Raw genomic sequence first — 115,343 nt, 5'->3', positions numbered from 1 at the left:
TTTCTTTGCTAGTTAATCAGACTAATGGCATTACTATTAATGCCCTGATATTTCATTTTTTTGAAATGTTAACGCCCTCTCCACTCATTCATTTCGAACGGAGTAAAAAAATAATTTGCATCACAAAAAATTGGATATATCGGGAAAATACTGCTAAAATCGGGTATGTTCTTATGAATTTTTATATCAATAAAATATCTCTTTATAATATTACTCTTCAATATTAATTTCTATATTAACCAATATTTTTATGAATTAAAAATTCATTTAACCAAGTTTATTGAATATAATATATACGTTTTTAAAATTTGTTTTTACAAAAATATAAACTATACGATACAATTATTTTTTATTTTACTTTATTCATATCTCTAACCTGATCGGCAGGTATATAATTGAACTGTTCGACCATGAGATCTTTAATAACAGGTTCCGGAAAGCGTTGATTGACGCCGTCAATAATTTTTTGTTTCACATCCTCGAATTTTATACGTTCTATTTGTTTTGTATCCGAATAGGAACCGAAAAAAGCATTGAAGACTTCGTCATTCACAAATAGCCCCAAAGGAACAGTCAACTTATTTTTGACTTTTGAATCAACTGTATAAACAAGTTGCGCGATAATATATCCGTTTACTTTGCCATCGGCCAGTATAGGGACACTCATAACGTCTGTGCGGTCATAGTCGATGGTAGGAGCTGTATCTTCTGTTGCTGCCACGGCTTTAGGTTCTGACCCTATCTTGATAGCCAGCATCAATGAGCCCAAAGCGATAATGCAAACCCATAAGCCAATGGCAACGGTTTTTATCATTTGTACTGCCCGCTATTGACTGTGAAAGGATCGTAAGTCCCGTCTGTTTCCTGTTCGCGCGCCGCTTCCTGCATCATTTGCGAAAGTTCAGTCACAGCTTCGAGGTGAATTTTCAATAATTCACTGTTCCGCTCGAGTTTCTTTTTCAAACCACCCAGCAATGTCTCTACTTTACTTTCCACCACATTATCGAAATAACGGGCAACATCTGCCATGGACTGGTTCAAATCACGCAAACCGCGAGCTTTACGGGCATTAATGTCGTTATAGTCCGGATTTTGATGCTTTTCGAGTGCATCTGTTTCATAATCGACAACCTCTTCAAGAGAGTTGACAACGGCTGCAAACCTCGCCAAAGCGACATCCCGCGCGGCGGGATCATCAATGTGCACTTTCGCCGGAACCACGGCCGGATTCTGTTCACCCGATTGCTCAGCTAAAGACATGTGAAACTCCTTTGATCGAGCATGTTATCATAAATTGTTATAAAACGTTTAAGTATTTTTAGTCATTTGTTTACGCACGAAGTTAATATCGTGGTTGTGAACAATATTATCGACTGTGGCTTGTGTATTTTGGTCGGAGCGGGCAAGTTGACCAAAAGCAGCTCCCATTTCCTGATTGCCAACTTCCGGAACTTTACCTTGCTTGATCTCTTCATCGCGAGCGAGCATTTTCGCAACGCCAATTCCACCGCGGTCAGCCACTTCCTTGGCCATTGATTCAGCCATCATGGATTTCCAATATTCCCCGGCTTGTCCCTTACCAAAAACCGACGGTGTATCTGTCGTAAACATATTCTGGATAAAGGATTGCAACATAAAAGCTTCAAACTTTTTGTATGCCTCGGTATGATCGGCATTTGCCGATTTTTCTTTTATCTTTAGCTGATTGACAGATTGGCCGGATTGGGAAACCGTACTTGTGTTATCATTCGTTCTTGCCAACTCGGAAAAACCGCCGTCCGCTATTTGCTGATTTGCAGCACGCACCGCACTTTGCGCGTTACGCAACTTTTCGACCGAAGCTCTATATTCGAGAGGATCAGCCGCTCTTGACACATCAAGTACCAAGTCTGAAGGTGGTTGAATGGCCATTATTTGTCCTCTTATAGCATATGCCCGATAAATCAGGCACCTCAATTGCCGGAAAACCGTCCCTTCCTTAAAAATGATCCGGACCGTTTTTCCTCATGATTTACTATATTGAACAAAGCTTATCCCAAACTGGTGTCTTTGACGATTTTTGCCGCAACATATTCTTCAAGCATTTTGGCCATTTCTTTGCGCTCTTCTGCTTCTTCGGCAGCTTTACGTTTCTCGTCGATTACGTCGCACCGGCGCGACGACTGCAACAGTGTTTTTCTTTGTTGGGCAATGAGATTATCAAGAATGGCTTCTTTTCGTGCATTTTTATCAAGGCGTTTGGCAACCATCATCGGATCGAACAAACTGGAAGCAGAGCCATTTTCCATGAGAGAAAACAGAAATTTGTCTTCATCGGATAACGCCGAACGTTGGTTCTGTGTCCCCTCGAGTTCGGCTTCATCTCGTGCCTTCACCAGTTTTTGTGCTTTTAATAATCTTGCATATCGTTGGCTTGATGTCGGCATCAGGGCCCCCTGTTCAACCATGAAGCATATTCTGCCCCGAAAAATGTTAATATTTCCGGCAATAGATAATAAATAAGCAAAAGACCACCGAACATAACAAATGGCATGGAAATAAAATAAACCGGAATTGTCGGCGTCAGTTTATTGATCAGCCCGACAGCGATATTGACCAATATGGAATAGATAATGAACGGCGAGGCAATACGCAATGTTGTCAGAAATGTTTGCGATAATGCATCCTGAAAATCGATTAAAGCCGATTGCGGTTCCGGCGTTAACGAAGGCGGGATAATTTGATAGGATGTCATTAACCCGCGAATGACAACCATATGAAGATCGGCCGCGAAAAACAACATCAACGCACCGATTGTGATCATATTGGCAACCTGTGTTTCGGGCATGGATTCAATCACACTCGTACCCGGTTGTCCGGAATAGCCGATCGACATGCCAATAATATTGGCCATAAATTGCAAAGCCCACATATAGGCCTGAGCAATAACGCCGAATGTAGCGCCTATGAGCGATTCACTGATTATGCCGCTCAGCAAAGTTGCCAAAGTCGGATTTTGCGCAATGTTTGTAAAATTGGAACCTGAAAGCGGTACCATGATCAAGGAAAAGGCGATGGCTAAAAACAATCTGAAATTCATCGGAATACGGGCACTCGATATGCCCGGCATCAACATCAGACATGCCCCCACACGCGCAAAGATCAGCATGGCGACAATCACCAGCTGATCAATGGGCACCAGCTGATCAATGGGCAAAAGTGCAAAGGACATGTCCTATTCCTTTTAATCGGAGATCGTCCCCAAAGTCTTGACTTCGACACCGCGGGCAATTTCCGCGTGCGAAAGAACTGGCAGGGTCGCAAACAACCGTTCAATAATCATGCGAACATAAGGACGGGCTTCCGGCGAAGTGATAAGAACAAATCTTTCGCCCTTCTCCATATGTTTGCGAATAGCATTTGTAGCCTCTGTACCAAATTTTTCAAGTTCCCTCGGATCGATATCGAATTCGACAATTTCGCCTTTTGAATCCCGTTTCAAGGCCTGATGGAAAACCAGATCCCAATGACTGCCGAGACGTAAAACATTCAATACACCATTATCCGACAGATCGCCACAAATCTGTTGCGACATACGCATCCGGACATGTTCGACAATCAGTTCGGCACGACGGACATGAGGAGCAATTTCGGCAATCGCTTCAAGTATCTGGTCAAGGTTACAAATCGAAACACGTTCAGCCAACAATAATTTCAAAACCGATTGTAAACCGGAATAAGAAAGATGTGCAGGACAAATTTCTTCAAGGAGTTTGCGGTATTCCGGTCCCAGACGTTCAAGAAGAATGCGCATATCTTTATAAGATAATAATTGTGCAAGATTATTCCGTAATACTTCACTTAAATGGGTGAGCAAGACCGAAAGATTATCAACGGCCATATATCCTTCGCGTGCAAGTTCGGAACGGAAAGTTTCAGACGTTGCAAAAGCACGCATTCCGAAAGCCGGTTCACGGACTTCCTCACCGGGAAGATTCGGTGCCGGTTTTTCGCCAAGCATAACCAACACATCGCCAATGCGCATTTCATAGGAAGCAACAACTGTCCCGTGTAATTTGATCTGATAGGATTTCGGCGGTGTTTTATAGTCGTCGGTCACTTCGATTTCAGGAATAACAAAACCGAAATCGGTTGCAAATTTCCGACGCATTTTGGCAACGCGGTTGGCAAGCTCTGTCTGGTGAGGCAAAAGACGGGTTGCCAATTGTTTACCCAAAGTAAGTTCAATTGCCGGTTTTTCAAGAGAAGCTTTGACAGACTGGCTTTCCTCTTTTTCAGCAATTGCATCGGCTTGAGCCTTCAAAGCTTGTTCTTCTTCAGCCTGACGTTGCAGACGCCGCGGTATCGAAAAGCCGATTCCGGCAAGAAGTGCTGCAATGGTCAAAAATGGAAAAGCAGGTAAACCCGGCATCAAGCCCAAAACAGCAAGCAGCACTGAAGCCACAAACAAGGCCTTCGGATAACCACCCAACTGGCCAAAAACCGCTTTTTCTGTTGACCCGCGTGTTCCTCCCTTGGAAACCAGCAAACCGGCAGCAAGAGAAACGATAAGAGCAGGAATCTGGGTTACCAGACCATCACCAACCGAAAGCTTGGTAAAAACATCGGCAGCCTGTGAAATATCCATGCCATGACGGGTAACGCCAATGACAATGCCACCAAAAATATTGACTGCCGTAATGATAAGACCGGCAACGGCATCACCACGAACGAATTTGGAAGCACCATCCATGGAACCGAAGAAGGAACTTTCTTCCTCCAGCTCGCGACGGCGAACCTGAGCCTGCTTCTCATCTATCAAACCGGAAGAAAGATCGGCGTCAATTGCCATCTGTTTACCTGGAATAGCATCCAAAGTGAAACGTGCACCAACTTCAGCAATACGTGTTGCACCTTTGGTAATAACCAGAAAATTTACGATAATCAGAATTGCGAAAACAACGAGACCGATGACAAAGTCGCCGCCCATCACAAATTGTGAAAAACCGTGAATAACGTGGCCGGCAGCCGTGTACCCCTCATCACCGTGAGTAAGAATAACACGTGTTGTTGCAATATTGAGAGACAAACGCAGCATGGTTGCAATCAGCAACACAGTCGGAAAGGCCGAAAAATCGAGAGGGCGTTGAATCCATAACGCCACCATCAAAATCAAAACCGAAAAAGCTATCGAAAATGACAGCCCCATATCCAGCACGAATGAAGGAACTGGCAAAAACAAAACGGTCAGAATAATGACAATACCGGCAGCGAAACCAATATCACTACCGGAAAATTTACTGCTTTTACCAATCGCGTTTACGGCACTTTGCTGCACGTTGATCTCCTTAACGCAAAAAAAGCGTGACAATGTGATCACAATTGTCGTGGCTTTTTACTCTTGCGACAAAAATAGAAAACGAAGCTTGCGCGAAGGTGGTGGTCAAAAATTTTGTCTTGCTCACGAAATTTTACAAATTAGTAACCAACGAGGCCTAAAAGTGATAGAAAAAAGGCAATTGTCCTAGATAAAGTTAAAGACAGTTCCCCAAAAACTGCCGGAAATATCGGGAAAAACCGAAAAATAAAAAAATTTTTGGGAACTTTGTGCAATTGCCCGAATTGTAACACATTGTTATATTACGTGTTGTAATGTATCGTGATAGACAGAAATAATCGAGGTGAAGTTATGGCTGATATGATGAAAATCGCAGTATTCTATTCCATGATGATTGTTAGCACGAATGTTGCAATCGCTTTTGCGGTAATGGGTTTGAACTGAGATTACCAGTTTTTGCGTGCATGAATGATATGTGCGCCATAGTATTTCGCATACGGCCAATTCGGGTCGGTGCATGACAAGTTGCGACGGGAGATGGATTAGATGATCCATTCTTTGCCGCAATAAATCTCGAAGTCGTTTTCTCTCGTGCGACCAATTAAAGTCATATTACATTTTTGACCTATTCGGATGGCTTCGGCCGTTGCTGCCGATACAGCAACCAGTATAGAAACGCCCAAAACTGCAGCTTTTTGTACCATTTCAACTGACAGGCGGCTGGTTACCACAACAAAACCGGAACTGACATCCTTGCGATTTAAAAACAGATGACCGCAAAGTTTATCCAGCGCATTGTGCCTGCCAACATCTTCACGAATTGCAATTATCCCTTTATTTTTTTCATAAAAAGCGGCGGCATGAACTGCTCTTGTTGCATTGTTCAGAATCTGTTTTCCGCAAATTTCACGTGCTGCGTTAAAAATTTCATCCCGATCAAAATGGATATCTGTCCGTTTTACCTTGTCTATTTCACGCATTGCCGCGTCAATTGATTCGATGCCGCAAAGACCGCAACCGACAGGGCCTGCCATAGAACGGCGGCGTTTGCGAAACGCATCACGCCGGTCAACGCGTAAAGCGATTTGTACATCTATTCCGCGCGATAGTGGGACAATATCGATATTTTCAATCTCATCCGGATCACTAATGAATTCTTCGGTCCGACTGAAGCCATAGGCAAAGTCTCTAAGATCATCGGGGGACGCCATCAAAACTGCTTGCGTTGTACCATCGTAAGAAAGCGCAATCGGCACTTCTTCGGCAACAGTCTTCTCGATCTGTTGTCTTTTCCCGTCGCTTGCTGAAACGACCTCCGCATCAACAAGCACTGTATCACTGAATTTTGAATCCGTCTTTTCTTCGACAGAACATGCCTTTTTCAAAATAGTCATTTAACCGTCATTCATTTCGAATAAAATTGCTTGACCCGCCATATAACGCCATTCCGTTCAGCCTTATCGGTCATATTCATCTATTACCAAAACCGTGGGTCCGCTTTCAATTTTGATGTTTTATAAGTTGGAGATGTGCTTGCCAAGGTTCCGGCAACAGAATATTTTCATGAATACGTGACAATGAATATATTTTAGAGAGTGAATTTCTGATGGACTTGACCGAAATTGATGATGGCGTTTTCGTCTGCGGACAGATTACGGAGGACTTTGTTGAAGAACTTGCCAAAGCCGGCTTCAAGACAATCATTTGTAACCGCCCCGATAATGAACAGCAAAATCAGCCAACTTTTGCCTCTATTGAAAAAGTTGCCAAAGCTCAAGGCCTCACAAGCTATTACATTCCCGTGACACCCCCGAATATAGAACAGAAAAGCATTGCCTCTATGAGAGACGCTTTAAAGACATGCGAATATCCGGTTCTTGCTTATTGTAAATCCGGACACCGGGCTCAAACACTTTATCACCTTGCAAAGGACTGAGCCTGCTTCTCCCCCTCATGTTTTTCGGTTTTTCCGACATTTTGGAAATCATCAATCCAACGATAACAGCCGATAAAATAATACTAACAATAGCATAATTCCTGCGATAGCATATATTTCAGCGTCTAAAACCGATTGGCCTAACCTCATGAGAAAAGCAAAGCATTACGCTTCTTTATTGTAATGTGTGTCGCGATAAAGACTAATCCGATGGGCAACATCGCAAATAGCGCCAAAAATAGTCAACACGATACCAAAGGCCAGCAATAAAGTGGAAATATTGACAAGAGAGTCCACCACTTTGACGCGCGTCATTGTTATTGCAAGCGACACAGCACCTGCAATCGTCAATATGGACGAGATGTCAAAAAATCTTGCCCATTCACTATCTGATAGTGACTTCCATAAAGAAAAACCTAAAGAAATATTAACAATAATCACCAATAACGCGGCATTCATCAGTTGATAAGGTTGCCACTCAATTAAAGTATTTATATTATCCATTTTTCACTCCCCAATGTCTAATTAATATATGGGGATTAAATCGGTCAATATAAAGGCTTGTAAAAAAATCACTGATCACATTTCATGAAAAATTGTATTAATTTTGATATGATATAAAAATTAATACAATTCATTATAATATTATGATTATCTGAAACTACTATATTTTATAATAGTAGTTTCATGTTTTATTATATTAATGCAATATCTTCTCGACCCATTTTCCAAATGATTGCACTATAGTTGAAAAGAACTTGGCTGCATCATCATTGGCCGGTTTCCCGTCATCGGTGACCAAATCCTGAATTCTCCCGATATAGGCTTCAGGCTGTTGCATCGTCGGAACGTCATTGAACACCAAAGCCTGTCGCAATTGATGGTTGGCACCAAATCCGCCCAATGCACCTTGGGAAATGGAAACAACTGCACCGGGCTTGCCATTCCAGACGCCTTTACCATAAGGACGAGAAGCAACATCAATTACATTTTTCAATACTCCGGGAATAGCCCGATTATATTCCGGCGTTATAAAAATAACCGCATCAACTTTCTTCAGCGCGTTTCTGAAATTTTGCCAGGCAGCCGGAGGAGTCTCTGTTTCCAGATCTTCATTATAAAGTGGCAAATCACCTATTTCGATAAAATCGAGAGACAAATTTTCCGGTGCAAGAGCAATAAATGCCTTGCCCAGCTTCCGGCTATAAGATTCTTTGCGCAAACTGCCAATCAATATGGCTACTTTGAATTGTTTGGTCATTTTTTCCTCTATCATTTTTTAGGTGTTCTGCACTCTCTAATTAAATAGGCTTTTTTTATCATGTTTCAAAACGAAGATCGTTCGACAGACTGTCATCATTTTATTGACAATAAAATTTATTGTTTTTTAACCATGAATCTGAAAAGCACTTCCCGACCTTAATTTTAATTTCGATAAAGCTTCCTTTTGGGGCACTATGAAAGACACTACCAGAGTCTGTTGAAAGGTGAAGCACAATGCTCAAACACAGTTCGGATGCATTGCAACTGTCGACTTACACAAGAAGGTCGCATTTCGTTTATAGCGTATTCGAATATTTTCTGGTTATTATAGTTACACTGGCAGCAACCGTTGTCATCTCTGCCATTTGTGTTGACGAATTTTCCAAATTGATTGAAATGAACGGCAATAGCCCGTTGATAAACACTGCAGTTGATAACCGGTAACACTGCTTTTCAAGCGTTTGTGCCAAAACGCTGGCAATAAACTTTCACATAAAGCATTGCTCTGCGTTTGCAGCTTTATCTATCTTTAACCCGCTTTTTCAGCGCAATGTAAAATCAAAACGATAAGACGCCGAAATACCCATGGTAAACTGGTTCTTGTCCCCACGCTGGAAAACGAGAGATGAATCACCGGCATCGCCAGTTAACCGCTTATATTCGCCAAACACACTGGTTGTAATTTTGTTTGTGGCTTTCCAGGTAATTGCACCACCGGCACCAAAGGACCCCCAGCCACTATCGGGATGAAATTCTTTCAACCCCGAACGAAGAGATTCTTCTGCATCAACTCCGTAATAGGTTTTGAAATAGTCTTGTGTCGCGTAAAAAGCGCGCGGCCCGCCGGAAACCTGTACAGAAGGTGTCAAATTTTTATAGGCGTCAACAGCAATGTCGGACGTAACACCATTATGACTGCGTATACCTTTACGCACTTCTGCTCTCGCCCGCAGCCAATCGAGCGGATAGATTTCGGCAAAACCGCCGACCTCGCCACCCCATTTCACCCGGTTCAACCCCTTGAGATCGCCTGACGTGTCACTGTCACGCTCTTGCAAAATTTTTCCCACAACACCAAGACGAATAAGGCTCTTTTCCAACAAAGCAAAAGACATATTATCGTTGCGCGAAGAGAAACGATCGTCACCACCCCTTTTGCCTATGGAAAAAATCGGGTCAACAGCGATGTCGTAGGTGTCATCTCCTTCGAATTTTGGTGCTTCATAAACCGATGCGCCAAGGGTTAGCGACCAGTTTCCGCTGTAGAAATGTTTTTTGGCCGGTGCTGTCGAACGATAATTTTGGTCGTCGACCGCACGTTGTTCAGCCGAAACATTGGTAACTTTTCCCGTCTGGTAATCGTATAGCTCTTCTGCATTTGCCTGAAAACATGAAATCGTCATCAAGCCGGTCATGCCTGCGAAAACTACTTTCAATATATTATCCGACACCTATACACTCCAGACGCTTTGACAAAGCAGCTGATTAAACACTGCCAAACACCAACTCTTTGCAAACTGGCCAATCATAAATATTCAATCAACATTTTAAGAATGTCTTAAAACTTTATTTTCTCAGAAATGTTGTTGGCCTATCGTTACCGATTGGTAAATGTAAAATTTCTGTCCAATGCCGACAGCGGTGAAGCCGCCGTAAGTGCTGCTTTGGCTTCTTCTTTATCTTTATTCATTTGGGCAATCAATGGTTGTAAACCGTCAAATTTCTTTTCTCCACGCAAATATGAATAAAAGGAAACAGATGCCGTTTCATCATATAAATTGCCATCAAATGAAAACAGAAAGCTTTCAAGCAATGGCACACCATCGCCTTCTACTGTCGGCCGTTTCCCGAAACTTGCGACCCCGTCATAAAGTGTTCCGTCACTCCGGCGAAAGCGGATTGCATAGATTCCGAAAGCAAGACCTGTTTCTTCGGGAAGCGCCATATTGGCAGTCGGAAAACCTAATGTCCGACCGAGCTTTGCTCCATGAATAACTTTCGCGCAAACAGTATAGTGGTAGCCGAGGAGGCCTGCTGCTTCCTCCACTTTTCCGTCAGCCAATAGTGCACGAATGCGGCTTGAAGAAATGACTTGACCGTTTTCGTCACAAAAAGGCGGAACTTTAACAACAGCAAAGCCCAGTTTTTTTCCACAATCGGCAAGATAATCAGGCGTACCGACACGCTTGCTTCCGAAATGGAAATCGCTTCCGGTAACCACTGCCGAAGCATGAAAATTTTCGCATAAAATATGTTTGACAAATTCTTCGGCAGTAAGGTGAGCAAATTTTGCATCAAAGTGTTGTTCGACAACACCATCAAATCCCATCAATTCCAATATTCTGGCTTTTTCTGCTGCCGGTGTGAGCCGATCAACCGGCTTTTCCGGCTTGAAAAAGCTTTTGGGATGCGGTTCGAATGTATAAACAATTGCCGGACGGCCGGTTCGTTTGCCAATATTGAGAGCCTTTTCCAAAACTGCCTGATGGCCCCTATGGACACCATCAAAATTACCAATTGCTACAACCGAATTCCTATGACTTTCCGGCAATGCAGCGAGATTTTTCAACCGCAAAAATTTATTGGTCATTTAAGCGTCCACATAGTGGCAATGGGCTGACTGCCATATTTGTTTAAAAATTCGGTCAGAAATGAACGGTTGATGTCGCCATCTTTCGCATATTCATTCTGATGGATGCCACCAGAGATATAAAGCGTATCAAGTCCGTATTGTTGTCCGCCTTTCATGTCGGTCAATATGCCGTCACCAATCGCGAGAATTCGGTCTTTGGCTATTCTGCCTTTTCGTTCGGCGAGTTTGTCCATAGCCAAATCATAAATCGGGCGATGCGGCTTGCCGGCAATCAATGTGCGCCCGCCCAATTGTTCATAAGCGCGCGCAAGTGCACCAGCACACCATAATATCTTGTCGCCGTGATGAACCGTAATGTCGGGATTGGCACATATAAAAGGCAAATTCTTCGATCTTAATCTGAGCAAAAGATCATGATAATCATCCGGCTCTTCATGCTCGTCGTCGAAAAGTCCCGTACAGACGATTGATGTCGCCTCGAATTCTTCAACAAGCTCGACGTCAAGCCCGTCAAACAAGGCAAGGTCACGCTCTGGCCCGATATGGAAAACTTTCCTCGGTGCTTCCTTGATGAGGTGACGTGTCGCATCACCGGAAGTAACAATGTCATCATAAACATCGGAGCCGATTTTCAAGGAAGCCAACTGCTTCGCCACACCGTCATGCGGACGGGGCGAATTGGTGAGCAATATGACCGATTTTCCGGATTGTCTGACTTTGATCAAAGCTGCAACAGCTTCTTTAAAAGCGTGAACGCCATTATGAATAACACCCCACACATCACAAAAAACAGCATCATAACGGTCGATTATTTCCTGTAAATTTTCAGGTTCTTCCATCTTGCTACCATACCCTATTAGAAACTCGCCATCTGTCGGAATTTCAGACCTTCGCAGAAATATTGCCTAGACACCTAACGCAAGACGCGGATGATGTCATCCTCTTTCTCGTGGGCTCACAAATATAGGCTATTCCAACATATCCAAATATAGTCTAGATTCGTTTCCAGTTACAAAAATGTCTCTGCAACAGATTGGTCAATAATGAGCGCTTCAACTAAAAATCTTGTTCTGATTGAAGAAAAAGATCTTCGTCAAAAAATGGAAGAACTCATCAAAAATGAAGAGGGTGCAGACATAGGTTTGAAAATCAAACCGAAAATTGTTTCACTTTTAAAGGCGACTATTGCTGATGGACAAAAAGAAGCGGAAAATATTCTTCAACAGAATGGTAAAGGGCGCCAATGCGCCCGCCGGTTAAGTTTGCTCATCGATACCGTCATCACAACACTTTATAATTTTGTTATCGAAAGAGTTTATCCCCTTCCCAACCCTTCAAGCGGTGAACGCATTGCTCTTGTCGCAGTTGGTGGTTATGGACGCGGAACCTTAGCGCCGCATTCCGATATAGATCTTCATTTTTTGCTGCCATGGAAACAGACACCATGGGGCGAACAGGTGATGGAATATATTCTCTATATGCTATGGGATGTTGGCCTTAAAGTCGGCCATGCAACAAGAAATATCGACGATTCAATCCGCATGGCAAAAGAGGATATGACCGCGAGAACCGCCCTCCTTGAAGCGCGTTTTCTGATCGGTAATCGGGGGATTTTCACCGAATTGATGCGCCGCTTCGAAGACGAAGTTGTCAAAGGAACTTCTCCGGCTTTTATTCGGGCAAAACTTCTGGAACGCGACCTTCGTCACAAAAAAGCCGGTGAAACACGTTATCTGGTCGAACCGAATGTTAAAGAAAGCAAAGGCGGTCAGCGCGATTTACAAACCCTGATGTGGATTGCCAAATACCATTATCGTATCACCTCGACCGACAAACTTGTAACACTTGGCGTGTTATCCAAAGCCGAGCTTCGTATTTTCAAAAAAGCCGACGATTTTTTATGGGCCGTTCGTTGTCATATGCATTTTCTAACCGGCAAGGCACAGGAGCGGTTGTCTTTTGATATCCAGCGCGATATTGCCCATCGTCTGGGCTATACCGCCCACCCCGGAATGGAAGATGTCGAACGCTTTATGAAGCATTATTTTCTTGTTGCCAAACAGGTTGGTGATTTGACGCGAATTGTTTCAGCGGCACTCGAAGAAGAATATGCAAAACCGGTTCCGGGATTAAATCGGGTGTTTTTGACATTTTCGCGCCGCAAGAAAAAAATTGCCGATTATCCGGGTTTTGTTGTTGACACAAAACGCATCAATATCGATGATGATGATGTTTTTATCCGCGATCCGGTCAATCTTATCCGCCTTTTTTATTTATCCGATATTCACGGGCTGGAATGCCATCCCCATGCTGTGCAGGAAGCCTCCCGTTCGCTCGGGCTCATCACCCAGAAAGTGCGTGACGACAAAGAAGCAAACCGGCTTTTTATTGCCATTCTGACCTCGCCCCGCAATCCGTCACTCATCTTGCGGCGAATGAATGAATCCGGCGTTTTGGGTAAATTCATCCCCGATTTCGGCAAGATTGTCGCGATGATGCAATTCAACATGTATCACCATTACACTGTAGACGAACATTTGTTGCGCTGTATCGCCTATCTTAGCGAGATCGATCATGGCGAAGTTTATCAGGATCATCCACTTGCTTCGGCAATTGTGCCAACGTTCAAAAAAGAGCGGACGATTCTTTTTGTTGCTTTATTTTTACACGACATTGCCAAAGGAAGGCCGGAAGACCATTCGACTGCGGGCGCAAAAATTGCCCGCAAGCTTTGCCCGCGTTTCGGACTGTCGCGAGCTGATACAGAGCTTGTTGCATGGCTCATCAAAGAACATCTCACCATGAGTATGGTTGCCCAGTCACGTGATCTCAATGACCGTAAAACAATCGAAGACTTTGCCAATATTGTTCAGACAACCGACAGGCTCAAATTACTGCTGGTTTTGACCATATGTGATATCAAAGCTGTTGGTCCCGGTGTATGGAATGGCTGGAAAGGGCAATTGTTACGCACACTTTATCACGAGACTGAAATTGTTCTGACCGGAGGTTTTTCACAAGTTCCAAGGACCGACCGCATCAACGCCTCGAAAGAACGCCTTTATAATGCACTTGAAAATTGGAGCGAAGCTGAAAAACAACATTATATCGGCCTGCAATACCCGAACTACTGGTTAACGGTTTCACCGGAAGATCAGGTCCGGCAAGCCAATTTTATCCGCGATGCCGATAAACGCAACGCCCCGCTTGCAACAATGTCGGACCCGCACCGTTTTGCCGGTGTCACAGAGCTTACAATTCTTGCGCCCGATCATCCGCGGGTTCTCTCCATTGTTACAGGAGCCTGCGCTGCTGCTGGCGGCAATATTGTCGACGCCCAAATTTTTACCACCACAGATGGCCGCGCTCTTGATATCATTCTGATCACCCGCGAATTCGAGCTTGATGATGATGAAACAAGGCGGGCAAAACGTGTCGGTAAAATGATAGAAGATGCCTTGAAGGGAACCATCCGCCTGCCGGAAGTGATTGCACAACGCGCCAAACCGCGCCGTGCAGCCAAGGCCTTTGACGTTACACCAAGTGTGGAGATCAATAATACGCTGTCGGACAAATTCAGTGTCATAGAAATCGAAGGTCTCGACAGACCAGGGCTACTTTTTGAAATTACAAAAACGCTATCCGATCTTTCGCTTGACATTGCTTCTGCACATATTACGACCTTCGGAGAAAAGGTTATCGACAATTTTTATGTCAATGATCTTTTCCGTCATCAAATTATCAACCCGCAAAAACAGGCTGCTATACGCCGCAAATTACTGGCTCTTATTGCTGCTGAACAAATGGAAAATATAAAAAGAACATGAGCCTCATCAAACAATTCGCGACCGTTGCATCCGGCACGTTGATGAGTCGTCTGTTCGGCTTTGTCAGAGAAATGCTTATGGCAGCGGCTGTTGGCACAGGGCCTGTGGCCGACGCGTTCAACGCGGCCTTCCGTTTCCCCAACACATTCCGGCGCCTCTTTGCAGAAGGTGCATTCAATTCTGCCTTTGTGCCCTTGTTTGCCAAGCAGATAGAAGAAGACGGTGTCGACAGTGCACGGCGTTTTTCCGAAGAAGTCTTCGGCGTGCTGTTTTCAATATTATTGATCCTCACCATCATCATGGAGTTATCCATGCCTTTTCTGGTGCGCTATGTCATCGCACCGGGCTTTACCGATGATGCAACAAAATTCAATGCTACCGTCCGTTTTGCGGTGATCATGTTTCCCTATCTTGCCTGCATGTCACTGGCGGCAATGATGGGCGGAATGCTCAATTCTCTTCACCGCTATTTTGCTGCGGCAATCGCACCGGTTTTTCTCAATATTATTCTGATCGGCGTTCTCTTTTACGCATGGGTCTATAAGCTTGACCCCTGGCATGTCGGTATTGATCTTTCATGGGGCGTTATGGCCTCCGGTATTGTGCAACTTATTATTGTGTGGATTGCTGTTGCCAATGCCGGTATGAAAATCGGTTTTCGCCTCCCGAAATTCACCGAAAATGTTCGCCGCCTCCTCTGGCTTGCATTACCGGCAGCGATTACCGGCGGCATCACACAGATTAACCTCCTCATCAATACCAATATTGCTTCTGCACAATCGGGCGCTGTCTCCTCGCTTGTTTATGCCGACCGGCTTTATCAACTTCCATTGGGTGTTGTCGGCATTGCCGTTGCCACAGTACTTTTACCCGAACTTTCCCGTGCACTCAGAAGTGGCAATCTGAAAGAAGCCGATAACTTGCAAAACCGGTCTGTCGAATTCACTCTGCTTTTGACCTTACCTGCTGCTGCCGCTTTTTTGGTTATGGCAGAACCGATTGTGCGCCTATTGTTCGAACGCGGGCATTTTTCTTCCCAATCAACGACAATTGTTGCGGGAATTTTAGGCATATATGGCTTGGGTCTTCCGGCTTTTGTATTGATAAAAGCATTCATTCCGGGTTTCTTCGCCCGTGAAGACACAAAAACACCAATGATTTTTGCCGGAATTTCGGTGGTCGTTAATATTTCGCTTGCATTAACTCTGTTTCCGGTCTTATCGGCCCGTGGAATAGCCATAGCCGAAATATCGGCCGGCTGGGTCAATGCCGTTTTACTGTTCATCACTCTTGTCAGAAGGCGCCAATGGGGAAGCGATAAAGTTCTTTTAAAGCGTATTCCAAGAATATTGCTCGCGACATTAGTCATGGCAATCGCCCTCCATTATGCTGTCGGCTATCTTGATTATCCGCTGTCGGCAAAGGCTCCGTTAGCTTATCGTGCAAGCGGCGTACTTGCTCTGGTATTTGGAGCCATAATAGTCTATTTCGGTTCTGCATTTCTTTTCGGTGCAACAAATATATCGTTGATCAAAAGAGGGTTGCTGCGCAAGCGGTAAAGGTTTTCAATTGCTTTCAACAGAAAGCTTTGACAAAAACAGCTATAATTTTTTTGAAAGATCGGATTGTCTATTATGAGCACATTCAAACAACGTGTTTTTTCTGGAGTTCAAGCGACCGGAAATCTTCATCTGGGAAATTATCTCGGTGCGATCAAGCGTTGGGTTGAATTGCAAAAAGACTATGAATGTATCTATTGCGTTGTTGATATGCATGCACTCACTGTCAACCCCGATCCGCATGATTTGATGCGTTCAACGCGCGAAGTAACAGCAGCATTTCTGGCAGCCGGAATTGACCCGAAACACCACATTGTGTTCAACCAGTCCCGCGTTCATCAACATGCCGAACTTGCATGGATTTTCAATTGCGTTGCCCGCATCGGCTGGATGAACCGCATGACCCAGTTTAAAGACAAAGCGGGAAAAGATCGTGAAAATGCGTCTCTCGGCCTCTTTGCCTATCCGAGTTTGATGGCTGCCGACATTCTGGTTTATCGCGCCACAAAAGTCCCTGTCGGGGAAGACCAGAAACAGCACATCGAATTGACACGCGACATCGCACAAAAATTCAATAATGATTATTCCGAACGCATTGCCGAACTTGGCGTAGGTGTTGAAATGCAGGTCGGTGACGAGACCGTCAACGGTTTCTTTCCGCTCACTGAAGGTTTGATTGGCGGCTCCGCCACACGTGTCATGTCACTGCGTGACGGAACGAAAAAAATGTCGAAATCCGACCCATCCGATTTGTCGCGTATCAACCTCATCGACACGGCTGACGATATTTCCAAAAAAATCAAAAAGGCAAAAACCGATTCGGAGCCATTGCCTGACACTGTTGAGGGCCTGAACGACCGGCCGGAAGCCGATAACCTCGTAGGCATTTATGCAGCTCTTTCCGGTTGTGACAAAAAAGCCGTCATAAAAGAATTTGCCGGTAAACAGTTTTCCGAATTCAAACCTGCACTTGCAGATTTGGCTGTCAGCAAATTGTCACCGGTCACCGAAGAATTGCGCCGTCTCAATAACGAGCCTTCCTATATTGATCAAGTCTTGAGAGAAGGTGCGGAACGTGCGAGCGTTCTTGCCGAAGATACAATGAAACATGTGCGCGATATTGTGGGTTTCCTTCAAGGATGAGTTTCAAAACAATGATGATGAAGGTGCTTTAAATAAAAGCACCTTCATCTTGAAGTCCGCCGCCAAAAATAGTTTGCACAAAAAGCGAATTGCACTAAATTTGAAAATAGTGTCAATTTTCGATTGGAATATTGTGTGACGTTTTCTTTAAAAACCGAAAATAGAAAAACAGACAATAACAAGACTACCAAACCGGAGTTCCACGATAAGCTTGAAGGCGAGCGTTCCCGCTTTATTGCCGAAATCGATTTTTTAAAAGACCTTGTCCAGCAGGCACCGGGCTTTGTCATAGTTTTGCTCAACCGGGATCATCGTTTTTATCTTGTCAACAATGCTTTTATGGAACTTGTCGGTAGCAGAGAATTAATCGGGCGTACCGTCGCGGAAGCCATGCCGGAAATTCCCCGACAAGGCTTCATTGCTCTGCTTGATCAGGTTTGGGAAACGAAAGAGCCGTTCCGGGGGGCAAGTGTCCCGCTTCTCATTGAACGACCGGGCAGCGAAGAACCGGTTTTGCATTATGTCGATTTCATTCATCAACCGATCAAGAATAGCGATGGTGAGGTTATCGGTATCTATGTTCAGGGCATTGATATCACAGAACGCATCAATTTCGAAAACCAGTTACACATCCTCGCCGGCGAATCGGCTCACCGCGTTAAAAATATTCTGGCCATGGTCAATGCTGTGGTTTCCCAAACGCTCAAGAGCAGCTCCGATCTTGAAAGTGCGAGCGAAAAAGTGGGGGCAAGACTCAGAGCAATTGCCGAGGCGCAAAGCACTTTGAAAGAGGATAGCGGGAAAAAAAGCGACCTCAAGATACTTGTTGAAAATACTATGGCAGTTGCCATGGAAACTTATGGCAATATCAAAATCGATGGCCCCAAGGTCAATGTATCGGAAAAGGCGGCGCTGGCGCTTGCTTTAACGCTTCACGAGCTTATGACCAATGCGATCAAATATGGAGCGCTTTCGGTTGCCTCCGGTCATGTTTCGGTGAATTGGTCTCTCTCGAAAGACGGAATTATCAATCTGAAGTGGAGTGAAAGCGACGGGCCGGAAATTTCCTCCCATCATAAAAAGGGGTTCGGTTCAACACTGATTGAACGGAGTTTGAGCTATAATCCGCATAATGACGTGAAAATTGATTATGCGCCTAAGGGGCTGATATGCCATATTCAGCTTGCTCCCGATAATGCTGCCAGCAGGTGAACAGACATGTTATCAAAACGATTAAGTCGCCAATACGGTCATAAGCGAAAATTTCTGGCAATTATTGATGAGACACCGGAATGCCGCCGTGCTGTCGCCTATGCATCAAGGCGGGCAAAAAACACCGGCGGAAGGTTGATTTTGCTTTATGTGATCGACAGTTCGGAATTCCAGCATTTCCTTGGTGTTGGTGATATTATGCGCGCTGAATCCCATGAGCAGGCGCGCCAGACCTTATCGGCGATTTCTGCAGAGGTAAGGGAAAATCTCGGAATAGAGACGGAAACCAAAATTTGCGAGGGGCAAAAGGCTGCTGAAATCGTAAAGCTTATTGAAAGCGATCAGGATATTGCGGTTCTTGTGCTTGCGGCCGGCTCAGGTGCTGAAGGACCAGGGCCTCTTGTGCAGTCCATTGCGGCGAAGGGAAGCGCGTTTCCCATTCCTGTTACAATTATTCCCGATGGTTTGAGTGCGGAAGACATCGATTCCGTCGCCTGACCATTTTTTCCGCACGATTAGAAACAAAACTTTTCGTAAAAAGAAGCTCTTCACTGTAATATCATCTTGAAGGCCTGACTTGCCTCTTGAATTTTTGTTCCTTAAAGCAGCATATAAAGGTAATTGAATAATGCACCTTGCATGCCTTGACCATGAAAAGGAAATTATATGTTCATCCAGACAGAAACCACGCCCAATCCCGCAACACTAAAATTCCTGCCGGGTCGGGTTGTATTGGAAGAAGGCGTCGCCGAATTCCGTGACAAAGAAGACGCATCCGAACGTTCGCCTCTTGCTTCCAAACTTTTCGCTATTCCCGGTGTTACCGGTGTTTTCTTCGGCTATGATTTCATCACAGTCACAAAAGACAACACGGAATGGCAGCATCTGAAACCTGCAATATTGGGAACTATTATGGAACATTTCATGTCCAATAGTCCAATCATGGCAGCGCATGTCAATGATGTGCCCGACGTACCGGTCGGGGAAGAATTTTTCTCGGAAGAAGATAAAGATCTCGTCGACACAATCAAGGAACTTATCGAAACGCGGGTTCGCCCTGCTGTGGCCAATGATGGTGGTGATATCACGTTCCGCGGTTTCGAGCATGGTGTTGTTTATCTGAACATGCGGGGTGCCTGTTCCGGTTGTCCGGCTTCAACAGCAACCCTCAAACACGGGATAGAAAATCTTCTTCGCCATTTTGTTCCGGAAGTTGCAGGCGTCGAGGAATATCCCACCTGACGGATCCAGATTAAAGCGAATCCTGACAGTAGAAAGTCGAAAATATAACCATCGGATCAACTGTTCTTGTGAATAATTTGTTTTTTTAACCTTTCGCACAGTTTTTGAATCTTTCGCACGGGGAGAAAACAAATTCTATCAATGGCTGTTTTCGCCTCATTCAAGCGGCTATTCTGGCTCATAATGAAAAAGCCTGTTTCTTTCTTGACGCAGAGATAAAACATTAAAACGTGAGGTGAACGATTTTACGCCTCATCTCTTTAACACATTGATTCTTATATATTTGTTTCACATTTTTTGCTCCACGAAACAAACTTGATCGGGCCGCATTCTTCAAACGTTGCCCGATCTTTTTTAAGTCGATTTTCAACAACATGCGGCTTTTTGCGCGCGTCTTTTTGCCTTGAAGGCAAAAAGTTCCTAGAAGCCAATTCACTAAAAAATTAAAACCACCTTCTTGACATTATAGGGGGCAATTTTTATCTGTTCTCATGAGTTAGCACTCGGACATCGAGAGTGCTAATCGAGGAAATACCTCAACGAAATCGAGTTTAATTAAAGTTAAACATTTTAAGGGTTCAAGACATGGCAAAAACCAAATTCCGCCCATTACACGATCGCGTAGTCGTTCGTCGGGTTGAATCAGAAGAAAAAACCGCAGGTGGGATCATCATCCCAGATACAGCCAAAGAAAAGCCACAGGAAGGCGAAGTTCTCGCTGTAGGTCCGGGTGCACGTGATGAAAGCGGCAAGCTCGTTGCTCTTGACGTTAAAGCAGGCGACCGCGTTCTCTTTGGCAAATGGTCAGGAACGGAAGTCAAGCTTGATGGCGAAGACGTTCTGATTATGAAAGAATCCGACATTATGGGTATTCTCGGCTGATAGCCATTTTCCCATAAATTTTAAAAACAATTCCGGGATAATTCCCAAGGAGATATATTAAATGGCTGCAAAAGAAGTCAAATTTGGCCGCGACGCGCGTGAACGTATGTTGCGTGGTGTCGATATTCTCGCCAATGCCGTGAAAGTAACACTTGGTCCTAAGGGTCGTAACGTTGTCATCGACAAATCTTTTGGTGCTCCACGAATTACCAAAGACGGTGTTTCGGTTGCGAAAGAAATCGAACTTGAAGACAAGTTTGAAAATATGGGCGCACAGATGTTGCGCGAAGTTGCTTCCAAAACCAACGATATTGCCGGTGACGGTACCACAACAGCAACTGTTCTGGGGCAGGCAATTGTTCAGGAAGGCGCAAAAGCTGTTGCTGCCGGCATGAACCCGATGGATTTGAAGCGCGGTATTGATGCTGCTGTTAATGAAGTTGTCGAAAATCTTCTGAAAAAAGCAAAGAAGATCAAAACTTCTGCAGAAGTTGCTCAAGTTGGTACCATTTCAGCAAATGGCGAGACCGAAATCGGTAAAATGATTTCCGAAGCCATGCAGAAAGTTGGCAATGAAGGCGTTATCACAGTCGAAGAAGCAAAGACTGCCGATACAGAGCTTGAAGTTGTTGAAGGTATGCAGTTCGACCGCGGTTACCTTTCACCTTACTTCGTAACCAATACAGAAAAGATGATTGCCGATCTTGATGACCCTTACATCCTGATCCACGAAAAGAAACTTTCAAACTTGCAGGCTCTGCTTCCGGTTCTTGAAGCTGTTGTCCAGTCAAGCAAGCCTTTGCTTATCATTGCCGAGGATGTTGAAGGTGAAGCTTTGGCAACTCTCGTTGTCAACAAGTTGCGCGGCGGCTTGAAAATTGCTGCTGTCAAGGCTCCGGGCTTTGGTGATCGTCGTAAGGCAATGTTGGAAGATATCGCCATTCTGACATCCGGTCAGGTTATTTCCGACGATCTCGGCATCAAGCTTGAAAATGTCACACTCGACATGCTCGGTCGTGCAAAGAAAGTTACCGTTTCGAAAGAAAACACAACGATTGTTGACGGTGCTGGCAAGAAGCCTGAAATCAATGCACGTGTTAACCAGATCAAGGCCCAGATCGAAGAAACAACTTCCGATTATGACCGTGAAAAACTTCAGGAACGTCTTGCAAAATTGGCAGGCGGTGTTGCTGTTATCCGCGTTGGCGGTGCTACAGAAGTTGAAGTTAAAGAGAAAAAAGACCGCGTTGACGATGCTTTGAATGCAACCCGCGCCGCTGTTGAAGAAGGCATTGTTGCCGGTGGTGGCACTGCCCTGTTGCGCGCAGCAGCCGACATCAAGGTTAAAGGGACCAATTCCGATCAGGAAGCCGGTATCAATATTGTTCGTCGCGCTTTGCAGGCTCCTGCCCGTCAAATTGCTACCAACGCTGGCGATGAAGCTTCTATCGTTGTTGGTAAAATTCTTGAAAACAGGAGCGAAACATTCGGCTACAACACAGCCAATGGCCAATATGGCGATTTGATTGCTCTGGGCATTGTTGACCCTGTCAAGGTTGTCCGTTCTGCTCTGCAAAACGCTGCTTCCGTTGCCGGATTGTTGATCACAACTGAAGCCATGATTGCAGAATTGCCGAAGAAAGAGGCTCCAATGCCTGCAATGCCGGGCGGCGGCATGGGCGGCATGGACTTCTAATAAAGTCCTAGACAACATTAATGAACGGGCCTTCGGGCCCGTTTTTATTTTAAATCATAATAAAACGCGCGAATAACAAATTCGCCATTATTCTATCAGCGGCCAAGTTTTCAGCATTTCCGGATTTTAAAACGCGACAAAACAATTCATTGGACGCGGATATTCGACAAGCTGATTTAAAAATTATTCTTTTAACCGGAGATGGTTCCCGTCCATTTATCTTCCCCCTCTAAAAATCCGTTTTTATCTCGATAATTTGTTTTAGCGGCGGTTTTTGCCGCCGGAAGTCAAAATATCGGAAAAAAATCCGCCGGATTTTAACAATCCCGTTATGGTCATCTATGTTTTATTCCAAACTTCGTTTTTTCCTCACCAAAATATGTTTAAAAACACGTTCAAGAAATAGATCTGATCCTGTTTAAGGCCTTTTCTCATTGGCTCTCTTGGTCTATCGTCACGTCAACCACAGAGGAGTTTTATCATGGTAAAGACCCGCACAGAAACGGATACATTCGGTCCGATCGAGGTTCCTGCTGACCATTATTGGGGGGCACAAACAGAACGCTCTTTGCACAATTTCAAAATCGGCGGCGAAAGGCAGCCTCTCCCGCTCATTCACGCCTTGGGGCTTATCAAAAAAGCCGCAGCTACGGCCAATATGAAAGCTAAAAAGCTTTCGCCAGAGTTGGGAAAAGCAATTATTGCAGCAGCCGATGAAGTCATTGACGGCAAACTCGACGACAACTTTCCACTCGTCGTCTGGCAGACCGGTTCGGGTACGCAAACTAATATGAATGTCAATGAAGTCATTGCCAACCGTGCTATCGAGATGCTCGGCGGGGAAATGGGATCAAAAAAGCCTGTTCACCCCAATGACCACGTCAATATGAGCCAGTCATCAAACGACTCATTTCCGACAGCCATTCATATCTCGACAGCTTTAGAGACCATCAATAAACTTTTTCCGGCAATCGACCATCTTACGATCGCGTTGAAGGATAAGGAAAAAGAATTTTCCAAAATTATCAAAATCGGTCGCACCCACACACAGGATGCCACCCCGATTACGCTGGGACAGGAATTTTCAGGTTACCGTGCAGCGCTCGAACATAATAGAAAACGCATTGAAGCGGCACTGCAAGATGTTCTCAAACTTGCACAAGGTGGTACGGCAGTCGGTACCGGTTTGAATGCTCCGATTGGTTTCGACAAGGATTTCGTCGAAGCAGTGACCGACATTACAGGTGTTGCATTCGAAACCGCCGATAACAAATTCGAAGCTCTGGCAAGCCACGGCGCAATTACCAATTTCCACGGCAGTCTCAACGCCTTGGCGACCGATCTCTTCAAAATTGCCAATGATATCCGCTTTTTAGGCTCCGGCCCGCGCTGCGGACTTGGTGAATTGAGTTTGCCGGAAAACGAGCCCGGCTCTTCGATTATGCCTGGCAAAGTCAACCCGACCCAGTGCGAAGCGATGACTATGGTTGCTTGTCAGGTTTTTGGCAATGAAACCACGGTTACAGTTGCGGCAAGTCAGGGACATTTCGAGCTCAATGTCTATAAACCGGTTATCGCATTCAATGTTTTGCAATCCATCAAGATTTTGTCGGAATGCATGGTTTCTTTCGCAGATAATTGCGTCAAAGGCATCAAGGCCAATGAAGCACGCATCCATGATCTTCTCGAAAAATCCTTGATGCTGGTTACAGCACTTGCTCCGGCAATCGGATATGACAAAGCTGCAAAAATTGCGAAAACTGCTCATAAAAACGGTACAACACTGCGCGAAGAAGCTTTAAAGGCCGGTGTATCCGAGGCTGATTATAATCGTCTGGTCAAACCGGAAAATATGATCCATCCGAAATGAACCAGGCTGGTTTGATTTTGTTTAACCGGAACCGTGCAGGATTTTTCCCGCACGGTTTTTTCATAAAATATACATCATGCCGGATCAAGCAACATTGAAGGCAGGTTCATTTGTTACTTTTTATGTATAAATGCCTCAATCTTTGAAGATAGTATCTTTTCTCGAAGTCAATAGCGTTTCAAGAAACGAAATGCAGAAAAAATGCGCCATAGAAACTGAGGACTTCCTGTTTCTGGGAGTCTATTGATACCTTCAACAGCAAAAATTCTTGTAAACCTTAAGCCTAACTCTTAGCAAAGTGATTATTGAAGAGAGACCGCTTATGTTTACTTCCTAGTGTTCCTCAAACTTTTGATAGATCTCTGCTTCTACTCCTTTGGGATCACGATTGGCACGCTCGGCCTGCTTCGAATCAAACTCGCCACATATTTTAGCCGTGACGATCGCCGCTACACAGTTGCCTGTTACGTTACATGCGGCAACAGCCATGGACATGAACCGATAGACACCAAAAACGAGTGCCAAACCTTCTATGGGCAAAAAGCCCGAGGCCGTCACTGTGGCTGCAAAAACAACAAACGTTCCGCCTGACACGGTTGCTGCACCTTTGGAGGTGAGAAGCATAATGGCCATTAAACCTGCCAATTGTTCCCATGTCATGGGTGCATGATAAAGGTGGCTGATAAAGACAACACCCATGCTCATAAAGATGGATGTGCCATCAAGATTAAAGGCATATCCCGTAGGCATGACCAAACCGACAGTTTGTTTCGACGCCCCATAGCCAGGTAATTTTTCCAGAAATTTTGGCAAGACACTCTCTGATGAGGCTGTTCCCAGAACCACAATCAATTCATCTTTGATATAGCGCAATAGGCCGAAGAGGTTGATCTTGAACAGCGCGCAAATAGAACCCATAACAATGATGACAAAGGCTATTATTGCAAGATAGAAAGCAATGACCAACCAAGCCAAAGCAATCAGAATATCCGTACCATTCGCCCCCACGGCATAGGCGACGGCACCGAAGGTTCCGACGGGGGCTAACCGCATAATCAGATGGATAAACTCGAAAAATGCATCGGAGATTGCCGCTAGACCACGCTCGATAGGTGCCCGTTTTTCTTCCCTGAGGGATAGCAATGCCGCACCAAAAATGATCGAGATGACGAGCACTTGCAATAGCTCGCCTTGCGCAAAAGCTCCCACAAAATTTTCAGGAAATATGTTCAGGAAAAAATGCATGAATCCGGTATGGGATTGTGCAGCCTTTTGGGCTGCTGCCAATGCAGCTTTCGTCGCAGTTTCTGAAGCCGTGATTTCACCAACACCGAGGCCGACACCCGAAAGATAAGCACAGGCCAAACCAAACACGATGGCGATGGTTGAAACGATTTCAAAATAGATCAACGCCGTCAAACCGACTTTCCCCACCCTTTTGAAATCTCCCGCAGAAGCAATGCCCGCAACAATGGTCAAAAATACCAGCGGCGCAACAGCGGTCTTGATGAGACGCAGGAAAATATCGCCAAGTATTTTGAGTGAAACAGCCCATTCCGGAAAAATGAAACCTGCCACAGCTCCGAGAACCATGGCAACAATGACTTGAAAGCCCAAGCCTGTCCACAATGGCTTTTTGCTTTTATGGAGTACAATTGTACTCATATCCTCAACCATGAAACATATCTCCTCCGATATGTGTGTAAATTACGAATAACGATTTAGAAAACGTCTTGAGGTATCGGCATTTGCCCCTGATAGCATTTCCAACAAAAGCTCAATCGGCTTTTTTTCGAAGAATACTGTCAGGTGATGAAACCGGTGCCAATTATCAGCTCATATCAAGCGGGGTTTCTCACAAGCGTTTCTAAAAAGTGTGAAACGGGTTGCAGATCGAAACCGCATAAAACAAACAATGAGAGCAAAACCATAATTTGATGTGAAATGATCTGATCTAGATTTTTTTAAGCTTCAGCAGCCGGTCAACCATTTCGCCGCTCAGTCCCAAATAATTCTTTGGATCACAGGCCTGTTCGATAACGGCTGCACCACCGATGTCTGCGACAAGCTTCTTATTCTCTTTTAAGACATCCACCAAACGGCGCCTTTCCTCTATCGCCACCCGACAGGCATCATAGACGACATCATGGGCCTTCTGCCTGCCAATCTTGGGGGCAAGCGCCATCATCACCGCTTCACCGACAATCAGGCCATGCGTACGATAAAGGTTTTCATGCATGCGTTCGTCATGCACAACAAGGCCATTGAGCATATAATGGGCTTGGGCGAGCGCTGAAGAAGACAAAATGAAACTTTCCGGCAACGAAATCCATTCCAAATGCCAAGGGCCTGTCGCGCGTTCAAAATCCTGAATCATACCGTCAAGCCCGGCCGCAACATGCTGACGCACAGATTTGGCCACGGCAAGCATCAACTCGCATGCAATGGGGTTGCGCTTTTGCGGCATAGTTGAAGAGGCGCCGCGACCACGTACAAACGGTTCCGATAATTCGCCAAATTCGGTCGACGTCATCAACATGACGTCAGTAGCAATTTTAGCAAGCGAACCGGTGATCAGACCTAAAAACGTCAGTGTTTCGGCAATACCGTCACGGGCAACATGCCAAGTCATCTCCGGCTGAGCCAAACCGAGCTCATGGCAAAATTCCGCCTGAATTTTGAAACCATCCTTGCCAACTGATGCAAGTGTACCGGCAGCTCCGGCAAATTCCCCGAACAGGACACGTTTTTTTAATTGCTGCAAACGCTCCAGATGACGGTAAAACGGACTAAGCCAAACAGCAACCTTATAACCAAAGGTGATAGGCAAAGCCTGCTGCAAATGGGTACGTCCTGCCATCGGTGTATCACGATAGCGCAATGCCAGATTTTCTAAAACCTTGCAGATATTTGTCAGATCCGTTTCAACGATCTCCAGCGCATCACGAATCTGCAAAACATTGGCGGTATCCATAATGTCCTGAGTCGTTGCGCCCCAATGAACGTAGCCGCCGGCGGCGCCTGCCGCCTCGCTTAACTGATGAACCAAAGGCAAAATCGGATATCCGACAATGTCTGTTTCTTTGCGCAACCGTTCAAAATCTATCCGAATGGTTTTGGCCGCTACATCAATGGCCTTACCGGCTTCCGTCGGAATAATACCAAGCGTTGCCTGTGCCCGCGCCAAAGCGGCTTCAGCCTGCAAATAATAGCCGACGAGTTTTTCGTCGGAAAAAATTGTTCTCATAGACCCGGTACAGAACATGTCGCGAAACAAGATTGAATCAATAACGCTGCTTGCCATGGTTTCCTCCTCACTTTGTTCGTACAATAAATATTGTTCGTACAATGTCAAGTGAATCTATGCAATCTCCGGAATATTGTTACAAAGGTGTTAAGAACCTTCCGGAGCCTATCCGGTTCACGTCGGGCGTAAAATTGCTACAACGCTTTGTTTAATATAGATTATTATAGGATATGAGACGGTTACAGGATTGAGCCGGCGGAGCGATTATGCTGCTTATGTGCTTCAAACTCTTCGGAAATTGCACTATATCCAATGCATAGCTATAGACGCCAAAGGGGTTCTGCTTGAAACGATACGAGGAAATTCTCGAAAAGATCGCCGCCAGTATTCGTGAGGGCGTGTATCCTCTTGGTACGACTTTGCCGAGCGAACCTGAACTTGCAAAGAGAATGGGGGTTAGCAGATCCACTATACGTAATGCCTTGAGCGAGCTACAAAAACTTGGCCTCGTAACGCGCCGCCCTTCAACAGGAACCCGTGTAGAGGCCACCGATCCCAGACAGACGAATGCGGGATATGCCTACCGCATCGACTCGATCGAGGCACTTATTGCCTATGCATCAGCCATGCCACGCGAGATTTTAAAAATTGATGATGTCGTGGCAGACAATACGCTGGCAGACCTGATAGGCAGGCCCCCGGGCTCACGCTGGATTCACATTGCCCATTTACGGCGCACCAAAGAGGATCCACAAGCCACGCCGTTTTGCTGGACAGATGTTTATATTGACGGGCGATATAGCAAAATCATACGTGACAATTTACAAAATTACGATGGTGCACTATCCAACCTGATTGAAACCCACGCTGGACGCAGAGTGAGCGAGATCGAGCAGATCATCGAAGCCGATTTCATGCCTGAAAGCTTGACCGGTATATTCGGGGTAAAACCCAATTCTCCTGCTCTCAAGATACAGCGCCGTTATTATTTCACACCCAAAGAACTGATACAGTTTTCAGTCAGTTTTTATCCAGCCGGACGATATGCTTATACGTCGCGGCTGGTTCACGATGTTGGACAACGCTAGGCTTTTATCATCACGTAATAACGGACGGCTTATCACGCTGAAGCCGTTTTTTGAGGTCAACAAGCTCGTCGGCGGCAACAATCAAGGCAGCAAGTGCTTCTTGTGTGTTGTCATCCTGCTTCAGCGGATCCGCAACATAATGTTCCATATAAACGCGAACTGTTGCGCCCGATGTTCCGGTCCCTGACAGACGGTAGACGATGCGTCCGCCACCTTCAAAGAAAATCCGGATTCCCTGATGCTCGCTTACCGAGCCATCAATCGGATCATGGTATGAAAAATCATCTGCCTTGGCGATCGTTAGCCCTGCAACGTCGGTTCCGGCAAGTTTTCCAAGACGTGAGCGCAAATCTTCCATAAGAGCTTTTGCCGCGGTCTGGTCGACTTCCTCGTAATCATGACGTGTATAATAGGAACGCCCGAATTGTTGCCAATGTTGCTCGACAATTTCACTTACACTTTTACCGGTTGCTGCAAGCAGATTGAGCCAGAACAATATTGCCCACAAACCGTCTTTTTCACGCACGTGATTGGAACCCGTGCCAAAGCTTTCCTCACCGCAAAATGTTACCTTTCCGGCATCAAGCAAATTGCCGAAAAATTTCCAGCCTGTCGGTGTTTCATAAATGTTGAGACCGAGTTTTTTGGCCACATAATCGGCTGCAGCACTTGTCGGCATAGAGCGTGCAATGCCGGCAATACCATTGCGATAGCCCTTAACGAGCTTTGCATTGGCAGCAAGAATAGCAAGAGAATCGGATGGTGTGACAAACCGTTTCCAGCCGACAATCATATTACGGTCACCATCGCCATCGGATGCAGCTCCAAGATCAGGCCCGTCTTCAGACATCATCAATTCATAAAGATCATGGGCATGAACGAGATTGGGGTCGGGATGGCGCCCGCCGAAATCGGGAAGCGGTGTACCATTCACAACTGTTCCTTCCTTCATGCCCAGACGTTTCTCGAAAATTTCATGGGCATATGGACCGGTCACAGCATTCAATGCGTCAAAGCGGAATGTCAAACCGCCGGCAATTGCTTTGCGGATGAGGTCGAAATCGAACAATTCTCCCATCAGATTTGCATAATCGACAACCGGATCAATGACTTCGACAACCATTGAACCGACTTGCGTTTTTCCCAGTTTTGTAATGTCGATATCGCCACAATCTTCTATTTTATAAGACGTAATTTTTTTTGAAGATTCAAAAATTGCTTTTGTTACTTTTTCCGGTGCAGGACCGCCATTGGAAATATTGTATTTGATACCGAAATCGCCGGATGGACCGCCCGGATTATGACTTGCCGACAGAATAATGCCACCAAATGCTTTGTATTTGCGGATAAGATGGGAAGCGGCTGGTGTTGACAAAATGCCGTTCAGACCAACTTTGATATGGCCGACTTTGTTGCCGGCAGCCATTTTTAAAATTTTCTGGATAACTTCTTTATTAAAAAAACGCCCGTCGCCTCCAAGAATAAAAAGTTTCCCGGAAACATCACCAACGCTATTGAAAATAGATTGGATGAAATTTTCGACGTAATTCGGCTTTTGGAAAACTTTCACCTTCTTCCGCAATCCGGAAGTTCCAGGATTTTGATCATCGAAGGCAGTCGTAGAAATTGTCAAAATCGCCATATTCATCACCATATGTTCTTTACTGTGATCAATTTAAAGCGATTAACCAAAAATATCGAGTGTAAAATTATCAATCTTTCGGGGGCGAGCTTGCAAGTTAACGACCGATCTCTTACCTTTCTTATGTGAATTCCGGCTCACACTGCCTGCCTTATCGGACAGGCCGAAGGATATAAAAATACAGGAGCAAATTAATGATCGGACAAAAAGTTCCAAATGTAACATTTCATACGCGTGTACGTGATGAATCTATTGGGGGTTCAAACCCGTTCCGTTGGCAAGATGTCAACACAGACGAATATTTCAAGGGCAAGCGCGTAGTATTGTTCTCCTTGCCGGGCGCATTTACCCCAACATGCTCGACTTATCAGTTGCCGGATTTTGAAAAACTTTATCCGGAATTCAAAAAGCTTGGCATTGACGAAGTTTACTGCCTTGCTGTCAATGATGCCTTCGTTATGAATGCTTGGGGCAGACACAACAAATTGCAGCACATCAAGCTTATTCCTGATGGCAATGGCGAATTCACTCGTAAAATGGGTATGCTCGTCAACAAATCCAACTTGGGTTTCGGCATGCGTTCATGGCGTTATGCTGCTGTTGTCAAAGATGGTGTTGTTGAAAAATGGTTTGAGGAAAAAGGTTTCTCGGATAACTGCGAGACTGATCCTTATGGTGAATCTTCACCACAGAACATTTTGAAAGTCCTCAAGGGCGAAAAGTAATATCAATCAAGGCTCCTGCATATCTTGGCAGGAGCCTTTTTTATTCAAGAGGTCTATATGGGTATTTCGTTCAATCTTGACGCACAAACATTGACAGCTTTGCAAAATTTCCTGCGTGATAATCATAAGATTAAAAGCGAAGCTCAAGCTGTCGAGTTTTTTTTAAAAAAATCGCTTCAGGAATTGGGCTATTTGGGTCGAGAACCGGGTGTCGGGACGAGTCCGGACCGTTTAAACTCCAGCAATGACGACTAATCTCAAAGCCGATAATTCTGATCCGGCTTCAATAGAAAAACGCCGCATTAGATCGCGTTTTTTTGTTTTGCTGGTTGCAGCTGTCATCCTTGTGATATTACTTGTCTTCATGACATTTATATTTTTCGATATGGCAGGCATCGACGCTTTGGATGCTATCGTTTGATTTAAAAAAACAAGTTTCCGCAATCAATCTCGTTCAAATTTCAGTTTTGAGCGGGAACAATGTTGCCCAATTTTTTGATAACTTCTTGAACTTCAGTCTTCTCGCGGCTTCTCAATGCCGAAACGAGCGATGCCTGTGACTTCAATATAACCCCGTCTTCCAATATCTTGAGCTTATTTGCCCTGAGCGTCTCTCCGGTAGAGGTTATATCGACAATCATATCAGCCGAACCGGCCGCCGGTGCCCCTTCAGTTGCCCCGAGGCTTTCGACAATGCGATAGACCTGTATTCCGTGTTTTTGTGAAAAAAACTGCTGTGTCAAACGCCAGAATTTTGTTGCAATACGAAGCCGCCTTCCATGCCGTTGACGAAATTCGGCCGCAACGTCATCAAGGTCGGCCATTGTTACAACATCATGCCAGACAACAGGAACAGCAACCACCACATCGGCAAAGCCGAAACCGAGCGGAACTTCAACTTTTACTTTTGTTTCCGGATGAGCCAGTGTTTCGTTTATCAAATCTTGCCCTGTAACCCCGAGATCAACATTCCCGTAGCCAAGTTCGCGGGCAATTTCGGAAGCCGATAGAAAAAGAATATCGATATTCTTGTCATTGGCAACAGCCGCCCGATAGTTGCGGTCATTATCGGCAAGAACGATCTCATAACCGGCGGCTTTCAATGTTGCCAATGTCTTATCTTTAAGACGGCCTTTAGAGGGAAGTGCAAGTGTAATTGTCATAACTATTTCCCTTGCCCCTTTTGAAACCCGATTGTGCTTTTTTCATCTTTCATGAGCCTGTCAAGCCAAACCGAAAAACCGACAGCCGGTATCGGCCGATCGGCGCCCAGCATTGTCATCAAACGATTATAACGTCCACCACCAATGACGACATCACCACTACTCTTACGAATTTCAAAAACAAAACCAGTATAATAGTCAAGCGGGCGACCGAAAGCTGCGTCATATTCAACAGCTTCAAGCTTGATCCCTTTATTTAAAAAAGCGCGATTTCTTGCCTTGAACGGCATCAGAAACTGATCGCTCACCAATTCATATTTTTTCCCGAAATCGAAAAGTGCATCTTCCGCGTCATCAAGGGGCAAACGAATTGCCAAAAACTCTTCCAAAGCTTCGTGAACCGGTTTTGTGAGTTTTACTGAAGATAAAAGCTGTTTTTCCAACAGCCTTCTTGCAATTTCTGTCGGACTGCGTCCTGCCGACGGGGAAATGCCCGCATCAAGCATTTCTTCCTCTATGTAATTTGTCAATTCCGACTCATCTTGTGCTTCGACCAATTTCATAAGATTGTCCGGCAAGCTTTGTTCGCTTTTGGGTTCTGCCAGAATATGCAAAAGATCGCGTAATTGCTTGGCATTACCAAAACTGCGCAACAGCCTTTTTTGCCATGTCGGAACAAGCCCCAAGCCCTGAAGCACAGAAGCAAAAACATTCTGATCGCCCAGAAATATGGTATAGTCGATATTCGTCGATATATGCTGTAATAAGGCCGACGCATCATGAAGTGTGCGTGCATCGGCATTTGCCTCGTCGACATCTCCCAAATCTTCAATGCCTGCCTGATAAAAGCCGTTTTCGCCCGCGCGGCTCTGCCTGAAAACTTCGCCTATATAAGCATAGCGGCGTGGCGTTGTTGCACCTGTTTTAATATGCTCGATGCAGACAGGAATTGTAAATTCAGGCCGCAGGCACAGACTGTCACCATTTTCATTTTCGGTCATGAAAATGCGGCGGCGCAAATCTTCTCCTGCCATGTCCAAAAACGGTTCAGCCGGTTGCAAAATCGGAATTGAAACAGTTTGTAGATGATTATTGCCAAAAAATTCTCTGATTGCATTGGCTGTTATTTCACATCCGGTCATGTTTTTCCCGCTCGACACTATTAATTTTGTTCTTGCGCGGCGAGAATTTCTTTAACCGCGTCAACCATTTTGTTTTCGTCTACAGTAATCTGTGCCGGACGGCTTTCACGCCACGTTTTATTATCTTCAATTTCAGCCGACAATCTTGCACCTTCAACAAGGTCCTTGATCTGAACCTGATTTTCTGCCCGTTCTTGCGAACCTTGAATAATAACGCAAGGGGCATGGCGCCGATCGGCATATTTCATTTGCGCTTTCATGCCCGAACCACCAACATAAAGTTCGGAGCGAATACCGGCATTACGAAGTTGTGCAACCATATTCTGATAGCGTTCAAGCGAAGTCCGGTCTTTATCCAATACCAAAACGACAACAGGTCCTTTTGCTTCATCAAGATTAAGTTTGCCGAGGTTTTTCAAGGCTGTCATCAATCTCGAAACACCAATTGAAAAACCGGTGGCCGGAACCGGTTCGCTGCGAAAACGCGATACCAACCCGTCATAACGCCCGCCGCCTCCGACCGAACCGAAAACAACTTTTTGCCCGTCTTCATTGACAACATCGAATAACAATTCGACTTCGAAAACCGGTCCCGTATAATATTCAAGCCCGCGAACAACAGACGGGTCAATTTTTATCCGTCTTTCATAACCGGCGGCCGTAAAAAGTGCCAACATATCCAGAAGCTCGTCAACGCCTTCTTTGCCACGGTTACTTCCAGCAACCACCTTGGAGAGATTATCAAGGGTGGCTTGGCCATTTTCAGCACCGGCATTGATAAAGGAAAGAACTTTGGCAATTGCCTCATCCGAAAGCTCGGCTCCTTTGGTAAAATCACCACTTTCATCAAGCCGACCTTTGCCGAGAAGAAGTTTCACGCCCTCAGGACCGAACTTGTCAAGCTTATCAATGGCGCGAAGAACAGTGAGCCTTTTTTCTGCATTATTGTCGCCCTGAAGGCCGACCAGCTCCAGCACTCCATCAAGAATTTTACGGTTGTTTACGCGAACGACATAATCACCCCGATCAATACCGAGCCGTTCCATTGTATCGGCTGCCATCATGCAAATTTCGGCATCGGCAGCAACAGTCGGCGTTCCCACAGTATCGGCATCAAATTGCATGAATTGACGGAAACGACCCGGCCCCGGCTTTTCGTTACGGAAGACCCAGCCGACACGATAACTGCGATAGGGTTTTGGCAGACTTTCAAAATTTTCAGCGAAATAGCGTGCAAGCGGCGCTGTCAGGTCATATCGCAATGACATCCACTGCTCATCATCATCCTGAATAGAAAAAACACCGGCATTCGGACGATCCTGATCGGGGAGGAATTTTCCCAATGCATCTGTATATTCGAAAATCGGCGTTTCAACGGCTTCAAATCCGTAAAGCTCGTAGACATTGCGGATAACCGACATCATCTTTTCTGCGGCATGGAGTTCCGCACTCGTGCGATCAACAAAACCACGAGGAACACGCGCTATCGTCTTTACCTGTCTATCTGCCATTTTATTCCTGCCGCTAAATTACTATGCAATTGAAGGATTGCTGGTTTGTAACCCATCCGACACAAAGCGGCAAGCCATGCGCGTCAAGCTCACAAAAGTTTATTTATATGAATGATTTCGGAAATTTCTTTTTTAAAAATTCAGGATACTCTTTTAATAGTAAATACCACCCTTCCGGATTTTACCTTGCCGAACAAATAAAAGAATTTATCCACACTTTCTTTCGTCGATTGTCGACTAATAAACAAGTAAACCATTTTGTTTGTCAAAATTAATTGCTATCAATTCTACTTAATTAAATTGATCATCTTACAGTCGAAAAATGTTGAATTACCGGATTTTATTACTTGTTTTTGTATCCATTTTGTCCGTGAGCTGCGCGGATACCAAGAAAAATGACATTAATAGCGATGAAGCTGTTAATTTCTTCCAGAATACGATTTCCCAAAAAGGTGCGGCCATTGCTGTCAGAGTCGTTTATGAAGGCCGGTTTTGCCAAAGCACAACAATACGCTTACGACAAATCGTTGGTGACAGGATTGACCAGAAAAATTATACAAATATTTATTCCGGTAGAGATAATTATACAATTGCCGGTTTACCCGACAAAGCGATTTCGCAAACCAAATGGTTTCTTGGCAAATCGGATAAATGGTTCCTCGGTAAAGTAACCTTTGACACGATTTCGGAAAAGCTCACCAATAAAACAATTGCGACAGCATTTTCTCCAATTGCTCCGGGCGATTATATATTGACAGGCCTTGAATGTAATATTGACGCAAATGCTCGTGTCTCGATGGGCGAAATCGGACACAATACCTTTTTCGCCGATTTATTTTCTCCCGAGAAGTTACCTGTGGCCGGTGCAAATTTTATCCATATCGACAAAAACGAACTTGTTGATGCCGGTATTCTCGACATAAGACATCAATCCAGTCACAGCTTTCTGTTCGGCTCCAACACTGGAACGGCAGAAGGGAGCCCGACATCTGCCCGTTTTCAGGATTATTTGAATAGCCATTTTCCAGATCTTGCGAAAAAAATAAAATTCACGCATTTTGAAGCCGAAAAAAGTTTAACGTCAGAGACAGCGGAAAACGCAACAAAAAAATAAGTCCGTTTTAATAAGGGAATTTGCTGTTTTCAAAAAGTCGGAACCACATATTTTAACGGCAAAAACAACCTTCGATATGGTCATTGACGATACCGACGGATTGCATGAAAGCATAACAGGTCGTGGGGCCAACAAAGCTCCACCCGCGTTTTTTCAAATCTTTTGAAAGGCGGATTGAAGTCGGCGTTATCGGATTTAATTTAAGCGTTGCATAGTCGACATGTTCGAACCGCTCGGATTCGGGCGGTTGAAAAGACCAGAAATAGTCGGCAAGGCTTCCCTTTTCTTCAACAAGTTTACGAGCGCATCTGGCATTGTTTACAACCGAACGGATTTTTCCGATATGGCGGACGATACCCGGATTTTTCAATAGTTGATCTATTTTCTCTTCGTCGTAACAAGCGATTTTGTTAAAATCGAACCCATCGAATGAATTGCGAAAATTTTCCCGTTTTCTCAATATTGTCAGCCATGACAAACCGGCCTGAAATCCTTCCAGACAAATTTTCTCGAACAAATGATTGTCGTCATAAACAGGTTTGCCCCATTCATGATCGTGATAGGCTAAATAGAGAGCATCCTGGCCTGCCCATGCACAACGGATTTTCCCGTCAGCACCAAGCATTAGCCCTTCTGCCAGAGCTTTCAAAAGAGATCTCCCTGATTGTCATCGTCAGTCGGATGGCGTTTTTGTTTTTTCGCCGGCTGGTGGGTTCTGCCGATTGCCGTTGCGTCAATCGTGTCATCAGAAAATCTGATTTTCAAAAACCCGTTTTCAGGAACTTCACGAGCATTTTTGACAAGCTTTCCTTCTGTATCAAGAACCAGTGCAAAACCGCGCTCGAGTGTTTTTTCATAAGAAACCGAGTTTAACAACCGCGCCGCCATATCGACTTTCTGGCGTTGTTTTTCAACAATGAGCACAAAAGCGTTCTGAAGGCGCATAAAATAAAACAAACCTGCTTCTTTGGCCTTATCCATAATGCTTTCGGCAAGTCGCGGGTTTAAACTCCTCGTCACCGACAAGAGCTTTTGTCTTTTGCTTATCGTTAATGCAATAAATGCCTGTTCCAGTCGCAGAGCCAAATGGTTTGTCTTTTGCCGATTCTGGTTGACAAGATTGATAACGAGATGCGGTGAAAGCCCGCGCGCCAACAGATTGAAAACCTGTCTTTTCTTTTCTGTATTGACCGAGAGAGAACGTTCCAATCTGCTTGCGGCTTCATCAAAACGGCGGCGCGGCAATGCAAGGAGCTGGTCTACAGAGGGAAGTGCACGCACCGCACTATAGAGCTTTTGCTTGCGGAAATCGAATTGGCGAGAAATTCCTCCCAATAATCTCGCATAAAGAGAAGCAACGCTTGCCTCAAGTTCCGCTTTGACGGGAACTGCCATTTCTGCAGCGCCGGTTGGTGTCGGGGCACGTACATCCGCCGCGTAATCCACCAATGTCCAATCAGTCTCGTGGCCGACAGCAGAGATTACCGGAATGAGTGAAGAGGCAACGGCCCTTACAACAATTTCATCATTAAAGCCCCATAAATCTTCCAAACTGCCACCACCGCGTGCAACAATAATAAGATCGGGCTTCGGAATCGGGCCACCTGTTTTCAAAGCATTAAAGCCTGAAACTGCCGCTGCAACCTCGGACCCGCAGGTCTCTCCCTGCACACGCACCGGCCAAACAATAATATGAAGGGGAAAGCGGTCGGAAATGCGATGGATAATATCGCGGATGACGGCGCCCGTCGGCGATGTTACAACACCGATGACCTTGGGCATAAAGGGCAATAATTGTTTGCTGGCAGCGTCAAATAGCCCTTCGGCAGCAAGTTTCTTTTTTCTTGCTTCCAGAAGTGCCATCAAGGCCCCTACGCCCGCTGGCTCCAGATTATCAATCACAATCTGGTATTTCGATGAACCGGGATAGGTTGTGAGTTTACCTGTCGCAATGACTTCCATTCCCTCTTCGGGAAGGAATTTGAGTTTGCCCATGACGCCGCGCCAGATAACCGCTTCAAGACGCGCTTTATCGTCTTTTAGTGCAAAATAGGCGTGGCCTGAAGCATGCGGGCCTCTGTAACCGGAAATTTCACCACGCACACGGACATGTCCGAACCGGTCCTCGACCGTACGCTTCAACGCACCCGATATTTCGGAAACCGTATATTCGACCGCATTGCTTGCAGCACTATTTTCAGCAAAAAAGTCACTCATATGCGCACATTATATCAATTCTTCCGGTTAATCCACTAGGCACAAATTCGGCTGACTTCAAGCCGTTTTTAAAACCGCCACCATGCGATTGTCGGGAACAATTATTTGTGTTTTTCGTTTAATTCTAATCAACTCAGGGAGTAAAAAATGGGAAAATTACCTGTAAATCATGAGCGTGCAAGTGACGTTGCAAAGGAAGTAACACCACCTTTGAAAGGCGGAAAACTTGAAAAGCAAGTGGAAAAAGAAAAGTCGACAAAAAACAAAAAGCGTTAAAAACTTCGGCAAAGAGTGTCACCGTATTTTTCAAGCAGAAACTGCAATGATTGCAGAAATTATTACTAGTTCTGTGCCCTTCCTCGCGGCCGAGATTCTTGCTACATTCCACTCTGCTGTTTATCGTTTTATCCGGCTGCCTTTATCCGGCTACTTTGAGTGACGAAAACGGTTTTGCCGGATAAAGTGCAAGTTGGATCACAATTTTGCATCAAGATTTGCGATAGTCTCGAAACACTATTTATAGCGATCGTCTCATCCGATATTCAAGAAAGATAGACGTAAACAAGCCGGATTTGGATAATTTGCTCGTTTGACGTTGATTGTTATAGTCTTGAGGCTGAAAAAACGCAGATTGAACTTTAGACCATTGAAACCTATTTAATGGTTTTGTTTTGCACCCTTGAAGGATAAAAAATGTCAAAGCCACTCAATTCATTTCTTGGAGATACTCCCGGACGCGTTGTCGTAAAATTGCTGGTTTTTTCTATCCTGGTCGGCATTGTTATGACGCTTCTTGGCTGGACGCCAATGGATGTTGTTTGGAAAATTGTGCATTTCTTCAATTCACTTTGGTCAATGGGATTTGATGCATTCGAAAAACTTTTCAACGTGGTGATTGTGGGCGCTGCAATTGTGATCCCGATATTTATCATTATGCGCATCCTGAACCTGATCCGTTAATGACTTCGGCTCTTGATCCATTTGACAACTGCCCGCGTTTATATGAGAATAAACCATTGTTTTGATTATATAATTATATATTTTCAGCAAAGGCCAAATTCGCAGTTTTTCGATATCAACGATATAAAGGCTAAAAATTTTATAGCTTGCCCAAGAAATTCCATAAAAGCTTAATAGTAACTTTAGCGAGTTTATAATTTTCGGTGCATTAATGCGAACGGTGTGGTGGCTAACTATTGTTTTTCATAGTCACGAATTTTAAAAGACCCGTTGTTTTTATGAACCTGTTAAATTGTTGGGTGATATTTTGCTGACACGTAGAAATTTTTTCGTCTTTTCCAGCGCTGTTATCATGAGTGCAACGGGGTTAATACCCGCTTTTGCTGATGATGAAGATCCGACGAAACTGATCAACGCTTTGCGATCTCAAAATGGACAAGGACCGCTTCAACCCGACAAACAATTGGAAAAAATGGCACAGGATCAAGCCAATTTAATGGCTGATGCCCAGAAAGTTGCCCATACGGTCAGCTTCGGTAATGATTTTGTAACGCGTTTGCGTAAATTCGGCATTCACGGCGCGGCAGGCGAAAATCTTTGTGCTGGCCGGTCGACTGTTGCAGCGGCTTATAATGTGTGGATGAATTCCCCCGGTCACAGAAGCAATATGCTTTATCCGAGTTTCCATTATTATGGTCTGGCAAAAGCAACGTCTCCAAAACGGCCGAATTACGTTTATTGGGCAATTGAATTCAAACGTTGAATAAAGAAAAGACCTATGGCATCGGGCTTCATAGGGCAATTTTTTGAATATATTTTCGAATGATATTCGTATTCAATGATCGGGATATTGTTGACGATTGGTTTAATAAACTCAAGGTTTATATTTTACCCGTTTCCAATGTCCGTGGGTCAAGTAATTGACATAAATTCCCCATAGCCCGATTTTTGCGCGTGAGAAAAAACGTTTTATTTCTCGCCTTAACGTCTTGGATGCGACACGCTTACTTTTATTCTCCCGATCGATTTTTATGCGGTCATCGGAAAGTGTGCTGATCAAGCCTGCCTGACGTACAATTGCCGGATCGAGTTGCCACATTTCGAAGTGTTCGAATACATGACATTTCGGATTAAAAAGAAAATGGTCAAAGGGAAAGGTAATTTTTCCCATCATTGCGCAAAGTCTTTTCGCCGCCTGTCGTGAAACAATATATCCGGCCGCCATGATATGACGACTTTTCAACGGCGCAATTTGATAGCCTTCTTTAAGACTTTGGCTTTTTCCGAGCCAGACTTTTTTGTTATGGGTTTCGATTTTTATAATATCGGCTCCAGCCGGAATCCAAAGGTCATTATTTAAAAAATCGCCCGCGTCTCCCGACAATATAACATCATCTTCAAAAATCGCGGCAAAATCATCATCTCCGGCTGCTACTTTTTCGAGCACTGCCCTATGACTTAAAAAACAGGCGATTTCTCCGCGCGTGAGCGGATCCGGCCAAAGCTGGTTTCGTCTGACATCGGCAATGAATTTTTCATCAAGATGAAGCCCGTCTATTGCAGCAACGCGCGTAAAGCCGAGGTTCAAATTCCCAAATATTTTTTCAAGACGGTCTAAACGGTCTGGTGAACGATCAAGATTGATCACATATAGCTTCATGATGAATTTAACCGGGAACTTGGCGAATATAGTCACGCATATTAAATAGGTTTTATGGACGACGATCAACGCAATTCAGTTCAGCAAGATGAACTTTCTCTTTTACCTGACCGGTTTTACAACTGGTTTCAGAAAAAAGGATGGAGCTTGCGTCCGCATCAGGCTGAACTTCTAAAACGTTCGAAAAGTGGACAATCAACCCTGCTCATTGCCCCCACAGGTGCCGGTAAAACTCTTGCCGGTTTTTTGCCTTCCATGGTTGCACTTTCTCGCACAAAACATCATCAGCATCTTCATACGCTTTATATTTCTCCACTCAAAGCATTGGCTCAAGATATTGAACGCAATTTGAAAACGCCCGTTCAGGAAATGGGACTTGATATTGCAATTGAAACAAGAACCGGTGATACCCCCCAACATAAAAGACAGAGACAAAAGTTCATTCCCCCTGATATATTATTAACAACGCCGGAGCAAGTGTCACTCATTCTATCATCGCACGAGGCAGAAAAATTTTTCGGCCTTCTTGATACTGTCATTTTGGATGAGCTCCATTCTCTTGTCACCTCGAAGCGGGGACAATTGCTTTCTCTTGCACTTGCCCGTTTAAGGACATTGCGGCCGGATTTGAAAACAATCGGCCTTTCGGCCACGGTTTCCGATCCCGATTCCTTGCGGCGTTGGCTGGTAAGCCAGAAACAGAAATCAGCCATGGCAGGGCTTGTAACAGTCGATGGTGGTGCCAAACCGGAAATTCGTATTTTACAAACAAAAGAGCACATTCCCTGGGCGGGACACTCTGCCCGTTATGCCGTGAAAGACATTCTTGACCTTGTGAAACGCGCACAAACAACATTGATTTTCGTGAATACTCGCTCGCAAGCCGAAATGTTGTTTCAGGAATTGTGGCGGATGAACGAAGACAGTTTACCGATTGCGCTTCACCATGGTTCACTTGATGTCGGGCAACGACGAAAGGTAGAAGATGCAATGGCCTTGAACAAGCTTCGCGCCGTTGTTGCCACCTCGACACTTGATCTCGGCATAGACTGGGGAAATATTGATCTGGTTATCCATGTTGGTGCTCCGAAAGGCGCGAGCAGACTTGCCCAGCGTATCGGCCGCGCCAACCACCGCATGGACGAGCCGAGTAAAGCGGTGCTTGTTCCGGCAAACTGTTTTGAAGTTCTCGAATGTCAGGCAGCACTTGACGCAAATTATATCGGCGCACAAGATAGCCCTCATTTAAGCGAAGGTGCTATCGACGTTCTTGCCCAACATATTCTCGGTATGGCCTGCGCCGGACCTTTCAATGCCGACGAGCTTTATCAGGAAGTCAAAACGGCAGAACCTTATTCGACACTCAAAAGAAAAATATTTGATGAAACATTGAACTTTGTTGCAACCGGTGGATATGCCCTTAAAGCTTACGAGCAATACGCAAAAATAAGGCGCACAAAAGATGGCCGCTGGCGTGTTTCCAACCCTAGAATAGCGCAGCAATACCGGCTCAATATGGGAACCATTATCGAAGCGGCCGAACTCAATGTCAGGCTTGTTAAATCCGGCAATATGAACGCAATGCGGGGCGGCCGGATGCTGGGACGCATTGAAGAAAGTTTTCTTGAAAGCCTGACAAAAGGTGACACATTCATTTTTGCCGGTCATGTTCTTTGTTTTGAAGGCATCCGCGAAAACGAATGCTATGTGAGCTTGTCGAAAAAACCGGAAGCACGTGTTCCAAGCTATATGGGAGGACGTTTTCCGCTTTCGACCTATCTTGCGGAGAGATTGCGCAAAATGCTCGCAAACCCGAAAGAATGGCATGTTTTGCCCGGGCAAGTGCAAAAATGGCTTGAACAACAAAAAATCTCGTCCATTCTGCCAGACACCAATCAATTATTGATCGAAACATTTAATGAAAAAAACCGGTCTTTTCTTGTTGCCTATCCATTCGAGGGGCGCCTTGCCCATCAAACACTTGGAATGTTGTTGACACGGCGCCTCGAAAGGGCCGGTTTAAATCCCGTCGGTTTTGTGGCTACAGATTATTCCATAGGCCTTTGGGCACTTGATGATATGGGGGAAGCTATAAAAGCCCGAAGCCTATCGTTAAAAGAACTTTTTTCCGAAGATATGTTGGGCGATGATCTCGAAGCGTGGCTTGACGAAAGCTATCTGCTCAAACGGTCTTTCCGTAATTGCGCCATGATCGCCGGTTTGATAAACCGTCGTCATCCGGGGCAAGAAAAAACCGGAAGACAAGTCACTGTCTCGACCGACCTTATTTTTGACGTTTTAAGGACGCATGAACCAAATCATATTCTGCTTCAGGCAACACGGCAGGATGCGGCACGCGGACTTTTAGACATCAAGCGGCTGGGTGTTATGTTGAAGAGGATCAAAAATCATATTATCCACCGTCCGGTTGACAAGATGTCGCCGCTTGCGCTTCCGGTTATGCTTGAAATAGGAAAAGAAATGATTCCGGGAAGTGCGGAAGACAATATATTAACAGAAGCAGCGGAAGAACTTATTCATACCGTTCTTGAAAATTGAAGCGAAGGCATAATTGAACATAAGAAGCAAAATTGAAAGTTTCACAATGGTCGTCAACGGCGCTGAAATAATTTGCGATTGCAGCGGTGCGGCTTTTTGGGAAGCTGAAAATTTGCTCATTGTTGCCGATCTTCACCTCGAAAAATCCTCATGTTTTGCCCGTCATGGGCAATTATTGCCTCCCTATGATAGTGAACGCACACTTAAGCGTTTGAAAAATGTGATTGAAAAATATCAACCGCAAAAAATTATCGCCTTGGGTGACAGCTTCCATGATAATCAGGCTTCTACGCAACTGTCGGGAAAAAACCGGCAATTGCTTGAAGACATCATAGCCAACCGCGAGATGATCTGGATTGCCGGAAACCATGATGATGAAAAAACCGAGTTTGCCGGTCAATGGACACATGAAATTCAAATCGGTCCGTTGATATTTCGCCATGAACCACGCGTTGGCGCACAGAACGGAGAAATGGCCGGACATCTTCATCCCGCGCTTCGAATCTTCAGACGTGGGATGTCGGTTAGACGCTTTTGTTTTGCAAGCGACGGAAACCGGATGATTTTGCCGGCTTTTGGTGCCTATGCCGGAGGAATGGATCTTACTCACAAGATTTTTTCAAATATTTTTAAAAAATCAGAACTTATCGCATGTCTTTTAGGAAAAAATACTATTTACCCAATTCACCAAAGAGATTTCTTTTCGCGCTAAAACATAGATACTATTGTCGATTGTTACAAAAAAACTAAATCTGTCTTCTGTTTTTATTTGTCCGGAAGGTTTGAGGAAATGATATATTTTTCTATGATATTTCTTGGCCTTGCGATTTTATGTATGTTCCTACACGTTTTTAGTTTTATTGTCATTCTGTGTCGTCGTTTCTGGAAACCGAAAGGCACATTCGGTGAGGGTGAAGAAGAAAAAGTTACTATTTTGCGCCCTGTCTCAAATCTCGAATACGGACTGCGGCGCACATTGGCTTCAACTTTCGAACTCGATCATAAAAATTATGAAATAATTTTTTGCGTGGCAGACAAAAACGACAAAGCCATTCCGTTAATTGAAAGCCTGATTTTAGAATATCCGGATGCCGATGCAAAATTGCTGATCGGTAATGATAAAATTAGCGATAATCCCAAGTTGAACAATCTGGTCAAAGGTTGGCATCAGGCAAAATATCCGTGGGTTGTCATGACCGACAGCAATGTATTGATGCCTGAAACCTATATTGCAGATATTTTTTCCCGTTGGAGAAAGAACACCGGCCTCGTTGCCTCTCCTCCTCTTGGAACAGAACCGGAAAATTTCTTTGCCAATCTCGAAGCTGCATTTCTCAATTCCTATCAAGCACGCTGGCAATTAACTTCCGATACAATCGGAAACGGTTTTGCACAGGGCAAAACATTGTTCTGGTTTCGGGATATTTTAAACCGCGCCGGTGGCATTGAAGCATTGAATTGCGAACTGGCCGAAGATGCCGCGTCAACCAAGATCGTGAGGGAACAGGGGTTGAAAGTGCGTCTCACACCAATGCCATTTGCCCAACCTTTGGGGACAAAAAGCTGGCGAGCTGTCTGGCAACGTCAGATACGCTGGGCAAAACTGCGTCGGGACTCATTTCCCGCATTTTTTTATCTTGAAATTTTATCAGGCATTGTTTTCCCGGCATTATGTTTGCTTCTCGCCTGTTATCTTGATGGCGCCGCCTACTCGCTCATTCTTTTTTATTTCTTTATCTGGTATTTCGTCGAATTTTCCATAACATCAATCGTCGGTTGGCCATTTTCTCTTTCGCAGGCTTTAGCCGAAATCGTCCGCGATTTATTATTACCGGTATTATGGCTATCAGCTTTTTCAAGTCGTGGATATGAATGGCAAGGTCATAACGTCAATATCAAGAAATAAGAGCGATGCGGGAATGCCGGAAAGCATTTAATCTTTACGGAATATCAGCCGCCCCAGAATGCCGGTGAAAATTGCTACAAAGACTGCAACAAAACCGTAATAGATGCTGTTATCCTGAGCAAAACGGTAAATTGCATAGGCTGTGTGGGCTTTAACAATTTCAAGTTCTGTTGACACTGTTTCCACAAACTCGCCATCACGAAAGAGATAAGCATGAATTGTATGATGACCAACGGGGATATTGGCAGGCAGCTTGAAATTTGCTGAAAATAGCGAAGCAGAGCCAAAGGTGACAGCTCCGATATTTTCACTATAGAGATGTTGATCGCGCTTGATCTTGATAAGTTCGTCACGGAATAATTTGAGTTTATCTGCGTCCCCTGTTTCTGCACGCAGCGGTACATATTCAAGCCCCACGCCCAATCTTTTATAATTGATCGGGCTGGTAATATCCCTGATTTCACGTGTGGTTGCCATTTCATAGGATTGCGGAACCGCTACAAATGTCAGTGCATCCGTATTCACCCATACGCCCAGTTTACGCTTTTTCTCGCGCATCACCATCGGCCGTATCGGACCTTCCATAACAACGATAATATCATAACGCCCCTGACGCCTTAGTTGAGGATCGGCATTTTCGAGAACACCTGCAATATAGACGTTGCGACCGGCAAAATTGGTATCAAGTGTAATTTCATTGGTCGTCACAATGATCTGTATATTTTCTTTCGGTGCGGCAGATGGTGTCGCTGTATCCGCATATGTCGTTTCACATGTCAGAAAGGCTGCCAGATAAACCATTATTGCGGCTAAAAATGTTTTCATTTTACCCGCCAATAAAGCTTAGCGAAAAAAGATCGTCGGGACGAACAAAGAGTTCGAATGCAAGACGGGCACAAACCAGCAAAACAAGGATGGCAAGTAGCATGCGCAATTGTTCGGCCTTGAGCTTTCTACCTATCCTTGTTCCATAGGTTGCACCGATAACGCCGCCAACCATCAACAGAAATGCCAGCACAATATCAACCGATTGGTTGGTTATACTTTGTAGAATTGTTGTGAAGGCTGTAACAAAAGTAATCTGGAACAGAGATGTGCCGACAACAACATTGGTCGGAACGCGCAACATATAAATGAGCGCAGGAACCATAATAAAGCCGCCGCCAACACCCATGACGGACGAAAGTAGGCCTATAACAAGTCCGATGCCGAGAACCGGAATAATGCTGACATAAATTTTCGATGCGCGAAACCGCATTTTCAAAGGTAAACGCTGCGCCAGACTATGGTGTCCGGGACGGTGAACAATAACGGTTTTCCCCTTTTTTGCATTGACAATTGCCCGCCAACTTTCAATGGCCATAAGGCTTCCGACCCCGCCTAAAAGGATAACATATAGCAGGGAAATAATGAGATCGAGCTGACCAAGTTTACGCAGATAAGTGAATAATTCGACACCAAGACATGATCCCAATATGCCACCAACGACCAGAAGAATTCCGAGCTTGATATCAAGTGTCCCGCGTTTGAAATGTGTGAGAGCACCAGTCACTGACGAAGCAATAACCTGATTTGCTCCCGTTCCGACAGCGATAGCCGGTGGAACATTGTAAAAAATTAGAAGCGGCGTAATCAGAAAACCGCCACCGACACCAAACATTCCTGAAAGAAAACCGACAACCCCGCCCATGCCGATAAGAATCAGCATATTGAGTGACATTTCTGCTATCGGTAAATAAATACTCACATCTCTCACCTAACGGGAAAACGAACCTTTGTTTTGCCGGTTTCTGCTGTTTGTTTTGTCTCTCAAGGTTGATACCAGAAAAGCCGCAACAAGTGTTAAGATATATATCTTATAATCCGAACACCGATTGTCACTTCCGCCTGCCTATTAAACATATCAAAAATTCGTCAATTCATGTCGTAAAACGATTTTTAAAGCCAATCAATGGAGCAAAGAAACAACCGATGCATTGTCGAGCATAGCGAAATGCTCCTTCAAACCGTAAGCCAATGCCACTATCAATAAAAGCGCGCTCACACGTGTGATTGTCTTTTTTGTTTTGTTATCTCCATTTTGTGCGCGCAGGACTTTAACTTTTTCCTCATGGATTTTGACTGCTCGCCCACATTTGTTCAATTGCGTAACTGTTTCTGAATCGCATTTTTGAAGGTCTGTTTTCAACTTGCTATCACCAATTTCGCACTTTTGAAGACCGACTTCATCTTCACGCCCGCATTTATCAAGCTCTACAGGTGTTTTATTCAGTTCCGAAGTTTGTTCCGGCGTTTTTTTTTCAGCCAATATGCGAATAACCGGCTTGTCGAAAGATTTTTTTATCTCAAGATGATTTTGTCCGCTATCGGATGCAGGCAATTGTTGCGGGCTTGTCGTTGACAGAAGCTCTTCGTCCAAATGCTCGCTCTTTTCTTCATGCGCACAACTTGTTGGTGATTTATCATGGGCATCAAGTGTCGCCTGAAGGTTTGTGATTTGCCGCTGGAGTGAAACAAGTTGAACAGAAAACCGTGATGCAGCAACGGCTTCGCGCAATTGGCGCGAAATTTCCTGATTAGTTTTCCGGCTCTCGTCGGCCAAACTTTTTGTTTGTTCGGTTAGTTCCTGTTTCAAGCGCGAGTGCACTTCACCGGCAATGGCGTTCGTCAATGCCTGCCTGTCTTTCTCCGCGCTCTGTTCAAGTTCCTGTTTGTTTGCCTCAAGAATTTGCTCGATTCTGGCAAGATGACGAACAAGTTGGGACTGTTCGGTCTTTCTTGCCTCATATTCTTTAAGCAAAGCGCGTGCTATATCGTCGAGATAAGCCTTTACATCATCGTTATTTTTCTGCGGAAAAGGCATAACATTTTCCGACTTGACGGGGGCTTTCGTTTTCATTTGTTCATGAACCGACCGCAACCGTGTGGCAATATCCGAAAGTGTGATCTCTCGGCGCTGTATTTCCTGTGTATCTATTTCTTGTGGTTGATGTCGCGCAAACTGCTTTTCACCCGCTTCATCTGAAATAAGCGATAAACGATTCATATTCATTGCACGGCCTTTTACTCAAAACACGACAGACTGAAACATTCCGGGCTTTAAGCGCTTGATGCCTTCAAGCCCTCGTTATTCATAGCCCGAGTTTGGTAAATTTAGGCTTAACTATAAATGCAATCATGGTTTCGGTGATCAACGGTTTGTTTCCCGCTTTAACCGCACCTACAATGCTTCTTCAACAAGAGGCACCACGTAATTTTATTTCGTATAAGGAACTCAAAATTTTTCATATTTTACTTGAAAAACGCGTTTTTTTAATTTTTCTTTTATCCTGATAGCCGATGTGGCAAACGAAAAACCAATGGAAATGCGATTTGCTGCATCACAATGAAATTATGGAATAAAAGAATGCCTGAAGGAACAGAACAATATCAATCCGGCGCAATAACTCTTCCACCAGCCGTCAAACTCGATGATGTAAGCGTGGTTTTCAACAATTTCACGGCTGTAAAAAAGGCTGATCTTGAAGTACCGGCAGGACAGTTTTTAGCAATTGTCGGCCCGACCGGATGCGGAAAATCGACTTTGCTCAATGTTGCAGCAGGACTCTTGCCACCTGCACATGGCACATGCGAGATATTCGGTCATCCTCTTTCAGGCATCAATCACGAAGCCGGTTACCTTTTCCAGTCTGATTCATTAATGCCGTGGAAAACGGCAATTGATAATATTGCAATCGGTCTGGAAATCCGCGGTGTCAAAAGACAGGATGCATTAAACCAATCCAGAGAATGGCTTGCCCGTGTCGGACTCCAAGCATTCGGCAACCGCTATCCGCACCAATTATCGGGCGGACAAAGAAAGCGCATCGGACTTGCACAGGTTTTAATTCTCAATCCCAAGCTTATTTTAATGGATGAGCCGTTCGGACCGCTCGACGCACAAACACGGGTTCTGATGGGCGATCTCCTTTTGAAATTATGGTCGAAAGACCGCAAGGCCGTGATGTTTGTGACACATGATCTGGAAGAAGCAATTACCCTTGCCGATCGCGTTATTATTATTTCGGCGGGACCTGCTTCACATGTCAAAGGTGATTATCTCATCAATTTACCGCGCCCGCGCAATTTACAGGAAATCCGGCTCACGGCCGAATTTGCCGAAATCCACCGGACGTTATGGAACGATCTTAAAGAAGAGGTGCTCAAAGCCTATGAACAAGGAGATAAATCATGAACCGTCTGAAGATTTTTCTGTTACAGCTTTCGGTTGCTATTATCTTCTTCTTTCTGTGGGAAATAGGAACAACTGTTCCGCTTTTTAACGGAAAACCCGTTCTGCCGCCCTTCTTCTTTTCAACACCGATTGATATTTTCAAACGCATTGGCCTTGATTTCCAGAGCGGTAAAGTCTGGTATCATTTATGGATTACGCTGCTTGAAACAATTTTGGCTTTCGCGATCGGTGCAGGTGGCGGCATTCTGTTGGGGTTCTGGTTTGCACAAAAGAAAATGCTGGCTGCGGTTTTTGACCCTTATATCAAAGCGGCAAATGCTTTGCCGCGCGTCGTTCTGGCACCGATTTTCGCGCTGTGGTTCGGGCTTGGCATATGGTCCAAGGTTGCACTCGGCTTTACACTTGTGTTTTTCGTTGTGTTTTTCAACGTTTACCAAGGGGTAAGAGAAGTCAATCCGACTATTCTTGCAAATGCCCGTATGATCGGCATGAACGAGCGGCAATTATTGCGCCACGTTTATCTCCCCTCTGCCATGACATGGGTGTTCTCTTCGCTTCATACATCTGTCGGCTTTGCTATGGTGGGTGCAGTTGTCGGAGAATATCTTGGCGCATCTGCCGGTCTTGGTTATCTTATTTCGCAAGCAGAAGGTGTTTTTGATGTCACCGGCGTTTTTTCAGGTATGTTAATTCTCACCATTTTTGTTATTCTGATCGACATTCTCGTCAGTATGATCGAAAAACGGCTTCTGATCTGGCGGGCAGACCCGCGTGACAAACAATCTTGAGAAAAAGCAATCTTGAGAAGAAAACAATCTTGAGGAGAAAGCTTATGAAATTCCGTTCCCATTTCAGAAAATTCATCTTTCGATTGGGTCTAATGCTCGCCGTTTTGTCCGTCACACTCACGGGAAATGCTTTTGCCAATGACGAACCGGAAAAGAAAGACATCACTTTAAGCGTGGGCGGTGCACCACTTTTCTATTATTTGCCCTTGGCCATTGCCTCGCAAAAAGGCTTTTTCAAAGAAGAAGGACTGGATGTCAAAGTGGTGGATTTGAAAGGCGGTTCACAATCGCTTCAGGCACTTCTGGGAGGGTCGGCCGATGTGACGACCGGCGCTTACGATCAGGTCATTCGTATGCATTCCAAAGGTCAAGATGTCCGTGCCGTGCTGGAACTTGACCGTTATCCGGCAATTGTGCTTGCAGTCCGCGCCGATCTGAAAGACAAGGTAAAAAAGGTCGGCGATCTTAAAGGAATGAAAATCGGCGTTACAGCACCTGGTTCTTCAACAAACAATTTTCTCAATTATTTGCTCGATAAAGATGGCGTCAAACCGGATGAAGTTTCAGTGATCGGCACCGGAGCCGGTGCAACAGCGATAGCAGCAATGAAACGCGGCGAAATTGATGCCATTGTCAATCTTGACCCTGTGATCTCGACCTTGATGCACGACAATTCGGTTTTCATTCTTGTCGACACAAGAACCGAAGCGGACATGGAAAAAATATTCGGCACACGCACAATGTCTTCCGGTGTCCTTTATACAAAAAAGGACTTTATCGACAACTATCCGAACACTGTCCAACATATCACCAACGCTTTCGTAAAAGCCTTGACATGGTTACAAACAGCAACACCGGATGATGTCGCCAATGCTGTTCCGCCAGAATATATCGGTAATAATCGCGAAGTTTATCTGGAAGCCGTCAAAAATTCGCTTCCTTCCTATTCGCATGACGGCATGATTTCGAGAGGAAGTCAGGAAGCAACTTTGACGCTTCTTTCCTATGACAAAACAATCGACGCAAATAAAATTGATTTGTCGCAAACTTTCGATGATCGTTTTGTCAAAAAAGCACTTGAAAACCATTAACATTTGAAAGCCGGATATAATTTATTATCCGGCTTGTTGTTGAATTGATTTTTTAATAAAAATCTCGAAAAACTGGCGGAGGAGATAAATTGGCAAATTTTATCGATTGGGTAGGAAAAACAGAAACGATCGAGGATGTGATCGATTATGTGCTGGTGGGCCGCATGGCCGCCACACTTGGCACAAAGCTTCCCGAGAGAACAGGTCCTCTGCCACATTTATGGCATTGGATGTATTTTCAGCCAACGCTTTCCTTTCATTCATTAGGTGAAGACGGGCATCCCTCGCGGGGAGAATTTTTGCCTCCGGCAGAAAATCTCAACCGGATGTGGGCTGGCGGAAGGCTGAAATTTTTCCACCCTCTGATTATCGGAGAGCCTGCGAAACGTATATCGACTATCCGTAAGATTACCGAAAAGCAAGGCAGAAGCGGAAAACTTCTCTTTGTAACTGTCGAACATAAACATATTCAAAACGGTGAAACCGCAGTTCAAGAAGAGCAGGATATCGTTTATCGGGAACCGACAAAATTTGTGAATAAAAAATCGACACCTTGTCCTCACGGCCAATGGTCAGAAACACATGAAGCCAATAGTGTCACTTTATTCCGTTATTCGGCAGTGACTTTCAATGCCCACCGCATCCATTATGATTATCCCTATGTTACCGATAAAGAAGGCTATCCCGGCTTGCTGGTACAAGGCCAATTACTGGCAACTTTAGCACTTCAGGCTTTCAAAAATGCCAATCCGGATACGAGACTATCAAGCTTTTCCTTCCGCAGCCAAAGGCCAATTTTTTGTCCGGATAAATTTATAACGGCCGGTCAAAAAACAAGCACCGGCAAAGCCGACCTTTGGGTGGGGAATGAAAACGGCATTGCACAATCAAGCAGCGTCGAATTCACGCTTGAACACTAAAATTCTTCTCCAAAATAGCATCTTTCAAGAGATCGGTTCTCTGAAGATTGCCGATCTTCCGCTCTCTGTCGGTCACATTTTTAATTTCATACCGGTTTTATGGTGATGACCAAGTTTGGTTTAATATCCAAGTCTTACAATTTTCTTCGCTTTCTTATCTATTGCTAGAAAGAATTTTGGATTTGTTATCTCGACATTACCGGCTCTCCGCAGGGTCTTCGGTTACCCGACTTATATCCAATATATGAATAGCATTCATAATAACATGCGGCTTTTCCCGTCTAAACAGCGCAATGAATTATGTTAGTCTCTTCAAGAACAGCCCGTGGAATTTCATTGGCAAAGCTTGAATGTCGCATAACACTTTTCGATTCAAAAACTCGTTCAAGCGTCCGATCTGATCGGCAAATTTGTCAAATGACAAGGCGCGCTTTGCCAATCGATTTTTCCGTGAAGTTAATAGAAGCAAGAACAAGCGTGCAGAAAACCACGTGAAAGTGTGAGGACCGGTTTCGTCAGGAACTTTACGGAAGTTAGCCCATCCAATCAATCACACTCAATTTTCACGCAATCTGTTCTTAAAGAGGAAAATAAAATGAAATATACTCATCTTGGTCGCACCGGTCTTAAAGTCAGCCGTTTGGCATTGGGGGCGATGAATTTCGGCTATCTAACGGACGAAAAAGAAGCATTCAATATTATGGATGCTGCCGTTGATAATGGCATCAATCTGTTTGACACGGCAGATATTTATGGAACGCGTCAATATCCTGAAATTCCGAAAGGCACCGGAATTTCGGAAGAATTTATCGGCAACTGGATCAAAAACAGCGGCAAACGCGACAAAATTGTTCTTGCCACCAAGCTCTATCAACCGATGGATTATGGCGTAAATGACATGCACCTTTCCGCCTACCATATAAGGCGTGCTTGTGAAGCAAGTCTGAAACGGCTTAAAACCGATCATATCGACCTTTATCAAATGCACCATATCGACCGTGGAACGCCTTGGGACGAGATATGGGAAGCAATGGAGGTTCTCATCACGCAAGGAAAGATTTCCTATGTTGGTTCATCGAATTTCGCCGGCTGGCACATTGCAACAGCTCAAGGCAAAGCCATTGCACGGCATATGCTTGGCCTTGTCAGTGAACAGGACATCTATAATCTCAGAAACCGTGCCATTGAAACCGAAGTTATTCCAGCCTGCCGCTATCACGGTTTGGGTTTGATATTATGGAGCCCACTTGATGGCGGATTGCTCGCCGGTGCGCTTGACAAATTCGAGAGTGGCCGTCGTGCCGATCTTGAAAATGTTGTTGCCGAACACCACGATCAACTCGTTGCCTATGAAGCTTTATGCAAAGAATTGAATGAAAAGCCGGCTGATGTGGCGCTTGCATGGTGTCTCAATAATCCGGTTGTTAGCGCTCCGATTATCGGCCCGAGAACAAAAACCCAGCTAGAAGCAAATTTGAAAGCTGTTGATATTTCTTTGTCAAAGGAAACACTGGATAAACTCGACAAAATTTGGCCGGGTCCAAAAGGCGAAGCGCCCGAAGCTTATGCTTGGTAATCACTATCGAAACCGGATAGAAAAACCGGCACCGCCGACAACCTCTCTTTATCAGGAAAGGCGGCAGTGCCGACAGGTTTGACGGGACGTGTAAGGCGGTTAGGCAAACACATAAGTTCGCCGTCAAATCTTTTTCACTTTGAACATATTGATAAAAAGTTTTTTATCTTTTCCGTTGATAACGGCCAAGCCCGTTTGCTCCCATCAAACTATTAAAATTCGTTTTGATGATAAGCATCTTGAAAATATCAACAATTATGGCAAGCTCGACACTTGAACATTAAACTTTATCCGGAGTTGTCAAGCCCGACAAAAATTGGTTGGATTAAGCCGGTGTTAATTCTATACATTTGATTGTCGACCGAATAACATAACATAAGGGAATGGTAACGATTAGCGGTTCTAGCAAAGGGATAGGCCTATGAAAATATTGGTAGCTGTAAAACGCGTCATAGATTACAACGTCAAACCTCTCGTAAAAAGTGACGGGACAGGCGTCGAACTTGCTAATGTCAAAATGTCGATGAATCCGTTTGACGAAATAGCACTTGAACAAGCTGTTCGTGAAAAAGAAGCCGGTCACGCAAATGAAGTTGTTGCTGTGAGCGTTGGTCCGCAAGCTGCTCAGGATACATTGAGAACAGCTTTGGCGGTCGGTGCTGATCGGGCCATTCTTGTCCAGACTGATGAAGAAGTCGAACCGCTCACGGTTGCTAAAATATTGAAAGCTGTCGTCGAAAATGAGAAACCGGATATGGTTTTCCTCGGCAAACAGGCAATTGACGATGATTCCAACCAGACAGGACAAATGCTTGCAGCATTGCTAGGCTGGGGACAAGCAACTTTCGCTTCGAAAATCGAATTGAAAGATGGCGAAGCCGTTGTAACACGTGAAGTCGACGGCGGCTTGCAAACCGTAGCCGTCAAACTTCCTGCTGTAATGACCGCCGATCTTCGTCTTAACGAACCACGTTACGCTTCTCTGCCTAACATTATGCGGGCACGTAAAAAGCCGATCGAACAGAAAACTCTGGCTGAACTTGGTGTGACCAACAAACAGAGATTAAAAATCCTGAAAGTGGAAGAACCGCAAACCCGCAAGGCCGGTGTAAAAGTCAAAAATGTTGCCGAACTTGTCGAAAAATTGAAACAAGACGCTGGCGTCCTCTGAGCATCAAGGGAAGGATTTATTCATGACCATTCTTTTATTGGCTGAACATAATAATGTTGCCTTGTCAGAACAGACAGCAAAAGCTTTAACCGCAGCCCATGCTATCGGGGGGGACATTGATATCCTCGTTTGCGGGAAAAATGCACAAACGGTTGCTGAGCAAGCTGCAAAACTCGACAATGTCCATAAAGTTCTTCTGGCAGAAGCCGACTATCTCGAACAACAATTGGCCGAACCGGTCGCTGCAACAATTGTTGCTGAAAGCAAAGATTATGATGTCATCATGGCTGCTGCCACGACCAACGGTAAAAATATTATGCCACGGGTGGCAGCATCTCTTGATGTCATGCAAATTTCCGACATTATCGAAGTTGTTTCGCCCGACACATTCAAACGTCCGATTTATGCTGGCAATGCTATCGAAACCGTCCAATCAACGGATGGGAAAAAGGTTATTACGGTTCGTACCGCTTCATTCAAGGCAAAGGCAGGAAATGGTACAGCACCGATTGAAAAAATCACGCCGGCAGCAGACCCGTCCCTGTCACGCTATGTCAGTGAAGAGGTGAAGAAGAGTGACCGGCCGGAACTCACTTCAGCAAAAATAATTGTTTCGGGTGGCCGTGGCCTCGGCTCGGAAGAAAATTTCATGTCCATTCTGCTTCCGCTTGCCGACAAACTCGGTGCTGCTGTGGGTGCAAGCCGTGCAGCCGTCGACGCCGGTTATGCCCCCAATGATTGGCAGGTCGGACAGACCGGAAAAGTTGTCGCACCGGAGCTTTATATCGCTGTTGCGATTTCCGGTGCCATCCAGCACCTTGCAGGCATGAAAGATTCACGCGTCATCGTTGCAATCAACAAGGATGAAGACGCACCGATGATGCATATTGCCGACTATGCATTGGTTGGTGATCTTTTCGACATTATTCCGGAGCTTGAAAAGGCGCTTTGAAATGAATGAATTACCTCCGCGCGAAAGCATGGAATTTGACGTTGTTATTGTCGGCGCCGGTCCGGCAGGCCTTTCGGCTGCTATAAGACTGAAACAGATCAACCCTGATCTTTCGGTTGTTATTGTAGAAAAAGGTGTCGAAGTCGGTGCCCACATTCTGTCCGGTGCTGTTGTCGATCCAATCGGCATTGACACGCTGTTGCCGGATTGGCGCAACGAACAAAACCATCCTTTCACAACGGAGGTAAAAGAAGACCATATTTTCGTGTTGGACGAGACCAAAGCCAAGCAGCTTTCCAACCGGATTATGCCGAAGATTCTCTCCAATCATGGAAAATACATCGTCTCTTTGGGAAATGTTTGCCGGTGGCTTGCCACAAAAGCCGAAGCGCTTGGCGTGGAAATCTACCCTGGTTTTGCTGCCACGGAAGTTCTTTATAACGAAGACGGTGCTGTTACAGGCATTGCAACAGGCGATATGGGGGTTGAAAAAGATGGTAGCCATGGCCCGAATTATATGCGGGGCATGGAGCTTCTTGGCAAATATGTTCTGATTGGTGAGGGAGCACGTGGGTCACTTGCGAAAACGCTCATCAACAAATTCGATCTTGATAAAGGGCGCTCACCCCAGAAATATGGCATAGGCCTGAAAGAATTATGGGAAATCGACCCGTCAAAACATCACGCCGGCCTTGTCCAGCATACATTAGGCTGGCCTCTTGATGACGAAACGGGTGGCGGTTCTTTTCTCTATCACATGGAAAACAACCAGATTGCGGTTGGTTTCGTTGTTCACCTCAATTATAAAAACCCTTACCTTTCTCCGTTTGAAGAATTCCAGCGTTTCAAAACACATCCGGCAATTCGCCCGATATTTGAAGGCGGAAAACGCATTGCCTATGGTGCCCGTGCTCTGACCGAAGGCGGCTGGCAATCCGTCCCGAAATTGACTTTTCCGGGTGGTGCGTTAATCGGTTGTTCCGCCGGTTTCATGAATGTTCCCCGCATAAAGGGCTCGCATAATGCGGTTTTATCCGGCGTTTACGCTGCCAACGCAATTGCAAACGCCATAAAAGCCGGCCGCAGCCATGATGAAATCAGCGAAATTGAAAATGGCTGGCGCGACAGTGCAATCGGAAAAGATCTTTATCCGGTCCGCAACGTAAAGCCGTTATTATCGAAATATGGCACGAAAAGAGGTGTTCAACTGGGCGGCTTTGACATGTGGTGTCAGGCGCTCTTCCACTTTTCGTTTTTCGGCACAATGTCGCATGGTCTACCGGATTATCTTTCTCTTGAACCGGCAGAAAAACACAAACCGATCGACTATCCGAAACCTGATGGCATTGTCAGTTTTGACCGCCTCTCGAGTGTTTTTCTTTCCAATACAAATCACGAAGAGAATGAGCCTTGCCATTTGAAAGTAACCTCGCTCGATGTTCAGGAAAAATCGGAATTGAATATCTATGCCGGTCCCTCGACACGCTATTGTCCGGCGGGCGTTTACGAATGGATAGAAAAGGATGGCAGGGAAACCTATGTCATTAACGCGCAAAACTGCATACATTGCAAGACATGCGACATCAAGGACCCGAACCGGAATATCACATGGACATGTCCACAAGGTGGCGAAGGTCCTGTTTACCCGAATATGTAATTGTGTTTCCCGATAAAGGCCTAAATATTTTAGCGAAATAATTGGCCTTCGGGCTGACAGAACCGGAGAGAACGCCTCATTGAATTATTCTGCTCGGCGAACAGCAGATCGAATAACTTAACGGCTGTTTTCTGATTGATAAAAACCTGAACAGTTATTTCCTTGAATATCATTATAAATAAAATCGAACAAATTTACTTGATGTCGGGGGGATAACATCTCGCAACCGGTTTTAAAAAGAGCGCTTCTTGCTTTACGTAAAAACCACAGCGAAATTTGTGTAAATTTTACAACATAAAGTCTTCAGCAATGAAATTGCCGATATATGAAGCGAAGCAGTCGTTTTGGGCGGAGCTTCAAACATAAATTTCCGTGTTGAAGAAATTGCCTTGTTGACCGAAGGAAGTTTGCAAAAATCAGAGATTTTTCAAAACTTCTTCACACCAGAGATTGAAAATTTTTTCAGCTTTTGTTCTCAAATCCCCTTGGTATTTTTTTGCGTCATTGCGTAGATCAACCGGATCAATTCCGGCTTGCGAAAGCTCTGAGGCATGTCCTACCAACCAATGTTCAAAATAATCAAGATCTGCTTCAAGATGAAATTGTAACGCCAAAATATTTTCATAAGAAAACGCCTGATTGGGACAAATTCCGGTTTCTGCCAAACGCTTCGCCCCTTCCGGAATTTCGAACTCATCACCATGCCAATGAAGAACCGGTGTTGTGCCGATCAATTCAAGCGGACTTTTCTGCCCCTCATCGGTTAATTGCAAGCTCGAAAACCCGATTTCTTTTTTACCCATCGGTTGTACTTTCGCCCCGAGAGCACTTGCAATCAATTGTGCGCCTAAACAGACTCCGATCATCGGTTTTTTGATTTTCAAGGATTTTTCTATGAGCTTTAATTCCTGAGTGATAAAGGGATAGAGTTCACCATCATAAACGCCGATAGGCCCGCCAAGAATAACAACAATATCTGCTTTATTGACCGGAAAAGCCGAAATGTCATCGCGCGTTGCATCAAGGTTTTTCAGTTCATATCCACGTTTGCCAAGAACATTCCCGATCAAACCGGCATTTTCAAATGCGAGATGTTGTAAAACAAGCGCTGTTTTCATTTTATTCTCCGGTAGAACATTATCGGGCTTTTTTGATTATGAAAAATATTAAATAACGAGTGTCAACTATATGAAAGAGGTATCTTCTGCCAACTTAAAAATATTTTTTGAGAAAAATTTCCGGTCTCTCTTATCCGTTTCTTTACTTTCAATTTTTATGCCACTTCCATGAACCGGATTATTGATACGTCATTTTATCGCTGCACCTGTTTACCCCCGGATTTGTAGAAATTATCTCGCCATAAATTTCATTGATTGAAAACGGCTTTATTTTTATTGTCCGGTAAAAATTTACCCTTAACTTTGAAAAAGCCGCCTGTTGTAACTGAAGGTTACAAAAAGCTTCCGCGGCCTTAAAAAAGTGAACTATTTAGCTTTCAAGTTAGAATTTCGAATGCTGGCGAGGGCTTTGTAACCGCATTTTTATGAGCTTTTCGGGCAAAGATAAGTTTTGTTACTAAAGCAAAACACAAACACAACAGCCCTAACTTTTTCGCGCTCTAAAATTCAGACTATCTTTTAGTTTGGAGTGCAAATATGGCAAAACCAGAAAAAATGACAAATTCTGATGCCAAGGCTTTCGAGTCTCGGCTGCTCGCCGATGAAGCAAAATATTGCTCCTTCGGTGATACTGTCCACTACGTAAATCCGCCAAAAGTATTTGCCGGTTGTGAAGGCTCCTATATGTATGATCTCGAAGGTGTCCCTTACCTTGATCTGCAAATGTGGTATTCCGCCTGTAACTTTGGCTACGCAAATCCCCGCCTTGATAATGTTCTGAAAAAGCAGATCGACACTTTACCGCAGGTTGCCAGCCAATATTTGCATCCGACAAAAATCGAATTGGCCAAAATCATTGCCGAGGATATGAAGAAGAAATTCGGCCTTGACGGGCGTATCCATTTCAATGTCGGCGGCTCGCAATGTATTGAAGATTCTCTGAAAGTCGTGCGTAATGCCAAGGCCGGAAAGAGCCTGATGTTTGCCTTTGAAGGTGGCTATCATGGCCGCACATTGGGCGCTTCTTCCATTACATCAAGCTATCGCTATCGCCGTCGTTACGGGCATTTTGGCGAACGCGCCATGTTCTTGCCTTTCCCTTATCCGTTCCGTCGTCCTAAAGGAATGACTGTCGAAGAATATGGCGAACATTGCGTCAACGAATTCGCCCGCCTGTTTGAAACAGAATATAATGGCGTGTGGGATCCGAGAGCAAACGAAACCGAATATGCTGCCTTCTATATCGAGCCTCTTCAGGGGACTGGCGGTTACGTTATTCCGCCGAGAAACTTCTTTAAAGGCATCAAGAAAGTTCTGGACGACCATGGCATTCTTCTTGTCGTTGACGAAATCCAGATGGGATTTTATCGCACAGGCAAATTATGGTCGATTGAACATTTCGGTGTAACCCCTGATATTCTTGTTTTCGCCAAATCGCTCACCAATGGTCTTAATCCTTTGGGTGGCCTTTGGGCGCGTGAAGAATTGATCAACCCGAAAATTTTCCCTCCGGGGTCTACCCATTCAACATTCGCTTCGAATCCGCTCGGAACTGCGCTCGGTGTTGAAGTTTTCCATATGCTTGGTGAAACCGATTATGAAACCATGGTTATGGAAAAGGGCAAACATTTTCTGGAAGGATTGCAAGATCTTCAGAAACGCCATCCGGAAATTGGTGATGTTGACGGTTTGGGCTTGGCCTTGCGTGCCGAAATTTGCACCGAAGATGGCTTCACACCGAACAAAGCGCTTCTTGACCGCATGGTCGACATCGGCCTTTCGGGCGATCTTGACTGGCAGGGCAAAAAAACCGGACTGGTTCTCGATGTCGGTGGCTATTATAAAAACGTCATCACCCTTGCACCGTCGCTTCTCATCACAACAGAAGAAATTGACAAAGCAATTTCACTGCTTGATCAATTGATTACGCGTGCAAAGAAAGAACAATAAAATAACGTCGGACCGGCTTCAATTCCGGTCCGGAAAACCATTCGTGTGAAGGGGGAAATTTCCCCTTCACAGTGTTTTCTAAAATGCTCGCTTCGCATTTTTTGAAATTCCAGGCTTTTTATAAAGCGTGGTGACGACCAGTTCCGTACGAGGTGAAAACGCGTAAGCGAATTTCTATCCGCTTCTTTCAAAACATTTGATGGGTAAACGGGCGAAATATGGATAATCGAAAAGAGACAGACAACGCCATTAAAGCTTGGTCAAACAAGCTTGAACCCGATTATCTTTTAAGCGATTTTCTGCGCCACCCGCCTGTTGATTTCAAAGCCGATATTTCTCGAGCTGGACTTCCGGTTTTTGCAGCTCTCTTTGATCTCACAACGACAATGGATAATGAAGATCAAAAGCGTTTAAAAAAAATACCTTTCTATAAATTCTGGTCACGGCTGTTGAAATATAAAACATTGTTTGTCGGCACAACTGTATCGGAATTTTCGCCGCTGCCCACACCTTTTAATGCAACTCAAGTGGCGCTTTTTTTGAAAGAAAAAGAAGGCAAAAATTATCCGCTTGTCATCGTTAAAGATTTGCCCTCCCCTTCGCCATTATTATCCGATGAAGATGCAAAAAAAACTGCGGATTTTCTTGAAAAATTGGAACAGGCGGGCTTTATTTCTGTTGCCGGACAAGCGCTTGCCTATGTACCGGTCGATTATTCATCACGGGATGATTTTCTTGTCCGTTTTTCGAAAAATCGCCGCAAGGATTTTCGTCGGAAATTGCGTGCGATGGAAAATCTGGAGATTGAGGTTTTAACCGCCAACTCGCCTTATCTTCAAAGTGATGAAGTGATCAAACACTTCTACCAGCTTTATTTACAGGTCTTTCAACAGAGCGAAATCCATTTCGATCTCTTGAGTGAAGAGTTTTTTTACGATTTGTTACATACGGACGACGAAAGCCTGCGGGTTATTGTCTATAATAAAAGTGGCAAGCTCATCGGTTACAATATCTGTTTTGCCTATAAAGACATGCTTGTCGATAAATATATCGGCTTCGATTACCCGCTTGCAACCGACAATAATCTCTATTTCATAAGCTGGTTTTTCAATCTTGAATATGCCCGCCTCAACGGTTTCAAATATTATGTTGCCGGTTGGACCGATCCTGAAATCAAAGCCTATCTTGGCGCAAAATTCGTTTATACACGCCATGCTGTCTATATCCGCAATCCTTTGTTGCGAGGGATATTGAAGCACTTCCGGCATCATTTCGAAAGTGATGCCCATCTTGAACTTCAAGGAGACCAAAACTGATGAAAAATCCGGTTGTCCTCGATTTTGATAATAGTGTGGGAACATTCGACAGTTCCATCAATATCGATTTAAGCGGATGGCAAGACCGTATCCGTTACGCCACGACTTTTGCCAATTTTCGTAAGCTCGAAATGGAACTTGAAAAACAAATGCCGGAAACTTGTGGACCGGTCTTTCTTGGAAGTGGTGATTATCACCATGTGAGCCAATTATTGGTAAAGCATTGTCACAAACATTTAAAACAAGAATCTTTAACGCTCATTGTGATTGATAATCATCCCGACAATATGCGTTATCCTTTCGGTATCCATTGCGGTTCATGGATCAGCCATGCTGCGTCATTGCCGTTCGTCGACCATGTTCATGTTGTCGGCATTACCTCTGGCGATATTGGTGTGAAACACGCTGTCGAAAACCGCTTGAAGCCGCTTATGTCCAACAAATTGACCTATTGGTCGACAAAAGTGGATGTGAGCTGGGCAAATATTCTGGGCTTGAAAAATGCTTTCCAGACATTTGCCAATGTCGATGACATGATGTCAGCCTTTATCAGCAGCATTTATAAAGAAAATCTTCCCGTTTATCTCTCGATCGACAAGGATGCGCTCTCGCCGCAATTTATCCATACAAATTGGGATCAGGGCGAGATGGAGCCGCGGCATTTGACCGACCTTATCACCAATATCGGTTCCAGACTTAGAGCCTGTGATATTACCGGAGAAGTTTCCAATTACACTTATCACAGTTTCTGGAAAAGTCTTTTAAGTAAACTTGACGGGCAAACAAGCCTTTCCAACGAACTGGTTACAAAGTGGCAAAAAGAACAGCATGAGTTGAATAGCAAACTCATTGAAACGCTTTCCGCTTATCTTTAAAAAGCGTATTTTTCAAGAAAGCGCGTATTTTTCAGGCGCTCTCTCTAAAGCCCGAAGCGCATGACAAAACGTGCGCCTCCTAAGCGGCTTGAAAGGACAAAAGCCGAACCATGGTGAAGCTCCGCAATAGCACGCACGAAAGAAAGACCAACCCCATATCCCTCATGTGAGCCGGATTTATCATTATCAAGCCGGAAAAAAGGCGAGAATATTTCTTCTCTGACGCTTTCCGCTACCCCCGGTCCATCATCATCGAATTCGAAAATCAGCGCATCATCCTGTTTATAAACATGGATGTAAACCTTTGAACGGGCATATTTGAAAGCGTTCAGAATGATATTGCGAAACGCCATTGCAGCCAATTTCGGGTCAATAAAACTATCCACATTGGCAATATTATAACTGACTTCGAATCCCTTCGGCTTCAACAATGACAGATCATCAATGATGTTTTCTGCCCAACGCTTGATATGGACATTTTCAAGCTTTGTCGGCATGTTTTTGTTGTTCATACGGAAATAATCGAGCGATATTTTTATCAATTGCTCAAGCTCGTCTATATCCTTGTCAATTCCTGCATAAAGCTTCTTTTTTTCTTCCGGGTCGGAATCTTCCAACATGCTTAAACCAAAGCGCAATCGGGCGAGAGGTGTGCGGAATTCATGCGCCATAGCATGCATCATGGTACGGCTATGACCGACGAGAAGCTCAAGACGGGTTGCCATATCATTGATAACATGGCCAATCATTTTTAACGGTTCGCTACGAATTTTCGGAACACGTGCTGTCAAATTTCCTTCGCCTAACGCATTGGCTGTCAATCTGATTGCTCGCGCTTCACGCCACAATGTGGAAAAAGCAAAATATAAAATGGCAAAAAACAGCAGAGCGTTGACAATTGTGAGCAGTGCCAGAAGGATGAAAATTGCGCTGGCATTGGCATCATTAATGTCGGTTGTAACGAGTGGCCCCAGTTTCAGATAGCCGCCTGAATTGAGTTTTGCATAGATATGATCATCTTCATCATCATAAGCGAGGTCATAGGATTTCAATTGCTCTTTCACATCATCCGAAAAATGGTCGGGCTTTTCGATATAAGCGAGGCGAAAATGAAAATGCGGCTGCAATTCTTGCAGCACATCAGATGGCTTTTTCAACGGCTCGTTCGCAATTGCCTGATCAATCATGTAGACGGTGCCCTGATGGGCATCGCGTTCAATATCCGCGTCGTCAATAATGCCGGTCCAGTTGGCAGGCAAAGCAAGAAACAATTGCAATGTTCCGTAAGCAACGCCACCTTGCAAGAAGAACAAAATGATAAGCACACTGATCGAGCGTAAAATGACCATGCGGCGACGGCTTTTTTGTAGCCCATCATGTTCTTCGTTCGTCATAGCATTTCACCAATCATTGCCGCCATTCGCATTTTTCACGTAATTCCGCTTATCTTTCCCAAAGATTATAGCCCGAACATCCACTTTTTAAATCATTGGCAGATTTTATGCCATTTTGTCAGCAGCTTCATACTATCAATTTTACGCAGGATCCGCTCCTCATTCCTGCCTATTGCTTCAGCCTATTTTCTTATTCTCCTTCCCATTGCAAAAAAAGATACCCTTTGGCGCGCACTGTTTTGATAAAACGCGGGTTTTCAAGGTCATCACCCAGTCGGCGGCGAAGCCTTGAAATACGGGCATCAATCGACCGGTCGAGCCCGTCAAACTCGATACCACGCAAAGCATTTAATATATCGTCGCGTGATAATATCTGTCCGGCGTGGCTTGCAAGAAGCCACAAGAGATCAAATTCGGCCGTGGTTAAATCAACTGGTTTATTATCAATCAGAACTGCGCGGTTATCCTTGTCTATGACGAGATTGCCAAAAACAAGTTTGGTGCGCGACGAAGGTAATGCTTCGTTTTCAGTATGATTTTCGTCGACAATTTCACTTTCTTTGCGCCTTAAAAGCGCCCTTATATGGGCAAGCAAACGGCGTGGCTCGACCGGCTTTGACATATAATCGTCGGCACCAAGTTCCAATCCGATAATTTCATCAATATCATCCTCGCTTGCCGTCATAATCAATATCGGGCCTTTATAGAAGGGACGCACATCACGGCAAACATCGAAACCGGATTTTCCAGGCAGCATGACATCAAGAATAACAAGATCAGGCAGCAATTGCTTGATGACCTCTTCGGCAGTATCGCCGCGAGGATGCACCTCTACATCATAATTTTGTCGCTTCAGATAATTGGCAACAAGCTCGGCAAGCCTTGTATCATCTTCTATTATAAGAATTTTCTTGTTCATGCAGGTCTTTCTTTTCCGGTTACAGAAATGCAACAAAGAACGCATATTCGTCTTTATTGTTTATAGGTAAAAGGTCGCTATGTATCAAGCTGACCAAATTCCAGTTTATGGCTTCTATTGGAGATTAAGACGAATATGACAAGAACGTTCCCGAATGCTTTTCAAGCTTTGAGCGCTCCCGTATTCTCACAAGGGCCCATATTTTCCCGCGTCTTTGTCGATTTTGACGGCACGATTGCCGATAATGACGTGACAGATGTTCTTTTGGAAAGATTTGCATCTCCAAACTGGGAATCAATCGAACAGGATTGGCTTTCAGGCAAAATCGGTGCACGTGAATGCATGATGAGACAAATCGCGCTTATCAAGGCCTCGCCTGCCGAGCTCAAAAAATGTCTTGATGAAATGAAAATCGATCCGGCTTTTCCGGATTTTGTCCGCTTGCTTGACGTGCAAGGTGTTGATATTGCCATTTTAAGCGACGGGCTTGATTATAGCATCCGCACGATTTTGAAACGCTATGGTCTCGAAAACGTCAAGGTTTTCGCAAACCGTCTTCTTTATGCCGGTAACAATAATTGGCAGTTACAATTTCCCTACAAAAATGTTGCTTGCCCGGCAGGTAATTGCAAATGCCGCCATTTTGCCAATGCGGGTAACGGATTTACCCTCTATATCGGCGATGGTACGTCGGATTTCTGCGCGGCCGGAAAAGCCGACCTTGTACTCGCCAAAGGAAAACTTGCCGATTATTGTGCGGCAAACAGCATTGACCACATCAAGGTCGATAACTTCGCCGAAATTATGCAAATCTGGCACAAATTGCAACGGCCGGAAAAAGCCCGCGAAAGGGTGGCTTCATGATTACCGATGTCAGCTTTTTCTATAAAGGTGGTCGGGCTGGCGTTCTTCTCATTCATGGTTTGACAGGTACACCGGCCGAAATGCAAATTCTGGGTAAAGGTTTGCATAAGCACGGTTTTACTGTTTACGGTATGCAACTTGCAGGCCATTGCGGTGATGAAAATGATCTTTTGGCAACAAGCTGGCATGACTGGTATGATAGTGTCATACGTGCAGCAGATCGGCTTTTGGAACATGTTGACACAATGTTTGTCGGCGGACTTTCGATGGGTGCGGTTCTGGCGCTCAAATATACGGCCGATCACCCTGAAAATGTAAAAGGTGTCGGCGTATATGGTCCGACATTTGTTTATGACGGCTGGTCGATACCACGCTATATCCAGCGGTCTGTATTTTTGTTGAAATGGTTCAAAGCGCTTGGCATTTTCCAGAAAAGTGTGTTTATCGAACGGCCGCCTTATGGTTTGAAAGACGAGCGGATACGCAAAACCATTTCCGAAAGTATGCTTTCTGGCGACAGTGCCAAAGGTGGACTTGCCGGAAATCCGCTCGGTTCACTTGCCGAGATGCAGGAACTTGCAAAACAAACCGAAACACAATTGCATGATATAAAAGCTCCCTGCCTTATCATGCATTCAAGCCATGATGACATTGCCAATATGGAAACAAATTCGGGACGTGTTGCCCGTTCGGTTTCAGGCCCCGTCAAGATGATACCATTGGAGAACAGCTACCATATGATAACAATTGACCGTGACCGTAAAAAAGTCATTCAGGAAAGTGCCGATTTCTTTGGTGCCTTATGCACAAAAGATCAATTGGTACCCCCTGCTGTAAACCCGTTTATTCGCGAGATGGCCTGACAATGAGTTGGCTGATTTTTCTGGTGTGGTTTGGAAATATTGTTTGTGACACTGTCGGCCAGCTTGCCTTCAAAGGTGCGGCCACAGAACCGGACGAGGAAAACAAACCTCAATCGCTTTTTCAATATTGGCTAGCACTTTTCCGTCAACCACTTCTATGGCTCGGCATAATCTCCTATGTCGCCGAATTTTTGTTATGGATGGCATTTTTGACATTGGTTCCGCTTTCGGAAGGCATATTGCTCGGATCAATCAATATCATTGTCATTATGGTATTGGGGCGGCTGTTTTTTGATGAAAAACTCACCTCTATGCGGGTTCTCGGCATCAGCTTTGTTGCCATTGGTGTTGCTATTGTGGGAGCTTTTTAATGCGTCGCTTCTATATTCTGGGCTTTTTCTTTTTGATGATGTTCGACACGCTCGGCCAGATCAGCTTCAAGCTTTCGGCAACCGCCGCCCTGCCCTTGGAAGCAAGCCTCGGATGGTTATACAGGATTTTTTCCCATCATTTTGTCTATTTTGCCATTCTCGGCTATGTCGGGGCATTCTTCACATGGATGACGCTTTTAAGACGCGCGCCTGTCGGTCCGGCATTTGCGGCGTCCCATCTTGAAGTCGTCACTGTCATGATTGCTTCCGTTCTGATATTCGGCGAAACAATTTCATTGGCACATTTTGCCGGTGCACTGTTTATTGTTGCGGGCATTGTGTGCCTTGCATTTGCTGAACGTGATGTCATCAAAAAAGAAAACGAGAAATCCTGACAATGACGAGACAAGGCGAAATTCCACCAACCGCCGGTCTCCCTATGGTTTGGCATGATTGGTTGCCAACAAAAAAAGAACTTTGCCCTAATTTAAGCGACTTGTTCGATTTGCCGCCGCTCATTCTGGAATGTTCAGGCACGGCTTCACTTATTGTCGCCCTTCAGACTCTGGCAAATATGCCCAAGAACGAAGGGCGAAGAGACGTTATCATACCGGCTTATAATTGCCCTCTCGTTGTGCTTGCCATTGCCCATTGCAATTTGACCGTAAAACTCTGTGATACCGCAAAAAACAGTTTCGATTTCGATTTTGATTGCCTCGACAAGCTGATCGACGAAAAGACACTGGCTGTTATTCCCGCCCATATTGGCGGCCAATTGGCAGATGTTGAACAATGCGTTGAAATGGCTCACAAAAAAGGCGCTTATGTCATTGAAGACGGGGCACAGGCACTTGGTTCGGCAGCCGGCAAAACGGGGGATATTGCTTTTTTCAGCCTTGCCGTCGGAAAGGGGCTTACCCTTTATGAAGGCGGCCTTTTGACATCATCCAATGATGAAATCCGTCTGGCATTAAAAGAAACCCACCGAAAAATAGTAAAACCCCGTTTTTTCTTCGAACTTAAACGCATAAGCGAATTGTTGGGATATTCTATCGCCTATCGTCCGCGGCTTTTGTCGCTCGCTTATGGCATGCCGAGGCGTAAAGAACTTGCCGCCGGCAATATAGAGGAAGCGGTCGGCGATGTTTTTGATGACGATATTCCCGTTCATCGTGTAAGCCGTTTCAGAATGAAAAGAGGTGCTAACGCAGCTTCAAGGCTCAAACCTTTTTTAGAGGACATAAAAAAACAGGCGCAACTTCGCGTCGACAAGCTTGCAAAAATTCCCTCGATCACAGTTGTTAAAGGCCTTGATGATGAAGGGGCTATTTGGCCATTTATTATGGTGCTTTTTAAAACCAAAGAAGCAAGAGACAAAGCACTTGAAACCTTGTGGCCTTCGCCATATGGCGTCACCCGCCTGTTCGTTCATGCTTTACCCGATTATTCCTATCTTGAACCGCATTTCAACAAGCGTTTTTCAACCCCTAATGCCCGCGATTTTGCGGCGAGAATGTTGACCATATCGAATAGTCCATGGCTTGACGACGAGACGTTCGACAAGATTGTAACAATCATTGCAAGGTCTGTTTGAAAAAATGGACCGGTTATCACATGGCTTGCACAACATGGATGCCGGTCAAAATGCAACTTTGAACAGGTCACCGAAAACTGTAGCCATTTATGTCATGGCAAATTTCAGCCCGTTTCACATTTCTGTTCCGGTCATGGCCTTCGGTGCAGCCATGCCGGACAAAACCTATTACAAGCCAATTCTGTTTTCAGAAAAAACCGGAATTATCGAAGGTCAGGATACTTTCTCGATAAAAGTCGACCACGATCTTAAAAGCCTTGATGACGCCGATATAATCGTCATTCCTTATTGGCCGGATCCTGAACAACCGATCTCTTCTGCCCTGAAGACAAGTCTTAACAATGAAGCGCGAAAAAATAAAACCATTATGGGGCTTTGTCTTGGCACTTATGTTCTGGCCTTTAGCGGGCTTTTGAAGGGGAAAAAAGCTGCAACGCATTGGGCCTATGAAAAACAGTTTGCCGAACAGTTTCCTGATACGGAAGTCGATTTTAATGCCCTTTATGTCGAAGATGGTAATATCATCACATCTGCCGGCACTGCGGCGGGTATTGATTGTTGTCTTCACCTTATTCGCAAAAATTATGGTGGCGTTGTTGCCAATCATGCCGCACGGATGATTGTGACGCCACCGCATCGCGAAGGGGGTCAAGCCCAATATCTTGCTACCCCTGTTCCGATTTCGACAAGCGACCAGCGCATAAATTCACTGCTTGAAACAATCAGAAAAAACCTCGCCTCATCCTATTCTCTTGATGCTATGGCCAAGACTGTCGGTATGAGCCGGCGCACATTTACCCGCCGCTTTCATCAGGCAACCGGCCGTTCACCAATGGAATGGCTTACCCATGAAAGGCTGCATTTTTCGAGACACGCATTGGAAACAACAAAACTTTCCATTGAGGAAATTGCGCAACTTGCCGGATTTGTCTCTACCCAATCATTCCGTCGCAGCTTTATTGAAGCGTTTCAGGTTACACCAACCAAATGGCGGCAGACGTTTTCAATTTAATCAATCGTTTTATTTCGCCAAAAAAACTCCGTTAAATTTTGGCCCGATATGAATGCCTTTTGACCATCAGGCCAGTTTCTAATCGAAAAAAGCATGCCTACATAAACTTCAAGAAATTGAAGAGGTTTTAACCATGAAATTCACATTCATTCGTAACGCAACGGTTGTTCTTGATTACGCCGGAAAACACATTCTCATTGATCCGATGCTCGCAGAAAAAGACCGCTATCCCGGACTTCCCGGTACAGTTCATAGCGAGCGGCGGTTCCCGCGCGTTGAACTGCCTTTTGATGCCAGAGACATTGTCAAAAATGTGGATGCCATTTTTTTAAGTCACACCCATCCCGATCATTGGGACGAGGTTGCGACAGGACTTATAGACAAAGATCAGAAAATATTCGTCCAGAATGAAAAGGACAAAGAATTTCTTCAGAGCCAAGGTTTCAAAAATCTCGCTGTTCTGCCGCAAAAACTTGATTTTGAAAACGGCATTCATGTAACCAAAACTTTATGCCAGCATGGAAGCAATGAAGCTTTCAAAAACCATGAGGTTGGCGAAGTCCTAGGCCATGCCACCGGTTTTATATTTGAAGCACCAAATGAACCAACGCTTTATTTTGCGGGCGACACAATATGGATTGACGCTGTCGAGGATAATTTAAAACACTATAAGCCGGAAGTTGTTGTTCTTCATGCAGGTGACGCACAGCTTCAGGGCTTCGGTTCCATTATTATGGGCAAGGAGGATGTCGTTCACGCCCATAAGATCGCGCCACAATCAAAGCTTGTTGCTATTCATATGGAAGCCTGCAACCATGCTGTTTTAAGCCGGAAAGAACTTCGTTCTTATGTCGATAAGGAAGGTATCGGCCAATCGGTTATTATCCCGCTTGAAGGTGACAAACTCGAATTCTAAGTCACTTGCTACTTAAAAAAGTGAAAAAGCGCAACCGGCTTTGATATTTTCAAATCAAGTCTGCACCCGCTTTTTAAAACCGTATCTTTATTAAAAGGCCTACAGTTCCCTAACTGTCGGCCTTTTATTTAAAACTTTTATTCGCCTGTTTTTTGAAAAACGATAACCAACAATGACCCATCAGGCTTTTATGATTTTGATTGTTGCTGCTTTTGCTCTCTCGCCCACCATTGGTCCGACATAGGGGCTTGGATCATATTTTTTGTGATAAGCCTCATCAATTCTATCGAGAACCGCAGGATCTTTGACGGCTTCATAATGAACCGCTTCCGTCTTTCCGGCCACAATAATTTTCCCGCTTTTTTGTTTGATTGCGGCCTGATACCAGCGCGAGGACGTGCCGCTATAGGCACGCACATAAAGGCCGCCATCAACAACCACTTCCCATATCCACACAGGTGTACCCGTTGTCTTAAAATCCTCATGGTAGGGAGCCATTTTGAGATCATCGGCTGCATCAATCGCCGCAAGCTCGCTCTTTGTCCATTCACTCATCATTCAGCCTCTTGAAAAACACGATTATCAAAAGTTCAACCATTCAGAAAACTATCAAGCACCTCGCTTGCACGTTTTCCAACTTCCGGACAAACCTTCGCTTCAAGAATGGTAACAATTTCCTGCAAATCCTTTTTTTCAAGGCCGGTGTTCGTTCCCATCTGATAATGTGATTTCAATTGCGACTGCGCGCCTTGAAGTGCAGCAAGCATGGCAATTGTAGCAACTTCTCTCGTTTTATAGTCGAGATTGTCACGCACAAAAATATCGCCAAAAAGGTGACTTTTCAAAAACTGGTCAATTACGGGGGCAAATTCAAAAAGCGGGCCTGTCACCGGTTGACCGACCAGTTTTGTCTGGATTCCGGTTCCGACCTCCAACACTGTTTTATCTGTGTGGACGGGAGAGGCATCTTTGCCCTGTTCATCCTTTTTACCCGCTTCACGTCTTTTATTGACCACATCCATCAAAGCAGAAAGTGCATTCAGACTTCTTGGAAAACCTGCATAGGCATAAGTTTGAACCAGAACTTCCTTGATAGCATTGATAGCGACCTTGTCGTCCAGTGCTTCGGTCAGCGCGTTTCTCAATCCGTCAATATTTCCTTCGGCCGCAAAAGCGGCAACGGGAACAAGTCTTTTCTGTTCAAGTGTCAACATTATTTTTTCCTGTAATTTTGCAAAAACGTTATGTGAAAAATAACTTGGCGTACCGGCGAAAATTAAACTCGCCTCAAAAGAATCGTCCTCGATGAAGTTTGAACGTCGATTTCAAGCCGACTTACCCGACGCAAAGTCGATAACAAACCGGTAGCGCACATCTTTGGCCATAACCCGTTCATAAGCGCGATCAATTTCGTCGGGTTTGATAAGTTCTATATCGGCCTCGATATGACGTGCCGCACAATAATCAATCACTTCCTGTGTTTCGGCAATGCCGCCAATCATCGAACCGGCAAGACTTTTCCGGCCAAAGCCATTGGCCATACCACTCAAACCGCCTGTCAATTCTCCAAGCGCACCAACATTAACGAGTGTCGCGTCAAGTTTGAGCATATTCATGAAAGGCTGCATCGGATATGAAACCGGCACTGTCGAGATCATCAAATCGAAATGATTGGCAAGGCGCTCGAAAGCTTTTTCGTCACTCCACAAAAATGCAGCATTTGCGCCCAAACGTTTGGCATCGGCAATCTTACCTTCCGTTGTCGTGAATACCGTGACATCGGCACGCATGGAATGAGCAAGTTTCAAGGCCATATGTCCAAGACCACCAAGGCCGACAATTGCGATTTTCTGATCTTTTTGTAATTTCCAATGACGCATGGGGGAAAAGGTGGTCACACCGGCACAAAGCAACGGCGCGTAAGCGGCAAGATGCACTTGGGCAGGAATATGAATAACAAAACGCTCGTTGACAACCATGCGGTCGCTATAGCCGCCAAAGGTATAACCACCGCTTATCTTGTCCGTTGAATCATAGGTAAAGGTAGTACCGTTCAGACAGTTCTGTTCGCGATCATCAAGGCAATTCTCGCATGTACCGCAAGAATCCACCATGCAGCCCACCCCGCCAATATCGCCGACTTTGAATTTCGTGACTTTTGAACCAACCGCAAGAACGCGGCCGACGATTTCATGACCGGGTACGATTGGATAATGGGCGGCGCTCCAGTCGGAATGAACAGCATGAATATCGGAATGGCAAATGCCGACATAAAGAATGTCGAGAAGCACATCGTCCGGCCTCAAAGCACGTCGTGTGATGGTGATCGGCGAAAAACCGGATGTTGCACTTTTTGCAGCATAGGCACGGGTTTCAAAAGGCTCCTTGCCAATAACCATCTTGCCTCTCGAAGGGGCTGCCTTTGAAGCTGCACTTGTCCCCATCATTGCACCGGCGGCAAGAACAGACGCGCCACCTTCTTTCAAAAATTCACGCCGCGGCAAAGTTTCGTGTTTTTTATGATTAGAATTTCCACATGCTTCACACATTTTCAAATCTCCCGAACCGGCATAATGGATTTATCACCCCGTCAATCCGGTCCTTGCCGGTTCATCGCAAAGAGCCCTTAAGCCGTTGGCATTTTATCTAAATCCGGATGACAAGCCTGAGTGATGCCCGAATGACGGGTCTCAATGACAATCGTTCAAAGCGTACCCAGTTGACGAACTAACGCCTTACTTCATCCTGCTATTTAAAATCCATGACGCTCATAAAATAAGAGAATATTTGTGCATGTCTCTATGAATTCAATTCATAAATAAACGTGATATAATGGAGATCTTTTTCAATAACTGATTTTATCTCATAAAAAAATGCTTAGAGAAAACATCCATGATCTCATGTCTTTTTTCGTGGTCGCACGAGAAAAAAGCTTTACCCGAGCGGCAAGCAAACTAGGTGTCTCGCAATCGGCTTTAAGTCATGCCATGCGCGGCCTTGAAGAACGATTGGGAATTCGTCTGCTCACACGGACAACGCGCAATGTTTCAACGACAACGGCAGGCGAGCGGCTGATAGAAGAACTTTCCCCCCTTATTGAGACAATGGATGAAAAGCTTGATCTCATCACCAACGCCGCCGAAGAGCCGAAAGGAAAAATCCGCATCACCACGGTGGATTATCCCGCTTCCTATATTTTGCGGCCGAAATTGCAGCCTTTTTTACGAAAATATCCGAAAATTGAAGTGGAGATCAATATCAATTATGGTCTTACCGATATTATCGAAGAACGTTTTGATGCAGGTATCCGTATTGGCGAACACCTCGCCAAAGATATGATTGCCTTTCCGGTTGGGCCAGCAATGCGAATGGCAATCGTCGGGGCGCCGAGTTATTTTGAAACACATAAAAAACCCGAAACCTTGCACGATCTGATGGAGCAGAATTGCATTAATTTGCGGGTTCCAACATCCGGTGGACTTTATCCGTGGGAGCTTGATGACGAAAACGGAGAGGTCAATGTGCGCCCGAAAGGACAGCTCATTTTCAACACCTATCCACATATTCTTGAAGCTGCCCTTGACGGTTTCGGACTTGCTTATATTCCCGAACAGGAAGTCGAGGAATTTATGAGACAGGGAAGGCTCATCCGCGTTCTTGAAAAATATTGTTTACCGTTTCCCGGGTATTATCTTTATTATCCAAATCGTCGTCATCATCCGATTGCTTTCCAATTGTTCATTGAAGCCTTGAGGCGGCATGAACCCGAATAATTTTCCAACCTGAAAACTATTATCTATTCTATTTGACGAACCTCATTTCATTTTGTCGTCAAGCGATCTTTGTTGAACAGTTCAAAACATCCCGACATATTTTCTGTCAGATATTTCTTGTTGATTTAAAAATAGCTTGATTAGCAGAGCCTAACAGGCCATGTTCTTCGCGAGCCTTACAACCACTTCATCTCATGGAGAAGAAACCGCCTTTTTGCTTTAAACGGCTTTGCCGGTAACAGTCAAAAATAGCTTTTTGCCCGAATTTAAATAATGCCGGAAAAGCTTCATTTCAGGATCATTCATCAATGACAAGTTCTTCTCCCTTATTGGGTATAAAAGCGCGAAATATTTCTCTCGATTATGAAGGAAAACCGGTTTTTCGGTCGCTCGATTTTGATATTCCTGCTGGTGAATTTGTCGGGCTTTTGGGGCAAAGCGGAATTGGCAAAACCACCCTTCTGAAAATCATTGCAGGGCTAGTTAGCCCCGATAGCGGAAAAATTTCAGGTTCCGACGGTGACAGTCTTCATGGTCGTATAACCTATATGGCGCAACAGGATTTGCTATTTCCCTGGCTCAAGGTGATAGAGAATGTTTGCCTTGGAGCAAGACTGCGCCATGAGAAGAAAGACTACAAAAAAGCCGAAGAACTACTGGAAAAGGTCGGTCTTTTGTCGGTCAAAGAGCAGCTTCCCGAAACTTTATCGGGCGGTATGCGCCAAAGAGTGGCTATTGCCCGTACATTATATGAAGACAAGCCCGTTGTATTGATGGACGAGCCTTTTTCGGCGCTTGACGCGGTTACCCGCGCCACCATACAGGAACTTGCATTTGATCTTCTTAAAACTAAAACTGTATTGCTTGTTACCCACGATCCATCCGAAGCTGCACGATTATGTCGGCGTATACTGGTTCTTAAAGGTCAACCGGCAATTTTCTTACCTGCTATCCTTGTCGAGGGAACAGCCCCCCGAAATTATGATGATAAAAACCGCATAAAGAGCGAGACCGAATTGATGCATTTTTTAAAGGGGATATAGTTTGCCGAACCGCTTCAATAAAAAACTTGCATTTTTCCTTCATGGTCTTGTGGTTTTCTTTGGCATCCTCGCATTATGGTGGGCTGTTGCCATTATTTTCGATCTCAAAAAATACATATTGCCTTCTCCCCTTGTTGTTGCACAATCACTTTGGAATGGACGGGCATATCTTTTCGAAAATTCTTTGATTACAATTGTCGAAATTGTCATCGGCTTTGTTTTGGGGATTATGTCCGGTGCTGCTCTGGCACTTCTTTTAATGTTTTCCAAGACATTGCAAAAATGGCTAATGCCGGTTCTCATTGTAAGCCAGTCAATACCGGTTTTCGCCCTTGCCCCCATTCTGGTTCTCTGGTTCGGCTATGGCATCCTCTCGAAAATCATCGCCGCAATACTGGTTATATTTTTCCCTGTCACAACAGCCTTTTTTGACGGTTTACGGAGAACGAACGAAGGGTACCTTGATCTTGCAAAAACTATGGGAGCATCTCCCTTGTCGCAACTTGTCCATATCAGGCTTGTGGCAGCGCTGCCAGCACTTGGTTCCGGTGTGCGTGTTGCTGCCGCCATTGCCCCGATTGGTGCAATTATCGGCGAATGGGTGGGGTCTTCCGGCGGGCTCGGCTATATCATGTTGAACGCCAATGCCCGCATGCAGACGCCGACATGTTTTGCCGCAATATTTATACTTTCTGTTATTGCAATGATTTTATGGTATATCACCGATATCATATTGAAATATGTTATCTACTGGGATAAAAAATCTGAACAAAATTGATTTTTCTTTTCATTATATTTCCGGAGGAAACGTGTTTAAAAAAATATTCTTTTCGATCCTCATCATTTTTCTCGGCGTTTTCGGTGCCAAAGCAAATGATAAACTTACAGTTGTTCTTGACTGGTATCTTAATCCCGATCATGCACCTTTAATTGTTGCCGAACAGATTGGCAGTTTTGAAAAACGCGGACTTGATGTCGAAATCGTCACCCCCTCCGATCCCAATATCGGACCGCGTCTGGTTGCATCCGACAAAGCCGATATTGCTTTATCCTATCAAGAACAGCTCTATGTGTTCATGGATGAAGACTTGCCGCTCATACGCATAGGAACACTCATTGAAACGCCGCTCAATACCGTTTTGGCGCTCCCCGATAGCGGGATTAAAACACCGGCCGATCTCAAAGGCAAAAAAGTCGGTTTTTCTGTGAGCAGTATCGAGCCGGTGATCTTGGGGACCATGTTGGAAAATCAGGGGCTGACGATAAAGGATGTCGAGCTTATTAACGTCAATTTCAACCTCGTAAGCGGGCTGATGTCAAAACAGGTTGATGCTGTCATTGGTGGTTATCGCAATGTGGAGGGTAATGAAATACGCGAACAGGGCGTAGAACCTGTTATTATGAAGGTTGAGGACTATGGCATTCCCCCTTATGACGAACTGATTTTTGTTGCCAAAAAAAACCTCCAAAAACAAGACGCTTATAAAAAATTCCTTGAAGCCGTTCATGAAGGCCAGCAATACCTGAAGGCTCACCCGGAAGAAACATGGGACAATTTTGCGAAAAAATATAAGGAACTCGATACCGATCTCAATAAAAAGATATGGATGGAAACGGTTCCGTTATTCAGCGAAAATCCGCTCCACCTCGACAAAGAAAAATATGTTTCTTACGGCGTCTATCTTTATAAAAAAGGCATTGTCAAAAAAGAATATCCGCTTGACAGTTTTGCGACCGAATTGAAATAAAAATCAAATGAAAAATCGGGCATGATGGGCGTTCATCATTGCCCGATTTTGTTATTTTGCGGAACCGCTTCCGGAGAAGCAACGCAACACCTTAATATCTTTTCAAAATAATATTTTATTACCCGAATATCTGTTTATCATAAAATCGGAATCCGTGCGCGAATAGCTTCCACATTTCCCAAATCAATGTCGAAGGCCAGAAGGTCAGCCTCGCTCGCCAGACGTGCCCGCACACTGCCCGTCGGATCGACAATGGAACTTAGTCCGATGCCGAGCGGTGCTGTTCCTTTTGGCGGTTGCCAAGCCTGATCGCAGGCAATTAACCAGGCCTCTGAATCGGCCGCACGGGCGCGAACCAACAAATCCCACTGCTCGGCTTTTCCAGGACCAGCTCCCCAGGAAGCCGGAACAATAATCAATTTTGCACCTTTTTTTCCCATTGCGGAAAACTGGTAGGCAAACCGCAAATCATAACAAATGGCAAAACCGATCTTGCCGAACACTGTATCGAGAACAAGGAAATCACGTCCCGCTTCAACGAGGTCTGATTCACGTGAGCCGAACGCGTCATATAAATGGACTTTCTGATAAGTGGCTTCTGTGTTTTTTCCGGTAATGATCAACTTATTGCGTATGCGCCCGTCATTTGCCGGTTCAAACATACCGGCAACAATCATCATATCATATTTCACTGCATAAGAGCGGATCAATGTCGCGAAAGGACCATCAAGCGGCTCTGCCTCATCCTTCAAAGCCGCTTCAAAGGAAATTTGGGCTGCTTCTGGGAAAACCAATATGTCGACTTTTTGCCCGGCAGCCTTTTTAACCATCTGAATAATTTGTTCGTTATTCTCGTCTTTGTTGACGCTGCTTCGGATCTGAGCCAACCCGACTTTGACTATTTCACCCATTTATTTTCTCCCTATACTTGCCAATATTCCAATTTCCTATATTCTTGAAATCAAATTCAAGTAATGTAGGATTATGGAAAAGAAATCTTCTGGTCGCGAACGGGCCTATTCTCATATCCGTAACACAATTCTGACAAATCCATCATCTGTCGGAACATTTCTGAACGAGCGGGAAATTGCTGATAGTTTGGGCATTTCGCGCACGCCGGTCAGAGAAGCTTTCATGATGCTCGCGAGTGAAGAGCTGATTGACCTGAAGCCCAATCGGGGAGCATTTGTTTCGCCTTTGAACGGAAAACAAGTCAATGATTTGTTTCAGGCGCGTGGCGTTGTCGAGAGCTGGAGTGCACAATATTGTATCTCCCACAATATCGACCCGACACCGGACATGATCAAGGAACTCAACCTCCAGAAGACGATGGCGCTTGATGATCCCTATCCTGACTTCGTTGAACATGACCACGCTTTCCATTGTGCTTTGGTTCGGGCCACCGGCAATGAATTTTTAAATCAGATGTATGAGTTGCTTCGTGCCCGTTTTATTACTTTTGGTCTACGCGTAATGCATAATAATGCAATAAGGCGGATAGAGGCATTAAAAGAACACCAATTTATTCTGGATGCACTTTTAACCAAAGATATCAAAAAGGCAAAAAAAGCTATACTTGATCATCTTGATATGACACGCCGGCATCTTGATTGATCAAAAGAAATTTTATTCCTCCAGACTATATTCGGACTGCAACAGAAATAAGCTGCTCCAGTCCGTTTTGTGTTTTCATAATTGATGCGGGTGTCTCGTCATTGCAAGGCCGATCAATGTCAGGATACATGATAGCCCGATATAAAGACAAATGAAAAAACCGCTTGGGTCGAACGAGATGAACCAGGTGAGCAGGATCGGAGCAATTGCGCCTCCAACAATACCGGCAAAAGTATAGGCAAGCGAGCTTCCTGTATAACGCAGACGCGCCGAGAATTGTTCTGCTATCAAAGATGCCTGAGGGCCATACATCAATGAGTGGCAAATAAGGGCGCCGGTAACGCCGATCAGAAGGCGGGCAAATGTCGGCTCCTGCATCATATAGAAAAACACAAATGTCCATATTGCCGCACCTATTGTGCCGACAGCATAGATAAGACGCCGTTCTACTCTATCCGACAACCAACCGCTAAATGGAATAAAAAACACCTGAATGCCGGAAGCAATTGTTACGGATTCGATTGCATCGGAGCGTGGCATTCCCAAATATTGAGTGGCATAAGCGAGTACAAAAACTGTAAAGCATGAATAGAGAACATCCGGTCCAATACGTGCAAATAGACCGGCAAAAAGGGCTCTGCTTTCATGTTTGAATATTTCCGAAACCGGCGCGTTAGAGCGTTCATCATGTTGTTCAAGCTTTTTGAAAACGGGGGTTTCTTCAAGTGAAAAACGGACCCACAAACCGAATATGACCAATAGAGCCGAAAGCAGGAATGCTGCTCTCCACCCCCAATCAATAAACTGTTCCGTGGTCAAGACTTGCGAAAAGATTGCCAGAACACCATTTGCAAGCAAATTTCCCAGTGGCGGGCCTACTTGCGCAGCAGATGCCCAAAATCCCCTTTGTTCCGGCTTGCTGAATTCGCTGGAAAGAAGAACCGCCCCTCCCCATTCGCCACCAACGCCGACGCCTTGCGCAAAACGCAATAAAACAAGAAGAACCGGAGCGAGGTAACCCACTGACGAGAATGTCGGCAAAAGGCCAATGATAAAAGTTGCAATACCAATCAGCAACAGCGTCCAAACCAGAACTTTTTTGCGCCCGACAATATCTCCAAGACGACCGAAAAATATGCCGCCTAAAGGACGGGAAATATACCCCACGGCATAAGTGCCAAACGCTTTCAAAGTACCTGCCAGCGAATCGCCATCGGGGAAAAACAAGTGGCCAAAGACTAGAGCCGCACAGGCACCGTAAACAGCAAAGTCATACCATTCGAGAGATGTTCCACTTAAACTTGCCGCAAAAGCCTTGATAAGGCTCTTCCGTTCTATAGGTGGTTCAGTCTCTTCTATACTGCTTTCCATTCAGCGACCCCTTTATTATTGTATGTTTTTGGTATACGACTTGTATGCAATATCTCCCTATAGTTGGTTAGTCTACTATTTTTTTGCGGCAGAACGGGATGGAAAGTCTGGTTGTAGAAGTCTGGTTATATATGGCGTTGGCAGTGGCTTGAAGACTGTCAATGTCAATTGGGTGTTCAACGCAAGATAGGCCGGATATGATAGAGAGGAAGTCCATCATCCTATAGAAGAACTTGCGATACTGGATGTCCCTGCCCCGCAAACTTTTCCGACATTTTATCCTTCAGGTTCACATGCCGTCTCGCAAGACCATCTTTATCCGGCCCCACATGATAAAACTTCGGATGAAGCTGAAAAGCTTTTCTCAATTGGTAAAAATGAAAACGAACATTTATAAATGGCTGCTTGCGATCAGACTGACCGACCATTGGAAGCCTTTGGCATCGACTGGTCAAAAACAATCTGCGCCCGCTTTTATTGGCGATCTTGCCTTTCGTTATAATGCTGTAAAAGACCTGTTTGCCGTCTCTAGCTCGAAAGCATGGAGTAAGGATAAGAATGACAAAAACTTGTCAGAACAGGAAAGCCGGTCTTCTTATTGCTCCCTCCGAGGGGTGAAAAAAGCTTGATGACGCACGCTTTACTCGCCTCCCCGAACATTATTACTGAGCGGGTGAATAGCTATTCAACCGGTTTGCCGAACATTTACGTGTCGAATTTGGCGATCAAAAAGGCAATATCAGCCATGGTTCTTATCATATCGCACGGCTATTTGATGCTTGTGAATAGTGCTTGCAAAAGCGAAAAAAGACACGAAGAGCAGGATTTTCCAGCCAAATCGATTGATAGAAGAACGACGCTTCAAATGATATCAATGGGGATAGTTAAGACTTGCTCGTAAACTACCGATCTTTTCCTGATTAATATTTTGGACGCATCTCGAACTATCTCGGCAAAATGAACAGTGTTTCCGCGGGTAGAAGTTACAGGTTTTTCCGGAACAGTAAGCACTGTCACGTATTTTAGCCAAACGCTCCAATCTCTCTAATATAACGAAATAAATGTAACATTATTATAAAATATATTTTCGGACATTATAAAACATTCATCAACCGGAAAAATTATATCTCCTGCTGATGAATATTTTTAACTTTTTTATCGCGTGATAAAGATTAAGTCATATTTCGCCTTTTGCGTTAAACTCTTCCAACGACATACGAATATTTGCGGCAATTGTTTTGATTGGCTCGGGCGGGCACCATTTTGGATGGCTCGTCTTCAATAAATAACGCAATTCCTCGCTATCTATTCCACATGCAAGATCGGCAAGGTAATAGCCCAGCATAGAACTCCGTGTGAGCCCCGAACCATCGCCAACTGCAGCAGCGTAAACATGGGGGCTTTTTTGAAAGAAAAATGATGCTCCATTAAGTGTTAAGGGTATCATACCCCCATAAACAAATTCAAAATTGACATGTTTCAACTTTGGAAAACGGTTTTCAAATGCTCTGCGTAACATTTTCCGTGCCCGGAAAACACGTTCCGGAGAAAGGGTTAAATGGGTCGGAAATGTCAGACCATTGCGCACATAAATACGTTTTGTCGGGGTGAACCGAACGGTCGTACCGGCCGCATGTGCCGACGTGCATCCCCATGGTTTCACATTTTTAAATTCCGTAAGTTCATCTTCTGTCAATTCACGCGTGAATGCACCGAAACTGCCTGCCGGAGTCATTCTTCCTTTTTGCTCGATCCCGAAAGAGTCGATAAAAACACCGGATAAAAGGAGAAGATCACCTGCCTTCACATTTTTCCCGTTCACCAGTTGAATGTTGATTGTCTTGCCTTCGTCAATCTTTAGAACAGGGGTTTCTTCGAATATATCGACATTTTCCGGCAAAACAGATGCAAAACCGCGCACCGTTTCGGAAGGATTTATCAGCACTGTTCCTGCTGTATAAACCGCTTTTTGATAATAGCGTGTGCCAAGCCTTGCTGCCAATTCTTCTCCGTCAATAAATTGGCTTTTTCCCCCTACACCCGCTACGATATTTGCCAAAGCATCAAGATTTTTCAAATATTTTGTTTCATGCCCCGCGAGATATTTTCCGGATTCCACCCAATCCACTTGAAGCTTATATTTATTTTTCAGATTGCGCATGCGCTCGATAATAAGCTTGTTCAGGTGAAACCGGTATTTGTGGTCATCCATCGTTACTCCCGGTTCACCAAATGAATGGGGAATATCCATCAAAAAGCCGGCATTTCGCCCGCTGTCACCCATGCCGATTTTGAGTGCTTCAAATAACGCTATTTTTGCATTCGTCCGGTTTTCTGCCAATTTATGTGCGGCATTCACACCGGCAAATCCGCCACCGATAATGACATAATCATAGTCTTTTTTAAGCTTTGATATGTCGGTAAATTTATGATCTTTGAAACGTGAAAGTTCGAACCAACCGAGATCGCCCGCCTTGGCCGGAAATCTTTGTATTTCTTCCATGCCTCTATCTCCTCCACGAAATATTAAGAAATATCAATCCAGATGGTTTTTAATTCGGTATATTGGTCATGTGCCCAAATGGATTTGTCACGACCTCCAAAACCGGACTCCTTGAAGCCTCCGAAGGGTGTCGTTGCATCCCCTTCCCCGAAACAGTTGACGGTAACAATTCCGGCTAAAATCGCTTGGGATAAAGACAAAGCATTGCGCAAATTGCTTGTATAAACCGAGGCCGCCAATCCATAGCGGGTATTATTGGCAAGCTTGATCGCTTCGTTGATTGTCGTAAAAGTCGTCACGCTCAAAACGGGGCCAAAAATTTCTTCCTGAAAAAACCGGCTCTTATCTGTCACATGATCGACAACTGTCGGTTCGACATAAATTTCCTGATCGGTTTTGCCACCGGCGACAAGATGCAATCCTTCTTTGTCGATTTCAGAAAGAAAATCCGATACTTTTTTAAAATGCGCGGGGCTTACCAATGTCCCTACGCGGTTTTTCGGATCAAGCGGATCGCCCATTTTCCAGTTTTTCATATGGACCAGAATTTTTTCGAGCAACCGTTCTTTAATATTGCGATGAACGATCAAACGTGACGTGGCCGAGCAGTTTTCCCCCATATTCCAGAAAGCACCATTCACCACTTGTTCGGCAACCTTGTCGATATCGTCGACATCATCAAGAACAATTGCGGGATTTTTGCCACCACATTCAAGCACGATCCGTTTGAGATTGGATTCTGCCGAATAATGCAAAAAGCGCCTTCCTGTTGCGGTTGAACCGGTAAAACTGACCATATCGACATCCATATGCCGCCCTATCGGTTCACCGGCGTCGCGTCCCGATCCCGGCACAATATTGAGAACACCGGCAGGAATGCCCGCTTCATGGGCAATTTCGGCAAGTCTTAACGTCGAGAGGGTTGTTTCCTGTGCGGGCTTCAAGACGATTGAACAGCCCGCAGCCAAAGCCGGACCTATTTTCCACGCTGCCATCAAAAGCGGGAAATTCCACGGCAAGACCAGCCCCACAACACCGATTGGCTGGCGAACCACCATGGCTATGCGTTCCGCCCCTGTGGGGGCAGTATTATCGTAAATTTTGTCGATCAGTTCGGCGTGCCAACGAATTGTATAGATCGTATCGGGAACATCGCCATTCATACATTCGCCAACCGGCTTGCCGCTATCAAGGCTTTCCAGCACCGCCAATTCTTCGCTGTGCTTTTCGAGTAGATCGGCAAATTTTAGAAGTACCAGCTTGCGTTCCAATGGCGTGCGTTTCCTCCACACACCTTCGTCAAAGGATCTTCGTGCCGCTTTGACTGCTATATCGACATCCTCGCTATGACAATTGGCAATCGTTGCCAGTTCTTTGCCTGTTGCCGGATTACGGGTCACAAATCTATCACCTGCAACAGAGTTTACAAAAGCACCGTCAATAAAAGCATTGGTCGGAAATTTTAATTTGTCGGCAAGCTCGTGATAATATTGGCTGGTTTTAAGCTCGGTCATTTAACACCTTTTTGTATTGCTGCTATATTTGTTTTGAGAGTTTCAATAATCTGCGAGATGCGTTCTTTTTCCTTTTCACCAAGCTCTTGCAAAGGCGCGCGAACGGGGCCAACATTCAGCCCTTGCAACTCACAACCATATTTGATTGATTGCACAAACTTTCCTTCATCAAGGAAATTCATCAAAGGCAGCATTTCCCGCATGATTTTACGCCCTTTGACAAAATCATTCTCAAGAATACAGCTTTCATAAAGCGCAATATGTTCGGCAGGAATAAAGTTAGATCCAGCACAAACCCAGGCCGGTGCACCCCATGCAAAGAATTCGAGCGCCTGGTCATCCCAACCGCATGCAAGCTTTATATTCGGATATTTCGATACAAATAAATGGATGCGATTAATGTCACCGGAGCTTTCCTTTATTGCCACGACGTTCTTCGACTGACTGACAATATCGAGATAGGTTTCCCCCATCGACATAGACATACGACCCGGATAATTATAAAGCATGATCGGTAAATTGGCCGCTTTATCAATGGCGAGCGCGTGGCGGGCATTTTCTTCTTCTGTGGGGACAGCATAAGGGGGCGTGGTCACTAAAATTGCGTCAGCACCGATTTCTCTCGCATGTTTTGCATAAGTCACGGACTCTTCTGTACGGATTGCACCTGTACCGATGATGAGAGGTAATCTGCCAGCGATGACCTTTTTGGCATATTCGGCAAGGTCGAGCCGTTCCTGTTGGGTTTGTGCGTAATATTCACCGGTAGAACCGGCAACAATGATGCCGTGAACTTTGGCATCAATCAATGACTCCAACACCTCTGCATAAGCTTTTTTGTCAATGGTATAATCTTGCTTATAAGGCGTAACAACAGGTGTATAAATCCCCTTGAATTGCATATTTTCCTCCGAAATTTTACGTAATAGTAGAGCGCTGCTTTTGGCATGTGCCAAAAACATCAAACAATAGAAATTGTATTTTAATTGACGAGCAGACTTGAGTTTCTGTTCTAAATATTGAAGTTATCAGGCGTGAGTGGCTGGGGGATCACAAACATTTCCATCCTCTCCCGGGATAAAACCCAATGTTGTGACACAAGATCTACAAACGCTTCCTGATCTCTTTCTTTTATTGCAGCAATAAATCCGTCATGATGGGCGACCGCTTTATCCATTCTGGCTTTCATATCACCACTATTCTGGTTATAGAAAATACTGCCAATACGACTATGATCTATAAGAAGTCGTCTCAGACTTGCCTGCAAATAAACATTTCCCGACATTTCTCCGATAATTTCATGAAACCGGTTATTGCTGACTGTCATGGCAACAGCATTACCTTCTTCATTCGCTTTTCGGAAATCCTCCTGCACTCTTTCAAGCTCGACAAGTTGTTTCTGTTTATAATTATTGACCGCCAGACGGCCGATTGCCGCATAAATCATAGGGGCGACAAGAAAAAAATTTCTCATTGTCGAATGATTCATTGAAGCAACACGTGCACCTTTATTTTCTTGCAAAACAACATAGCCTTCGCCAGCCAAACGTTGTAACACCTCCCTTACGGGCGTTCTCGAAAGACCGTAGGACTTGCTTAACTGCAATTCATCCAAATACTCATCCGGATCAAGCTCCATAATCAGTATCTGACGCTTAAGGTCTTCGTAGAGAACGCTTTTTCCGTTCCTCATGTTGCTTCTCCTGAAATAACTATAAGAGAAGCGATACCAAATACCGTTTCAATTTACGACATTTTTTTACAAGGTCAATAATAATTGTATATTTTTATTATTTATTATGTATTATAAAAAAATGAGGATGGAGGAGGCGCTTTATAGCTATGCTTGAAGCGTAAAGGATAAATGCGCGCTCTTTGCAAGTTTTACTTATGTTTTGTGAAAGGTGCGCAATGGTTTCGCCTGTTTCATATGTTTTAAAAACAGCAGCTAGCGATGTTTTGAAGTGTTTCCGTTCGTTCTTCACAATCATTCCGTTTTTCTTTGAAAAACCGGTTAAAGCATCTGTCAAAGCAATAAGCCGCAAGTTTGCAGCGTTTTTATCGGCCAGTGTTTTTATTCGTTTCACAGAGCGATCAGTTCCTGGTGTTCATAGAACATTGAAGGCTTATCGCATCTCTATTCGGCAGCGGTTCAGCCATTACACCGGTTTTGTTATTGCTTTTCGATATTTCGGATCGGCGAGAAATGGAAAGCACAACAGTATCAATGTTTCCGGTTCAGCCCGTCATTCAAAACAATCCGTTTCAACATTTGGAGCTAACCGTTCTGTCATTGAATATCAGGTCCAGCGACGGGTTGTGACGTTGGTTATGACTATTATTGGCGCATTAATGACCGCAAAAATTTTATTTTGCGTCCGACATTCAAGCAAGAAGCGATCGGGATAATCCTTCGGCAGCATCACAGGAGATGATGCCGGTCGGATGACTTTCATAGAATGGGATTATAAAGTGGGAGGTATTTTATGAGCACTATAGTGCAATCTGTCGAAGATATAAAACTGAATAATTTTCATCGTCTTTTAAGTGTTCGCTCCGGTGGTGGCTCATTCGTCGACGGTTATGTCCTGTCCATCATCGGGGTTGGAATGTTACAGATAACTTCGGCATTACACCTGACAAATTTCTGGCAAGGCATGATTGCTGCTTCAGCGTTAATCGGCATTTTTTTTGGAGGTTTTGTCGGTGGGTGGATAACCGGAAAATTCGGTCGGCAAAAACCTTATTTCATCGGGCCGACTTTATTCATCATTTGTTCGATCGGGCCGTTCTGGGTTCAATCAGGCTATGCCTTATTCATTTACCGGTTTTTCATCGGAGTAGCCGTCGGCATTGAATATCCGGTGGCGACAGCTTTGCTCGTCGAATTTTTACCCAAAAAAGCCCGTGGCCCATTACTCGCGATGCTCACGATCATGTGGTTTGCCGGTGCTGCGGTTGCTTATCTCGTCGGCGATATAATCTTGCGCGCCGGAGGCGACGACGCTTGGCGTTATATTCTGGCAAGTACCGCAATTATCGGACTGTTATTATTTCTGGTTCGCCTCGGCACCCCTGAATCTCCCCGTTGGCTGATTGCTCAGGGTAAAATTGACGAAGCTGAAAAAGTCATCAAAAAAGTCTATGGCGAAGAATATTCACTCGATCATTTGCCTGAACAACCGGCCGAGCAAAAAGTCTCGTTCCTTGATTTGCTTCATTCAGGCTACGGAAAACGAATGTTTTTTGTTTCCACATTCTGGACATGTTCTGTCATTCCGGTTTTTGCCGTTTATGCCTTTGCTCCCAAAGTTTTGCTTGCTTTGAATTTGCGGGGGGAATGGGCGTCCTTCGGATCTATCGCGATTACATTTCTATTTGTAGTGGGATGTATTATTGCAACCCAGCTCATCAATGTCATGGGGCGCCGCCCGATGTTGATATATAGCTTTCTGTTATCAGGCATTGCACTGTTTTTATTGGGTATGTTCTATAACAGTTCGGAAATCGTTATCCTCATTCTTTTCGGTGCCTATGCAGTATTCATCGGAGGCGCACAGGTTCTTCAACTGGTTTACCCGAACGAGATTTTCCCGACAGAAATTCGCGCGACTGCCGTGGGTATCGGCACATCGTTGTCACGTATAGGTGCAGCAATTGGCACATATCTTGTCCCATTATCGCTTGATAAATTCGGAATTTCAGACACGATGTATGCTGCTGCGGCTGTTACTTTTTTTGGCCTGATCGTCTCGTATTTCTTGGCGACAGAAACAAAGCACCTCAATTTGAACGAAGCCGGCGTTCTTGATTGAGTTCACTAATTACATTAAAGGAAAGTATGTTGATAAATAGAACATACTTTCCTTTTTTAAAAAGTCCTGAACCACTATTTTTTTCAAAAACAACAATCCGATTTTGCCTTAGGCAAACGCTGCGAAATTTGGCAATTCAAGATAAAAAACATATGTTGCGCATCTGGCACTTCATTACACAATTTTGCATCATTACCATCTAATTGGAACGGCATATGGTTTCCCGAAGAATAGCAGAAGTCCTATTGAACAGCTTTGATGACCCCTTCTATTTTCTAAATTAAAGCTGCATCAAGCGATTGCCGTAAAACGTCGGCAATATCGGATTTTTCCGGTTTATATAAAAGCAGATATTCAATATCCGGAAGACTTGGGAGATTATATAAATGTGTATAATCTTTAAGGCTGTCATCCATTGAATTTTTGTTGAGACAGCCGATACCCAAGCCTGCTTTGACCGCCAATTGTAAACTGGCAACATTCGAGGCCGTATGTGTTAATCCATAAGAAACCGAACTATCGGAGAGAAGTTGGAGGGCTGCCTTTTGTATCATACAGCCTCTTTTCATACCGATCAGCGGCAATACTCCATCGGTTGAAAACCTCTTCTTTGCAGCACCTGCCCAATATAACGGATCCCGTTTTATAACGACTCTATCCGGATAGGCAGGTAAGGGTGTTCCGATAAGATGCGTGAGGATTATTATATCGAAACCACCTAGTTCATTGTCGTGGACAAGCGTATTTGACCCGCTTTTAAATGTAAGGCTCAATTCGATGTTCGGACGATCTGCTGTCAACATTTCCAAAGCCTGTGCAACTTTTTCAGGCGTGAGGTAATCTGTAATCGAAATCGAGATATTTTCGTTTCCGGCGACATTATGCATATCGGCAAGCGCCAAACGGTTAAGTTTCAAAATGGCGAGAGCATGTTTTTGCAACTTCTCGCCATCAATTGTCGGACGTGTTCCTTTTTTCCCTCTTTCCAGCAGTTGACAGCCACAAACAAGTTCAAGTTTTTGCATTTGTTCTGTCAAGGCCGACTGGGAACGGTAAAGACGTTCGGATGCTTTCAGAAAGCTTCCGGTTTCCAAAATCGTTATAAAAGTCGTTAGCAGATCGGGATCCAGATTTTGCATCGGCTTGCCTTTCCATAATTCGGAAAAACCGAATCATTTTATAAAAAAATCCTGTTATATTTATAGATAATTCAATGCTACGCATTTCACAACTGAAAAAAGCGGAGCTGAATAATGAGTGAAAAAGCTTTCATAAACGACGGGGTCCATTCAAACGGTCACAAATGGAAAGTGCTGTTTACATGTGCTTTGGCGAATACCTGTTTTACATTTGTAATTGGTGGTGTTCCGGCCACAGCGCTCCTTTTACGGGATGATTATCAGATCTCGACACCAGTATTGGGCATGCTTATGGGAATTGTCGGAATAGGCATAGCTTTTGGTGAAGTTCCTTGGGGAATGCTGACCGACCGGCTTGGCGACCGCCCTATTCTTATAACCGGTTTGACGACAACCGCATTTGTTCTCGCTGTAACCGCTATTTTAATAAATGCTGTTCCGATTGTTTATGCACCGGTAACATTATTCATCGGGCTACTCATTATCGGCCTTTCCGGAGGCAGCCTGAATGGCTCGAGTGGACGCGCGATCATGCAATGGTTCGAGAAAGAGGAACGTGGGTTTGCCATGGGTGTCAGACAGACGGCTGTTCCACTCGGCTATGCCTTGGGAGCGGTGTTTTTCCCATTGATTTCCTATAAATCGAGTTTTGTCTGGTCACTTTATATCTCGGCCTTGTTTTGCATTCTCTTTGCATTTTTAACTTATCTTTGGGTTGTTGATATTGACCAGGAAAAGCGTACCGAGACAACAAAACCATCCGAGAAAGAAACAGCTACCCATGTTTTCAAACAGTTGGCCATATGGCGTATTGTCGTGGCAATCGGCCTTTTGTGCGCACCGCAATTTGCTTTGATGACTTTTACAATGCTTTTCTTACATGACTTTGCCCATATCAATATCGAATATATCAGCGCAATACTATTCTTTATCCAGATAAGTGCCGGTTTCACACGTATTTCCGGCGGCTATTATACCGATAAGAAAAACAATCGCGTAGGCTTTCTAAAAACGGTAACAATATTAAGCGCTATCGCGTTTTTTATCCTTACGCTTCTTACCTTTTTCTATGGCGAAATTCCATCGACACATCTCACGTGGGCACTCATCACCGCTGTTCTCGTTGCCGGCGTCTTTATATTATCATGGCAAGGTGTCGGCATGACCGAATTGGCTACAATGGCAGGCCCGAAAAGCGTTGCAACCGCTATGGCAATGGCAAATACCGCAACCTTCTTTATATTGTTCGCGACCCCGACAATTATTCCGTGGATACTACACGCAACATCCTGGGCAGGTGTTTGGGGGGCTATGACACTAGTCTGTATCGGCGTGTTTTTCCTGTTCTAATTGAAACTTGCAGAGGTACTTCTCTTGTCCATAATGGTTGAAGAATTGAATTTATCCTTTTCTTCAACCTCTTTCTTGCCCACCCCCAAGCACAGTCTTATTTCTAATAATGGATATTATTAAATATGCCTTGATATTGTATTAATTTATTTTTCTTTTTATAAAGAAAAATTATGTTTTATTTAATTTTAAAATATTTTTATTATTTAAGTCAAATATTAATAGAGTTAATTTCTATTTATATTACCAATTAGAACATAGTTATCCTGTTTTTATAAAAAAATTCTTACTAAGCAATAATAGTCGATTTTATAGCCTTTTGTAATGCTCTGAATGCGGGTTTCGAAAGAGCTTTTGAATCTGTAACAAGATGATCGATTTTCTCGATTCCACAAAACTTCGTTTGTGGGTTTGCACCTATTTTTGTGTAATCGGCAATGATGATGGTTTGCTTGGCATTCTGCGACATTGCTCTGGCGATATCAGCAGCATCGGAATAATAATCGCTTGCTCCACGAACTACATCAATACTCCATGGTGTCAAAATAGCTAAATCAGCCATATAGCGATAGATTTCAATAATTGTAGACGAGCCAAAGGTTTCCATCGGGTCCTGTTTGAATTCACCGGTTAATAAAATAACCTTGAAGCGTGGTGATGGTTTTCCTGTTGGATCACTCAATTTGCGGGCAACGTCTACAGCATTTGTTATAATAGTTAAATCCCTCAGACCATTGGCACCTGCAATTGCTTCTGCCATAACGACGCATGTCGAACCCGCGTCAATAAATATCGTTTGTCCACTTTTTATAAGTTTAAGTGCTGTTGCAGCTATAGCGCGTTTTTCCTGTAAGCGTTGTGTATGGCGTATGCGAAAACTTGAATTTTTTACTTCAACAGCAATAGCACCACCGCGAACCCTGCGTAATTCACCTGACTTTTCCATTTCCAGCAAATCACGCCGGATGGTTTCACGGGATACATCAAAATCTTCGGCGATTTTATCAATAGACACTTGTCCAAAGGCAGATAAGTAATGCCGAATTTTTTGTTGCCGTTCTTCCTGCCACATTAACGATTACTCCTTGAATTTTATATGCTTTTGTCCTTCAACAAATTGCGAGGCACGCTTTCCCCAATATGGCTTCTAAGAATTTTTTTATGAATGTCTCTCGCTTTTTTCCCAAAAATACGTGAATTAAAATCATATGCAACCGGCTTATTTTAAAAATTTATAAAAATGGCAATTCCACAAATTGACATAAAAAACATATAATGCCATATTTTGTTATTCTTGTAAGAACAAAAAACTACTTTATGCATAAAAAACGATAAGCCAAAAATTTCAAAAATGAGGTGAAAAATGGGGGGAATAATGACTGTTGGTGATGACCTTATAAATTTTGCCGTCGAGATGGCAGATGTCGCGCGGAAGCATATTACTGATAGAAATCGTAACAATATTGCAATCAGTCTGAAGCCGGACCGCTCATATGTTACCGAGATGGATGTCTCGATTGAAAAGCTATTGCGATCAATGATTCGAACTAAATACCCGGAACATGGCATTATCGGCGAGGAGCTGGACTGGGTGGAGCCGGACGCAGATTATGTTTGGGTTCTTGATCCGATTGACGGGACGGCGTCCTATATCGCAGGCATGCCCGTATATGGGACGTTAATTGCTTTGGCTTTTAAAGGGGTGCCAGTTTTAGGAATTATTGATATTCCACCTGTTGATGCGCGTTGGATCGGGGTAAGCGGTCGACAAACGACCAAAAATGGCGTGGCTTGTTCCGTAGGCAAATGCGACAGTCTTGCCAGCGCGATAATGTCAACCAGTAATCCCGATTTTTATGAGCCTGCCGAATTGCCAGCTCTTGATTGTTTAAGGTCACGAACGAGTTGGCGGATTTACGGCGGCGCCTCTCTTGCTTATGGTTTGTTGGCTCAAGGCGGCACGGATATCGCCCTTGATACCGGTTTAAAAATCTATGATTTCGCTCCATTTCGCCCCATTATCGAAGGAGCTGATGGGGTTATTAGCGACTGGGACGGACAGGCTATCACCTTAAAAACCGGTAAACGTATTTTAGCAGCGGGTAATGTCGATCAACACAGAGAAATCCTTCAGCTTATTAAAGAGCTCAATATTCCCAAATAAAACAATTAAAATATCAATGAGGAGAAAAAATTATGGGAATTGATATTAAAAATTTAAGTGTTCGTTATGGCGACGTGAATGTTATTAGCGATCTTGACCTGAAAATCCCTGAAGGGTGCTTTTTTACATTGTTAGGGCCATCCGGCTGCGGAAAAACTACACTTTTAAGAACGATCGCCGGCTTTGTACATGCCTCGAAAGGCAACATATATTTCCAATCGAAAGACGTAACCAAGCTTCCTCCCCATAAACGTAATATAGGCATGGTCTTCCAGGATTATGCGCTCTTTCCGGACAAGACAGTGGCACAAAATGTCGCCTATGGGCTTCTTGCACGAGGCATACGTGGTGAGGAAGTTACCAAGCGGGTAAAGCGCGAGCTCGAGCATATGGGGCTTGATCAATTTATGGATCGATATCCTGCTGCCCTTTCAGGGGGGCAAAGACAGCGCGTTGCCTTGGCGCGTGCGATGGTTATCAAGCCACAAGTATTGCTCATGGATGAGCCTTTATCAAATCTTGACGCAAAATTGCGTATACAAATTCGTGAAACAATTTCAGATCTCCAGAGAGAAGCCAACATTACGACTGTATTTGTGACACATGACCAGGAAGAAGCTTTGTCCATGTCCGATCAGATCGGCGTTATCAATCATGGTGCAGTAGAGCAACTTGGCACACCGCAAGATATTTATAGCAAACCACGTACCTCCTATGTTGCAGACTTTATTGGTGCTGCCAACAGGGTGGATGCAACGATCCAAAATATATATGAGGACGGATTTGCCCAAATAAACGTGCATAATTTAACAATCCGTGCTCGTAGCACCCTTGAAGCTAACCAGCAAAAGGGCATTCTTATCATGCGGCCGGAAGATTTGAAGCTGGTAACCAATAAAGACGATAATAACCAATGCTTTCCTGTAAAAATTGTAAAAAAGCAATATCTGGGTGCAAAAACGCATTATCGTGTTGCTCTATCCGACAATTTCATTGTCAATGTTGAATCCTCTGGCGATAACCATGATCGTTTCCCCATTGGCCAAGATATTGCGCTTGCTATTGATCCACGTAAAACTGTGTTGGTGGCATCATGAGACAAATAGATTTTCGTAGTCCTTGGCCATGGTTAAGTCTAGCCGCACTGGTCGTTTTAATAACTTTTATACTTTATCCGCTGCTTAATATTTTAACCGCGAGCTTTGGCAGTGGCGGTCAAAATGGCTGGGTCCAATTATTACATAATGATAAAGGGCTCGCAGCTATTGGCAATACATTAATTCTCGCAACAATCGTTACTTTCACAAGTTGTCTTATTGGTGTCCCGCTTGCTTATGTAACCGCCCGTTACAGTTTTCGTGGGAAGGCCATTTTAGCCCTTTTACCGCTCATCACATTAGTCATTCCCGAGGTAATAACAGCACAGACCTGGTTAATGATACTCGGCAATAATGGTATTATAACCCGTTTATTAAGAGATATCGGTATTATACTACCCAGTTTTTATGGCTGGTTCGGACTTATTACCGTTTTGACATTTATTTACTATACTTATGTCTATATCGGAACGGTTGCATCTATAAGTCACTTTGATGTGCAACTTGAAGAAGCTGCACAAAGTCTCGGAACTTCGCCAGTTAAATCACGGTTCAAAGTGATGCTGCCGGTGATTATGCCGGCAATTCTTGCTAGTGCCTTACTCGTATTCACTATGGTTGTCGGCAATTTTGCTGTCTCAACGATCTTATCCAATAAATTACCTTTATTATCGGTTGCGACATATCAGGCGGCCGTCTCCGAAGGCGGAAGCAATCCCGTAATGCAAAGTACTTTTGCATCGGTTTCGGTTGTTATGATTATGATCGTACTTTTTGCGAACCGCTGGATAGTAGCGCATGGACGTTACCAAATTACCCAGGGACGTGGCGCTACCCCAAGAAGGATGAAAGGGCGAGCCGGTATCATTATAGGACTTGTTGCCAGTCTCATTGTTATTCTTTCACTCTTGCCGCTTATCGTTGTTTGCGGCGGTGCCTTTACTGTTTCACGTGGTCCGGTTTTACGCTGGGGAGAATGGACATTCGCAAATATTGAGCGGGTCTTCGTAACTGCGCCACAACCGCTCATAAATTCAATATGTTATGCTGGTATGGCTACGCTTATCGGTATCTCGTTCAGTGCAATTGTAAGTTACCTCATTGTCAAGAAGAGAAATTTTATTACACCATGGCTTGATTATATTTCCTCTGTCCCTTTGGCTTTATCCGGAACAGTGCTTGGTATTGGACTTGTCGTTTCATTTAATAGCGGATGGTTACCTCTCACGGGAACTGCGGCAATTATGGTGCTGGCACTTTTAGTCCGCCGTCTTCCTTTCGGTATGCGTAACTCGCAAGCAACCCTACATAATATTTCGAATTCTATGGAGGAAGCATCCATTAGCCTAGGTGCTCCGCCCTTTAAGACGTTTTATAAGGTTGTATTACCAATGATGGCACCGGCAATTGCATCCGCAGCCATTTTAACCTGGACAACAAGCATTGCTGAATTAAGTGCCTCTATCCTTGTTTATTCGGCAGGGCAAGAGACACTTACCATTCAGGTATTTCGACTTATTGGTAGTAATTTAATGGCTTATGCGTCTGCCTATGGCCTTGTTCTCATTGCTATTATTTTAATTCCCATTGTTATCGCTACAAAAATTTTCAAAGTTAATATTTTTGCAGCGAAATAACTAAGGGCTTCGATAAAAGCTATAATATAAATTTAACAAACAACTCTGGAGGGGAAAAATGAAAAAATTAAAGATAGTTTTAACCGCAATTTTCTTCGGTCTATTTGTAAGTTCATTGGCAATGGCCCAAGAAAAACGTGTAACAATCTATAGCTCTAATCCCGAGCAATCTATCGAATTTGTTTCAAAGACGATAGAAAAGGAAATGCCTAATATAAAAGTTAATTCTATCACAGGTGGTAGTGGAGTATTAATGCGCCGCATTCAAGCGGAAGAAAAAAATGTTCAGGCAGACATTTTTTGGAGTGCCAGTTATAATACTGTCGGTGCTTTTGAAAACTCTTTTCAAGCGTATAAATCACCAGTCCTTGATGTGATATCTGATAATATCCGTTATCCCGGCGATGTCTTTATTCCTGCGAATGTGCATGTTGTTGTAATAATTGTAAATGAAGATCAACTTGGCAATATGCCTGCCCCTAAAAATTGGAAGGATTTACTTGATCCTTCATGGAAAGGCAAAATCGTCGTTGCTGACCCTGCAAATAGCTCCACCGGTTATACGATTTTATGGGGATTATCGAAAATGCTAACTCCGGATGAGTTCAAGCAATTAGCCGATAATGTTGTTATTAGTGCTTCTTCTTCTGCGGTACAAAATGGCGTTGCCATGGGCGAATATGCTATCGGATTGGCTTTTGAAGCAAATGCTTATCCTTATGTCGATGGCGGTCAAAAAGAAATAAAACTTATTTATCCTGAAGACGGTACTTTTATAACACCTGAATATGCAGGCTTGATAAAAGGAGCGCCGGGCGCGGAGAACGCAAAACGTGCAATGGATGCACTTTTATCGCAGCAATCACAAATCGGGCTTTTGCAAAATTCTTTCCGCCGTCCGAGCCGGAATGATATTGAAGTTTCAAAATATGTTGGTTTGCCCGAATTGAAAGACATTAAAGTCTTTGCAACAAACGAAAAAGATGCTGCCAATAATCGCGCCGATTTCTTGAAACAATGGTCTGATCTCGTTGCAAAAAATAAACATGAAAAAAACGCACAGTAAAAAGTTAATACTATTTACCGTGCCGAATAAAGCGGAGGTGTGACAAATCGCGACAATGATCATGCCATCATCCTTCGTAAATGCTGTATTCGCTCAATTGCTTTATTGCCTGCATTATCAGGCTCGCCAGACATAATGCTTTCAATCAGCTCGATATGAGCTGTTGCAGATCTGGGTATTGCGTCTTCTACACGATGTTAGCGATACCAAAACCGTTTTGAGTAAGGCTGTAAGGGGCTATACCCCTTACAGCCAAAATATTTCCCGCAGATCGTCCGTAATGTTCATCGCAAATTTTATCAGCATCACAAAAAAGGCCAGTATCATCAACTAATCTTCTTAATTGGATGGTCGCTAAATTCATCCATTCAAAGTCAGCCGCTCCAGCGTAACGTGGCAGCATTACATGCAAATAAAGCTTCAAGCCAGTCTCGTGCACCAAATGACGCGGGCAAAATCTTGAAGTTCCAACGCCGTTACCATAGCACCAGAACGGGGACGTATTTCAAAAAATCCTTCTCATACCAAACTGTAAATAGCTCCACGCATGGGAGTGCACCCTATCCACGTTTCTTCGGCATAGCAGTAGAAACCAGCGACCTTGATTGGCATTATTAAATCAAAAAAGTGGTACTCATTCTTCCGAAACAGTTCTTTTCAATATCCATGAGCAAAATGATTAGGCGAGACAAAACCTGAAGATTATTGCTGTTCTAGTGCACACTTTATCCAATGGATATCAGGAGGATTCAAAAACATATGCACAAATTGGTGAACACGAGTTGATAGGGACGGTAAAAAACAGACAAAATAAATTAATTTGTTGCCTGACAAACTGTCTGACAACAAAATATAACTTTTTCATTCTTTTTAAAAATTTTACCGGGTCATGCTTCTAACATAGGCGTCACGATAATATACGGATTGCTCTGCCGCCAGATCGCCCCTCTGATAAAACCAATAGACCCAAGAAGACAACAATTGTTCTTGGCTCATGGCCGCAACAGGCTGCTTAGATGCATGGGCAAGGCGGGGCGAGGACATCAGTAGTCCAAGCGCCAGACCGCCCAAAATGGTGCTGCGTCTTGTCATATTCATTTGATCCATTTGCCCTGCCATCCTTCCGGCCGCCAATCGGGGGCATCAAGCCATAACTGCAACGGTATCGGCTTATCGTTATCTCGTGGTTCACGGCAATGCGCCGCGCATCGCTGAGATCGGATAATTCCTTATAGACTTCACTATCGACTGAAAGTGAAGCACGGAACTCCATCAGATAGGTTCGGGGGCATCCTTGCCGACGTCAGGGCTTAGCGGTATGGTCAAGCCGACATTGGAATAGGAATCATATGTCGCGACCTGTAATGAATATTTAAACAATTTGCCTCTATCGGGCAATTGCCATTTGCCGTAAGTATCCAGTTTGTATAGCCGGTTTTCGCCAAAGCTCTGCTCGGTCATGCCGGTGTTGCCGTGATAAAAAACATAGCCGGCATCTCGAAATGACTGGTCGATGGATTCCGCTATGGCTTTTATCTCGTCGAAAGACAAGGGCTTGACTGGCAATGTCTAACCTATATTGTGAATACGCTCTGCCAATATATTAAAAAAGCACAGGCGGCCCGCCAGGATATGAACGGCATTGAGATCAAGAAGATCAATGGCGTAGCCCAAAGGGTCTGTCTTCTTATTGATGTCAGCGGAATAAGCCATTGGTACCGGATTGTCATCAAGCACCGGTTCGCCAGCCGCAAAAACCATCGACCAGCGCATATTCAGCCAATCCGCCGGATCAATGTGGTTGACCTTCAGGAAATCTTTCCCTGTTTACAACAATGCCGTTTTGAATGTGACGATTTCCTGCACCATGACTCTGCCTTATTCCCTCTCATTGAGATCACCGTTCGATAAGGAATTTAATTGCCAGAATTACTGTATATGGTCTTCGGCGGAAATTAAGTTTCCAGGATTATGGGCCGTATTGAACGGTATGCTCCCGCCAGCGTTGCAGAGCGTCGATATTAAGAATGCGCCTGTTTATACATCTGATCGACAAACCGCGACTGTTACGTTCTTGATAAACTATTCTGCATTGCCCGGTGAGGTCGAAAATATCTATCGAAACTTCGCGACACTTGACAGCTTGGCTTCAAGAACACTTCTACGACCAGCTATGGAGCAAATAGCTTCGGTTTTGGTACTTTTACGGCCGACACAGCCATACGTGAACGTACTCGATTGAACACCGAACTTACAAAAGCCATCTCTAGCATTGGTGATGGTTTCATTAAGATCGAAGCTGTTCAGATTGAAAACATCACTTTCTCGAAGGCTGTAGAAGAGGCCGCCGAACAACGTGCACAGGCAGAAATGGCCGTTCAGACGAAAAAACAAGAACTCGAACGCACAAAGGCTGAAGCCGAAATCACAATAACGCGCGCTCAAGCGAGAGCCGATAGTCAATTAGCGGCAGCAAAAAAGCAAAGCCGAGTCAATTGGCATCGAGGGGCAAGCCTCTGCAGAGGCTATTAAGGAAGAGTGAAGCTCTTCATAACAATCCTGACTTGATTGACCTTACAAAGGCTGAACGTTGGAATGGTGCTTTGCCTAACACAATGATGTCCAACAACTCTGTGCCGTTTGTTAGTCTAAAATAATTCGGTCTCAAACAACAAAAAGGCATCATTTGATGCCTTTGTTTTTTGCAAATATGATTATGAAAATGCTTATCAAAAATATCTCTATCATTATATCAATCGTTCTCATTAGCTTCACCTTTGCTGTAAGGGCACAAGCAGACCGCAACTGTTATTTGATTGATGACCCTGATGAACGCGCGTTATGTCTTGGTTTGTCGGGCAAGGATTCTTGTTATCAAATCGATGACCGACAAATGCGACAACAATGTCTCGGTCAAACAAAAGTCGGTTCTTGTTATGATATTGAAGATCCGCAGGAACGCGCATTGTGTCTTGGTAAGACCGGTGAAGGCTCGTGCTATATGGTTGATGACCCTGAAGAACGCGCGGTATGCGAAGGCAACTGTTACATGATTGACGACCCGGATATTCGCGAGATTTGTCTTAGCTCTAAATGATAATCCGATGACAACCATTTGACACGTTGTGATGTGTTCATATATATTTAGATATATTCACTTAGAGAGGTAATTGATGTCTCACGCTAGCGTTAAAACACCTGACTTAGAACTTGACTTAGAAGAAGTCACTCAACAAGGTTGGACCGAAGCTGAGATGGACATTGACACGCTCAAGGCACTGGAAGAAATGGAAAAACCTGGTGCCAAAAGGTATAGGCATGAAGATGTTCGGCGCTTCATCATGAGCAAATTCACAGATAAACCTCTTCCTTGGCCAGATCCCATTTCTTAATATGCATGTTATCAAAGCGATTCAATGGGAAGGGTATGCTCTTCACCAACTAGATACGATTGCCAATTTTATAAAAGACACTGATAAATCAGCGTCCGGTTCAGGTCAGATAAGGGCGCAGCAACTGCTTGATGCGCTTGTTGATGCGGTTGAAGACTTAAAAATTTTTCCTGAAAGCCATCCGGTCGTTAAAGGACTTCAAGCTGAAACACCTGTAAGACGTGTGCTTGTTAGTAAAAGGTACGAATTACGCTAGCTGATTGACGACAACCATATCATTCACATTGTTGCCGTTTACTACGTAAAAAAGCAAGACCGTCTATGTCAATCGATAAGCCGCGCCATTAAGCCTGATCGACGTTCACTGTCATTATAATAAAGTGCTGCCTCCTGTATTGATTTATGGCCTGATTGCTGCATGGCTTCGGGAAGCGATATACCTTTTCGCGCAGCCTCAGTGAGATAACCTGCTCGCAAAGCAAGAGCTGAAAAATCGTTAGGATCCAATCCGGCTTTTTTGACGCGCGATTTAACCATATTATTAATCGACTGGCCTGTAAGCGCCACATTGTTGATATTCCGTCATCTATCAATCGATCTGAGAATTGCGCCTTTATCAATACGCGCAGCAGAACGGCCATTGATAAACATCCTTCGACCCCGCCGATTGCTTGCGTCCATGGTCACGAGCCGGACATGTGGAACTCCCATTCACCGCAAAACTATCCGCCACCTGAACCGCAGGAATATCATTCACAAACACATCCGAACCGCCATTTGTTACTGCCGTTGGCGGATAATGGCAGATATGACCTCAACCGCTATCACCTTTGGGTATACTGGAGGACATTGATATCAATCTCCGAGACAAATTCTATTCATTATATCATAAGGCATATCGCCTTCATCTTTGACAAACAATGATGATATTTTTGTATTCCCTGATAATAGGATTTTTAAATAATCAACATTATCTATATTTTTAATAAAAAATCTCATAATCATTGTTGTTGTTCTATAAATATTATTAATTGAAATTAACTTTATAACGTTATTATTAATAATATTTTTAAATTATTACCAATATATAAATTTAACACCACAATTGATAAGTTAAATTAAGAAATTCCTCATCGATATAATTTTTACCCGTAATATCATCCACCGCTAGAAAATGAGTTAAATTTAACAAATAGCAATGGCATGATAACGTCTTCCCGGATAACTATCTTATCTCTTTTGCACATTTTTCTGCGTAAGAATTAATCTCTACGAACGTAAATTTTCTATCCAAAAAATGCGATTTCACTATATTAACATAATCCATCTTTCTAAAGCTCCAGATATATGCTTCATTATTGTTGTCAACAATACCGAAATGGATCGGATTAGTTGTATTATTTGCTAGATTCCAATCCAAATCTGTATAAATTAAAGCTGCGCGTATGAGAATTGAGAGAAATGGAATATCTTTTATATTTTTTGTACACCATATCCGAGGAGCAGGGTAACCTGACGTCGAAAATGCACCTGATTTATCTGTAAAATAAACAACGTCGTTGCCATACTCCTTCGTTGTTTTGTGATGTACATAGAAAGAGAATATCAAGCTAAAACAATAACAAAATAGAGCGAAAATTAATACGATTGCACATAAAAATGATAATATAGTCCGTTTCATTTTAGTCATTTCCCTCGCTGCTTACCGGTTTCAGGATCAGTAAAATGACCTGCTTGAAGGTCTTTCCAAAGATCGGCACTTTACAAGCTCCTAAATCGCCATCATCCGGAAAAGAAACAAAGAATATTATACCAACCGGAACACTATTTTGCTTTCGTTTAATTTGACTTTCTCATTCTATCATCTATTTTTTGTTTTGACTGCATCGAGTTATTTATAACAATTTTTCCGCTGCTTATAACCGTTAAGCAGAGCTTTCGAACATTCATCCGTTCTTGTTTCGTTAGGTGCATCGAAACAGTTCCCATATCCGGGCTTTTTGATTTTGACGCACGCTCCATCAAAATGCCATTGCCAGTCCAAATATTTGTGCCTTCACTTTACTCGTATCGATTGAGCAATCGGTTAACCAAAACGCGCACTCAAATAACGAAAAGGTTAGTGACGAATATCAATACCACGATCACGCAGGATATCTTCAGCTTGAATAAATCGGAGTGGATATCGCACGTAACACATAACCGCTAAGAAGATATTTTATGGTGAGCTGTTAAATTATTTGAAATGTATGTCTTTACTCATGACATAAAGATATGACGTCATAATTTATAAATAACGTTATTAAAAAACGCAATTCTTACATTTATTTTTGTTTTGTTAATATTTTTCTTAAAGACTTATAGTCGACTTTTGAACGATGGCGTCGATCTTTCGGGATATGTTTTACATATCGTAATTGAACTCCTCTTTTAATCATGTTTTTCGAGAAGTCACTCATTGCCGACGGCATTTTTCCGCTAATTGCCAAAACCATTTTATCATCTATCATCATTGCAGCAGCGGCTTTAATGCCCGGTTGCAATCGTGCCTCTATTTCGAGGGCAAAAGGGAAAAGATTATTATATTGAGTGCCAAGACGCCCTAAAAGCCATAGTTGGTTGTTAGCGTCGAAGTATCCAATATCACCGGTTCGATGATAGATTTTACCATCAATCTGACACTTCGTTTCGCCATTACGGCTTTTATCAAGATAGCTTTCATTAACATGTTTTCCGGCAACCATAATTTCATTGTTTTCGCCTAGTCTTACATTTGCGTATGGGCTTGGTTTTCCGACAGGCAAGCCGCCTCCTTGAAAGGCCCTCACCCATTCTTCCTTTGTTATATCATTCGTATCAAGATGGCTGATGGGTTCTGCTTCCGTTGAACCATAGAGAACCACAAGTTGAATGTTGGGAAATTCTCGCTCGAATTTTTGCATGATATCAGGGTAAAGGGGCCCTCCACCTGTAATAATTGTTCGAAGAGAAGATGATGAAGGTAATCTATTTTTTTGTTTTACAAGATTTTCAACTATAATTGGAGGAGCGATGAGACGCGTAACTTTGTTTTGCGTTGTATATTCAAGGAGCGTTTCTATGTTTGCCTTGTCGTGACGCCTTAAGTTCCAATTGGGTAAGACTATTGTATGTCCATGCCCAAGGCAGCTAAGTGCAACGGCTGGAAAAGCGACAAGATCGGTTTCGGTCCTATTTGAACCTAAAATCTCTGCCAAAGCATTATGTTGGGCAAGCAATAAAGCGTGGCTACGTTCCATTGCTTTCGGTGCACCTGTGGTACCACTGGTAAAAGAAATCAAAGCACCATCGGTTTCCAAAGCATCATCGTTTAGAAACTCCTCATCTCCTCTTAAAGAAGGTGAATACGTATCTTTAATAAGTCGTAGATCTTTCATAAATGGTCGTATGGCGCGGATAGACGTAGCAGCAATCATTGCTTTGGGCGCAATTGTTTTTGCTGCATAACAAAGCCCTTTTAACCCCATCGCCGCTTCCGGAAAAACTGCCGTCACGCCAAGTCTCCAAAGGGCGGCAAGTGTTATATAAAGATCAATTCCCGGCCAAACAGCCACAAGAACTTTATCACCACGATTAATATTTCTTTGCTGCAAAGCATTTGCCATTAAGGCAGATTGTTTAGCGAGATCAGAAAATGTTATTGTCTTTTTGTTTTTATCAACGATCGCAATTTGATCAGGGATGCGTTTTGCTTGCGTTAATAATAACGATATAATGGTCATAGTCGTTTTTCCATGAGCGCATAACGACGGAAAATCGTTGCATCAAAACGTTTGAGAGCCGATGTTGAATAGTTGCCATCACGCATCAAGCCGAAAACAGCTTGTTCAAAACCATAGTTTTTGCCACGCCATAAAATTTGTTCCATCAAATAACGGCCCGCGCCCGGCTCGGTAGCTGCATAAGTTTTAACAATCAAGGTTTTAGGCCAATTGGGGTCAGGGTAAGATAGAAGATAGGCAACCATTTCACCATTTTCATTCATGGCACTGAGTAGCAAACGGGGATCTGCGCGCTTCAATATTGGAATATAAGCCTGAATAAAGTCGTTTGCAGGAATAGGAGAAAAAAGCGGTGTTTTAGCAAAAGCCGCTATTGTAATGCGATGAACATCTTTCAATAACTTTTCCGGATTTTTACCATCCCACGCAGTCATCTTGAGGTTTTTAATGTGTTTGGTTGGCTCCGTTCTATTGGAGATATTTGCTTTTGCCGAAGAATGCATTTCGCCAATAATAAATCCGGCTTTTATATAAGCTTCTAGATCATAAACCCCCGATTGTGGTTCACCAATAAAAGACGGACTACCATCGCTATACATAACGAGGCGATATGGTCCCCAAGAGCCATTGTCCATAGGGCCGATAAGTGTTTCATAGCCTTTTCTACGTGCTTCTTGTTCGGCGCTTTTTAATATTTCCAGACCCTCATCAATATTTGCAAAATGATGTCCATTGACTGCTGCCGTTTTAAGGCCATTAAAGGATGGAGCCGCTTTAATCATAATATACCTTCATATTTTTTGAATAAAGTATTGCGCAAAGGTCACCGGTTTTTGAGAATTTTGAATTGCAAGAAGCAATCCTATTGTACAGATAAGAGTAGCAACAAGTGTTATTTTATAAATGATATGGCGTTGTGTACCCCTGTTAAAAAACGTAACACCAACGCATGAGAGAATAGCAAGCGCAGAGATAGCCCAAGCAGAGGGACGATTAAGCCAGCTAATATTGGTGTTACCAAAAACAATCAGTATATTCTCAAGAATAAAAACTAGCCCGCTAACGGTTATTGCAGCAAGCCACCTCACGCGTTTAGAGGAATCCGTAAAATGCAACATGAGTAATCCAGCCAACAGAGCAGCAAATGTAATGGTATAAAACTCGATTGCAATATAGCCCGTGACACGACCGGCAACGAGCCAGAAAACACCAACCAATGTCATTACAACGATAAGCTGGAGGTCTGTGTCATCAGATGGATGCGTTTTATTTCGCAATGAAATATTTGCAATAAGAGCTGCAAGAGGAAAAATAGCATAAAATATACTGGTTAGACCAACTGTCAGAAACAGGCAAATTACAGTTGAGCGACAGGCATGGGCTGATAAATTCAAAAAGGAAGCGCCAATGCTGGAAGCAACCATGATGACAATAAAAAGTGCTGCCAAGAGAAGCTGCATAATGAGGTTTGTCGGGTTGAAAGCAAGAAGAGCAAAAATACCAAGTGGTACGAATAAATTATCCAGTCCACGCCAACTGCTTGCTTCTACCAGTGCAGAAAATGCAGCAATAATGGTAGCCAATGGAATGATGTTTTCGCGTTCAATAGAGGGCGTTAAAATCATAATGATAACGCAGACAATCCACGTTACAATAAAGAAGACGGTTGTCCCTTCAATACTTTTTGTACGGTCTTTTGTGCCAAATTTTCGCCGGCCATATTCAGTTCCAATGACAGCTGCACAAGCATCTGAAATAGTAACAACTGCAAGAGGAAGGACATAAAGAATAGGATCACCTGCTGCAAGAAAAAATAAAACACTAACAGAAACAAGAAAGAGAATATCCCCCCAAGATGATCGCTCAACGGAATGGACAGCTGCTCCATAGGTTTTTCTGATAGGTGCAACCCGTAAAAGCAATAAGGCGGCCAAAGCAAAGAGAGCAAATACAGTAAAAGACTTATGGTCGAGAAACAATGGTAGGATTAGCGCAAAAATACCAACGCTTACATGAACAAGTTTGCGTTGTGTTTCGGCTGATAATGCATATTTATCACCGACAACCCGCACAAGTCCTGCGACCAAAACGAGTAGTAAAACTGTTAATATGCCAAAAATAATACTAAAAGACGTCATGATAAAACATCTTCTATAATGAGAGCCGAGTAGAAAAAGGCTTTATCCTCAAGAGCAAGTTTACTTGCCTCAATGTCGTTCATTTTTACACGCTGGCTGAAATGAACAGACATTTGACGCTTCACCATCATATTCCAATAGACAAAACGCGCATCTGGTTGTGCTTTATCTAACAGTTTTTCATATACTTCCCGACTAAGAGATGGAGACATATATTCAAAGATATCAGAAAGATTGAAACCATCAAATCGGCCAGATGCCTCCTGAATAGGACCTTTGAAAAATTCAATCCGGTCTACCCGATCTTTGATCGTCTGATAATGCTCTTTGCGCCATGCAAGAGGTAAAGCATATTGGTGGTGCCCCAGCAAAATCCATTGCATATACGGGTTATCATGTGGTTCCATATTGATAACCGCATGACGAACCTTATCTTGCACTTGCTTTGGCAAGTTTCCCTCTGCATAGTCAAAAAAAGCCGGATCACGACCGAGCTTTCCCATCATTTTTTCCGAAAAGAAAAACTTTGTTGCCAAGCGCCAACGCCAATTGTTCCATTTTTTATTAAAAAACTCTTCACGCTGAGCTGCGCTCATTTTTTGAAATAATTCATTGCATGTTTTTTTACTCGCAATGAAAGGTAAAATATAGCGGCGAAAGAGTGAAAAATAGTTTTCAAACTTTCCTATTCCTGCCAAGCCGAGCTTTTCTATTGCATCAAGTTTTTCTTGCCAAAAAAGGAGCATGTCACCTTCAAAGTCACTGATGAGGTTTCGCGCTATATCGCGCCTCATGTTTGACGGTGTAGGCTCCATAAGCTCGATAAAGTCATCATAAGACAAGTGTTTGAACGCTTCGATACGCATTTGCAAACAGTAAAGTTGTGCTTGTGATAAATCTGCTGCAACGATTTTTTGGGGATCAAGCAATAAAAGTGCTAAAACATTATCGCCTGCTGCGGCGACTGATAAAAAGTGTTTTCCCGCAGCTTTTTTGTGATCCGATCCACTTGTTAAAGCTTTGATTAATACTTCCGCATCTTCCCAGCCTTGTGCGTAACGAATAATATCAAAACGGGCACGTGTTTCTATTGCCTGATCACTTATCGCATTTTCTGACAATTCCTTCACCCCCATCAACTTCGACAAGGTCCCCATCCTTCAGCCATGAGCATGCGCCTTTGACACCAACCACACAAGGTATACCAAGCTCCCGTGAAACAATAGCCGAGTGGGAAAGGATAGAGCCACGTTCCACAACAACAGCTGATGCATTGACGAAATGTGAAATCCAGCCGGGGTCCGTATTGCGGGCAACGAGAACCTCACCAAGTTCGAGAGGTGTCACAAGCGGGTCACGAACAACACGAACACGCGCTTTAACTTTTCCGGAACCGCAAGCAAGTCCACGACGCTCGGTTTCATTTTTACGTTCGGAGCCATGGACTATATTATCCATAAGTCGTGCTGCTTTATCTCCGACACCACCACGCAATAAAATGCGCTCCCCCGGATCAGTCCGCGTTTCATAATCTGCTTGTTCAGTTTTTCGCAAATGAACAAGCCCTTTCAGATTGTGGCTTGTGGCAAAGCCTTCGATAGAACCCAGAATTTCAGAAACATCCAGGAAAAAAATATCCTTTGCATTGTCAAGACGTGCAGTCGCCTCGAATTCTTGCCCTATACGCAAAAATATGCGCCGGGCGCGGGCAAAAATACGGGTACGTTCAAACCGTAAATTCTCTCTGTCTTTGACCCGCGCCTTGGCATATTTCAACATTAATGAAGCGATTTGCTTACGAATAGGTTTATGCGCAAACAAAGTATCAAGATTGATAGAAGATGCGGCTTGTTGCTGTTTGTCGTCAGCACGCATAGAGGCTGCATAAATAGCCGATAAAAGCGGCGTTGGATCCTCGTCAATAGTTGGAGACTCCAGCTTTAATTCACCAACACGTCGGTCACCGAAACGTTTGATATAATCCTTGATTTTATTTCCAAGTGCTTGGTCTTGATAAACCTTTTCAATATCAAAGTCGGCAACAGCTTTTTTTAAATCATCAGAGCTTGTTTTTAAAATGTCGCCAGCCTCACGAATAAGTTTTGCCGGTTCTGCCGAGATAATATCGCCTTGGCCGATCATGACATCATTATGGAGCCGTATTCCGTCTTGACCGGCATGACGCTGAAGATATTTGCGTGAGCCGCCATAGGCCATCATGCATAAAACATCGTTCAGAATCGGGGCATCCCAACGATCAAGAAGGGCAGATTCAAGACGTCGATATTCTTTGCCAAGCTCCGACAAAGACATTGTATCCAAATTATAGGTGGGGTCGTCATCGCGCAGCGCTTTTTTCATTCTTTTATAGAAGTTTTTCCGCATGATCGGGAAAAACAATGAACGGGCACTCAAAGAGACAATCATGCGTATTAACGCAAAAAAGGATGGCGCTTTAACATCACTTATGGCTTCTTCCGGAATAGGGGATGATATCCCCATCATCGATTCCATATTACTGCGATTTTTCGAGAAGAAAGGAAGAAAAGAAAGAAGGCGATACCAATTGCCAAGGTTATAATACATTCGCCCGTCATAGCGTACCAACATATTGGACAACATTGATCGTGCGTTGCTTATTGTTTGTTGGTCTGTGCCAACCATTGCAAGAAAGGCACGATACACGCGATCATAGGCTTGCGAGGCAAAACTAAAAGTTAAAGGAGATACAAAACCGGGATAACTTTCAACAATATTGGAATTATCAAGAACCGTTAAAAGTGTTTCACCATGGCCTTTCGCCAATAAAGGCGATGTTATCGGGCGATCTTGCAAGTGCCAAACTTTACCGGATTTATCAATCGTCCATTCAATGTCCTGAGCAGCTTGTTTGCGATTTTCGGCAGAGAGGCAAAGGGCAGCAATTTTTTTTACTTCTTCTTCGTTTAATACGCTTGCATTTAGAGGGCGAGCATAAATATCATTTGTTACTTTTCCAAGAAGCCAATTTTCACCATCTTCTTCACCGGAAACAAGACTTTCCCCCAAGCCATTAACAGCCGAAATAACAATTCTGTCGCGCCGTCCACTGACAGGATCGGCACTAAAGGCAACGCCGGATGCCCGGGCTTCTATTTGACGTTGAATAACGACACAAGGCAGTTCACTGCCGCCAAGCCCTCGTTGTGATCGATATTCTTTAACATGATCAGCAAGGCCCGATTTAAAAACAGCTTCAATTGCGCTTAAAATTGTATCAGGTTTTTGCTCAAGAAGGGTTAGAAATTGCCCCGCATGGGAAGCTTGTAAACTATCTTCGGAAACTGCGGAAGAGCGGACAGCAAAACGGTCTGTCTTGTTTTTACTTAAACGTTTGATTTGCGTGAGAATATCCGGCTTGAAACTTGCTTTCAATGTACCGTTTTTATTGGCACATTCAGCTGTTACGACAAAAAAATCCGGAACCGGCGCTCCGGCTTTTCTTGCAGCAGCCAAAGCGTAAGCTTTCCCGCCAACAATATTGACACTTTCATTGAAAGCTTGGTCTTCATCAAGAACCATGTTCTATCCTTTCAGAAAAGGCAATAATGCGGCCAGAAGATAGCATGAGATAACCCATAAACCCGAACTGTTATCAAGTGCTTTTTGTCTTTGCGGGGTGGGAGCACGTGAGAACGCCCATATCTGGTATAAAAAAGGCAGCGCAGCCAAAAAACCGACTATAGCAAAAGGGAAAAGCAGGTTGTGATAAAGTGAAAGACCTAATAACGCAGTGTAAGCAAGTGCTAAAACCCCTAAAAGTGCCGCTAACGAAAAAGGAATGCCCCAAGCAGAACTATAAGTTTCAACGCCTTCGCGCTCATTCACGGGAGCCCATATTTTGCGTGAAAACTCGAAAATACAACCATTTGCCAAACTAAGTAACAGAAAAGTCCATAAGCCTGTCGGCATTGATGTTCCATGAGGAAGCCATTCACATGCTGTTAAAACCATATCAATCAAGGGCATAACCAGCATATGCGTTACAAGTAATAAAAGCGGGGAAGCATGGAGGGCATGGGGGGCAAAAAATTCCGCCGTCATTAATCCCATCCAGCACCAGACAATAAAAACCAGAAATAGCAAAGATGGCAGATAAATATATGCTACCAGCGCACTTATGATCATGGATAAAAATCCCAAGATGATTATAAGCTTTAAGGAAACGAGTCCTCGAGGTATAGGACGTTCCGGCCGGTAGCGTGTATCTGTTTCGTTATCTTTGTATTCATCGGCTGCGCGGAGTTGCCAGAAAAAGAAAAAGACCAGAATGAAAGCTGTCAAATATGCAGTAAAAGGAGGCAGCGAACGCCCGGCCAATTGTGCTGAGGCTGTTACTGATGAGGCGGAAAAAACAACCAGTAAAATAGCTGTTTTAATAACAGGAAAACGCTCGCTTTGATAGATCCACAAGCGTTTTAACAAACCTTGAGTATCAGCGTTTAGTGGAGGCATTTGTTTTTCTTCCCCGTGCCAGTCTCATATGCGCCATGCCGAATTGGCCACCGGCGACGGCAGCTGTCAAGGATAATTCACCACAGAGGATCAGACCCGCGGCAACTTCTGCAAAGGCATTTGCATGCCCGTTCCCTTTTAATCCCATGAGCTCGAGGCCCGCTTTTTGGCTTGGTAAGCCGGTACCTCCGCCAACAGTTCCAACGATCAAATTAGGAAGTGTAACAGTAAACTTTAAACCATTTTTTGTTTCTTCCGCACGTGTAAAACCGATTGATGTTTCAGAAACACAGGCGACATCTTGTCCTGTTGCCAAAAAAAGTGCCGCGAGACCATTTGCATAATGGGCTTGAGCACCGATCTGGCCTGACATTAAAGCCCCGAGATTGGCGATGCGAACATATTCAAGAAACTGCTCGACACTAACGCCCAAAACACTTTCTACGATTGTATGGGATAACTCGACCTGTGCCGTTGCCTTGCGCCCACGCCCTTTCATCACAGATAAAAAACTCGCCTTTTTATCTCCGGAAAGGTTGCCTTCCAAAAACCAGGAAATCGGCTTTATTGGACAATGTTCCAAAATGTATTGGCACATTGCTTCACTTGCAAATGTTACCATATTTTGTCCGGAAGCATCACCCGTTGAAAAACCGCAAAGAATATAAACCAGTTCAGCATCGATCATCGGGGTTAATGCGATCAATTTTCCATGCGATGTTGTTGATTGTGCCGCTTTTATCAGCTCTTCTTCCTGGCGCGTAAGCCACTCGATAAAAAGACCTGATTGTAATATATTTTCAAACCGGAAAACGGGACTTCGCAAAACTGTATTTGCTAATGTTGTAACTGTTACTCCACCTGCTTTATTAACAGCTTTTGCACCACGGTTATAGGAAGCAACAAGAGCTGCTTCTGTCGTTGCCAACGGGATCAGATAATCACCGTTGGCATGAAGTCCATTCACGCGTAATGGTCCAATAACACCAACCGGTATTTTGACTGTCCCTATCATATTTTCAATATTGGCTTGGTAATTTTCAGCAGACTGGAGTGTAAACGGGTCAGCCAGTTCTGTTTTGGCTTCTGCTGTTACCCCCATTTTAAAAAGCTGTCTCCAAATACGTTCGATAATAGAAGGAGAGCTGCGCGTAACTGTGCGCAAAGTTATCGGGATATTCTCGTATTTGGGGCTCAAATGTTCTTTTGCATCGTCAATTGTAAACTTTTCTCGCAACGCATCTAAAAAATTTTTAGCGCGATTTGATATTCCCATCCCAATTCCCCTTTTCGTTATAAATGATATTGTCAGACTAATTCCAACTTGTCATTAAGTGTCAGGGTAGCGGCGTTTATGCAAGCGTCAATTTAAACGGTGTTGTTCTCATTGTAAAAATAAATTTTATATTTAAAAAAATAAAAATTAAAATACAATTTCATTATAATAAATAATTTATAAGTTAAAATTTATTTTTACTTTTTTTAACCCATAGAATAGATTTCAAATAATTTAATTATAAAATTATAAAACACAAGTTTTTAATATCGTATAAAAATACTATTTTTACATGAATTATATATTTTACCAACCCTTTCGGACATTTATTTTTCCTGAAGTGATCCTATAAAACTGGACTATATATTGAAGTGTCGTTCATATAAGGAATGAAAATAGATGCCGTTGCGGGAGTTCTTTTTAGGCCAAGATAGCTTTGGAAACCTTGCATCTAGACAAGACAATCCAGCAGATTTCTGCTTCCCGTCAACTTCACCCCAATCAGATAAATCAATGGAAGAAAAAGATAGAATCGAGCTCTTTGACATCTTGTTGTATTAAATGGGGTAAAAAGACTACGGTAAGATCATTGTGTCTTAATGGCGGAGAGAAAGGGATTCGAACCCTTGATACGGTTGCCCGTATACACGCGTTCCAGGCGTGCGCCTTCAACCACTCGGCCACCTCTCCAGCGAGGCTGCAATATAACGGGAAAGACTCCGAGTTCAAGAGGAAACTTCATTTCATACCGGAAAAAGTCACTCATTCATCATTGGCTACAGGGATAATCGCAACAAACAGCCAAATAGTTTCCTAATGAAATGTCCTAATACGTGAAAACGTTATAACTCGTCCCCGCTGCCGAACCGGAACTACCTCATCCAGTGCTGAAGGCAGAGCAACAATAATTTAGCAATAATATCGTTTTTCAATAATTTTTAAAGTCTGACGAACGTGCGTGGTTGAGATTCCATAAATTTCTTATGAAAGAGGATATTATTGGAAACGCCAAATTTGCCAAATGAAAAGCCTGCCAGACGATCAGTCTAAAGCAGGCTTTTCTTCCCCTTGAAAACTTTTGAATAATGAAAACTTTTGAATAAGTTGAGCGGGATATTTATTCGCTTTTGCGATTATTTCCCGCCTATTTTAATCGCGTTTCAGGCTGCCTTTTCGTCAGCAAAAGCCTTTTTGACGCTATCGCGATTATTGATCTTTTCCATATAAGACGACAAGGCCGGCATATCGAGAAGATCAATCCCCACAAACTTGCACCATGTCAGGATTGTGAACAGATAGGCATCGGCAACAGTGAAATGATCGCCTGCAATAAACTGGGAATTTTCAAGCTGTTTTTCAGCATAGGTCAAACGTTCAATAAGCTTTGCTTTGGCAGCCTTTTTTTCTTCCTCTGAACCGGGATGGAAAAGCGGTCCAAAACCTTTGTGAAGTTCGGTCGCAATATAATTCAGCCATTCCTGTACTTTTGCCCGCTCATAAGTACCCGGTTTTTCAGCCAAATTCTTTTCAGGTTTAAGATCGGCCAGATATTGAACAATAGCAGTGCCTTCTGTAATAACCCGACCGTCATCAAGTTCCAGTGCCGGCACATAGCCTTTTTTGGTAACCGTCAAATAATCTTTGCCACTTGCCGTTTTCTTTTTGGCCAAATCAACCTTTTCGAGTTTGACCGGAATTCCGGCTTCCAGCGCTACGATATGTGGAGAGAGTGAACAAGCACCAGGGGCAAAATACAATTTCATAATCTCTATCCCTTCAAAAATATTGCGATCTTATAGCCCAAAATTGATACAGCTTTTCGATTTTTTCAATAAGCTTTTTTTATTTTACAATGTCCAATTCGTTTGCGCATTTCAATTTATATTTATTACCCCGTTTTTTCATGTCATTATTTTCTATAGATAAGAGCCGATTTTTACAGCGAAATTATCCACATAGCATTGCCTTTTATTCATAAAATGGTAAAAGATTAGGCGTTTTTAAAATTGCACAACAAAAAGGCATAAGTGATTGACCTTTCTTTCCACACCTCTCAAAGTTGGCAATATCGAGTTTAGAAACCGCGTTTTTCTTGCTCCTATGTCCGGTGTGAGCGATTTGCCTTTCCGCCAGAGAAGTTGGAGCGCCGGTGCCGGCATGGTGGTTTCCGAAATGGTGGCAAGTACGGAATTATGTTCCGGCGCGGTTGAAAGCCAAATGCGTATAAATGGCAAGGGCCTCCCACAGCATGTTGTACAACTTGCCGGTCGCGAACCGGAATGGATGGCAAGAGCAACGGAAATTGTTCAGGATAACCATGCCGATATGATTGATATCAATATGGGGTGTCCCGCCAAAAAGGTTATCGGCGGATATTCCGGTGCTGCCCTTATGCGTGACTTGAAACTTGCTATGTCCTTGATCGAAGCGGTTCTCAAAGTAGCAAGAATTCCCGTTTCTCTTAAAATGCGGCTTGGTTGGGACGAAACAACAATCAACGCGCCGGAACTTGCAAAAAAGGCTGAAGAAGCCGGTATTGCCATGATTACCGTGCATGGCCGCACAAGAATGCAATTTTACAACGGTCAAGCCGATTGGGATGCTTTGAAAAAAGTTCGCGATGTCATTTCAATTCCAATGGTAGCAAATGGCGATATTGGCAATCTTAAGGAAGCGGAAGAATGCCTGCGTCGTTCTGGAGCCGATGCCGTCATGATCGGGCGGGCAAGCTATGGTGCACCGTGGTTGGCCGGAGAAATCGCTGGCCACCCCTTCTGCCAGAATCTCGGCCATTATATTTGCGACCATTATCGCACAATGCTCGATTACTATGGCGAAAATACCGGCGTGCGTCACGCCCGAAAACATCTTGACTGGTATTTGAACAAACACGCCAAGGGCTTCTATAGCAGCGAAGAACGACAGGAAATTATGACTTCACGCAAGCCGGAACACGTTCTGACGCTGCTCAATTCGATATTTTCGAGAGATTTGGGTAATCCGGAAAAGGCAGCCTGACGATGCAACAAAAAGCAAAAAACAGCGAACAAAATATTGCAAGACTGGTGCTCGATGCTGTCCGACATCCGGTTATTCTTGTCGACAAGGATAATAGTATCGCCTATGCCAATGCCGATGCCGAACAATTCTTCAAAGCAAGCTCTTCTGTATTGGCACGAAACAGGCTTGAAACATTTTTACCCTTTGGTAGCCCTCTCCTCTCGCTCATCAATCAGGTCAGAGAAAAACCCAAACCTGTCAATGAATATCATGTCGATTTATCGTCACCAAAACTCGGTTATGACAAGCTTGTCGACATTTTTGTTCAACCACTACCGGAAATACCGGGAAGTGTGGTTGTGTTGTTTCAGGAAAAATCCATGGCCGAAAAGC

The 115,343-nt window shown here is 44.1% G+C and carries 106 protein-coding genes, 1 tRNA gene and 3 pseudogenes (1 of these 110 running past the window's edge); 57 read left to right on the top strand and 53 right to left on the bottom strand.

What is annotated here, in order from left to right:
- Positions 1-349 precede the first annotated feature (349 nt).
- The 7 genes and pseudogenes from H3S83_RS03835 to fdhD all read right to left on the bottom strand — a co-directional run bounded on the left by H3S83_RS03835 (position 350) and on the right by fdhD (position 6,711).
- Complete coding sequence (locus tag H3S83_RS03835; protein WP_198225219.1) at positions 350-814, bottom strand: hypothetical protein; 465 nt, start codon at positions 812-814, stop codon at positions 350-352.
- Positions 811-1,260: a flagellar protein FlgN gene (locus H3S83_RS03830; protein ID WP_077970485.1), complete on the bottom strand. Its 450-nt coding sequence runs from the start codon at positions 1,258-1,260 to the stop codon at positions 811-813. The genes H3S83_RS03835 and H3S83_RS03830 overlap by 4 nt, the downstream gene beginning before the upstream one ends.
- A 227-nt stretch (positions 1,261-1,487) precedes the next feature.
- Positions 1,488-1,911: pseudogene (locus H3S83_RS03825) on the bottom strand (rod-binding protein); the annotation flags it as partial.
- Positions 1,912-2,030: 119 nt separating this feature from the next.
- Complete coding sequence (locus H3S83_RS03820) at positions 2,031-2,426, bottom strand: hypothetical protein (RefSeq protein WP_149867406.1); 396 nt, start codon at positions 2,424-2,426, stop codon at positions 2,031-2,033.
- Positions 2,426-3,196, bottom strand: a complete 771-nt coding sequence (gene fliR / locus H3S83_RS03815) for a flagellar biosynthesis protein FliR (RefSeq protein ID WP_188317779.1) — start codon at positions 3,194-3,196, stop codon at positions 2,426-2,428. The genes H3S83_RS03820 and fliR overlap by 1 nt, the downstream gene beginning before the upstream one ends.
- A gap of 27 nt (positions 3,197-3,223) precedes the next feature.
- The gene (gene flhA, locus H3S83_RS03810) at positions 3,224-5,317 is read right to left on the bottom strand and encodes a flagellar biosynthesis protein FlhA (RefSeq protein WP_077970477.1); all 2,094 of its coding nucleotides are present in this window, start codon (positions 5,315-5,317) and stop codon (positions 3,224-3,226) included.
- Positions 5,318-5,859: 542 nt separating this feature from the next.
- A complete protein-coding gene (gene fdhD, locus H3S83_RS03805; protein ID WP_198238972.1) occupies positions 5,860-6,711 on the bottom strand; it encodes a formate dehydrogenase accessory sulfurtransferase FdhD in 852 nt (283 codons plus the stop codon).
- Positions 6,712-6,923: 212 nt separating this feature from the next.
- Here fdhD and H3S83_RS03800 point away from each other — a divergent pair, with 212 nt between their 5' ends.
- The gene (locus H3S83_RS03800; protein WP_198238971.1) at positions 6,924-7,253 is read left to right on the top strand and encodes a TIGR01244 family sulfur transferase; all 330 of its coding nucleotides are present in this window, start codon (positions 6,924-6,926) and stop codon (positions 7,251-7,253) included.
- A gap of 165 nt (positions 7,254-7,418) precedes the next feature.
- Here H3S83_RS03800 and H3S83_RS03795 read toward each other — a convergent pair whose 3' ends face one another.
- Positions 7,419-7,757, bottom strand: a complete 339-nt coding sequence (locus H3S83_RS03795) for a hypothetical protein (RefSeq protein WP_198238970.1) — start codon at positions 7,755-7,757, stop codon at positions 7,419-7,421.
- A 196-nt stretch (positions 7,758-7,953) separates the two neighbouring features.
- Positions 7,954-8,514 (bottom strand): NADPH-dependent FMN reductase, encoded by a 561-nt coding sequence (locus tag H3S83_RS03790; RefSeq protein WP_198238969.1) that lies wholly within the window; start codon positions 8,512-8,514, stop codon positions 7,954-7,956.
- A gap of 236 nt (positions 8,515-8,750) precedes the next feature.
- Here H3S83_RS03790 and H3S83_RS03785 point away from each other — a divergent pair, with 236 nt between their 5' ends.
- Positions 8,751-8,960, top strand: a complete 210-nt coding sequence (locus tag H3S83_RS03785; RefSeq protein WP_077970470.1) for a hypothetical protein — start codon at positions 8,751-8,753, stop codon at positions 8,958-8,960.
- Between the two features lie 98 nt (positions 8,961-9,058).
- On the opposite strand, the gene H3S83_RS03780 is transcribed toward H3S83_RS03785, so the two are convergent.
- The 3 genes from H3S83_RS03780 to H3S83_RS03770 form a co-directional block, all read right to left on the bottom strand.
- Positions 9,059-9,967 (bottom strand): MipA/OmpV family protein, encoded by a 909-nt coding sequence (locus H3S83_RS03780; protein WP_369459458.1) that lies wholly within the window; start codon positions 9,965-9,967, stop codon positions 9,059-9,061.
- 146 nt (positions 9,968-10,113) lie between these two features.
- Positions 10,114-11,106: a bifunctional riboflavin kinase/FAD synthetase gene (locus H3S83_RS03775; protein ID WP_198238968.1), complete on the bottom strand. Its 993-nt coding sequence runs from the start codon at positions 11,104-11,106 to the stop codon at positions 10,114-10,116.
- Positions 11,103-11,948, bottom strand: a complete 846-nt coding sequence (locus tag H3S83_RS03770; RefSeq protein WP_198232560.1) for a TIGR01459 family HAD-type hydrolase — start codon at positions 11,946-11,948, stop codon at positions 11,103-11,105. The genes H3S83_RS03775 and H3S83_RS03770 overlap by 4 nt, the downstream gene beginning before the upstream one ends.
- A gap of 204 nt (positions 11,949-12,152) precedes the next feature.
- Here H3S83_RS03770 and H3S83_RS03765 point away from each other — a divergent pair, with 204 nt between their 5' ends.
- The 9 genes from H3S83_RS03765 to fumC all read left to right on the top strand — a co-directional run bounded on the left by H3S83_RS03765 (position 12,153) and on the right by fumC (position 24,540).
- A complete protein-coding gene (locus H3S83_RS03765; RefSeq protein WP_198238967.1) occupies positions 12,153-14,936 on the top strand; it encodes a [protein-PII] uridylyltransferase in 2,784 nt (927 codons plus the stop codon).
- Positions 14,933-16,495 carry a murein biosynthesis integral membrane protein MurJ gene (murJ, locus tag H3S83_RS03760; RefSeq protein ID WP_198238966.1) on the top strand — a complete coding sequence of 521 codons (1,563 nt, stop codon included), beginning with the start codon at positions 14,933-14,935 and terminating at the stop codon, positions 16,493-16,495. Before H3S83_RS03765 ends, murJ begins: the two co-directional genes overlap by 4 nt.
- Positions 16,496-16,570: 75 nt before the next feature.
- On the top strand, positions 16,571-17,638 hold the full coding sequence (gene trpS / locus H3S83_RS03755; RefSeq protein WP_198225226.1) for a tryptophan--tRNA ligase: 1,068 nt from the start codon (positions 16,571-16,573) through the stop codon (positions 17,636-17,638).
- Between the two features lie 135 nt (positions 17,639-17,773).
- Positions 17,774-18,850, top strand: a complete 1,077-nt coding sequence (locus H3S83_RS03750; protein ID WP_370541329.1) for an HWE histidine kinase domain-containing protein — start codon at positions 17,774-17,776, stop codon at positions 18,848-18,850.
- A gap of 6 nt (positions 18,851-18,856) precedes the next feature.
- Complete coding sequence (locus tag H3S83_RS03745; protein ID WP_077970458.1) at positions 18,857-19,348, top strand: universal stress protein; 492 nt, start codon at positions 18,857-18,859, stop codon at positions 19,346-19,348.
- Between the two features lie 168 nt (positions 19,349-19,516).
- Positions 19,517-20,092 carry a NifU family protein gene (locus H3S83_RS03740; protein ID WP_198238965.1) on the top strand — a complete coding sequence of 192 codons (576 nt, stop codon included), beginning with the start codon at positions 19,517-19,519 and terminating at the stop codon, positions 20,090-20,092.
- A gap of 585 nt (positions 20,093-20,677) precedes the next feature.
- Positions 20,678-20,974 carry a co-chaperone GroES gene (groES, locus tag H3S83_RS03735; RefSeq protein WP_075870318.1) on the top strand — a complete coding sequence of 99 codons (297 nt, stop codon included), beginning with the start codon at positions 20,678-20,680 and terminating at the stop codon, positions 20,972-20,974.
- Between the two features lie 61 nt (positions 20,975-21,035).
- Positions 21,036-22,670 (top strand): chaperonin GroEL, encoded by a 1,635-nt coding sequence (gene groL, locus H3S83_RS03730; RefSeq protein WP_198238964.1) that lies wholly within the window; start codon positions 21,036-21,038, stop codon positions 22,668-22,670.
- A gap of 481 nt (positions 22,671-23,151) precedes the next feature.
- A complete protein-coding gene (gene fumC / locus H3S83_RS03725; protein WP_198238963.1) occupies positions 23,152-24,540 on the top strand; it encodes a class II fumarate hydratase in 1,389 nt (462 codons plus the stop codon).
- Between the two features lie 333 nt (positions 24,541-24,873).
- Here fumC and H3S83_RS03720 read toward each other — a convergent pair whose 3' ends face one another.
- Positions 24,874-26,217: a cation:dicarboxylate symporter family transporter gene (locus H3S83_RS03720; protein ID WP_198232566.1), complete on the bottom strand. Its 1,344-nt coding sequence runs from the start codon at positions 26,215-26,217 to the stop codon at positions 24,874-24,876.
- Between the two features lie 277 nt (positions 26,218-26,494).
- Positions 26,495-27,844, bottom strand: coding sequence for an adenylosuccinate lyase family protein (locus H3S83_RS03715; RefSeq protein WP_198238962.1), 1,350 nt, complete (start codon positions 27,842-27,844; stop codon positions 26,495-26,497).
- Positions 27,845-28,131: 287 nt separating this feature from the next.
- Here H3S83_RS03715 and H3S83_RS03710 point away from each other — a divergent pair, with 287 nt between their 5' ends.
- Positions 28,132-28,875 (top strand): GntR family transcriptional regulator, encoded by a 744-nt coding sequence (locus H3S83_RS03710; RefSeq protein ID WP_198238961.1) that lies wholly within the window; start codon positions 28,132-28,134, stop codon positions 28,873-28,875.
- Between the two features lie 10 nt (positions 28,876-28,885).
- Here H3S83_RS03710 and H3S83_RS03705 read toward each other — a convergent pair whose 3' ends face one another.
- On the bottom strand, positions 28,886-30,517 hold the full coding sequence (locus H3S83_RS03705; RefSeq protein WP_198238960.1) for an alpha-D-glucose phosphate-specific phosphoglucomutase: 1,632 nt from the start codon (positions 30,515-30,517) through the stop codon (positions 28,886-28,888).
- A 194-nt stretch (positions 30,518-30,711) separates the two neighbouring features.
- Between H3S83_RS03705 and H3S83_RS03700 the strand changes: the two genes are divergently transcribed.
- Both H3S83_RS03700 and H3S83_RS11435 read left to right on the top strand, forming a co-directional pair.
- Positions 30,712-31,242 carry a peroxiredoxin gene (locus H3S83_RS03700; RefSeq protein WP_077970451.1) on the top strand — a complete coding sequence of 177 codons (531 nt, stop codon included), beginning with the start codon at positions 30,712-30,714 and terminating at the stop codon, positions 31,240-31,242.
- 57 nt (positions 31,243-31,299) lie between these two features.
- Positions 31,300-31,497 carry a hypothetical protein gene (locus H3S83_RS11435; RefSeq protein ID WP_078039096.1) on the top strand — a complete coding sequence of 66 codons (198 nt, stop codon included), beginning with the start codon at positions 31,300-31,302 and terminating at the stop codon, positions 31,495-31,497.
- Positions 31,498-31,703: 206 nt separating this feature from the next.
- Here H3S83_RS11435 and hisG read toward each other — a convergent pair whose 3' ends face one another.
- Genes hisG through hisS form a run of 3 tightly spaced genes read right to left on the bottom strand, consistent with a single transcriptional unit; the run spans position 31,704 to position 35,058 of the window.
- The gene (hisG, locus tag H3S83_RS03690) at positions 31,704-32,405 is read right to left on the bottom strand and encodes an ATP phosphoribosyltransferase (RefSeq protein WP_198238958.1); all 702 of its coding nucleotides are present in this window, start codon (positions 32,403-32,405) and stop codon (positions 31,704-31,706) included.
- 2 nt (positions 32,406-32,407) lie between these two features.
- Positions 32,408-33,547 (bottom strand): ATP phosphoribosyltransferase regulatory subunit, encoded by a 1,140-nt coding sequence (locus H3S83_RS03685; RefSeq protein WP_198238957.1) that lies wholly within the window; start codon positions 33,545-33,547, stop codon positions 32,408-32,410.
- Positions 33,548-33,567: 20 nt separating this feature from the next.
- Positions 33,568-35,058, bottom strand: coding sequence for a histidine--tRNA ligase (gene hisS, locus H3S83_RS03680; RefSeq protein ID WP_198238956.1), 1,491 nt, complete (start codon positions 35,056-35,058; stop codon positions 33,568-33,570).
- A 370-nt stretch (positions 35,059-35,428) separates the two neighbouring features.
- Between hisS and H3S83_RS03675 the strand changes: the two genes are divergently transcribed.
- Positions 35,429-36,172 (top strand): hypothetical protein, encoded by a 744-nt coding sequence (locus H3S83_RS03675; RefSeq protein WP_198238955.1) that lies wholly within the window; start codon positions 35,429-35,431, stop codon positions 36,170-36,172.
- A 52-nt stretch (positions 36,173-36,224) separates the two neighbouring features.
- Here the strand turns inward: H3S83_RS03675 and H3S83_RS03670 are convergent, their stop codons facing one another.
- Positions 36,225-36,797, bottom strand: a complete 573-nt coding sequence (locus H3S83_RS03670) for a DNA-3-methyladenine glycosylase I (protein WP_198239650.1) — start codon at positions 36,795-36,797, stop codon at positions 36,225-36,227.
- A gap of 20 nt (positions 36,798-36,817) precedes the next feature.
- Complete coding sequence (gene xseA, locus H3S83_RS03665; protein ID WP_198238954.1) at positions 36,818-38,389, bottom strand: exodeoxyribonuclease VII large subunit; 1,572 nt, start codon at positions 38,387-38,389, stop codon at positions 36,818-36,820.
- Between the two features lie 147 nt (positions 38,390-38,536).
- Between xseA and H3S83_RS11560 the strand changes: the two genes are divergently transcribed.
- The 3 genes from H3S83_RS11560 (at position 38,537) to H3S83_RS03655 (ending at position 40,112) form a co-directional block, all read left to right on the top strand.
- The gene (locus H3S83_RS11560; protein ID WP_255519332.1) at positions 38,537-38,665 is read left to right on the top strand and encodes a hypothetical protein; all 129 of its coding nucleotides are present in this window, start codon (positions 38,537-38,539) and stop codon (positions 38,663-38,665) included.
- A 417-nt stretch (positions 38,666-39,082) separates the two neighbouring features.
- Entirely contained in the window at positions 39,083-39,349 is a 267-nt protein-coding gene (locus tag H3S83_RS03660; protein WP_198238953.1) for a DUF6460 domain-containing protein, read from the top strand.
- Positions 39,350-39,701: 352 nt separating this feature from the next.
- Positions 39,702-40,112 (top strand): CAP domain-containing protein, encoded by a 411-nt coding sequence (locus tag H3S83_RS03655; protein WP_149867403.1) that lies wholly within the window; start codon positions 39,702-39,704, stop codon positions 40,110-40,112.
- A 111-nt stretch (positions 40,113-40,223) separates the two neighbouring features.
- Here H3S83_RS03655 and H3S83_RS03650 read toward each other — a convergent pair whose 3' ends face one another.
- A complete protein-coding gene (locus tag H3S83_RS03650; protein ID WP_198238952.1) occupies positions 40,224-41,009 on the bottom strand; it encodes a glycosyltransferase family 25 protein in 786 nt (261 codons plus the stop codon).
- Positions 41,010-41,063: 54 nt separating this feature from the next.
- On the opposite strand from H3S83_RS03650, the gene H3S83_RS03645 reads away from it, so the two are divergent.
- The 3 genes from H3S83_RS03645 to H3S83_RS03635 all read left to right on the top strand — a co-directional run bounded on the left by H3S83_RS03645 (position 41,064) and on the right by H3S83_RS03635 (position 45,474).
- Positions 41,064-43,568, top strand: a complete 2,505-nt coding sequence (locus tag H3S83_RS03645) for a ligase-associated DNA damage response DEXH box helicase (protein ID WP_198238951.1) — start codon at positions 41,064-41,066, stop codon at positions 43,566-43,568.
- A 46-nt stretch (positions 43,569-43,614) separates the two neighbouring features.
- On the top strand, positions 43,615-44,280 hold the full coding sequence (pdeM, locus tag H3S83_RS03640; RefSeq protein ID WP_077973425.1) for a ligase-associated DNA damage response endonuclease PdeM: 666 nt from the start codon (positions 43,615-43,617) through the stop codon (positions 44,278-44,280).
- A gap of 78 nt (positions 44,281-44,358) precedes the next feature.
- Positions 44,359-45,474 (top strand): ceramide glucosyltransferase, encoded by a 1,116-nt coding sequence (locus H3S83_RS03635; protein ID WP_198238950.1) that lies wholly within the window; start codon positions 44,359-44,361, stop codon positions 45,472-45,474.
- A gap of 27 nt (positions 45,475-45,501) precedes the next feature.
- Here the strand turns inward: H3S83_RS03635 and H3S83_RS03630 are convergent, their stop codons facing one another.
- From H3S83_RS03630 to H3S83_RS03620, 3 genes are all read right to left on the bottom strand, one after another.
- On the bottom strand, positions 45,502-46,299 hold the full coding sequence (locus tag H3S83_RS03630; protein WP_188318373.1) for a TIGR02186 family protein: 798 nt from the start codon (positions 46,297-46,299) through the stop codon (positions 45,502-45,504).
- 1 nt (position 46,300) lies between these two features.
- Positions 46,301-47,221: a sulfite exporter TauE/SafE family protein gene (locus H3S83_RS03625; RefSeq protein ID WP_077970428.1), complete on the bottom strand. Its 921-nt coding sequence runs from the start codon at positions 47,219-47,221 to the stop codon at positions 46,301-46,303.
- A 201-nt stretch (positions 47,222-47,422) separates the two neighbouring features.
- On the bottom strand, positions 47,423-48,526 hold the full coding sequence (locus tag H3S83_RS03620; RefSeq protein ID WP_198238949.1) for a hypothetical protein: 1,104 nt from the start codon (positions 48,524-48,526) through the stop codon (positions 47,423-47,425).
- A gap of 354 nt (positions 48,527-48,880) precedes the next feature.
- Between H3S83_RS03620 and H3S83_RS03615 the strand changes: the two genes are divergently transcribed.
- From H3S83_RS03615 to H3S83_RS03595, 5 genes are all read left to right on the top strand, one after another.
- Positions 48,881-49,708 (top strand): ABC transporter ATP-binding protein, encoded by an 828-nt coding sequence (locus tag H3S83_RS03615; RefSeq protein ID WP_198238948.1) that lies wholly within the window; start codon positions 48,881-48,883, stop codon positions 49,706-49,708.
- On the top strand, positions 49,705-50,496 hold the full coding sequence (locus H3S83_RS03610; RefSeq protein WP_198238947.1) for an ABC transporter permease: 792 nt from the start codon (positions 49,705-49,707) through the stop codon (positions 50,494-50,496). Before H3S83_RS03615 ends, H3S83_RS03610 begins: the two co-directional genes overlap by 4 nt.
- Before the next feature lie 44 nt (positions 50,497-50,540).
- Positions 50,541-51,587: an ABC transporter substrate-binding protein gene (locus H3S83_RS03605; protein ID WP_198238946.1), complete on the top strand. Its 1,047-nt coding sequence runs from the start codon at positions 50,541-50,543 to the stop codon at positions 51,585-51,587.
- An 89-nt stretch (positions 51,588-51,676) separates the two neighbouring features.
- A complete protein-coding gene (locus H3S83_RS03600) occupies positions 51,677-52,507 on the top strand; it encodes a MaoC family dehydratase N-terminal domain-containing protein (RefSeq protein ID WP_198238945.1) in 831 nt (276 codons plus the stop codon).
- Between the two features lie 595 nt (positions 52,508-53,102).
- On the top strand, positions 53,103-54,083 hold the full coding sequence (locus tag H3S83_RS03595) for an aldo/keto reductase (RefSeq protein ID WP_198238944.1): 981 nt from the start codon (positions 53,103-53,105) through the stop codon (positions 54,081-54,083).
- Here H3S83_RS03595 and H3S83_RS11555 read toward each other — a convergent pair.
- The gene (locus H3S83_RS11555; protein WP_255520564.1) at positions 54,071-54,196 is read right to left on the bottom strand and encodes a hypothetical protein; all 126 of its coding nucleotides are present in this window, start codon (positions 54,194-54,196) and stop codon (positions 54,071-54,073) included. The two genes, H3S83_RS03595 and H3S83_RS11555, sit on opposite strands and share 13 nt — an antisense overlap.
- Positions 54,197-54,504: 308 nt before the next feature.
- Between H3S83_RS11555 and H3S83_RS03590 the strand changes: the two genes are divergently transcribed.
- The 3 genes from H3S83_RS03590 to H3S83_RS03580 are packed head-to-tail and all read left to right on the top strand — an operon-like array spanning position 54,505 to position 57,863.
- Entirely contained in the window at positions 54,505-55,254 is a 750-nt protein-coding gene (locus tag H3S83_RS03590; RefSeq protein ID WP_198233109.1) for an electron transfer flavoprotein subunit beta/FixA family protein, read from the top strand.
- Positions 55,255-55,276: 22 nt separating this feature from the next.
- Positions 55,277-56,206: an electron transfer flavoprotein subunit alpha/FixB family protein gene (locus tag H3S83_RS03585; protein ID WP_078039081.1), complete on the top strand. Its 930-nt coding sequence runs from the start codon at positions 55,277-55,279 to the stop codon at positions 56,204-56,206.
- 1 nt (position 56,207) lies between these two features.
- Entirely contained in the window at positions 56,208-57,863 is a 1,656-nt protein-coding gene (locus H3S83_RS03580; RefSeq protein ID WP_198238943.1) for an electron transfer flavoprotein-ubiquinone oxidoreductase, read from the top strand.
- A 416-nt stretch (positions 57,864-58,279) separates the two neighbouring features.
- Here H3S83_RS03580 and H3S83_RS03575 read toward each other — a convergent pair whose 3' ends face one another.
- A complete protein-coding gene (locus H3S83_RS03575; RefSeq protein WP_198238942.1) occupies positions 58,280-58,981 on the bottom strand; it encodes a glutamine amidotransferase in 702 nt (233 codons plus the stop codon).
- A 537-nt stretch (positions 58,982-59,518) separates the two neighbouring features.
- Here H3S83_RS03575 and H3S83_RS03570 point away from each other — a divergent pair.
- The 3 genes from H3S83_RS03570 (at position 59,519) to H3S83_RS03560 (ending at position 63,122) form a co-directional block, all read left to right on the top strand.
- On the top strand, positions 59,519-60,931 hold the full coding sequence (locus H3S83_RS03570) for an aspartate aminotransferase family protein (protein ID WP_077970405.1): 1,413 nt from the start codon (positions 59,519-59,521) through the stop codon (positions 60,929-60,931).
- Between the two features lie 218 nt (positions 60,932-61,149).
- Positions 61,150-62,247, top strand: coding sequence for a GNAT family N-acetyltransferase (locus H3S83_RS03565; RefSeq protein ID WP_198238941.1), 1,098 nt, complete (start codon positions 61,150-61,152; stop codon positions 62,245-62,247).
- Positions 62,247-63,122, top strand: coding sequence for an arginase family protein (locus tag H3S83_RS03560; RefSeq protein WP_198238940.1), 876 nt, complete (start codon positions 62,247-62,249; stop codon positions 63,120-63,122). The genes H3S83_RS03565 and H3S83_RS03560 overlap by 1 nt, the downstream gene beginning before the upstream one ends.
- A 44-nt stretch (positions 63,123-63,166) precedes the next feature.
- Here H3S83_RS03560 and H3S83_RS03555 read toward each other — a convergent pair whose 3' ends face one another.
- Together H3S83_RS03555 and H3S83_RS03550 are read right to left on the bottom strand one after the other, a co-directional pair.
- Entirely contained in the window at positions 63,167-64,516 is a 1,350-nt protein-coding gene (locus H3S83_RS03555; protein WP_198238939.1) for an ATP-binding protein, read from the bottom strand.
- A 190-nt stretch (positions 64,517-64,706) separates the two neighbouring features.
- Positions 64,707-65,435: a response regulator gene (locus H3S83_RS03550; protein WP_198238938.1), complete on the bottom strand. Its 729-nt coding sequence runs from the start codon at positions 65,433-65,435 to the stop codon at positions 64,707-64,709.
- A gap of 135 nt (positions 65,436-65,570) precedes the next feature.
- Here H3S83_RS03550 and H3S83_RS03545 point away from each other — a divergent pair, with 135 nt between their 5' ends.
- From H3S83_RS03545 to H3S83_RS03515, 7 genes are all read left to right on the top strand, one after another.
- Positions 65,571-66,299: an MtnX-like HAD-IB family phosphatase gene (locus tag H3S83_RS03545; RefSeq protein WP_198238937.1), complete on the top strand. Its 729-nt coding sequence runs from the start codon at positions 65,571-65,573 to the stop codon at positions 66,297-66,299.
- Positions 66,296-67,162, top strand: coding sequence for a carboxylesterase (locus H3S83_RS03540; protein WP_198238482.1), 867 nt, complete (start codon positions 66,296-66,298; stop codon positions 67,160-67,162). Before H3S83_RS03545 ends, H3S83_RS03540 begins: the two co-directional genes overlap by 4 nt.
- A gap of 2 nt (positions 67,163-67,164) precedes the next feature.
- Positions 67,165-67,533 carry an EamA family transporter gene (locus H3S83_RS03535; RefSeq protein ID WP_077970384.1) on the top strand — a complete coding sequence of 123 codons (369 nt, stop codon included), beginning with the start codon at positions 67,165-67,167 and terminating at the stop codon, positions 67,531-67,533.
- Positions 67,533-67,928, top strand: coding sequence for a multidrug efflux SMR transporter (locus tag H3S83_RS03530; protein ID WP_077970383.1), 396 nt, complete (start codon positions 67,533-67,535; stop codon positions 67,926-67,928). Before H3S83_RS03535 ends, H3S83_RS03530 begins: the two co-directional genes overlap by 1 nt.
- 2 nt (positions 67,929-67,930) lie before the next feature.
- On the top strand, positions 67,931-69,127 hold the full coding sequence (locus H3S83_RS03525) for a DegT/DnrJ/EryC1/StrS family aminotransferase (protein ID WP_198238936.1): 1,197 nt from the start codon (positions 67,931-67,933) through the stop codon (positions 69,125-69,127).
- 4 nt (positions 69,128-69,131) lie between these two features.
- Positions 69,132-70,139: a GlxA family transcriptional regulator gene (locus H3S83_RS03520; protein WP_198238935.1), complete on the top strand. Its 1,008-nt coding sequence runs from the start codon at positions 69,132-69,134 to the stop codon at positions 70,137-70,139.
- Positions 70,140-70,272: 133 nt separating this feature from the next.
- Positions 70,273-71,055, top strand: coding sequence for an MBL fold metallo-hydrolase (locus H3S83_RS03515; RefSeq protein WP_198238934.1), 783 nt, complete (start codon positions 70,273-70,275; stop codon positions 71,053-71,055).
- A 180-nt stretch (positions 71,056-71,235) separates the two neighbouring features.
- Here H3S83_RS03515 and H3S83_RS03510 read toward each other — a convergent pair whose 3' ends face one another.
- The 3 genes from H3S83_RS03510 to H3S83_RS03500 form a co-directional block, all read right to left on the bottom strand.
- The gene (locus tag H3S83_RS03510; RefSeq protein ID WP_198239649.1) at positions 71,236-71,610 is read right to left on the bottom strand and encodes a DUF2255 family protein; all 375 of its coding nucleotides are present in this window, start codon (positions 71,608-71,610) and stop codon (positions 71,236-71,238) included.
- Between the two features lie 35 nt (positions 71,611-71,645).
- A complete protein-coding gene (locus tag H3S83_RS03505) occupies positions 71,646-72,269 on the bottom strand; it encodes a carboxymuconolactone decarboxylase family protein (RefSeq protein WP_198238933.1) in 624 nt (207 codons plus the stop codon).
- Between the two features lie 111 nt (positions 72,270-72,380).
- Positions 72,381-73,604, bottom strand: coding sequence for an NAD(P)-dependent alcohol dehydrogenase (locus H3S83_RS03500; RefSeq protein WP_246741707.1), 1,224 nt, complete (start codon positions 73,602-73,604; stop codon positions 72,381-72,383).
- A gap of 324 nt (positions 73,605-73,928) precedes the next feature.
- On the opposite strand from H3S83_RS03500, the gene H3S83_RS03495 reads away from it, so the two are divergent.
- The 4 genes from H3S83_RS03495 to H3S83_RS03480 all read left to right on the top strand — a co-directional run bounded on the left by H3S83_RS03495 (position 73,929) and on the right by H3S83_RS03480 (position 77,619).
- Positions 73,929-74,828 (top strand): LysR family transcriptional regulator, encoded by a 900-nt coding sequence (locus tag H3S83_RS03495; RefSeq protein WP_198225261.1) that lies wholly within the window; start codon positions 73,929-73,931, stop codon positions 74,826-74,828.
- Between the two features lie 308 nt (positions 74,829-75,136).
- Positions 75,137-75,871 (top strand): ABC transporter ATP-binding protein, encoded by a 735-nt coding sequence (locus tag H3S83_RS03490; RefSeq protein ID WP_198238932.1) that lies wholly within the window; start codon positions 75,137-75,139, stop codon positions 75,869-75,871.
- Between the two features lies 1 nt (position 75,872).
- Positions 75,873-76,649 (top strand): ABC transporter permease, encoded by a 777-nt coding sequence (locus H3S83_RS03485; protein WP_198238931.1) that lies wholly within the window; start codon positions 75,873-75,875, stop codon positions 76,647-76,649.
- Positions 76,650-76,680: 31 nt separating this feature from the next.
- Positions 76,681-77,619, top strand: a complete 939-nt coding sequence (locus tag H3S83_RS03480) for an ABC transporter substrate-binding protein (RefSeq protein WP_198238930.1) — start codon at positions 76,681-76,683, stop codon at positions 77,617-77,619.
- A gap of 137 nt (positions 77,620-77,756) precedes the next feature.
- Here the strand turns inward: H3S83_RS03480 and H3S83_RS03475 are convergent, their stop codons facing one another.
- On the bottom strand, positions 77,757-78,530 hold the full coding sequence (locus H3S83_RS03475; protein WP_198238929.1) for a nitrilase-related carbon-nitrogen hydrolase: 774 nt from the start codon (positions 78,528-78,530) through the stop codon (positions 77,757-77,759).
- A gap of 73 nt (positions 78,531-78,603) precedes the next feature.
- Between H3S83_RS03475 and H3S83_RS03470 the strand changes: the two genes are divergently transcribed.
- Entirely contained in the window at positions 78,604-79,233 is a 630-nt protein-coding gene (locus tag H3S83_RS03470; RefSeq protein WP_198238928.1) for a GntR family transcriptional regulator, read from the top strand.
- A 75-nt stretch (positions 79,234-79,308) separates the two neighbouring features.
- Here the strand turns inward: H3S83_RS03470 and H3S83_RS03465 are convergent, their stop codons facing one another.
- On the bottom strand, positions 79,309-80,604 hold the full coding sequence (locus tag H3S83_RS03465; RefSeq protein ID WP_077970365.1) for an MFS transporter: 1,296 nt from the start codon (positions 80,602-80,604) through the stop codon (positions 79,309-79,311).
- Between the two features lie 223 nt (positions 80,605-80,827).
- Here H3S83_RS03465 and H3S83_RS11670 point away from each other — a divergent pair.
- Positions 80,828-81,106: pseudogene (locus tag H3S83_RS11670) on the top strand (DUF2848 family protein).
- 675 nt (positions 81,107-81,781) lie between these two features.
- On the opposite strand, the gene H3S83_RS03450 reads toward H3S83_RS11670, so the two are convergent.
- The 4 genes from H3S83_RS03450 to H3S83_RS03435 all read right to left on the bottom strand — a co-directional run bounded on the left by H3S83_RS03450 (position 81,782) and on the right by H3S83_RS03435 (position 86,314).
- Positions 81,782-83,107 carry an FAD-binding oxidoreductase gene (locus tag H3S83_RS03450; protein WP_198238926.1) on the bottom strand — a complete coding sequence of 442 codons (1,326 nt, stop codon included), beginning with the start codon at positions 83,105-83,107 and terminating at the stop codon, positions 81,782-81,784.
- 23 nt (positions 83,108-83,130) lie between these two features.
- Complete coding sequence (locus tag H3S83_RS03445) at positions 83,131-84,621, bottom strand: aldehyde dehydrogenase (RefSeq protein ID WP_198238925.1); 1,491 nt, start codon at positions 84,619-84,621, stop codon at positions 83,131-83,133.
- On the bottom strand, positions 84,618-85,523 hold the full coding sequence (locus tag H3S83_RS03440; RefSeq protein WP_198238924.1) for a dihydrodipicolinate synthase family protein: 906 nt from the start codon (positions 85,521-85,523) through the stop codon (positions 84,618-84,620). Before H3S83_RS03440 ends, H3S83_RS03445 begins: the two co-directional genes overlap by 4 nt.
- Before the next feature lie 110 nt (positions 85,524-85,633).
- Complete coding sequence (locus H3S83_RS03435) at positions 85,634-86,314, bottom strand: GntR family transcriptional regulator (protein WP_198238923.1); 681 nt, start codon at positions 86,312-86,314, stop codon at positions 85,634-85,636.
- Positions 86,315-87,107: 793 nt separating this feature from the next.
- Here H3S83_RS03435 and H3S83_RS03430 point away from each other — a divergent pair.
- A complete protein-coding gene (locus tag H3S83_RS03430) occupies positions 87,108-88,436 on the top strand; it encodes an MFS transporter (protein WP_198238922.1) in 1,329 nt (442 codons plus the stop codon).
- A 275-nt stretch (positions 88,437-88,711) separates the two neighbouring features.
- Here the strand turns inward: H3S83_RS03430 and H3S83_RS03425 are convergent, their stop codons facing one another.
- Positions 88,712-89,575, bottom strand: a complete 864-nt coding sequence (locus tag H3S83_RS03425) for a LysR family transcriptional regulator (RefSeq protein WP_198238921.1) — start codon at positions 89,573-89,575, stop codon at positions 88,712-88,714.
- A 114-nt stretch (positions 89,576-89,689) separates the two neighbouring features.
- Here H3S83_RS03425 and H3S83_RS03420 point away from each other — a divergent pair, with 114 nt between their 5' ends.
- Complete coding sequence (locus H3S83_RS03420; RefSeq protein ID WP_198238920.1) at positions 89,690-90,925, top strand: MFS transporter; 1,236 nt, start codon at positions 89,690-89,692, stop codon at positions 90,923-90,925.
- Between the two features lie 289 nt (positions 90,926-91,214).
- Here the strand turns inward: H3S83_RS03420 and H3S83_RS03415 are convergent, their stop codons facing one another.
- Positions 91,215-91,997, bottom strand: coding sequence for a DeoR/GlpR family DNA-binding transcription regulator (locus H3S83_RS03415; RefSeq protein WP_198238919.1), 783 nt, complete (start codon positions 91,995-91,997; stop codon positions 91,215-91,217).
- A gap of 303 nt (positions 91,998-92,300) precedes the next feature.
- Between H3S83_RS03415 and H3S83_RS03410 the strand changes: the two genes are divergently transcribed.
- From H3S83_RS03410 to H3S83_RS03395, 4 genes are read left to right on the top strand one after another with little or no spacing between them, the layout of a single operon-like run.
- Positions 92,301-93,089 (top strand): inositol monophosphatase family protein, encoded by a 789-nt coding sequence (locus H3S83_RS03410; RefSeq protein WP_198238918.1) that lies wholly within the window; start codon positions 92,301-92,303, stop codon positions 93,087-93,089.
- A gap of 32 nt (positions 93,090-93,121) precedes the next feature.
- Positions 93,122-94,186 carry an ABC transporter ATP-binding protein gene (locus tag H3S83_RS03405; RefSeq protein WP_078039049.1) on the top strand — a complete coding sequence of 355 codons (1,065 nt, stop codon included), beginning with the start codon at positions 93,122-93,124 and terminating at the stop codon, positions 94,184-94,186.
- Positions 94,183-95,823 carry an iron ABC transporter permease gene (locus H3S83_RS03400; protein ID WP_198225276.1) on the top strand — a complete coding sequence of 547 codons (1,641 nt, stop codon included), beginning with the start codon at positions 94,183-94,185 and terminating at the stop codon, positions 95,821-95,823. The genes H3S83_RS03405 and H3S83_RS03400 overlap by 4 nt, the downstream gene beginning before the upstream one ends.
- A gap of 58 nt (positions 95,824-95,881) precedes the next feature.
- A complete protein-coding gene (locus H3S83_RS03395; protein WP_198238917.1) occupies positions 95,882-96,889 on the top strand; it encodes an extracellular solute-binding protein in 1,008 nt (335 codons plus the stop codon).
- 187 nt (positions 96,890-97,076) lie between these two features.
- Here H3S83_RS03395 and H3S83_RS03390 read toward each other — a convergent pair whose 3' ends face one another.
- The 4 genes from H3S83_RS03390 to H3S83_RS03375 all read right to left on the bottom strand — a co-directional run bounded on the left by H3S83_RS03390 (position 97,077) and on the right by H3S83_RS03375 (position 98,662).
- Positions 97,077-97,313: a hypothetical protein gene (locus tag H3S83_RS03390; RefSeq protein ID WP_198238916.1), complete on the bottom strand. Its 237-nt coding sequence runs from the start codon at positions 97,311-97,313 to the stop codon at positions 97,077-97,079.
- A gap of 455 nt (positions 97,314-97,768) precedes the next feature.
- Positions 97,769-97,996 carry a hypothetical protein gene (locus H3S83_RS03385; protein ID WP_198238915.1) on the bottom strand — a complete coding sequence of 76 codons (228 nt, stop codon included), beginning with the start codon at positions 97,994-97,996 and terminating at the stop codon, positions 97,769-97,771.
- Positions 97,997-98,161: 165 nt separating this feature from the next.
- Positions 98,162-98,455: a hypothetical protein gene (locus tag H3S83_RS03380; protein ID WP_149867399.1), complete on the bottom strand. Its 294-nt coding sequence runs from the start codon at positions 98,453-98,455 to the stop codon at positions 98,162-98,164.
- A gap of 3 nt (positions 98,456-98,458) precedes the next feature.
- The gene (locus H3S83_RS03375) at positions 98,459-98,662 is read right to left on the bottom strand and encodes a hypothetical protein (protein ID WP_198238914.1); all 204 of its coding nucleotides are present in this window, start codon (positions 98,660-98,662) and stop codon (positions 98,459-98,461) included.
- Between the two features lie 435 nt (positions 98,663-99,097).
- Here H3S83_RS03375 and H3S83_RS03370 point away from each other — a divergent pair.
- The 4 genes and pseudogenes from H3S83_RS03370 to H3S83_RS03355 all read left to right on the top strand — a co-directional run.
- Positions 99,098-99,421 (top strand): annotated as a pseudogene (locus H3S83_RS03370) (hypothetical protein); the annotation flags it as partial.
- Between the two features lie 157 nt (positions 99,422-99,578).
- A complete protein-coding gene (locus H3S83_RS03365; RefSeq protein WP_198238912.1) occupies positions 99,579-99,986 on the top strand; it encodes a hypothetical protein in 408 nt (135 codons plus the stop codon).
- 76 nt (positions 99,987-100,062) lie between these two features.
- Positions 100,063-100,281: a hypothetical protein gene (locus tag H3S83_RS03360; RefSeq protein WP_198238911.1), complete on the top strand. Its 219-nt coding sequence runs from the start codon at positions 100,063-100,065 to the stop codon at positions 100,279-100,281.
- A gap of 1 nt (position 100,282) precedes the next feature.
- Entirely contained in the window at positions 100,283-100,537 is a 255-nt protein-coding gene (locus H3S83_RS03355) for a hypothetical protein (protein ID WP_198238910.1), read from the top strand.
- A 68-nt stretch (positions 100,538-100,605) separates the two neighbouring features.
- Here the strand turns inward: H3S83_RS03355 and H3S83_RS11455 are convergent, their stop codons facing one another.
- The 10 genes from H3S83_RS11455 to gstA all read right to left on the bottom strand — a co-directional run bounded on the left by H3S83_RS11455 (position 100,606) and on the right by gstA (position 113,713).
- On the bottom strand, positions 100,606-100,848 hold the full coding sequence (locus H3S83_RS11455; protein WP_370541328.1) for a tyrosine-type recombinase/integrase: 243 nt from the start codon (positions 100,846-100,848) through the stop codon (positions 100,606-100,608).
- Positions 100,849-102,605: 1,757 nt separating this feature from the next.
- Complete coding sequence (locus H3S83_RS03345; protein ID WP_198238909.1) at positions 102,606-104,042, bottom strand: AMP-binding protein; 1,437 nt, start codon at positions 104,040-104,042, stop codon at positions 102,606-102,608.
- Positions 104,039-104,824 carry a hypothetical protein gene (locus H3S83_RS03340; protein WP_198238908.1) on the bottom strand — a complete coding sequence of 262 codons (786 nt, stop codon included), beginning with the start codon at positions 104,822-104,824 and terminating at the stop codon, positions 104,039-104,041. The genes H3S83_RS03345 and H3S83_RS03340 overlap by 4 nt, the downstream gene beginning before the upstream one ends.
- 9 nt (positions 104,825-104,833) lie before the next feature.
- Positions 104,834-106,180 carry a diacylglycerol/polyprenol kinase family protein gene (locus H3S83_RS03335; RefSeq protein WP_198238907.1) on the bottom strand — a complete coding sequence of 449 codons (1,347 nt, stop codon included), beginning with the start codon at positions 106,178-106,180 and terminating at the stop codon, positions 104,834-104,836.
- Positions 106,177-107,328, bottom strand: a complete 1,152-nt coding sequence (locus H3S83_RS03330) for a DUF3419 family protein (RefSeq protein WP_198238906.1) — start codon at positions 107,326-107,328, stop codon at positions 106,177-106,179. Before H3S83_RS03330 ends, H3S83_RS03335 begins: the two co-directional genes overlap by 4 nt.
- Positions 107,279-109,741, bottom strand: coding sequence for a PEP/pyruvate-binding domain-containing protein (locus tag H3S83_RS03325; protein WP_198238905.1), 2,463 nt, complete (start codon positions 109,739-109,741; stop codon positions 107,279-107,281). The genes H3S83_RS03330 and H3S83_RS03325 overlap by 50 nt, the downstream gene beginning before the upstream one ends.
- Before the next feature lie 3 nt (positions 109,742-109,744).
- The gene (locus H3S83_RS03320; protein WP_198238904.1) at positions 109,745-110,674 is read right to left on the bottom strand and encodes a UbiA family prenyltransferase; all 930 of its coding nucleotides are present in this window, start codon (positions 110,672-110,674) and stop codon (positions 109,745-109,747) included.
- Positions 110,655-111,950: a hydroxymethylglutaryl-CoA reductase gene (locus tag H3S83_RS03315; RefSeq protein WP_198238903.1), complete on the bottom strand. Its 1,296-nt coding sequence runs from the start codon at positions 111,948-111,950 to the stop codon at positions 110,655-110,657. Before H3S83_RS03315 ends, H3S83_RS03320 begins: the two co-directional genes overlap by 20 nt.
- A 600-nt stretch (positions 111,951-112,550) precedes the next feature.
- Positions 112,551-112,640, bottom strand: a tRNA-Ser gene (locus H3S83_RS03310).
- 470 nt (positions 112,641-113,110) lie between these two features.
- On the bottom strand, positions 113,111-113,713 hold the full coding sequence (gstA, locus tag H3S83_RS03305; RefSeq protein WP_198238284.1) for a glutathione transferase GstA: 603 nt from the start codon (positions 113,711-113,713) through the stop codon (positions 113,111-113,113).
- Positions 113,714-113,981: 268 nt separating this feature from the next.
- On the opposite strand from gstA, the gene dusB reads away from it, so the two are divergent.
- Complete coding sequence (gene dusB, locus H3S83_RS03300) at positions 113,982-114,968, top strand: tRNA dihydrouridine synthase DusB (protein ID WP_198238902.1); 987 nt, start codon at positions 113,982-113,984, stop codon at positions 114,966-114,968.
- A gap of 2 nt (positions 114,969-114,970) precedes the next feature.
- On the top strand, positions 114,971-115,343 hold the start of the coding sequence (locus H3S83_RS03295; protein ID WP_077970315.1) for a nitrogen regulation protein NR(II). It continues 758 nt past the right edge of the window; the window shows 373 of its 1,131 coding nt (coding positions 1-373); the start codon lies at positions 114,971-114,973; its stop codon lies off the right edge, out of view.

It is taken from the genome of Bartonella sp. W8122, assembly GCF_016102485.1.
Lineage (GTDB): Bacteria > Pseudomonadota > Alphaproteobacteria > Rhizobiales > Rhizobiaceae > Bartonella > Bartonella apihabitans.
This window is presented reverse-complemented; position numbering and strand designations above follow the sequence as displayed.

Bases quoted from the DNA above. Each gene is read 5' to 3' on its own strand.
- H3S83_RS03835 (WP_198225219.1), bottom strand. From the start codon at position 814: ATGATAAAAACCGTTGCCATTGGCTTATGGGTTTGCATTATCGCTTTG.
- H3S83_RS03830 (WP_077970485.1), bottom strand. From the start codon at position 1,260: ATGTCTTTAGCTGAGCAATCGGGTGAACAGAATCCGGCCGTGGTTCCG.
- H3S83_RS03820 (WP_149867406.1), bottom strand. From the start codon at position 2,426: ATGCCGACATCAAGCCAACGATATGCAAGATTATTAAAAGCACAAAAA.
- fdhD (WP_198238972.1), bottom strand. From the start codon at position 6,711: ATGACTATTTTGAAAAAGGCATGTTCTGTCGAAGAAAAGACGGATTCA.
- H3S83_RS03800 (WP_198238971.1), top strand. From the start codon at position 6,924: ATGGACTTGACCGAAATTGATGATGGCGTTTTCGTCTGCGGACAGATT.
- H3S83_RS03795 (WP_198238970.1), bottom strand. From the start codon at position 7,757: ATGGATAATATAAATACTTTAATTGAGTGGCAACCTTATCAACTGATG.
- H3S83_RS03790 (WP_198238969.1), bottom strand. From the start codon at position 8,514: ATGACCAAACAATTCAAAGTAGCCATATTGATTGGCAGTTTGCGCAAA.
- H3S83_RS03785 (WP_077970470.1), top strand. From the start codon at position 8,751: ATGCTCAAACACAGTTCGGATGCATTGCAACTGTCGACTTACACAAGA.
- H3S83_RS03775 (WP_198238968.1), bottom strand. From the start codon at position 11,106: ATGACCAATAAATTTTTGCGGTTGAAAAATCTCGCTGCATTGCCGGAA.
- H3S83_RS03770 (WP_198232560.1), bottom strand. From the start codon at position 11,948: ATGGAAGAACCTGAAAATTTACAGGAAATAATCGACCGTTATGATGCT.
- H3S83_RS03765 (WP_198238967.1), top strand. From the start codon at position 12,153: ATGAGCGCTTCAACTAAAAATCTTGTTCTGATTGAAGAAAAAGATCTT.
- murJ (WP_198238966.1), top strand. From the start codon at position 14,933: ATGAGCCTCATCAAACAATTCGCGACCGTTGCATCCGGCACGTTGATG.
- trpS (WP_198225226.1), top strand. From the start codon at position 16,571: ATGAGCACATTCAAACAACGTGTTTTTTCTGGAGTTCAAGCGACCGGA.
- H3S83_RS03745 (WP_077970458.1), top strand. From the start codon at position 18,857: ATGTTATCAAAACGATTAAGTCGCCAATACGGTCATAAGCGAAAATTT.
- H3S83_RS03740 (WP_198238965.1), top strand. From the start codon at position 19,517: ATGTTCATCCAGACAGAAACCACGCCCAATCCCGCAACACTAAAATTC.
- groES (WP_075870318.1), top strand. From the start codon at position 20,678: ATGGCAAAAACCAAATTCCGCCCATTACACGATCGCGTAGTCGTTCGT.
- groL (WP_198238964.1), top strand. From the start codon at position 21,036: ATGGCTGCAAAAGAAGTCAAATTTGGCCGCGACGCGCGTGAACGTATG.
- fumC (WP_198238963.1), top strand. From the start codon at position 23,152: ATGGTAAAGACCCGCACAGAAACGGATACATTCGGTCCGATCGAGGTT.
- H3S83_RS03720 (WP_198232566.1), bottom strand. From the start codon at position 26,217: ATGGTTGAGGATATGAGTACAATTGTACTCCATAAAAGCAAAAAGCCA.
- H3S83_RS03715 (WP_198238962.1), bottom strand. From the start codon at position 27,844: ATGGCAAGCAGCGTTATTGATTCAATCTTGTTTCGCGACATGTTCTGT.
- H3S83_RS03705 (WP_198238960.1), bottom strand. From the start codon at position 30,517: ATGGCGATTTTGACAATTTCTACGACTGCCTTCGATGATCAAAATCCT.
- H3S83_RS03700 (WP_077970451.1), top strand. From the start codon at position 30,712: ATGATCGGACAAAAAGTTCCAAATGTAACATTTCATACGCGTGTACGT.
- H3S83_RS11435 (WP_078039096.1), top strand. From the start codon at position 31,300: ATGGGTATTTCGTTCAATCTTGACGCACAAACATTGACAGCTTTGCAA.
- hisG (WP_198238958.1), bottom strand. From the start codon at position 32,405: ATGACAATTACACTTGCACTTCCCTCTAAAGGCCGTCTTAAAGATAAG.
- H3S83_RS03685 (WP_198238957.1), bottom strand. From the start codon at position 33,547: ATGACCGGATGTGAAATAACAGCCAATGCAATCAGAGAATTTTTTGGC.
- hisS (WP_198238956.1), bottom strand. From the start codon at position 35,058: ATGGCAGATAGACAGGTAAAGACGATAGCGCGTGTTCCTCGTGGTTTT.
- H3S83_RS03670 (WP_198239650.1), bottom strand. From the start codon at position 36,797: ATGCTTGGTGCTGACGGGAAAATCCGTTGTGCATGGGCAGGCCAGGAT.
- xseA (WP_198238954.1), bottom strand. From the start codon at position 38,389: ATGAGTGACTTTTTTGCTGAAAATAGTGCTGCAAGCAATGCGGTCGAA.
- H3S83_RS11560 (WP_255519332.1), top strand. From the start codon at position 38,537: ATGGGAAAATTACCTGTAAATCATGAGCGTGCAAGTGACGTTGCAAAG.
- H3S83_RS03660 (WP_198238953.1), top strand. From the start codon at position 39,083: ATGTCAAAGCCACTCAATTCATTTCTTGGAGATACTCCCGGACGCGTT.
- H3S83_RS03655 (WP_149867403.1), top strand. From the start codon at position 39,702: ATGAGTGCAACGGGGTTAATACCCGCTTTTGCTGATGATGAAGATCCG.
- H3S83_RS03650 (WP_198238952.1), bottom strand. From the start codon at position 41,009: ATGAAGCTATATGTGATCAATCTTGATCGTTCACCAGACCGTTTAGAC.
- H3S83_RS03645 (WP_198238951.1), top strand. From the start codon at position 41,064: ATGGACGACGATCAACGCAATTCAGTTCAGCAAGATGAACTTTCTCTT.
- pdeM (WP_077973425.1), top strand. From the start codon at position 43,615: ATGGTCGTCAACGGCGCTGAAATAATTTGCGATTGCAGCGGTGCGGCT.
- H3S83_RS03635 (WP_198238950.1), top strand. From the start codon at position 44,359: ATGATATATTTTTCTATGATATTTCTTGGCCTTGCGATTTTATGTATG.
- H3S83_RS03630 (WP_188318373.1), bottom strand. From the start codon at position 46,299: ATGAAAACATTTTTAGCCGCAATAATGGTTTATCTGGCAGCCTTTCTG.
- H3S83_RS03620 (WP_198238949.1), bottom strand. From the start codon at position 48,526: ATGAATATGAATCGTTTATCGCTTATTTCAGATGAAGCGGGTGAAAAG.
- H3S83_RS03615 (WP_198238948.1), top strand. From the start codon at position 48,881: ATGCCTGAAGGAACAGAACAATATCAATCCGGCGCAATAACTCTTCCA.
- H3S83_RS03610 (WP_198238947.1), top strand. From the start codon at position 49,705: ATGAACCGTCTGAAGATTTTTCTGTTACAGCTTTCGGTTGCTATTATC.
- H3S83_RS03605 (WP_198238946.1), top strand. From the start codon at position 50,541: ATGAAATTCCGTTCCCATTTCAGAAAATTCATCTTTCGATTGGGTCTA.
- H3S83_RS03595 (WP_198238944.1), top strand. From the start codon at position 53,103: ATGAAATATACTCATCTTGGTCGCACCGGTCTTAAAGTCAGCCGTTTG.
- H3S83_RS11555 (WP_255520564.1), bottom strand. From the start codon at position 54,196: ATGTGTTTGCCTAACCGCCTTACACGTCCCGTCAAACCTGTCGGCACT.
- H3S83_RS03590 (WP_198233109.1), top strand. From the start codon at position 54,505: ATGAAAATATTGGTAGCTGTAAAACGCGTCATAGATTACAACGTCAAA.
- H3S83_RS03585 (WP_078039081.1), top strand. From the start codon at position 55,277: ATGACCATTCTTTTATTGGCTGAACATAATAATGTTGCCTTGTCAGAA.
- H3S83_RS03580 (WP_198238943.1), top strand. From the start codon at position 56,208: ATGAATGAATTACCTCCGCGCGAAAGCATGGAATTTGACGTTGTTATT.
- H3S83_RS03575 (WP_198238942.1), bottom strand. From the start codon at position 58,981: ATGAAAACAGCGCTTGTTTTACAACATCTCGCATTTGAAAATGCCGGT.
- H3S83_RS03570 (WP_077970405.1), top strand. From the start codon at position 59,519: ATGGCAAAACCAGAAAAAATGACAAATTCTGATGCCAAGGCTTTCGAG.
- H3S83_RS03565 (WP_198238941.1), top strand. From the start codon at position 61,150: ATGGATAATCGAAAAGAGACAGACAACGCCATTAAAGCTTGGTCAAAC.
- H3S83_RS03560 (WP_198238940.1), top strand. From the start codon at position 62,247: ATGAAAAATCCGGTTGTCCTCGATTTTGATAATAGTGTGGGAACATTC.
- H3S83_RS03555 (WP_198238939.1), bottom strand. From the start codon at position 64,516: ATGACGAACGAAGAACATGATGGGCTACAAAAAAGCCGTCGCCGCATG.
- H3S83_RS03550 (WP_198238938.1), bottom strand. From the start codon at position 65,435: ATGAACAAGAAAATTCTTATAATAGAAGATGATACAAGGCTTGCCGAG.
- H3S83_RS03545 (WP_198238937.1), top strand. From the start codon at position 65,571: ATGACAAGAACGTTCCCGAATGCTTTTCAAGCTTTGAGCGCTCCCGTA.
- H3S83_RS03540 (WP_198238482.1), top strand. From the start codon at position 66,296: ATGATTACCGATGTCAGCTTTTTCTATAAAGGTGGTCGGGCTGGCGTT.
- H3S83_RS03535 (WP_077970384.1), top strand. From the start codon at position 67,165: ATGAGTTGGCTGATTTTTCTGGTGTGGTTTGGAAATATTGTTTGTGAC.
- H3S83_RS03530 (WP_077970383.1), top strand. From the start codon at position 67,533: ATGCGTCGCTTCTATATTCTGGGCTTTTTCTTTTTGATGATGTTCGAC.
- H3S83_RS03525 (WP_198238936.1), top strand. From the start codon at position 67,931: ATGACGAGACAAGGCGAAATTCCACCAACCGCCGGTCTCCCTATGGTT.
- H3S83_RS03520 (WP_198238935.1), top strand. From the start codon at position 69,132: ATGGACCGGTTATCACATGGCTTGCACAACATGGATGCCGGTCAAAAT.
- H3S83_RS03515 (WP_198238934.1), top strand. From the start codon at position 70,273: ATGAAATTCACATTCATTCGTAACGCAACGGTTGTTCTTGATTACGCC.
- H3S83_RS03510 (WP_198239649.1), bottom strand. From the start codon at position 71,610: ATGAGTGAATGGACAAAGAGCGAGCTTGCGGCGATTGATGCAGCCGAT.
- H3S83_RS03505 (WP_198238933.1), bottom strand. From the start codon at position 72,269: ATGTTGACACTTGAACAGAAAAGACTTGTTCCCGTTGCCGCTTTTGCG.
- H3S83_RS03500 (WP_246741707.1), bottom strand. From the start codon at position 73,604: ATGTGTGAAGCATGTGGAAATTCTAATCATAAAAAACACGAAACTTTG.
- H3S83_RS03495 (WP_198225261.1), top strand. From the start codon at position 73,929: ATGCTTAGAGAAAACATCCATGATCTCATGTCTTTTTTCGTGGTCGCA.
- H3S83_RS03490 (WP_198238932.1), top strand. From the start codon at position 75,137: ATGACAAGTTCTTCTCCCTTATTGGGTATAAAAGCGCGAAATATTTCT.
- H3S83_RS03475 (WP_198238929.1), bottom strand. From the start codon at position 78,530: ATGGGTGAAATAGTCAAAGTCGGGTTGGCTCAGATCCGAAGCAGCGTC.
- H3S83_RS03470 (WP_198238928.1), top strand. From the start codon at position 78,604: ATGGAAAAGAAATCTTCTGGTCGCGAACGGGCCTATTCTCATATCCGT.
- H3S83_RS03465 (WP_077970365.1), bottom strand. From the start codon at position 80,604: ATGGAAAGCAGTATAGAAGAGACTGAACCACCTATAGAACGGAAGAGC.
- H3S83_RS03450 (WP_198238926.1), bottom strand. From the start codon at position 83,107: ATGGAAGAAATACAAAGATTTCCGGCCAAGGCGGGCGATCTCGGTTGG.
- H3S83_RS03445 (WP_198238925.1), bottom strand. From the start codon at position 84,621: ATGACCGAGCTTAAAACCAGCCAATATTATCACGAGCTTGCCGACAAA.
- H3S83_RS03440 (WP_198238924.1), bottom strand. From the start codon at position 85,523: ATGCAATTCAAGGGGATTTATACACCTGTTGTTACGCCTTATAAGCAA.
- H3S83_RS03435 (WP_198238923.1), bottom strand. From the start codon at position 86,314: ATGAGGAACGGAAAAAGCGTTCTCTACGAAGACCTTAAGCGTCAGATA.
- H3S83_RS03430 (WP_198238922.1), top strand. From the start codon at position 87,108: ATGAGCACTATAGTGCAATCTGTCGAAGATATAAAACTGAATAATTTT.
- H3S83_RS03425 (WP_198238921.1), bottom strand. From the start codon at position 89,575: ATGCAAAATCTGGATCCCGATCTGCTAACGACTTTTATAACGATTTTG.
- H3S83_RS03420 (WP_198238920.1), top strand. From the start codon at position 89,690: ATGAGTGAAAAAGCTTTCATAAACGACGGGGTCCATTCAAACGGTCAC.
- H3S83_RS03415 (WP_198238919.1), bottom strand. From the start codon at position 91,997: ATGTGGCAGGAAGAACGGCAACAAAAAATTCGGCATTACTTATCTGCC.
- H3S83_RS03410 (WP_198238918.1), top strand. From the start codon at position 92,301: ATGACTGTTGGTGATGACCTTATAAATTTTGCCGTCGAGATGGCAGAT.
- H3S83_RS03405 (WP_078039049.1), top strand. From the start codon at position 93,122: ATGGGAATTGATATTAAAAATTTAAGTGTTCGTTATGGCGACGTGAAT.
- H3S83_RS03400 (WP_198225276.1), top strand. From the start codon at position 94,183: ATGAGACAAATAGATTTTCGTAGTCCTTGGCCATGGTTAAGTCTAGCC.
- H3S83_RS03395 (WP_198238917.1), top strand. From the start codon at position 95,882: ATGAAAAAATTAAAGATAGTTTTAACCGCAATTTTCTTCGGTCTATTT.
- H3S83_RS03385 (WP_198238915.1), bottom strand. From the start codon at position 97,996: ATGGATCAAATGAATATGACAAGACGCAGCACCATTTTGGGCGGTCTG.
- H3S83_RS03375 (WP_198238914.1), bottom strand. From the start codon at position 98,662: ATGCGCTGGTCGATGGTTTTTGCGGCTGGCGAACCGGTGCTTGATGAC.
- H3S83_RS03365 (WP_198238912.1), top strand. From the start codon at position 99,579: ATGCCTTTGTTTTTTGCAAATATGATTATGAAAATGCTTATCAAAAAT.
- H3S83_RS03360 (WP_198238911.1), top strand. From the start codon at position 100,063: ATGTCTCACGCTAGCGTTAAAACACCTGACTTAGAACTTGACTTAGAA.
- H3S83_RS03355 (WP_198238910.1), top strand. From the start codon at position 100,283: ATGCATGTTATCAAAGCGATTCAATGGGAAGGGTATGCTCTTCACCAA.
- H3S83_RS03345 (WP_198238909.1), bottom strand. From the start codon at position 104,042: ATGACCATTATATCGTTATTATTAACGCAAGCAAAACGCATCCCTGAT.
- H3S83_RS03340 (WP_198238908.1), bottom strand. From the start codon at position 104,824: ATGATTAAAGCGGCTCCATCCTTTAATGGCCTTAAAACGGCAGCAGTC.
- H3S83_RS03335 (WP_198238907.1), bottom strand. From the start codon at position 106,180: ATGACGTCTTTTAGTATTATTTTTGGCATATTAACAGTTTTACTACTC.
- H3S83_RS03325 (WP_198238905.1), bottom strand. From the start codon at position 109,741: ATGGTTCTTGATGAAGACCAAGCTTTCAATGAAAGTGTCAATATTGTT.
- H3S83_RS03320 (WP_198238904.1), bottom strand. From the start codon at position 110,674: ATGCCTCCACTAAACGCTGATACTCAAGGTTTGTTAAAACGCTTGTGG.
- H3S83_RS03315 (WP_198238903.1), bottom strand. From the start codon at position 111,950: ATGGGAATATCAAATCGCGCTAAAAATTTTTTAGATGCGTTGCGAGAA.
- gstA (WP_198238284.1), bottom strand. From the start codon at position 113,713: ATGAAATTGTATTTTGCCCCTGGTGCTTGTTCACTCTCTCCACATATC.